Source organism: Isoptericola sp. NPDC056618 (assembly GCF_042792715.1).
Taxonomy (GTDB): Bacteria; Actinomycetota; Actinomycetes; order Actinomycetales; family Cellulomonadaceae; genus Isoptericola; species Isoptericola nanjingensis.
Map to the genome: position 1 here is coordinate 22167 of NZ_JBHTVZ010000008.1, position 115343 is coordinate 137509.

The following is a 115343-nucleotide window of genomic DNA, read 5'->3' on the forward strand; positions in this document are numbered from 1 at the left end:
CGCTTCCCCCTCGGCCCGGTCCCCGGCATCCTCGTCCCCATCGTGGTCGCGGCCGCCGCCGCGGCGGGCGGGTCGGTGCGGGCCACCGGCCGCCGCACGACGCCACCGAAAGAACTCCGACTTCTTCGACGACCTCAAGGCCGCCGCAACCGCATGAGCCGCGCGGCACGGACCGCACGACGGCCGCGCCGGCACAGCCAGATCCCCAGGAGGACAGCATGAACACGCGCCACACCCGACGAATCGCCGCCGCCGGCGGCACTCTCGCCCTCGCCCTCTCCCTCGCCGCCTGCGGCTCGGACGACGGCGGCAGCAGCAGCTCGGACGGCGGTGACGAGAAGGAGATCACGATCGGCATCCCGTCCGGCTGGGACGAGGGCATCGCCGTCTCGAACCTCTGGGCCAAGGTGCTCGAGGAGAAGGGCTACGAGGTCGAGACCAAGACCGCCGACATCGGCGTGGTCTTCACCGGCCTCGCGGGAGGCGACATGGACGTGCTGTTCGACACGTGGCTCCCGATCACCCACGCCGACTACGTCGAGAAGTTCGGCGACGACATCTCCGACCTCGGCACCTGGTACGACGACGCCAAGCTCACCATCGCGGTGAACGAGGACTCGCCGGCCCAGACCATCGGCGACCTCGCCAAGTACGCCGACGACTACGGCAACAAGCTCGTCGGCATCGAGGCCGGCGCGGGGCTCACCAAGGTGACCAAGGAGAACGCCATCCCGACCTACGGTCTGGAGGGCCTCGACTACACGATCTCGTCGACGCCGGCGATGCTCGCCGAGCTCAAGGGCGCCGCCGACAAGGGCAACAACATCGCCGTCACGCTGTGGCGCCCGCACTGGGCCTACGACGAGTTCCCCGTCCGGGACCTCGAGGACCCCGAGGGCGCGATGGGCGACGCCGAGGCGATCCACACGTACGGCACCTCGGACTTCGCGGACCGCTACCCGGAGCTCGCCGGCTGGCTGAAGGACTTCACCCTCGACGACGAGCAGCTGTTCTCGCTGGAGAACCTCATGTTCAACGACGAGGAGTACGCGGACGACCCCGAGGCCGCCGTCGAGGCATGGCTCAAGGACAACCCGGACTTCGTCGACCAGGTCACCGGCGGCGCTGCCGCCGGCGACTCCGCGGAGTGACCCCCGCGGCGAGGTAGCTCCGTGCACGCCGAGGCAGCACCGTCCCCGTGGGCGGTGCTGCCTCGGCGTCTCCCGGCCCCCTCGGTACGGTGACCCGGTGCCCTCTTCGTTCCTCGGACCGCTCGGCCGCGACCGGGACCGGCTGCACCTGGTCCTCATGCTCGCCCTGACGTTCTCCACCGGCATCGCCGACGCCGTCGGCTATCTCGGCCTCGACCGGGTGTTCACCGGCAACATGACGGGCAACGTCGTCATCCTCGGGATGGCGCTCGCCGGAGGCGACGACCTCCCCGTCGCCGGGCCGCTGCTCGCGCTGGTCACGTTCATGGCCGGGGCGGCGCTGGCCGGCGTCGTGCTGCGGCCCGTGCAGGTGGGGTGGACGGCCCGCACCACCGGGATGTTCGCGACCGTCGGGGCCCTGCTGGCGGCGATCACGGTGCTGCTCGCCGTCTCGGGCGACGACCTGCCGCACGCCGTGCAGCTCACCGTGACCGGGCTGCTGGCCCTCGCGATGGGCACGCAGGCGGCGACGGCGCGTCATCTGTCGGTCAAGGACGTCACGACGGTCGTCGTCACGTCGACCATCACCGGCCTGGCCGCCGACTCCCGCCTCGCCGGCGGGCACGGCACGAACTCCGGGCGGCGCATCGCCGCGATCGCCCTCATCTGCGCCGGTGCCGCCGCCGGCGCCCTGCTGCTGCAGGCCCATCTGGCGTGGGGCGTGGGCGTGAGCGCCGTGCTGACGCTCCTCGTCGCCGCTCTCGGACACACCACGGAGGACCCTCGATGACGTTCACTCCCCCGACCCCCCACCCCACGCGCCCCGACCTGCGCGGCACGTTCGGGATGGCCGCCTCCACGCACTGGCTGGCGAGCGCGAGCGCCCAGTCGGTGCTGGAGCGGGGCGGCACCGCGTTCGACGCGGCCGTCGCGGGCGCGTTCGTGCTGCACGTCGTCGAGCCGCACCTCAACGGCCCCGGCGGGGACATGACGGCGATCCTCGCGACGGCGGACGAGCCCGCGCGACCTCGGGTGCTGGTGGGCCAGGGCCCGGCGCCGGCCGGGGCGACGATCGCGCACTACCGCGACGCCGAGGGGCTGGACCTCGTGCCCGGCTCCGGCGCGCTGGCGGCCGCCGTGCCGGGCGCCGTCGACGCGTGGCTCCTGCTGCTGCGCGACCACGGCACGTGGACCGTGGCCGACGTCCTCGCCCCCGCGATCGGGTACGCGCGCGACGGCCACCCGGTGCTGGCCGCCGTGTGCCGCACGATCGAGGGCGTCGCCGGGCTCTTCTCCGAGCACTGGCCCACGTCGGCGGAGCGCTGGCTGCCCGGCGGGCGCGCCCCGCGGCCCGGCGAGCTCCTCACCAACCCCGAGCTGGCGGCCGTGCTCGCGCGCCTCGTCGCCGCCGAGGCCGACGCCGCCGCGGACGGTGCCGACCGGGCCGGCGCGGTGGACGCCGCCCGAGCCGCGTGGGGGGCCGTCGTCGGCGAGGCGGTCGAGGACTTCGTGCGCACGCCGCACCGGCACGCCGACGGCCGCGACCACGCGGGGGTGATCACCGCGGCGGACGTCGCGGGGTTCGAGGCGACGTTCGAGGACGCCACGACCATCGACTTCCGCGGGTACACCGTGGCCAAGACCGGGGCCTGGGGGCAGGGCCCGGCGCTGCTGGAGGCGCTGCGCATCCTCGACGGGTTCGACGACGCGCGGCTCGACCCGTCGACCGAGCTCGGCGCGCACACGGTGCTCGAGGCGCTCAAGCTCGCCCTCGCCGACCGCGACACCTGGTACGGGGACGACGACCGCGGAGGCGGCGTGCCCCTCGACGTCCTGCTCTCCTCCGAGTACGCCGCCGCCCGCCGCGCCCTGATCGGCGAGCGCGCGTCCCACGACGTCCGCCCCGGCGACGTCGCGGGCCGCGGCACCCCGGCGACGCCGCCCCTGCGCACGTCGTACGCCACGGACGTCCCGGCCGCCGCCCTGCCCGGCGCCCCGGCCGGCGGCCCCGCGGCCGGCGTCGGCGAGCCGACCGTCGTCGTCGGGGCGACAGCGCCCCTGAACGGCGACGGCCTCGAGACCGACGCCACGGGCGCGACCCGCGGCGACACGTGCCACCTGGACGTCGTCGACCGCTGGGGCAACATGATCAGCGCGACGCCGTCGGGCGGCTGGCTGCAGTCCTCCCCCACGGTGCCCGTCCTCGGCTTCGCCCTGGGCACCCGGCTGCAGATGACGTGGCTGGACGAGGCGTCCCCGTCCGCCCTGACGCCCGGCCGCAGGCCCCGCACCACGCTCACCCCGACGCTCGTGCTGCGCGACGGCGAGCCCGTGCTCGCGTGCGGGTCGCCGGGCGGCGACCAGCAGGACCAGTGGCAGCTCGCGTTCCTGCTGCGCGTGCTGGTGGGCGGGTACACGCCGCAGGAGGCGATCGACGCCCCGGCTCTGCACACGACGTCCGCGCCGGGCTCGTTCTGGCCGCGCACCTGGACGCCCGGCGGCGCCGTCGTCGAGGACCGGCTCGGCGCCGACGTCCTCGCCGGGCTGGTCGAGCGCGGCCACGTGCTCACGCTCGCGGGCGACTGGGCGCTCGGGCGCCTCAGCGCCGTGTCGCGCGACCCCGCCACCGGCGTGCTCGGCGCAGCGGCGAACCCCCGCGGCGCGCAGGGGTACGCCGCGGGCCGCTGACGACAGCGGCCGATCCGCCTCTCCCTCGGGGTCGTGGCTCGTCGCCCGGGTGCGACGAGCCACGACCCCGGGTCACGCGTCGGCGGTCAGCTCAGCCCGCGCACCCACTGCGTCGACGACCCGTACATCCACGACCCCGAGCTGTCGACGATCTTCCACACGCCGCCGTCGGCCACGGAGCGGCTGACGCCGTCGGCCTCGACGACGATCTGCTCGCAGCCGTCGTCCGTCGCGTAGGGATAGGCGTCGGCACGGTAGGTCTTGCCGTTCGACCCGACGTACGAGATCGCCAGGTCGTCCCAGACGCTCACGGCCGGGTCCCCGAGCGAGCACCCGACGAACCACGCGTCGACGAAGGACACCCCGTCGACCGTCCCCGCCTCGGTGTCCCAGAGGGACTGCATCCAGAAGTTGCCCACGAACCACTTGCCGGGCGCGTAGGGGTCCGACCTGCTGGAGTCGACCCAGAGCGTGGCCGCCTTCGAGTAGGCCGTCCCTGCGACGTTCGACACCCGCACGCGGTAGTCGGCGAGCGTGTGCCTGGATCGCGCGGTGAACGCGTAGGACGACGAGGTACGGTCGGACACGTTCTTCCACGTGCCCGACTCCGCCGTCCGCACCTGCCACTGGTACGTCAGCCTGCCGCCGGTCGCGGACGCCGAGAACCGGGCGGACTGGCCGGTCTTGACCCACAGGGCGTCGGGCTGGTTCGTCACCTTGGGCGTGCTGACGCCCACGGGCCAGGCCACCGCGGCGGTGGCCGCGCTGGTCCGGGACGACGTCGCGTACCCCGAGCGGACGCCGGAGACGGTCACGGTGATCTTCTTGCCGTGCTGGGCCGACGTCAGCGTGAACGACGACCTCGTGGCGCCCTTGATGGCGGTGCCGTTCGCCTTCCACTGGTACTTCCACGACGTCGGCGCGGGGCTCCAGGTGCCCTTGCCGCTCACCTTGAGCGTGGAGCCGACGCGGACGGTCCCGGAGACCTGGGGCGCGGAGGTCCTGGAGTAGACGCGCAGCACGGCCGCGCCGGAGCTCGTCACGGTGCGCGTCGTGTAGCCGCTGCGGCTGCCCGTCACGGCGACGGTCAGCGTCCTGCCCGCGTACCTCGACGGGATCGTGTACGTGGAGCGCGTGGCGCCCGGGATCGACCGGCCGCTGATCTTCCACTGGTAGCGGTAGGTCGTCGCCCCGGGGTTCCACGTCCCGCGCGACACGGAGACCGTGCTGCCCACCTTGACGGTGCCCTTGATGCCCGGCCTCGGCGCCGACAGCACCCCCGGCGCGACCTTCGTGCCGGCGCTCGTCCTCGTGACGGTGGTGTACCCGGTCTTCTTCCCGGTCACCTTGACCGTGAGGGTCCGGCCCTTGGCCGTCGACGGCAGCGTGTACGTCGACCCCGTGGCGCCCGAGACCTTCGTGCCGGACACGTACCACTGGTAGCTCAGCGTGGTCCCGGAGGTCCAGGTGCCCGGCTTGGCGGTGACCTTCGAGCCCACGCGCACGGTGCCGCTGATCGTGGGCGTCCCCGCGGACAGGCCGGCCGCGACGACCGCGGCGGTCCGGTCCGACGTGAGCGTCCGGGGCGCGTAGCCCTCCGCGGCGCCCGACACCGTGACCACGATCGTCCTGCCCAGGTCGGCGGCCGTCAGGGTGTACGTCGGCTTCGTCGCGCCGTCGACGGGGTCCCTGCCACGCCACCACTGGTACGTCAGCGTGGCCACCGGCTCCCAGGCGCCGGCGTCCGCGGTGAGGGTCTGCCCGAACCGCACCGTCCCGCTGATCGTCGGAGCGGCGGCCACGAGCTCGCCCTCGGCCACGGTGCCGTCGGCGACGACCACGACCGACGCCGAGGTCGCGCCGTCGACGGCACCCTCGGGGGCCGTGCCGGTGACCTCGACGCTGACCTGCTCGCCGACCGTCGCGGGCCCGAGCGTCAGCGTGGGCTCCGCGCCCTCAGCGACCAGGGCGTCGCCGGCGAACCAGCGGTAGGTGAAGGCGAGCCCGGTCCCGGCCGGCGCCCACAGCTCCGGCCGCGGGTCGATCGCGACCTCCTCGCCGACCTGCAGCGTGCCGTCGACGAGGAGCTCGTCCGCCGTCGGGGCGACGACGTCCGTCGGGGCCACCGTCGGTTCGTCCGCGACCTCCGTCGCGACGGCTGACGCCGAGGCCGGTGGTGCGACCAGGAGCGGTGTGACGACCAGAGCCAGTGCCGTGACGAGCGCCGCCGCGCGACCGCGACGTCGTCGCGCCGCCGGGTGGAGAGGTTCCACGGGTCCTCCGAGGATGAGCGGCCGACGGAGCGGCCACGAGACGAAGCACGGCCGGCGTGGCCACGACCGCTCGGGGCCGGTCGCCTCGTCGCGCGGGCGCGGTCCGGCGGTGCTGCACGTCAGTATGGGACCCACGAGGGACGTTCTCCGACATATCGACCCAGGCCGGCGGATTTCACCCGGCCACACCGGGTGAGGCTCCGTCGACGACGGAGGGCGGCCCGCAGCTCGCTGCGGGCCGCCCTCCCCCTGCGGTCGTCGTGCTCGGTCAGCCGAGCGTCACCGCGTCGAGCGCGTCGACCATGCCGTCGCCGAAGAACGAGTTCTCCTCCGGCGTCCCGACGCACGTCGGACCCACGGGCGTCGTCCCGCAGGGCCGGTCGTCCGCCTGGTCGCGCACGGCCTGCTCGAGCTGGGCCGGCGTCCAGTCCGGGTGCGCGGACTTCATGAGCGCGAGCACGCCCGCGACGTGCGGCGACGCCATGGACGTGCCGCTCTTGGTGTCCCACGTGCCGTTCAGCTCGGTCGAGACGATGGCGCTGCCCGGGGCGGCGACGTCGATCTTGCCGAGGCCTCGGTTGGAGAAGGAGCTCAGGGCTCCGGTGCTCGTGACGGACGAGACCGTCACGACGCCGTCCGCCTCGGTCGGGATGTCCTCGCAGCCCGAGTTGATGGTGCGGTCCACGGCCGTCGAGTCGTTGGGGCTCGACGTGTCGCGGGTGTTGTTCGCCAGGTCCGTGGACGCGTTGCCGGCCGCCGCGGCGTGCACGGCGCCCCGGTCGGTGGAGAAGTCGATCGCGCGGCGCACGGCCTCCTTCACCGCGGCCTGGTCGGCCTGGTCCTCGCACCAGTACATGAACGGGTCGATGTAGTACGAGTTGTTGGTGACGTCCACGCCGTGCAGGCCCGCCCAGACGAAGCCGCAGACGGCGTACTCGGGGTAGATGAAGCCGTCGTCGTTGACGACCTTCACGGACGCCATCTTCACGCCCGGCGCGACGCCGACGATGCCCAGCCCGTTGTCGGCCGCCGCGATCGTCCCGGCCACGTGCGTGCCGTGGTCGGACGTCGTGGGCAGCCAGCCGGTGGCCGACGTGTCGGGGCGCCCCGCCGCGGTGCAGTTCACGGACGCCGCCGTGTCGACCTGCGTCGCGAGGTCGGGGTGCGTGACGTCGATGCCCGAGTCGAGGACGCCGACCAGCACGTCGGGCGAGCCCGGGTTGATCTCGATCGCCTGGTCGGCCTTGATCATCGCCATGTCCCACTGGGTGGCCTCGCCCGGGTCCGGGACGGCCGTCGTGCCGGCGCCGTCCTCGGTGCCGGCGCCGGGCTTCTTGGTGACCTTCGCCTTCCACGGGCCGCCCTTGGCCCCCGGGACCTCGTCGGCGACGGCGGGCGTGCCCTCGCTCACCGGGACGGTCCGGGTGACGCCGACCGACTCGACGGCGTGCCCGCGCGCGAGGCGCACCACGTCGGCGCGGAAGTCCGCGCGAGCCGCGTGCGCGACCACGACGCCGATCTCGGGCCACGACTGGACGACGACGCCGCCCGCCGCCTCGACGGCCCGCTCCGCGAGACGCGTCTGGCCGGGGTTCGCGTGCTTGGCGTTGACGACGTAGGAGAAGGTCTGGCCGTCGGGGGTGGTCACCGGGACCGGCGTGGACGGTGGCTCGGCCGCGGCGCCGCCGGCGACGGCGGCGCTGCCGGCACCGGCGATCAGGAGGGCCGTGGCGGCGCCGACGGCGACCAGACGCGCGCGATGGGTGGTGCGCAGGCTCATGGTGTCCCCTTCGAAGAGGTGCGGTCGCCTCGTTGCGACCGTCACCAGGTGACGGTAGAGCGCCCGGGCCCGAAGGGCCCGTCGAACGCACCACCGGGTCGCGTCTCGGGAGTTTCCTGACGTCCGGGTAACGCCCCGGTGAACCCGGATGAACACTGTCCGATCATCAGGAGACGCCGTTCAATTCGGCACTTTTGCGGCCTGTCGTGCCCCTAATCTCGAATCCCGTGACCAGCCCGGCACGCACCCGGTGGTCCTGCTTCTGCCGTGCAAAGTCCACGGCACCGCTTTCGCATTCTTGAGGAGGTCGTCGCATGACGGACGCTGTCGTGGTGGGCTCGGGATTCTTCGGCCTGACCGTTGCCGAGAGGCTCGCCGAACAGTACGGCGCGAACGTTCTCGTGATCGACCGGCGCCACCACGTCGGCGGCAACGCCTACAGCGCTCTGGAGCCCGAGACCGGCATCGAGGTCCACCAGTACGGCGCGCACCTGTTCCACACGTCGAACGAGCGGGTGTGGGAGTACGTCAACCGGTTCACGGCGTTCACGGGCTACGTGCACCGGGTGTACACGACGCACCGGGGCGAGGTGTTCCCGATGCCGATCAACCTGGGCACGATCAACCAGTTCTTCCGGTCGGCGCACGGCCCCGACACGGCGCGGGAGCTCATCGCCGAGCAGGCGGGCGAGCTCGCCGGCAAGGACCCCGAGAACCTCGACGAGCAGGGCGTGTCGCTCATCGGGCGGCCGCTGTACGAGGCGTTCATCCGCGACTACACCGCCAAGCAGTGGCAGACCGACCCCACGGACCTCCCCGCGTCGATCATCAAGCGGCTCCCCGTGCGCTACACGTACGACAACCGCTACTTCAACGACACGCACGAGGGCCTGCCGGTGGACGGCTACACCGCCTGGCTCGAGCGGATGGCCGACCACCCGCGCATCGAGGTGCGGCTCGAGACGGACTTCTTCGACGAGGGGCAGCCGGTCAACAAGGCCGCGACCGTCGGCCAGGTGCCCGTCGTCTACACGGGCCCCGTCGACCGCTACTTCGAGTTCACCGAGGGTGAGCTGTCGTGGCGCACCCTGGACTTCGAGCAGGAGGTCCTGCCGGTCGGCGACTTCCAGGGCACCCCGGTCATGAACTACGCCGACCTGGACGTGCCCTATACGCGCATCCTCGAGTTCCGCCATTTCCACCCGGAACGCGAATACCAGCGCGAGAAGACCGTCGTCGTGCGGGAGTACTCCCGTTTTGCCGAGCGCGGCGACGAACCGTACTACCCGGTCAACACCTCGGCGGACCGCGACCGGCTGCAGCTGTATCGCAAGCACATGGAAGGCGAGAAGGACGTGTTCTTCGGCGGCCGCCTGGGTACCTACCAGTACCTCGACATGCACATGGCGATCGGGTCCGCCCTCTCCATGGTCGACAACAAGCTCGGCGCGGTGTTCGGGGGTGCGGCGTGACTCTCCTGGCGCAGCTCGAGACGGCCTCGGAGGCCGAGGTGTCCCGCCGCGTCGTGCACCAGGTGGTGCTGCCGCCGGACGCCGACCCGGACACGCTCCCGCTGTACGTGGACTTCACGATGGCGCGCGCCGCCGAGGAGGCGCACCCGGACGTCGCGCCCGCCGAGGCAGGAGCCGAGGTGCTGGGCCGCAGGTCGCTGCGCCTCGACCACGGCCGCGAGGCGTCGTTCGGCACCTACTTCGGCGCGTTCCCCGCCGGGTACTGGCGGCGCTGGACCGACGTCGCCGAGGTGCGGCTCAGCCTCCGCCTCTCGGGGCCCGCGACCGTCGCGGTGTACAAGTCGAACGCACGCGGAAACCCGCAGCGGGTGCGGTTGATCCACAGCGTGGACGGCGTCGTCGACGTCGACCTGACGCTCGCGTCCTTCGGCGACGGCGGCTGGTACTGGTTCGACCTGTACGCCTCCGACGGCGCCGTGACCCTCGAGTCCGCGGAGTGGAGCGTCGACGGGTCGTACGCGCGCAAGCACGGCACGGCCTCCATCGCGATCACCACGTTCAACCGCCCCGACTACTGCGTCGCGCAGCTGCACGCGCTCGGCGGCGACGAGGGCCTCCAGGACGTGGTGGACCGGATCTACGTGGTCGACCAGGGCAGCAGGCTCGTCCAGGACCAGCCCGACTTCGCCGAGGCCGCGGCGCGGCTCGGCGGCCGCCTGTCGCTCGTGCGCCAGGGGAACCTCGGGGGCTCCGGCGGCTTCTCGCGCGGCATGGCGGAGACGCTGCAGGCCGGCGAGTCCGACTACGTGCTGCTGCTCGACGACGACGTCGTCTCGGAGCCCGAGGGCATCGCCCGCGCGGTCGCCTTCGGCGACTTCGCCCGGACGCCCACGATCGTGGGCGGCCACATGTTCTCGATGTTCGAGAAGTCGTGCCTGCACACCTTCGGCGAGCGGGTCAACCGCTACTCGTTCTGGTGGGGCAAGATCGAGAACACGTTCGACCGGCACGACTTCTCGCTGCACCCCCTGCGCACGACCCCGTGGCTGCACCAACGCGTGGACGTCGACTACAACGGCTGGTGGATGTCGCTGATCCCGGTCGAGGCGCTGCGCACGGTGGGGCTGTCGCTCCCCGTGTTCATCAAGTGGGACGACGCCGAGTACAGCCTGCGCGCCACCGACCACGGCATCCCGACGGTCTCCCTCCCCGGGGCCGCGGTGTGGCACGTGCCGTGGGTCGACAAGGACGACGCGATCGACTGGCAGGCGTACTACCACCAGCGCAACCGGTGGCTCGCGGCCATGCTGCACTCGCCGTACCGCGGCGGTGGCGAGCTGCCCCGGGCGAGCTTCGTCGGCGACGTCAAGCACCTGCTGCAGCTGCAGTACTCGGCCGTCGAGCTGCGCCTGCGGGCCCTCGAGGACCTGCTCCAGGGCCCCGAGCACCTGCACGCGACGATCGGCTCCACGCTGCCCGAGGTGAGGGCGCTGCGGGCGCGGTTCCCCGACGCCGTGGTGGAGAAGGACCCGGGCGCCTTCCCGCTCACCAGGCGCCACCGCCCCTCCCGCCGGGGCAAGGTGCCGTCGGCTCCCGGAGGGAAGCCCCGCGCGGTCGCGTCGGCACTGACCGGGATGGCCAAGCAGCTGCGCGCCGTGCGGCCGGAGGCGCTCGAGGTGCCCGAGGAGAGGGTCTCGACCACGGCCGCCCGGTGGTGGCGCCTGTCGCACCTCGACTCCGCGGTCGTCACGTCGGCCGACGGCACGGGCGCCTCGATGTACGTCCGCGACCCGAGGAAGTTCCGCGCCTACCTGGTCCGCAGCCTGCGGCTGCACCGGCAGCTGCGCAGCCAGTGGGCGCCCCTGAGCCGGCGGTACCGGAAGGCCATGCCGTCGTTCACCTCGGTCGACGAGTGGCGCGCGACGTTCGACACCCACGGTGTCGACGATGACGAGTGAAGACACGATGCGGGCACCGCGCAGGCATCACGAGCAGGCAGGGACACAGCGCATGACGGATCCGGCGAAGAAGTACGACGTCGCCATCCTCGGATGGTGGTACGGCAAGAACTACGGTTCGATCCTCACCTACTACGGGCTCAACCGTGCCGTCGAGAGCCTCGGCCGCTCGGTCCTCATGGTGCACGAGCCGCTCGGCTACAACGGCTACCGGGTGCACTGGCCCACGGACATCGTCTCCATGGACTTCGCCCGTCGCGTCGGCTACGAGCACACCGAGCAGGAGCACTACTCCGCGCTGCCGCGCCTGAACGACGTCGCTCGCACCTTCGTCGTGGGCAGCGACCAGCTGTGGAACCCGCTGATCGGCCGGGTCAACGACGACCTGTTCCTGGACTTCGTCGCCCCGGAGAACCACCGGGTGGCCTACGGCACGTCGTTCGGGAACCGCGGCACCGACAAGTTCAAGGTGCCGTTCGTCGCCAAGCACGCCGCGAGCCTGCAGCAGTTCAAGGCGATCTCGGTGCGCGAGGAGTACGCGATCGACACCGCTCGGGACGTCTTCGGCGCCAAGGCGGCGCTCGTCGTCGACCCCGTCTTCCTGCTGCCCGAGGAGCACTACGCCGGCCTCGCCGACAAGGCGACGGTGGCTCCCGGGGGCGAGTACCTCGCGGTCTTCTACCTCGACCCCAACCCGGAGAAGGTGTCCGTCGCGCGGGCGATCGCCGACAAGCTGGGCTTCGACAAGATCCTGGTGATCCCCAACCCCGACGAGGGACGCGAGAAGGTGACGTCCCTGTTCGCGGACGAGCCGCGGGTCGAGGTCCTGTCCGAGGACGCCCCGGAGAACTTCCTGCGCGCCTACCGCGACGCCGGCTATGTCGTCACCGACAGCTACCACGGCTCCGCCTTCGCGGCGATCTTCGAGAAGCCCTTCTCGTCGATCTACAACACCAAGCGGGGCGCCGACCGGTTCAAGAACCTCATGGCGGCGATGGGCTTCGACGACCAGCGCCGCGTCCTGGAGACCGACACCGCCGAGACGATCACCGAGAACGAGTACGTCACCCGGGAGATCGACTTCACGAAGGCCCGCGAGTACATCGGGTCCGGCCGGGCCTCGTCGCTGGAATGGCTGAGGACGGCGCTGGACCCCGAGTCCGAGGGCTCCGCCGCGATCCGCCGCTTCCAGCGGTTCGCCCTGGACAACCCCGCGTTCACCGCCAGCAGCAAGGCCTGGCGCGTCTCGCGCAGGGCGCGCGGCACCCGGCTGAAGGTCGCCCGGGACGGCGCGGCGGTCGGCAACCATGCCTGGACCTCCCTGCCGGAGCCGCTGACGCCCGGCTCGGCGTACCAGCTGACGATCGACTGGACCCCCCGGACCGACGCGCCGGCCGTCAACCTCCACCTCCGCAACCCCGAGACCGGCCAGTTCCGCGCCGTCGGCAAGGTGAACGTCGCGCAGGGCTCGGGCACGGCGCGCCGAGACGCGGTCACGTTCACCGTGTCCGACCCGGGCTTCTCCGAGATCATGCTGGGCGCGCTGCACTTCACCGGCCGCAACGCGGGCGCCGAGGTGCGTGGCCTCGAGGTCGTGGAGGTGCCCGCAGCCGTCGCCGCCGCGGCACGGCGCAAGGCCTCGGGCAGGGCCCCTGCCAAGGGCTTCGCGGGTCAGGCCAGGGCGCTGGCGCTGGCGGACTACGAACGCCAGGTGCGGTCGTACGATCGCGCCCGGTCGGCCGACAGGATCTCCGGCGCCCGGGCGCGGATGATCTTCCACGCCCACGCGATCGAGAAGGGTCTGAGCCGGAGCAACTTCCGCGCGGGCTTCGGCAGGATCGCCGTCCCGGGGCTCGCCAAGGAGATGAACTCCTGGCTGGCGTCCGGGTTCAGCATCGACGACCCCTACCTGCAGAGCTCCGCGGCCGTGATGAAGACCTACTTCGAGCGGCACGCCGCGCTCCAGCACGACGTCTCCGCCTTCCGTCAGCTCTTCTCCGGCGCGGCGCAGGACCTCATCGACGCCACCCGGCACCACGAGGGCGGTGTGCTGCCCGCCGAGCAGACCCGCGAGATCCGCCTCGAGGCCGACGACTCGCGCGGCTTCCTCGACGTCGTCTACGGGCGGCGCAGCGTGCGGGAGTTCACCGACGAGCCCGTCAGCGACGCGGACGTCAGCAGGGCGGTGCAGATCGCGATGCAGTCGCCGTCGGTGTGCAACCGCCAGGCCGCCCGCGTGCACCAGTTCCAGGACCCCGAGGTCATCAGGTCGGTGCTGGACATCCAGGGCGGGTTCAACGGCTACGAGATGCCCCCGCGCCTGCTGCTGATCACCGCCGACCTCGACGCCTTCCTCTTCGCCCCCGAGCGCAACCAGCCGTTCGTGGACGGCGGGCTGTTCATGATGTCGCTGCTCCTCGGCCTGACCCAGGTGGGCCTGGGGTCGTGCTCGCTCAACACCGCGATGGGGAGCGCGAAGGACGCCGCGATCCGCAAGATCATCGACGTCCCCGACAACGAGGTGTTCATCTCCTTCGTCGCGGTCGGCCACTACGACCAGCAGGTCCTGGTGCCGCGGTCGAAGCGGACCCGCGTCGAGGACGTCATCGTCCGGCACGCCGCCGGCTGAGCGTGCCGGGGGCGGCCGCCCGCGGTCCGGAGCACGAGCGTCGCCGGAGGGCGCTGCCGGACTTTGCAACCCCTCGGCGCCTGTGGGATAACTCCGGCATGCCCTCCCCTCGCGCTGCGCTGGCCCGCACGTTCGCCAGGCTGCCCCCGGTCGCCCGCCGCGACGCCGAGATCCGCCAGCTCTCCAGCGTGGTCAGGAAGCGGTCGCGAGCTCTCGTCAAGCAGCGCGAGCGTGCCGCCGACCTCCAGGCGGAGATCGCCGACCTGCGGGCCCAGGTCCGCAGGGAGCAGGAGAAGGCTGCGGCCTCCGACAAGACGTCCCGAGAGCGTCTCGCGAGGCTCAAGGCTGCGGACCTCCGGATCTCGCGCGCCGCCGAGCCGACGTTCAGCACGCTGCTGGCTCAGCAGCGCGCTCTGTACGGTCGGCTGCGGGACTCGGGCGGCCATGCGCTCCACCCGATGTCACGCACCGAGTACAAGCTGCACAACATGGCGTTCGCCCAGAGCCACGGACTTCGGACCGCCCAGGTCTTCCAGGCGTGGGCCACCGTCGACGAGATCAGTCTCGACGCTCTCCCGGACGAGTTCGTGCTGAAGTCGGACGGCGGCTCCAGCGCGCACGCCGTCTTCCCGCTGCGCCGCGTCGACGGTTCGCTCACCAGGGTCGACACCGGTGCCCGAGTCTCGATCGACGACATCAAGGACCGGATCCGCGCCCTCGGCGACCGCGCGCGTGGGCCGTTCTTCGCCGAGACGCTCCTGGCGTCCGCCGAAGGGTCGCTCGTCCCGGACGACATCAAGGTCTACACCTTCTACGGGCAGCCGGGGCAGGTCCTCCTCATGCGGCCTGCGGGGACCCGTCGGCGTGACGCCGGACGCCGTTACCTCGACCCGGTCACCGGTGCCGACCTCGGCGAGGTCATCCCCGGGGCGACGTACAAGCCGGACATCCCCGTCCCCGATCGCCTGCCCGAGATCCTCGCGGCGGCTCGGCACCTCTCCCTGGCCTCGGGGTCGGACTTCTGTCGGTTCGACTTCTACGACACTCCCGACGGCATCCACTTCGGCGAGATCACGCCGGCCCCCGGCGACCCGCAGCAGTACCGTCTCGAGCACGACCTCTCACTGGGTGCCCGATGGCTCGACGCTCGCGTGCGGGTGCTCCAGGACGAGGCGGCCGGTCGGCCCCGCGGGCTCGTCTGGGGGACGCATCCCCACGAGTGGCACTACCCCTCGGGGTCGGAACCCGACGACATGGCGAACTGGCCACGCAGCGTCTCCACCTGTGACCAGTGGTGCGCGCGGATGTCGTGACGGCGGCCTGCGGGGGGGCACCACGACGGCCCCCGGGAGGGTGAGCTCGTTCCCACGGTGAGCGGGGCGGTCGCGGCGCGGCAGACCCTCAGGAGGAACGCCCGGTGCGCAGGGCGGCCTGCACGCCGTCGGTGACCTCGGGGGTGAGGGTGCGGGCGAACGTCGCGGTGAGGTGACCGTGGTCGAAGTACGCCACGACGCCGCCGACCACGGGGTGGCAGACCTCGTCGTCGCACATGAGGTCGGTGACCTCTCGGACCGTCACCAGCCCGGAGTCGTCCGCGCGCCCGGCCGCGGCGAGGGGGTCCGGCTCGAGCGCCTGCGACGGCGGCGCCCCGCAGGCGTCCCAGGACACGGGCCCGGCGGCGAGGCAGTCGGGGACGCTGTCCGGCATCGCGGGGGTGTCGCGCAGCACGAGCACGGGGATGCCGGCGTCGGTGAAGGCGGCCAGCGTGTCGGCGTAGGCGTCCTGCGCGGCGCCGACCTGCTCGGCCTCCGGGACGTCCGCCAGGAGCTGGTTGGTGCGCGCCGACAGGACCACGAGGTCGTACCCGCCGTCGACGACCGAGTCGACCGCCCACCGCGTCGTGTCGAGGCAGCCCTGCGCGTCGTCCGCGGCCTCGTACTCCAGCAGCCGCTCGACGGGGTAGCACGACGACTGCAGGTACGTGTCGACCTGCCAGTCCCCCGCGCGCTCCCCCGCCTCCAGGGCGGGGGCCCAGTGGCCGGCGTGCGAGTTGCCGAGCAGCGCGACCCGCACGGGGGCGTCGTCGGAGCCGTACGTGCAGCTGTTCCGGGTCGTGAACGGCGGGTCGTTCCAGCAGTCGTCCGCGTAGACGGCCGGCTTGTCCTGCGCGGCCGCCTCCGGCGGCGTGAGCAGGCCCTGGACGTCACAGGACGGGTCGCGCACCGCGCCCGCGCCCGCGCACGCACCGGCGTCGGCGACCTGGGCGGGGGCGGACGCGACCGCCTCGCGCACCCGCTCGTCGGAGGCCGACGCCGCCGAGACGCCCCAGACCGCGGAGACGGCCACGCACACCGCGAGCAGCCCGAACGTCGCCGCGCGGCGGCGCACCAGCACCGGCTGGCGGCGCAGCGGGTCCTCGACCCACCGCTTGGTCAGGGCGGCCAGCACCAGCGACGCCACCACGACGGCCACCAGCTCGACGCCGCCCAGCGCGCGGCCGAGCGCGTAGGGCACGACGACGATCAGCGGCCAGTGCCACAGGTACACGCTGTAGGAGACGTCGCCCAGCCACTGCACGGGGCGCCACGCGAGCAAGCCGCCGGGTCCGCCGCGGGCGCCGTCGGCCGCCGCCGCGATCACCAGGGCCGTGCCCACCGTCGGCAGAGCGGCCGCGACGCCGGGGAACGGCGTCGACCCGTCGAAGAGGACCACCGCCGCCACGACGGCCGCCAGCCCCGCCCACGCCGTCGCCGCCCGGGCCGGCGTCGGCAGCTGCCACGGCCGCACCGTCACCGCCGCGGCGACGAGCCCGCCCAGCGCGAGCTCCCAGAGCCGGGTCGTCGTGACGAAGTACGCCGCGGACGGGTTCGTCCCCGTCAGGTGCACCGACCACGCGAGCGACACGACGACGACCAGCCCGACGACCGCCGTCGGCAGCCACGCCGACAGCGACGCCGGCCGACCTGCGCCGCGCCGGCGCCAGCGCACCGCGACCCACACGGTGAGCCCGATCAGCACCGGCCACAGCACGTAGAACTGCTCCTCGACCGACAACGACCAGTAGTGCTGCACGGGGGACGCCAGCTCCTCGGCGGCCAGGTAGTCCGTGGCCGACCGCGCCAGCGCCCAGTTCTCGACGTACAGCGCCGCGGCCGCCACCTCCCGCGCCACGCGGGCGTGCACCGTCGACGGCAGCCACAGCAGCGTCGCCGCCAGCGTGGCCACGAGCACCACCGTCGCCGCGGGGATGAGGCGGCGCACCCGCCGTGCCCAGAACTCCAGCAGGTCGCCCACCCCGCGCACCGGCCGGCGCAGCAGGTGCGACGTGATGAGGAAGCCCGAGATGACGAAGAAGACGTCCACACCCACGTAGCCGCCCGTCACCGTGCCCGGCAGCAGGTGGTAGACCAGCACCGCGCTCACCGCCAGCGCACGCAGGCCCTGCACGTCGGTGCGGACCTCGGTGCGCGTCGACGTTCCCGCCGACGAGCCGGCGGGAACGGGAGGGGACAGGGTGGTCACGCAGCGCTCCAGGATCGGGTCGGTCCCGACGTGGCGGTTCGAGACGTGGCACTTCGAGACGTGGCAGTTCGAGACGTCGCAGCCCGACAGGCCGGCGCACACGTCCCGTGGGGACCGCCTCGGAGGATAGCCCGCCGACCGGTGACGGGCGCAGTCGAGCCCGGTCCCGGGCGCGCCGCGGGCCAGGCCTTCACGGCACGTCCCGGACGTCTCCACGCCATGTCCCGTCCACGGTCCCGCCTACCGCGAGCGGTTCGTCCGCTTGGCGATGCTTCCCCGGCGCACGGGGCCGGAAGGGGGTACCCGGCGCCCCCGCGGAGGCGGGTATCCTCTCCAACGACATTCAGCCGTTCAGACGGCGTTCACCGGAGCTCCGCCCCCCCGCGGTCCCCGGCGCACCTCACACACCGCCGTGGCCTGGTCCCGTTCGAGGATGCTTCCTCCCGGGCTCGACCACAGATCGAAAGGACCTGGGCCCCATGCCTCTCGACCTTGCCGTGATCGGCCTTGGTTATGTCGGACTTCCGCTTGCCCGGGAGGCGGTGCGTGCCGGCCTCCAGGTGCGCGGCTTCGACGTCACGACGCCGGTCGTGGACGCGCTCAACGAGGGCCGCTCGCACGTGGACGACATCTCGGACGCGGACGTGGCCTCGATGGTCGAGGCGGGGTTCCGCGCGACCGCCGACGTGGAGGACATCCGTGGCGCGGCCGCCGTCGTGATCTGCGTGCCGACGCCGTTGGGGCAGGACGGCGGGCCGGACCTGGGCGCGGTGATCGCGGCGACCCGCACGGTGGCGGGGGTGCTCGAGCCCGGCATGGTCGTGGTGCTGGAGTCGACGACGTACCCGGGCACCACGGAGGAGGTCCTCAAGCCGATCCTCGAGGAGGGCGGCCTGCGGTGCGGCGAGGACTTCCACCTGGCGTTCTCGCCCGAGCGGATCGACCCGGGCAACCCGACGTACGGCATGAAGAACACGCCGAAGGTCGTGGGCGGGCTGACCCCGGAGGCCACGGAGCGTGCCGCGGCGCTGTACTCGCGGTTCGTGGACACGGTGGTCGTCGCCAAGGGTGCGCGCGAGGCCGAGACGGCGAAGCTGCTCGAGAACACCTACCGGCACATCAACATCGCGCTGGTGAACGAGATGGCGCGGTTCTGCCACGAGCTGGGCATCGACCTGTGGGACGTCATCCGGCTGGCCAAGACCAAGCCGTTCGGGTTCCAGGCGTTCTACCCCGGCCCCGGGGTGGGCGGGCACTGCATCCCGATCGACCCGAACTACCTGAGCCACAACGTGCGCTCGCGCCTGGGCTACCCGTTCCGGTTCGTCGAGCTGGCGCAGGAGATCAACGCGACGATGCCGTCGTACGTGGTGCGGCGCGCGCAGGACATCCTCAACGAGGACGCGAAGGCGATGCGCGGCTCGCGGGTGCTGGTGCTGGGCGTGACGTACAAGCCGGACATCGCCGACCAGCGGGAGTCGCCCGCGGTCGCGGTCGCTCGGGCGCTGGTGGCCCAGGGCGCCGACCTGGTGTTCCACGACCCGCACGTCGCGCAGTGGCACGTCAACGGTGAGGTCCTGGACCGGGTCGCGGACCTCGACACGGCCATCCTCGACGCGGACCTGGTCATCCTGGTGCAGAACCACAGCGCCTACGATGTCGATGTACTGGCGGAGAAGTCGGTGCGCTTCTTCGACACGAAGGGCGCGACGACGCACCCCGACGCCATCCGGCTCTGACCGGCGAGGACCGGTGAGGGCCCTGTTGGGAGGCCCTCACCGAGTCCGGGTTCATGACGCCGAAGGAGCTCCATGCGCGAACGAAGCATCGCTGTCCTCTGCGCGACCGCCGTGCGTTCGTGGTGTGACGCCTCCGAGGTGCTGTCCTATGAGTAACCTCGACTGCCCGCCCGCCCCCTGCACGAAAGCCTTCGAATGACCGTCGACTCGCGCGCCGTCCCGGACGTCTCGGCCTCCGCCGGGACCTCCGGCGCTGCTCCGCGCGCCACGCGCTTCCGCCCCGACGTGGAGGGACTCCGCGCGATCGCGATCGGGAGCGTGCTGCTCTACCACGCCGGGATCGTCTTCATCCCCGGCGGCTTCATCGGCGTGGACGTCTTCTTCGTCATCTCCGGCTTCCTCATCACGGGCCAGCTCGTGCGCGAGCTGGAGCGGAGCGGCCGGGTGTCGATGATCCGCTTCTACGCCCGCCGAGCCCGACGGCTCCTGCCCGCCGCGGCGCTCGTCCTGGCGGTCACCGCCGCCCTGGTGTTCTTCGTGGGCAGCATCGTCGACCGCAGGGTCTTCGGCGGCGACATCGTCGCGGCCGCCGCCTACGTGGAGAACTGGCGTCTCGCCGGTCGCGCCGTCGACTACCTGGCGGAGGGCGTCAGCGTCTCGCCGGTGCAGCACTTCTGGTCGCTGTCCGTCGAGGAGCAGTTCTACATCGTCTGGCCGCTCCTGCTCGTCGTCGTGGCCTTCCTGGCGCGGCGGTTCCACTGGCCCGCGCGGATCGTGATGGCCGCCGGTCTGTGCCTGATCGTGGTCCCGTCGTTCCTCTGGTCCGTCCTGATGTCGACCGAGAGCCCGGCCAACGCGTTCTTCGTGACCACGACCCGGCTCTGGGAGCTCGGGATCGGCGGCCTCGTGGCCGTCGGCGTCGCGATCTGGCCCCGCGTGCCGCGAGCCGTCGCCCTGGTCCTCGGCTGGGGCGGCATCGCGGCCATCGTCGCCGGCGCGCTGCTCCTCGACGAGACGGCCGTCTGGCCCGGCTCCCTGGCGCTCGTCCCGGTCCTCGGCACCGCGGCCGTGATCATCGCCGGGGCGAGCAGCTCGGCCCCCGGGTTCCTCGGCAACAAGCTCATGGTGTGGCTCGGCGGCCTGTCCTACTCGCTGTACCTCTGGCACTGGCCGCTGCTCATCGCCGCCACCTGGGTGTGGGGCGAGCTCGGCCAGAAGCGCGGGCTGCTCATCGTGCTGCTCGCCGTCATCCCCGCCTGGCTGTCGTACAAGCTCGTCGAGAACCCCGTGCGACGGATCGCCCAGGAGCGCTGGTCGCCCCGGATGACCCTCTCGGTCGGGCTCAACCTGACCGCCATCACCGTGATCGCCGGGCTCCTCCTCATGAGCGGCACCCCCACGAGCGCCCCGGCGAACGCCAGCGTCGAGGGCAAGGGCGCGCAGAGCCTCGAGATGAAGGACGGCGAGGCCACCGGGATCCCCAACCCGGACTCGGTCGAGAGCTTCACCCCGCTCCCCCAGGACGCCGCCGCCGACAAGCCCGACGCCTACGACCGCGGCTGCCAGGTGGACCAGAAGGTCGCCGTCCCCAAGCCCTGCGCCTACGGCGACCGGGAGGGCAAGACGCACCTGATGCTCCTCGGCGACTCCAAGGCCCTCCAGTGGATCGACGCGCTCGACCCGATCGCGAAGGACCACGGCTGGAAGCTCGACGTCGCCACCAAGAGCGCGTGCGGCTTCTCGAGCGCGCAGATCAACGACGGGCAGGGCGACCCCTACGTGAGCTGCACGCAGTACAACGAGGCGCTGCTGCAGATGGTGCTCGACGAGAAGCCCGACGCGGTCATGGTCTCGCAGACCACGAGCTACTCCTACGACAGCGCGGGCGAGCGGACGCAGGACGCGATGGTCGACGCCCTCGAGTCCACGTGGAAGACGCTCGAGGACGCCGGGATCGACGTGATCGCGATCGCGGACAACCCCGACCCGGTCGATCTCCCGGCCGGCGACGGGGAGGTCTACAAGTGTGTCGCCGAGTACATGGACTCCCTGTCCAGCTGCGCCTTCTCCAAGGAGGCCGGGCTCGACAAGAGCGGCACCCCGGCGATGCTGGCGACGGCCGACCTCATGCCGTCGGTCGACGTCGTCAACATGAACGACCTGGTCTGCACCGACGTCTGCCCGCCGGTGATCGGTGACATCCTCGCCTACCGGCAGGGTTCGCACCTCTCCCGCACCTACGTGAAGTCCACGACCCCGATCCTCGAACGACGCCTCACCCCCGTGATCGAGGAGGCCCGCGCGTCGTGAGCCGCCGGACCGAGCACGGCGCACCCGGGGGCGCGGGTCCCACGACGTTCGTCACGCACCCCGACGTCGTGCTCGCCGCGGCACGGCACGCCGAGGGCCTCGGGGCCTCAGGCGGCCGCGTCACCTCCCTGGCGCTCGACATGCAGGCGCCCACCGCCCGGGAGATCGTCGCGCGGATGATCGACCCGCACGCCGACTACGCCGCGGTCGTCGGGGCGGCCCTCGATCCCTCGTCCTCCGACCTGCTCGGCACGGAGCCCGGACGGACCGGTGAGCTGCTCTGCTCGCTCGCCCGACTGGTCGGGCACCAGCAGGCGACCGAGGACGACGTGCCGCACGCGCTGGCGCTCTTCGCCGCCGCTCGACGGCGCGTCCCCGTCCGCCGCTGGTCCGTCCCCGACCGGCGTGCCCTCGCCCAGCTCCTGTGGGCTCACGGCGAGGACGACACCCTGCGTCGCGATACGGCCCTGCTGACGTCGCTCGACGCCGGGACGCGGGCGTTCCTCCGGCTCGACCTCCACGGGTTGGAGCACGGCGTCGGGTCGGAGTCATGGCTCGCCGGGCTCAACGACAACCTCCAGGCCCTCGGGGTCGCCCCGGTCGGGCTGGCGCCGGAGGGCGCCACCCCCTTCGACCGCCTGCAGCCCGGTACGACCCGGACGGCGGGGCCGGGCCCGCTGATCTCCGTGGTGATGCCGGCCTACCGGCCGGGACCGGAGTCGATCACCGCGGTGCGCTCCATCGTGCAGCAGACGTGGCAGGACTGGGAGCTGCTCGTCGTCGACGACGCCTCCGGCGACGAGTTCGAGCCCGTCTTCGCGCAGCTCCAGGGCCTGGACCACCGGGTGCGTGTCCTGCGCCAGCCCGTCAACCGGGGCACCTACGCGGCGCGCAACCGCGCGCTGGAGGAGGCCCGCGGAGAGTTCGTCACGTTCCAGGACACCGACGACTGGTCGCACCCCGAGCGGCTCGAGCGGCAGGTCCTTCCGCTCCTCGAGGACCCGTCCCTCCTGAGGACGCTCAGCCGCTCCCTGCGGTGCGACGACGACCTCGTCTTCCAGCGCCTGGGGAACGACCCGGTCCACGCCAACGCCTCGTCGCACCTGTTCCGGCGCTCCGTCCTCGACACGGTCGGCCGCTTCGACTGGGTGCGCAAGAGCGCCGACACGGAGTTCGACCTGCGGCTGGAGGCGGTGTTCCCCGGCCGCCGCCTGCAGCTGCAGGAGCCGTTGGCCTTCGTCCGGCTCCAGGCCGACTCGCTCTCCCGCAACGACGTCCGGCCCGGCTGGATGCACCCGGCCCGGATGGAGTACCGCGCCGCGATGATCCACTGGCACCGGCAGATCGAGGCCGGGGCGAGCCCGCGGATCCCCGCGGACGTCACGCGGCGCCCGCTGACGGCCCCGCGACCGTTCCTGCGGGACGTCGGGCTCCCGGAGCAGGCGGTCGACGTCGCCTTCGTCGCCGACTGGACGATGGACGGCGCCACCCAGCGCACCGCGCTCGCCGAGATGGCGGCCCTCGCACGCTCGGGCCTGCGCGTGGGGCTCGTCCACGTGCGCAGCGCGTTCAGCGAGGCGCCCCGTCGAGCGCCCCTGTCCCTCGCCGCACGCCGCGCCCTCGCCGACCGCACGCTCACGTTCGTGTCCCTCGAGGAGCAGGACCACGTGCCGACGATCGTCGTCCGGCAGCCCGACGTCCTCGAGTTCCCCACGTCTCGCCCGGTGTCCCTCAGCACGGACCGCGTGGTGGTCGTCGCGGACCCGGGGCCGCGCACGGCCGGCGGGCCCGGCGTGCGCTGGGTCGCCGAGGACTGCGACCGGAACGCCGAGGCGCTCTTCGGCGTCGCCCCGGAGTGGATCGCCCCGGACGATCCCGCGCGGGCGGACGCGTACCCGCGCGTCCTCGACGTGCCGCGGTGGCCCGGGAGGCTGCCCCGCCGGTTCCGGAGCGACCGGCCGGTCGTCGGCTGGATCTTCGGCGGAGAGCTTTCCGCGCTGCCCGACGGCGCCGACCGCCTGCGACAGGTCTTCCCGGTCGACGGCACGGTCGACGTCCGTCTTCTCGGGAGCCGCCGCGTCCTCGAGGGGGCCCTCCCCGTCCTCCCGGCCGAGTGGCTCGTCTACGAGACGGGCGAGGTCACCGCACGGCAGCTGCTGCAGCAGGTCGACGTCGTCGTCGCCTTCCCCCGGGCGGTGACGGCCGAGGCGCTGCGCACGGTGGAGGAGGCGCTCGCCGAGGGGTGTGTGCCCGTCGTCTCGCCAGAGCTCGCCCCGCACTTCGGCGACGCCGTGCTGGCGTGCGCGCCCGACGAGGTCGCCGGCCTGGTCGGACGGCTGCGGGCCGACCAGGCCGCCTTCCGCGACCGGTCGCGCCGCGGATGGCAGTGGGCGGACGAGCGGTTCGCCGACTCCGGGCGACGGGTCGTCGAGGCGCTGGGCCTGGGTGCCCGGTCGTCGGGCCCGACCTGGTCGCCGTAGGTCAGCGGGCGGCGCCGGCCTCACGCTCGGTGGCCTCCAGCCGCGCCGCGCCGATGTCGGCGACGACGCGCCGCGCCATCGCGTCGGCGTGCTCCGCGTGCGCGGCGGCCTCCTTCAGGCCCTTCTTCTGCCCCGCCAGGACGAGGTCGGTCTTGGCCGCGAGCCGTGCGGTGCCCTCGTCGATCCGCGCGGTCACCGTGCGGCCGACGCTGTGGACCAGCCCCGCCCCGAGGACGGCGGCCACGCCGAGCGCGGCACCGCCCAGCTCGGTGCTGGAGGCCGCGAAGCCGACGGCGGCGACCACCCCGGCCAGCGCGGTGAGAGACGTGAGGACGTTGGTCCTCGAGAGCTTGGGCACGATGGCTCCTCGAACTCGGTCGACAGGGACGATGGGCGCGGAACGCCTGGTCACCGCGGCCGCGCGGGGATCCGTTCCTCGATCGCCGCGACGGTCCGGGCACAATTCTGCCGGTCCCGCCGTGGGAACGCCGCCTCGATGCGTGCCGTGTAGACGGGATCGGGCCGGCAGTCCCGCTCGAGCAGGCGCTCGACCGCGTCGAGCGTGTCGTCGAGGGTCCGCACGACCGGGCCGAACCCGTCCCGGTCGTAGTCGAACCACGTGGGCGACGAGTGCTTGCCCTCGAACTCCTCCTCGTCGAAGCGCGCGTACACGATCGGGGTCCCCAGGTACGCCACGTCGAAGTGCACCGACGAGTAGTCCGTGACGAAGGCGTCGCACCCCCGGATCAGGTCCTGGAACGACACGGTGTCCGTGTCGGCGATCTCGATGCGTTCTCCCGCCACGGTCGCCCCCTCGAACCTGGACGCCATGTTGTAGTGCGGCACGAAGGTCAACCGGTAGTCGTACCGCTCCAGCATCTCGTGCAGGCGCCGGCTCTCCAGGAGATCCGACATGAACCGCTGGTAGGTCGATCCCTCGTAGGGGACCTCGCCGTCCTGCGACGCATGGAGCGACGTCATCGCGAGGTAGTTCCGCCAGGTCGGCATGAAGAGGATGGTCCGGCTGGGCGGGGTCGGCGTCAGCGCGTCGTACCGCGGCATCCCCGCCTCGACGAGCTGCTCGTCGTAACCCGACGCGGCCCGCAGGGCCTCGGTCTCCCGCGGCATGACCGTCAGGCAGATGTCGTAGCCCGTCGTGCCGCGCTTCACCGCGTTCGGGCTGAGATGGACGCCGTGCTTGAGGTAGACGCGCAGCGCCCCGACCCGCCAGACGATGTGGCGCGTGTACTCCTTCACGTCCCACCCGTCCGGCACCAGGTAGCCGATCATGTAGGCGTTGGCCAGCACGGTGGCGTGCAGCAGGAGCAGCTGGTGCTTCCACGACGAGTGGGCGACGACGTGCCCGTACGGGGCCACGCGGTCGTACTGGGGGCTCGACCGGTCGATGACGTAGTAGGCCCGGCGCCGCAGGCCCGACTCCCGAAGGTGCCGGAACAGGTGGACGCCGTTGTCCTGCGCGGTGTCCTTCCGCTCCCCGACGAGCCAGATCTCACGACCCGCGAAGAACGGTCGCGTCACGAGCCTGACGAAGCGGAGCCACCGCATCCGCCGACCGGCAGACCCCCGGGCGATGAACCCGGCGTCCTTCTTCAGCAGCATGCCGGCCCACCGCAGGCGCGCCGAGAGCCCCGATCCCTCCTGCGTGGTGAGGAACGCGGCGTTCCCGTCGCCGACGGTGTGCAGGAGATACCTGACGGTGGTCGTCCCTGCCTGCCCGGGTGCGTCGTCCCCGTCTGCGTGCATCCCGACCGTCCGCGCGCTGATCAGCGCGCCGCCGCGGGGCCGGAGGTTGCGACGCAGCCGGAGCTCGGGCACCTCGGTGTCGAGCTCGATGACGAAGCGACGGTGGCCGCTCCCCGTGCCGACGAGCGCGAGCCGTGTGCGCAGGCCAGCCCACTGCGCGTCGCCGCGGTTGCCGATCCGCGGAGTCAGCGGCACCGGGCCGGAACGGGCGACATCACCCGACGGGCCCGTCAGCGCGAGGCGGTACCGCCAGGGCGGTTCGGGCATGTCCGAGCCGAACGCGACGGACAGGAACCCCATGATCTCGACGTCTCCGTCGGCGGGGTCCAGCGCCTCGAGCCACGGGGTCGCCGCGGACAGCGCGAGTCGCCCCAGGAAGTCGGCGAGCAGCGATCCCCGCGTCACGTCCTGCTCCGTGAGCATCCGCTGGATGTAGCGGGCCACGCTCTGCTTCGTCCCCCGGTCCGTCCAGAGCAGGAGGGGCGTCGGGCTGGTGAGGGCAAGCTCGTCTAGCCGTGCGACCTCGCGCCACAGGTGTCGGGACCACTCGTCGAGGTGGGCGGCGCGCGGAAGGGTCGCGACGGTGCCGTACCGGGCACCGGAGCCCGCCAGCCAATCGCTGGCTGCGATGTTGTGGTCCTGGCTCAGGTTCGACGCCGACTCCACCGCGGCGACCTCGTGGCGAGAGACCGCCTTCTGGACGTCCATGCCGGGGTCGTGCACGACCGCGATCGGGGCGCGACGGAAGCGGGGCATCTTCCGGAGCTCGGCCAGAGCAGGCTCCAGGATCTCCGCCCGGTTGGCACCGACGATGAAGACGAGGGCGATGTCAGGTCTCGGCGCATCCACGTCGCTCACATGCACGTCGTTCACGGGCCGCTCCGCTCCCTTCCTCCACGGGTCACGACGCCCCACCGCCTCCCGAAGTCTGCCGGACGGCCGTCCGCCGGTCCACCCATCGCCACCACAGGACCCTGGGGCCCCCGGCCGTGCGGACCGACCAGGCCACCCGCTCGCAGTTGTGGCGGTCGTGGTAGCGGACCGACCGCTGCGCGCGGGCCCAGTGCTCCTCCGGCATCGCGAAGCCGTCGGCAGCCGTCGTCTCGACCTCCTCGACCAGCCGGTCGACGTCGGTGACGATCGTCCCCGGGAGGTCCGCGTCCAGGTCGAGGAACGACCCCTGGTCCCCGAAGAACCGCTCCTGGTCGAACTGGAAGTAGAGGACCGGTCGCCGCTGCAGCGCGAAGTCGAAGGCCACGGACGAGTAGTCGGTGACGAGGCAGGCGTGCTCCCGCAGGAGCGTCTGCACGTCGACCGCCCCCTGCTGCAGCACGCGGACGCCCTCCACGTCGAACAGGTCGACGTAGTGCCGCATGTTCGGGTGGAGGATGAACGTCACGCGAAGCCCGTCGCGCATCGCCCGCGCCAGGCGCGGGTGGCCGAGGAACTCCTGCCACCGCGCGCGGTACTCGCTGTCCAGGAACCGGTCGCGGTTCCCCAGCCACTCGCGCCACGTCGGGATGACGAGCAGGCCCTCCGGGTCCCGGTCCAGCGGGGCGAGCAGCTGGTCGAACCGCGGCAGCCCCGTCACCCGCACCTGGGCGGGCCGGTACCCGAACGCGTCGACGGCGACGCGGCACTCGCGGTCGGAGCTGACGTGGAAGCGGTCCGTGGTGAAGCCCGGAGCGAAGCGCCCGTAGTTGGCCGTCATGTTCTTCGTGCCGGAGATCCCGTGGCGGAGGAAGACCCGCACGGCCCGCACCCGGGCGACGACCGCCGGATGGCGCGACGGCAGGAGGTACTCGGCGTGGTGCGTCCCGGCGATCCGCGACGCCAGGAACGCCACCCGGACGTGCTCGCGCGAGCCGTGGAGGACGACGTTGCCGAGGCCGTCGAGCCGGGCGCGATCGGGGGCGTCCTCGGCGACGACGTAATAGGCGCGGCGCCTCGGCTCGTGCTCGCGGAGCCACCGGAAGAGGTGATAGCCGTTGTCCTGCGCCTTGTACGGCAGCTCCCCGACGAGCCAGATCCCGAGGAACGGGCGGACCAGCGGCAGGAGCCAGGCGAGGCGGGTCCACCGCCGCAGGTACGCGAAGACCTCCGGCGACATCCGCTCGACGCGCACCGACACGTTGGCGCCGCGGAAGGTCTCGTAGGGAAGCAGCTGCGTGACGACGCCCCCGACGACGGCCCGGCCGGGCCGGAGCGCGACCTGGTGCGCCCTGGTGCTCACGCGGCGGGTCTGGACCCGACCCTCCTGGTCCTCGACCTCGATGCTGAGGTCCAGGGTCTCGTCCCGCGGGTCGAGGCGCGTCACGAGCGCGGACACCGGCAGGGCGAGGGCGCCGCGGTGGACGAACCGTCCTCGGTCCCGACGGGACTCGTCGGGCAGCGGCACGAGGGGCACGTCGACGTCGTACCGTCGCCCGGTCTCCCGGGAGGCCGCCACGAGACGGGCCGCTCGGGCGCCCCGGTCGGCGCCGCGGACCCGCAGCCGCAGCGCGACGCCGTCGGCGCCCAGGCGCAGCTCGTCCACGTCGATCAGGAACTTGCGTGCGGGGGCGCCCGCCAGGAGCACGCTGAGGTTGCCGTTCTGGGTCACGGCGAGGCGGTCGTCGGCCGCGCCGGCTGCGGACGACCGAGCGACGTCGACCCGCGTCGTCGACCGGAAGTTGCCGAGCCGGACGGGTGCGGGCGCCTCGCCGGCGCCCCGGTCCGGGGCGGCGCCACCCTGGGCCGGCACCAGGTGCATCCACAGGTCGGCGACGTCGTCCCCGGGCACGGAGCGCCGCCGCAGCTCGTCCAGGGACAGCCGCGCCGAGAACGTCTCGCGCCCGCTCGCGGGCACCCGGACCTCGGCGCCGCTGTCGCGAAGGACCGCGGACACCTCGCCGACCTTCCAGCCAGGGCGCGCCGAGGTCCCCTCGACGACGACCTCACCGTCGCGGATGCCCACCTCGAGGGACGTCTTGTCCGGCCCGACCACCCGTGCCGGGCGCAGCGCACGTGCCGTTCGACGGGCCCATCGGCGGAGCAGCCCCCCTCGCCTCACCGCCGTCGCGCCGCGGGGACGCCGAGCGCAGGCCAGCACGTGTCGGGGGACGACGGTGCGTCGCACCTGCGCTCCGGTCGAACCATCGAAACTCCCCACGAATACCCGCGGACACACCGCGGTGGCGACGACATTCTAGGTCGTCCCCGGGCCGCGTCGAGCGCCCCGCACGGCTAGTCGCCGGAGCGCGTCATCATCCGCTTCGCCTTGGAGGCGGCGCGCCTCAGCGGCGTCCTCGTCGCCTGCGCGAGGCTGCGCTCCAGGTCCCTGTTGGCGCGGACCAACCCGGCCTTCTCCTGCTCCAGGTCCTTGATCGCGGCACGCTCGTCCTTGGCGATGCCGTACAGCGTGGTGATCCGCTCGCCGAGGCTTCGCCGGGCGGCGATGTCGCGGAAGTCCGACGCCGACCACTGCGCGGGCTTCTGCATCACCGGGTCGAAGTCCCACCGGTCGCCGAACCGGGCGAGGTCGGCGCCGTAGATCTCCTCGAGCGCCTCGCGCACGCCGCCCTCGAACACCTCGGACGCCGCCCGGAGCGGGGTGTCGTTCTCCCTGCCGAGGGACACCTCGTGCGGGCGCCCGACGTCGTCGAGGTGGGCGCTCAGGTCGCCCAGCAGCGTGGAGATGTCGCTGATGTCGTAGATGCGCGAGTACGGGATCGTGTCCTCGTGCAGCCGCGTCGTCTGGGGCGCGAAGTGCGTGTCGCGGACCGGGCCGCGGGGGTCCCGCAGCACCTCGACGAACCGCGCGAAGTCGCGGACCACGTCCTCGACGGAGCCCGGCGCGTCCGGCAGCCACTCGGCCCCGGCGAACTTCCGTCCCGTGTAGACCGGGTCGCCCACGAGGAACTTGGACTGCCACGCCGAGAACGCCCGCAGGCGCGGGTCGCGCACGACCGCGAAGACGAACCAGCCGTTCGCCGGGGAGATCTCCGCCCGCTCGGCCGGCTCGAGCTGCTTGAGCGAGCGCACGTCGTGCCAGAGCCGCCGGTGGTGGATCATCATGCGCGGCGTCGCCTCGCAGCTCAGCACGCTGGTGAACTGCTCCGGGTCCTGCCCGCTGAGCTCCGCGACGAGCCACTTCAGGCTGGTGCACGCGTTCTTCGCCAGGTGGGTGAACAAGACCTTGTGCTCGGGCAGCACCCAGGTGTTGGGCGCGGTCGCGTGCTCCGCCGTCAGCGGAACGGTCCCGGTCACGGCCATGTCGATCACCTCGTCCTCAGGCGGTGTGCGGAAGGGTGCCGACCATCCCGGCCGCCACGGTCTTGTTCGTGGCCTCGTCGACCAGGATGAACGCGCCCGTCCGCCGGTTCTGGCGGTAGGGGTCGACGAACAGCGGCTGCGTGACCCGCAGCTGGATGCGGCCGATCTCGTTGAGCCGGATCTCGGTCGCGTCCTCGTCGCGGTGCAGGGTGTTGACGTCGACGCGGTACTTGACGTCCTTCACCATGGCACGCGCCCACCGGGTGGTGTGCTTGATCGCGTACTTCTTGCCCTGCACCAGCGGCGCCGTCTCGTCCATCCAGCAGATCTGGGCGTCGATGTCCTGCAGCGCGGCGGGCGAGTTGTTCGGGCGGCAGATCATGTCGCCGCGCGAGATGTCGATCTCGTCCGCGAGCCGCACGGTCACGGACATGGGCGGGAACGCCTCGTCGACCGGGCCGTCGGCGGTGTCGATGCCCTCGATCGTGGTCTCGAGCCCGGACGGCAGCACCATGACCTTGTCGCCCTTCTTGAGCACCCCGCCGGCCACGGTGCCCGCGTACCCGCGGTAGTCGCGCGCGTCGTGCGACTGCGGCCGGATCACGTACTGCACGGGGAACCGCACGTCCTGCAGGTTGCGGTCGCTCGCCACGTGCAGGGACTCCAGGTGGCTGAGCAGCGGGCGTCCGTCGAACCACGGCATGTTCTCGCTGCGGTTCACCACGTTGTCGCCGACGAGCGCCGAGATCGGGATGAACGTGAGGTCCGGCACGCGCAGGCGCGAGGCGAAGTCCGTGAAGTCGCGCCGGATGCCCTCGAAGACCTCCTCGGAGTAGTCGACGAGGTCCATCTTGTTCACGCAGACCACGATGTGCGGTACACCCAGCAGGGTGGCGAGGAACGTGTGCCGGCGGCTCTGCTCGATGACGCCCTTGCGGGCGTCCAGGAGGATGATCGCGACGTCGGCGGTCGACGCGCCAGTGACCATGTTCCGCGTGTACTGGATGTGGCCCGGGGTGTCCGCGATGATGAACTTGCGCCGGGGCGTCGCGAAGTAGCGGTACGCCACGTCGATCGTGATGCCCTGCTCGCGCTCGGCCCGCAGGCCGTCGGTGAGCAGCGCCAGGTCGGTGTAGTCGTTGCCGCGGTCCTTGCTGACCTGCTCCACCGACTCGAGCTGGTCCTCGAAGATCGTCTTGGAGTCGAACAGCAGCCGGCCGATGAGGGTGCTCTTGCCGTCGTCCACGGAGCCCGCGGTCGCGAAGCGCAGCAGGTCGGCCGACGTGTCGAACGCCTGCTGGCTCGCGCCGCCCTCGGTCACGTGCGACGTTCCGGCGGAGGTCACGGGGGTCTCGATGCTCTCGGTGCTCATGGCTTAGAAGTAGCCCTCTCGCTTGCGGTCCTCCATCGCGGCCTCGCTCACCTTGTCGTCGCCACGGGTGGCGCCACGCTCGGTGAGGCGCACGGCGGCGACCTCCTCGACGATCTCGGCACGGGTCGCCGCCGTCGACGCGACGGCGGCGGTGAGGTTGGCGTCCCCCACCGTGCGGTAGCGGACGGACCGCACCTCGGCGGTCTCGCCGTCCTTGAGCGGCGTGAACTCGTTGACGGCGAACAGCATGCCGCCCCGGTCCACGACCTCGCGCTCGGCCGCGAAGTACAGGTCGGGCAGATCGATGTCCTCGGCCTCGATGTAGGCCCAGATGTCCAGCTCGGTCCAGTTGGACAGCGGGAACACGCGGATCGACTCGCCCTGGTGGACGCGGCCGTTGTACAGGTCCCAGATCTCGGGCCGCTGGTTCTTGGGGTCCCACTGGCCGAAGTCGTCGCGGAAGGAGAACACGCGCTCCTTGGCGCGCGCCTTCTCCTCGTCGCGGCGCCCGCCGCCGAACAGCGCGTCGAAGCCGTTCTTCTCGGCGGCCTCGAGCAGCACCGGGGTCTGGATGCGGTTGCGGGAGCCGTTGGGCTCCTCCTGCACCAGCCCACGCTCGATGGCCTCCGGCACGGAGGCGACGACGAGCTGGATGCCGAGCCGCTCGACCCAGCGGTCGCGCGTGGCGAGCACGGACGGGAAGTTCAGGCCGGTGTCCACGTGCATGATCGGGAACGGGATGCGCGCCGGGGCGAACGCCTTGGCGGCCAGGTGGAGCATGACGATCGAGTCCTTGCCGCCCGAGAAGAGCAGACAGGGGCGCTGCATCTCCGCGACCACCTCGCGAAAGATGTGGATGCTCTCCGCTTCGAGGCTGCGGAGCTGGCTCAGGACGTGGGACGTCACGGCTGGGCACCTTCCTTGATGTCGACCCCGACCTCCGTCAGCGCCGCACGCAGGTGCGCCGCCACGGCCGGGTGGCTGACGAAGAGATCGGGGAGCCAGGGGTCCTGGCGGTTGTACTCGAGCGGGGTGCCGTCCAGCCGGGTGCACACGAGGCCCGCGGCGAGCGCGACCGCGACGGGTGCCGCCGAGTCCCACTCGTACTGGCCCCCGGCGTGCACGTACGCGTCGACGGTGCCGTCCACGACGGACACGACCTTGACGCCGGCCGACCCCATGGGCACGAGCTCGACGTCGTCGCGGGCGGCGAGGTCCTGCACGAACTGCGGCGGACGGCTGCGGCTCGCGGCGAGGCGCAGCGGCCGCCGGCCGGCCAGGACCGCGTCCGTGTCGTCGGCCGGGCTCGGCCCTGCGTCGGTCGTGGCGGTGCTGAGGACGGCGCCGCGGGCCGGCAGCCCGACCGCACCGGCGGCGAGCCCGTCGGACCGGGCGACGCCGCGGTCCCAGAGGGCCACGTGCACCGCGAAGTCGTCGCGCCAGCCCGCGCCGTCGCCGGCGCGCTCGGCGAACTCGCGGGTGCCGTCGAGCGGGTCGACGATCCACACGCGGTCCGCCGTCAGGCGGGCGGCGGTGTCGGCGGCCTCCTCGGAGAGGACGGCGTCGCCCGGGCGGGCGTGCGCGAGCGCGCCGGCGAGCCACGACTGGCTGGCCGCGTCGCCCGCGTCCTTGAGCTCCCTCGCCACGAACGACCCGCCGGCGGCGTCGACCTCCGCCCGCAGGCCGCGGAGCACCTCGCCGGCTCCCTGCGCGAGCGCGACGGCGAGCTCGCCGTCGGGCAGGCCCGGGTCCGGGAAGGACGGGGCGGACGCGGACATACGACTCCTCGGCTTGCAGCTCTGGACGGAGGCCCCGGGCGGGCCGCGGCCGACGCTACCATTCCGAATTGGACGATTCCCTGAGAGTTCACATTGTTGAATTCTGTTTTTCCGATAGGAATGGTGCGCTTTTGAGCCTCGACCTCCCGCTGATCGTCGGCGGACTCGTCGTGGGCTTCGTCGTCGGCCTGACGGGGATGGGCGGCGGCGCGCTGATGACGCCGATGCTCATCTTCGTGTTCCGCGTCGACCCGCTCACCGCGGTCTCCTCCGACGTCGTGGCCAGCCTGTTCATGAAGCCCGCGGGCGCGATCGTGCACCTGCGCCGCCGCACCGTGAACCTGCAGCTCGTGCTGTGGCTGTGCATCGGCTCCGTGCCGGCCGCCTTCTCCGGCGCGCTCCTCATCCGTTACCTCCCGTTCGGCGACGGGTTCGACGAGATGCTCAAGCAGATCCTCGGCGTCGCCCTGCTCATCGCGTCGGCAGGGCTGGTCGTGCGCGCGGTGCTCGGCATGCTGCAGCGCCGCACCGCCCTCGGCGAGGGGCCCGCCGCGCCCAGCAGCCCCGACGTCGTCGTCCGCAAGGTGCCCACGCTGGTCCTCGGCGCCGTGGCCGGGCTCATGGTCGGCCTCACGTCCGTCGGCGCCGGCTCGATCATCATCGTGGTGCTGCTCCTGCTCTACCCGGCCCTCAAGGCCTCCCAGCTCGTCGGGACCGACCTGGTGCAGGCGGTCCCGCTGGTCGCGGCCGCGTCGCTGGGGCACATCCTCTACGGGGACTTCGAGCTGGTCCTGACGACCTCCCTGCTCGTCGGCGCGATCCCCGGTGCCTGGTTCGGCGCCCACGTCTCGAGCCGCGCCCCCGGCGGCATCATCCGCCGCGCCCTGGCGATCCTCCTGCTGGCGTCCGGCCTCAAGCTGCTGGGCGCCTCGCTCGGCGTGGTGGTCGCCGCCGCCGTGGGCGCGCTCGTCGTCGGCAACCTGCTGTGGGTCGTGGTCCGGGAGCGCATCAAGCGGCTCCCTCCCCGGCCGGCCGTGCCCGGCACCGTCCCCGCTCCCGCACCCGACCGCGAACCGGCCCCCGAACCGGACCCCGACCAGAAGGACACGACGACGCGATCATGACCGAGCCCACCCCCGGCACGGTGCCCTCGGACCTGCCCTCCGACCTGCCCGCCGCGACCCACGTCCTGTCCCCCGACGAGCTGGACCTCCTCGAGCTCGCCCTCGCCGGCGGCCCCTGGGTCCCGCCCGCCGGGCTGCCCGCCGGCCCCGTGACCCTCACGGACGCCGAGAACACGCCGCTCGCCGTCGCCGGCGTCCCCGGCGACGCGGCCCCGCGCGCCGTGCGCCCGTTCGCCCGTGCCGCCGGGCCGCACTGGGACCCCGCCGTGCGTCGCACCGCCCGCGAGGTGCGCGACGGTGCGCCCGCGGGCCGCGCGGCCGTCGCCCTGGTCGTGGCCGAACCGCCCACACGCTCGGAGGTGGACGCCCTGCCCGGGCTCGTCGGCGACGCGGGCTCGGTGCTGCTGCTCGTCCCTGCCGCGCGCCGGTCCCCCGCCGCCGGGCAGGTGGGGGCCCCGGGTCTCGTGCGCATCGCCCAGGACCTCGCCGACCGGTTCGAGGACGGCCCGCGCCGCGCGAGCGTCGTCGTCGTGCCGTGGCCGGCCGACGCCCCGGACGGGCTGCGCTGGACGGACGTCGGCGCGCGCTACGGCGCCACGCGGACCGAGCTGCTCGTCGCGCACCGCTCCCCCGGGGACCGCGGCGCCGTCGAGAAGCTCGGCACCGTGTGGTCCGGCGCCGTCGCCGCGCTCTACCCGGAGGTGCCGGCCGCCGAGGTCGCGCGGGCCGCCGGCACGGCCCGGCCGCGGGGCGCCGTCGTCTTCTTCACGGGCCTGTCCGGCTCCGGCAAGTCGACCGTGGCCCGGGCGCTGGCCGCCGAGCTCGACGACGAGGGCCTGCACACCACCTTGCTCGACGGCGACGAGGTGCGCCACCACCTGTCCAAGGGCCTCGGCTTCGACAAGGCCTCCCGCGAGCTCAACGTGGAGCGCATCGGCTACGTCGCGTCGCTCGTGTCCTCGCACGGCGGCGTCGCCGTGGCGGCGCCGATCGCGCCGTTCGCGTCGGGCCGCGCACGGGTGCGCGAGCTCGCCGAGGCCGCCGGCACCTTCCTGCTGGTGCACGTCAGCACGCCGCTGGAGGTGTGCGAGGCCCGCGACCGCAAGGGCCTGTACGCGAAGGCCCGGCGCGGCGAGATCCCCGAGTTCACCGGGATCTCCTCGCCGTACGAGGCGCCGACCGACGCCGACCTGGTCGTCGACACCTCCCGGGTGAGCGTCGAGGACGCCGTGGCACGCGTCCGCGCGGCACTGGACGCCGCGGGTGGCGACCGTTCCGGCCCGCTCCGCTGAGCCAGGGCGTCGTGGCGTCCGCGCGGGACGCCGGACCTCAGCCGCGCAGCGCCTCGAGGATCCGCTCGCGCGCCTTCCCGTCCCGGTAGGCGAACGCGCGGTCGATCCGCTCCGCGTACCGGTCGGGCAGGCGCTCGAGGGTGCTGGCGACCGCCCGCTGGGCCGCCTCAGCGCTCGTGACGACCGGGCCGAACCCGGACGTCTCGAACCCCGCCGCCCGGGAGCGGGCGCTGTCGGCGGCGCCGAGCACGGACTCCCGGTCGACCTGGAGATAGACCGTCGGCCGGCCGAGATAGGCCAGGTCGAGCGCACGGGCGGAGGAGTAGTCGGTGACGAGGACGGCGGCGGAGGCCAGGGCCTCCAGCTCGTCGTCCTGAGGGACGAGCTCCACCCCGGGCGGGGGCGAGAAGACCTCGGGGCCCACCCCCGACGGGAGGATCAGCCGGACGCGGCGCCCCTCCCGGGCGGCGAGAGCGGCGAGCTCGGCGGAGCCGAGGAACTCCCGCCAGGCGGCCACGAACGGCAGGGCGCGGAACTCCTCGATCGCCCTCCCGGCCGATTCCGGGTCGGTCGGCCGCAGCGTGCCGGACCGCCAGCCGGGCGCGACGACGACGTGCTCGGCCGGCGCCCGCAGCTCCTCGAGCCGGTCGTGAGAGGGCAGCCCGGTGAGCGCGACCTCGCTCGGGAGGTAGGTCTGCGTCCCGTAGGGGCCGCCGGCGCGGACGAGCTCGATCGCCGAGGACACCGTGATGAGGTCGGCCTGCGACGCCCAGGAGTCGCGATGGAGCAGCCTGCCGACCCCGCCGGCGGGCAGCAGCGCCACGCGCCACTCCCGCGGGATCCCGTGCCCCGGGAGCGGGACGTGCGCACGCCGTGTCATGCGGGACGTGACCAGGAGGTCCGCCCGGCGCAGGAGGGAGGCGTGCTCGGCCGACCCCGCGGTCACGCACCCGACGCCCGCCCGGCGCAGCCGTGCCTCGGCCTCGGAGCCCGCCTCGGTCACGAAGCGCATCTCGACGTCGGACGCCCGCTCCTGCACGTACCCGTAGAGCAGCTCGCTCTGCGACGGCGCGGCGTCGGTGTCGTCGCCGGTGACGAACACCCAGGTCTCGCCGCGCGCGGCCTGCGGCTCGGCGTGCACCGCGGCGCGGGGCTGCGCCGTCGAGCCGGTCACGGCCCGCGCGAGGCGCCGCCAGCGGGAGACGACCGCACCGGAGACCGCGGCCGGCGGCGGCGCGCTGGCCGGAGCCGGTGCGGTGGGGGCGGCCGGATCGGCCTTCTGCGCCGCGGGCTTGACGTCGATGGGCGGCCGCCTCCCGGCGCGCTCGTCGACGTCGCCGGCCTTCAGGATCGTGCCGTCGAGCTCGAGCGTGAAGCGCGGCTCCGTCGAGGCCAGGCCGACGACGTCCCCCCGCTGCATCCTTACGAGGAGCACCAGCTGGTACAGCCAGGTCTTCCCGAGGTACTCGATCCCGCGGCTCCTGCGCTCGAGGACCTCGGCCTCGCCCGCGACGACCTGCAGCTCCGGGAAGTCGTGGTCGCTCCCGTAGACGGCCGCGCGCCACGCGCCACGCTCCGGGTGCCAGCGCAGCCGTTCCACGGGCGAGGACGAGACGTCCTCGACGGCGGAGAGCCACGCGAACCGCATCTCCAGCGGCACCGCGAAGATGTCGAAGCCCCTGATGTTCTCGGCGCCGATCTGCCGCAGGTTCTCGACCAGACGCTCGCGGATGAGCGCCAGCTGTTCCTCGGACGCGAGGTCGACGGGCGTGTTGGCGCGCCGGTTCCGGCGGAACAGCATGAACACGAAGTACAGCAGCAGGTTCGCCAGCCAGGGCGGGCACTCGTCGCCAGCGCGGTCGAGCATGCCGCGGTGCGAGATCCCGAACAGCGACGCGTAGCGGGACATGTTGCCGCTGTGCTTCGACACGATCGAGGACGCGTCGGCACGGCGGAGGTAGAAGTACTCCGCCCCCGGGACCAGCACGTACCGCGCCCGGTTGCAGAGCAGGAAGTGCCCGATCATGTCCGTGTCGGAGGACTGCAGGATCTGCTCGTCGAACCGGAGGCCGTGGCGAGAGATCACGTCGTGGCGGAAGAACGCGACACCACCGAGCGTGTGGATCTTGCGCGGCTGCCGGCGCAGGTCGATGACCGAGCTGACGGCGCCGACGTACCGGGCGTCCAGCGTGTGCCCGATCGTCGAGCCGTCGGGCGAGGTGAGGATCGCCCGGCCCACGAACATCGTCTCGTCCGGGAACCGCTCCCGTGCCTGCTCGATCTCGAGCAGGTAGCGGGGGTCCAGCCGGTCGTCGGGGTCCGGGTGCGACACCCAGGTGCCGCGAGCCCAGGCGAGGCCCGTGTTCCGGGCCGAGGCCACGCCCCCGTTCGGCTTCGTGACGACGCGGACGGCGTAGTCGGTGGTGGGCATCCAGGCCCGCACCACGTCCTCGGAGTCCTCGGGGCAGCCGTCGATGACGAAGATCAGCTCGTACCCCGCGTGCGCCGCGACCTGCTCGTCGAGCGACCGGAGGAACGCGGGAAGGTACGGGCCGACGCGGTAGCAGGCGATGACGAGGCTCGTGTGGGGCGACAGGGCGTCCCACTCGTCCTCAGGGCGATTGACGTCGGTCACCTCGATGCCGGTCACCTCGGTGTCAGTCATCACGGCCCTTCCGCTCCTTCAGGCCTTCGAGCTCCAGCCCGACCTCGTAGATGCGCTTCGAGTTGTCGTGGTCGAAGTAGGCGAAGAACGTCTCGACCCGCTCCTCGAACTCCGGTTCCGGTGCGCAGCCCCGCTCCAGGTAGCGCTCCAGCAGGTCGAGCAGGTCCTGCTCGGACTTCGCGACCTCGCCGAACGCGTCGGTCGCGTAGTCGAACGACGCCGCGGGGTAGTGGGGCGGGATCGAGTCGGGCTGGTAGTACAGCACCGGCTTGTGCATCTGCGCGAAGTCGAACTGCACCCCGGAGAAGTCGGTGATCATGAGGTCCGACCCCGTGAGGAGCTCCTCGTAGCTGACGTCCTCCGTGGCGGCACGCACCTCGACGTGCTCGCTCTGCGAGACGAAGTCGGTCAGCTGGGTCCCGGTGTTGGGGTGGAGGAGGAAGAGGAAGCGGTACCCGTGCTTCTCGAGGGCCGTGTGCAGCCTCGGGCTGTTGATGAGCGAGTCGAAGACCCGGAAGTAGTCGGTCTCCCGGAAGGCGCGGTGGCTGAGGGTCTGCTCCACGCCCCGCTGCGGGCTGTGCAGGTACGTCCGCCAGGTCGGCGCGAGGAGGATCGTGCGCTCCGCCCGGGAGCGGAGCCCGTCGTAGCGGGCGAACCCCGTCACCTCGACCTGGTCGGCCTCGTAGCCGTAGTTCGCCTGGAGGAGGTTCCGGCGCTCGAGCTCGGAGACCACACAGATCCGTTCGAAGTTCGAGAACCCGATGTTCAGCAGGTTGTCGAGCTTGTCCACCACGAGCCCGTGGTTGATGTAGACGACGCGCGCGTCGAACAGGTCGCGGAAGTACGTCTGGTCGAGCTGGAACCCGAAGGTGTTGCTCGTCCCGATGCGGGTGGCGAAGACGATCGACGCATGGAGGTAGTGCAGCCGCTGCCGGTCCGTCCCGAAGGCGAGGTACTCCACGCCGTCGGCGTCGAGCTGCGCCGCGAGGGCCGTGCCCGGCTGGGCGACGTAGTGGGTCTCGACCCCGTCGCGCTGCGCCTGCGCCTGCGCGTAGCGGTACGCGTACTCGCCGTTGTCCCCGCCCTTGACGATGCGGTCCGCGTACATCCAGATCGTGCGGCCGCGGTAGTCGGGCAGGGTCGTGAAGTACTCGCCACGGAGCCGTGCGGCACCGATCCGCACCGGGTCGCCGGACTCCCGCAGCGCGCGCTGCAGCGCCTGCTCCGCCGTGTCCCGCGCCGGTTCCGAGTAGGGCGCGATGTCGATCCCACGGCGACCCACCGTCAGGATCCCGAGCCCGGGCACGGCCCAGTACGCCGCCGGCTGGTCGCTGAGCTTGGCGGTGGCCCGTGTGAAGCGGAGGCGCAGCGGCGCGGACCACGCGTCCGGGGCCGCGTACCGGAGCTCCAGCCGACCGGTGGCCTCGGCGAACGGGATCGACGCCGTGAAGGTGAAGGCGCGGTGGAGCGCGACACCGTGCAGCGAGGTGTCGGCGTACCGCTGCCGGTCGACGAGGGGGACCGAGCGTCCGCCCACGTGCACCTCGAGCCGGTGCCCGGGGTGGCTGAAGACCAGCGGGATCCGGCCCCTGACCGTCAGGACGCCGTCGCGGGCGGCCATCGAGTCGATCGAGACGGTCACGTCGTCCGGGCGTTCCAGCTCCAGTCCGCGGAACGCCGCGTACGGCCCCCGGGCGTCCTGGCCCAGGACCGGCTCGAACGCCGCACCGTGCTTGAGCCGCAGCAGGTGCATGCGCACGGTCGGGGACGGGATCCGGGTGGGACGGCGAGGCGCCCAGATCAGCTCGTCGGCCGTGTGCCGCAGCGCCCGCGAGAGGACGCGCTCGTAGGCGGCGAGGTCCTCCTCGGTGAAGATGCGCTTCGGCGTGCCGCCGGTGTTGTGCCGGATCCGGCCTGCGAGCAGGTGCACGAACAGGCGCTGCAGGTAGGCGTGGCTCGCGCCGAGGTCGGCCGTCCCCTCGAGTAGGTCCGCCCAGTCCCGCGCGAAGTCGAGGTACCACGACCGGGTCAGCACCTCGGCGGACTGGTCCGCCCCGTCGTCGAGCACGCCGTGGGAGCGCACCTCGCCGAGCACGCCGAACCCTCCGCTGATCGACAGCGCGGCGGCGAAGGCGACGCCGCGCGTGCGCGCGGCCGGGTACCGCCGGACGGCGGCCCAGAGGATGTCCGCGCGGACCAGCACCGGGCTGGAGCCGACCCACAGCGGGGCGTTCTCGCCGAGGGGCACACCGCCGCCGAGGTCCGCCTTCGGGTGGAGCGCGTGGCCCACGGACGCGTCGGTGAACACGTGCAGGTCCTCGACCGCGTCGGGACCCAGGCGGTCGAACGCGCCCGCCTCGAACTCCACCCCGGCGTCGACGAGGCACAGCCGGTCGTCCGGGGCCAGGCCGGCGAAGACCCCTGCCTCGACGAGCGCGGCGAAGGAGCGGTCGGGCACGGTGCGGAGGTCCGGGTCCGGCTCGAGCTGCGCGACGGAGAGCCGGGTCCGCAGGTGCGCCAGCGTCCCGTCCTCGCCGACGACCACGTAGCGGACCCGGGCCGACCGGTCCGCTGCCCGGCCCGTCGCGGAGGCCCCGGTCGGCGCCGTCGTCGCGTCGTCGGCACGCTCGTCCATCGACCCCGCGCCCGGCAGCAGCCGGGCCAGGTCGGGATCGGCGGCGAGGGCCGAGACCACCTCCCCCGCACCGAACTCGGAGTACCGCAGCACCGGGACCTGCTGCAGGGTCTCGAGCCCGTCCGGAAGCAGCGGCACCACGTCGTGCTCGCGCGCGAGCCACAGCCAGGACTCGGCGGCGTGGAGCCGCTGGCCGAACATGTCGGGCACGACGACGTCGATGCTGTCCAGGAAGCCCGCACGGTCGAGCTGGTCGCTCGGCACCACCGTGACCCCCGCGGCCTCGGCCCGCGCCCCGGTCAGGCGCCTGCCCTCGTCGTAGAACACCACCTCCGCGGCGCCCGAGCCGACGAAGACGGACCGCAGCACGCCGAGGTTCCAGCCTGCGCCGTCGACGTGCCGGGGCAGGACGACGCCGATCCTCGGGTGCTCCGGAAGGGTGCTCCGGTCGGCCGCTCGTCCCTGGACGAGCGCGACGTCGGCCCCCTTGCCCCGGAGGTACCGGAACAGCTCCGGCGAGGAGACCATCCAGCTCACGGGCGCGCCGAAGACGGTCCGGGCCTGCTCCTCGCACCAGGCGACCGGGGGCAGCACGGCCTCGTCCACGCGCCGCACGGTCTCGTCGAGCACGAGGTGCACCCGGTCGACGACGAGCCCGACCTCGGGCTCGGCGGGCAGCGCGAGGAGGTACTCCGGGTCGTCGACGATCAGGTTCTCGACGTGGGTCGTGTCGCGCCAGCTCATCCACCGGAGCTCGCCCTGCTCGACCGCGTCGGTGAGCCGGCGCCGCGACTGCACGGTGCGCAGGTTGCGGCTGGACCGCGGACGGGACCCGCTCAGCAGGCCGACCGGGCCGTCCGCACCGGTCAGGAGGGTCCGGATCCTGTGCAGACCGTCTCGGGAGCCTTCCAGTGCGGAGTTCCAGTCGGCCAGCACCGCGTGCGAGAGCCGTTCGACCGGCGCCTCGCCGCGAACGGCCGGAGGTGCCCAGCAGATCGACGGACGCGAGTCGCTGAGCGTCCAGTCGTCGGACCCCGCGGCCTTGATGCGGCTGTGCGCCGCGCTGTACTGCTTGCTGTAGGCGAGGCGCGCCCCCGACATCCAGTTCGGCCGGAAGTCGGAGCGCGAGAGCGAGCCGAGCTTGAGCTGGACGAGGCCGAGCGGATCGGGGAGGTTCACCACCGCGGACCTCCCGAAGGCCCTCTTCAGCCGCTCGGAGAACTCGCTGTCCCCGGCCTTGCGCACGTCGTCGAACTGCCCGAGCCTCTCGAGCACGGCCTCGCGGCGGAACAGGAGCGACGACACGTTGGTCCGGTGCGGCGAGTAGCCCAGGTAGGTGACGCCGCCCGTGGCCAGCACCCGCTGGCTCTTCGACGTCGACGCGATCTTGCGCGGGTCCGAGAGCAGCGGCAGGAGCTGCCGCTCGATGCGCTGCGCGTGGGAGACGTCGTCCGCGTCCTGGAAGGTCACGAACTCGCCGCGCGCCTCGCGCAGCCCCGAGTTCCGCGCCTGATAGGCACCGCCGTTGCGCTGCCGTGCGATGACACGCACCCGGGGGTCCGTCGCGGCGGCGTCGTCCAGGTGCTCCCGACCGCTCGTGGAGCAGTCGTCGACGACCAGGATCTCGAGGTTCGACCAGGACTGACGGACCAGCGAGTCGATCGTGTGGCGGAAGCCGACGTCCGGGTCGTACGTCGGCACGACGACCGTCACCAGGGGCTGCTCGTCGGGCGGCACGCTGCACGGCGCGGCCTCGGGGGCCTCGATGGCCCCGAAGACCCCGCCGGGTCCCTCCACCTCGTCGGCCGCGAGCACGAACGGCGCGAGGCCCCGGTCGGTGAACGGCTTGTTGAAGAGCGCCCACCAGCGCTCGAGCTCGTCGCCGACGACCCCGGAGGCCTGGTCCGCCGTCGCGCGCTCCGCCATGCCGGCCGGACGCAGCAGGTCGGTGCGGCCGGCCCACACGATCCTCTCCTCCGCGGTGGGGAGCGAGGCGAGCTCCTCGAACAACGCCTCGGCGCGCGTGAACACCGCGACCTGGGTGGCGAGGCGCAGCGCCGCCGACGCGTCCGGGTCCCACAGCTGCGACCGGTCGAGCGCCGTGACCATGACCCTCGTGGCGACCTCGAGGTGCCGGCGCTCGGGCTCGAGCACGCAGGCGAGCAGCGCCGCGCTGAGCACGCGGGGCACGTCCCAGCGCAGCATCTGCTCCCGGGAGACGCCGGACACGATCGCCTGGCGCAGCTGCTCCCAGCGGTGAGCGGCCCCCGTGCCGTCCAGCGCGAGCAGGTCCAGGAAGGCGGCGGAGCGCATGCGGCTGCCGACGGCGAGCGCGCGCCAGGGCGACTGCCGGTTCAGCAGGAGGAACTCGTCGGGCGTGAGCTCCTGGAACGCCGGCGCGGGCTCGTCGGGGTGGGCGTGCGCGAACGACTGCGGCGCTGCGGGGATTGCCATGTCGGTGCCGCGTCCTAGAGGTCGGCCGAGCCCGCTGCGGGGGAGCCGGCCGCGTCCCGCTCAGGCCGCGCGAGCTCGAACGCGATCCGTGCCGCCAGCCGCTCCGGAAGGTGCTCCTCGATCCGCTCGAGACGCGCGTTCACCAGGGCGATCTCGCGCTCCGCGGCGACGCCCGCCGAGCGCGACGTCTCGGACTCCCTCCGTGCGCCGTTCTGCCCGAGCCGGTAGACGGCCGAGAGCACCTTGCGCAGGAACAGCAGGACGATCGCCGTGCAGACCCCGACCGTGACCAGCACGGCGATGAGGCCCACCTGCACCGGGGCGAACAGGCACACGAGCACGGCGACGACCATGCACACCGCCATCAGGGCGACGGCGGCGATCTGGCGAGGCGAAAAAGACATAGTGGAAGACACCTAGCATGCGGTGGACTGTCGACGGACGCTGGCGCGCCATCCCTGTCGAGCGGCTCCGAACCCGACCGGCCGAGACCGACCGCGGCGGCAGGGGTCGCTCGCCGGCCCATGGTAACGGGTGGGCCACGGGCCTCGAGGGAGGCCCGGTCCCTACGAGATCACGACGCGGCCTGCTTCTTGGGACGCTGCTTCGAGCGCGCCCGCGGGCCGACCCCGCCGGCGCGCGCGGACGAGCGCGCCTGCCGGTGCGCACGGACGAACTTGCGGTACTCGCCCAGCACCTCCTCCGTGCCGCCGTCCATGACGAGCTGTCCCTGGTGCACCCAGAGCACGCGCGTGCACATCGCCTCGATCGTGGTGATCGAGTGGCTCACGAGGAAGATCGTGCCCGCGTTCTTGCGGACCTCGTCGATGCGGGCCTTGGAACGCGCCTTGAACGCCGCGTCACCGGTGGCCAGCGCCTCGTCGATCATGAGGATGTCCGGCGTCGCGGCCGACGAGATCGCGAACCGCAGCCGGGCCCCCATTCCGGAGGAGTACGTCTTCATCGGCATGTAGACGAAGTCGCCGATGTCGGCGAACTCCACGACCTCGTCGAAGCGATCCTCGACCTGCTTGGGGGTGAGCCCGAGGGCCAGGCCTCCGATCCAGATGTTCCGCTCGCCCGTGAGCTGCGGCATCAGCGCGGCGTTGACGCCGAGCAGCGCCGGCTCCCCCGCCACGTACACGCCGCCCGAGTGGGGCGGGATGAGGCCGGTGATGGCGCGCAGCAGCGTGCTCTTGCCGGAGCCGTTGATGCCGACGATGCCGATCGACTCCCCGTGCCGGGCGACGAAGGAGATGCCGCGCACGGCGTGCACCTCGCTCACCGCGCCCACGTGCTGCGACGTCGAGCTCACCAGCCGACGCAGGAGGGAGCGCTTCGGCGCCTTGGCCTCGCGCACGTTGTCGGCACCCTTGGCGGCGACCTGCTTCGCCTTGCCGCCGAAGACGCGGTAGACGATGTGCAGGTCGTCGACGACGAGCACCGGGTCGCCGACCGTCGCGACGGGCTTCGGGCCCTCAAGGTCCTCCGGCTCGAAGTCCTCGTCGAGGTCGACGTCGAGATGAAGATCCGACTCAGTCACGGCCGTACCGCTCCTCTCCGCGCCAGAAGACGATGAATCCCACGACGAACGCCACGACCGCCCAGCCGGCCGCCCACAGCCACATCCACGGGTCCTGCGGCATCGACGGCTCCTGCGTGAGGATCGAGCGGGCCACGTAGAGGAACACGCCGATCGGCTGGTACTCGAGGATCGGCCCGATGATGGCCGCCGCCTGGGCGGGCAGGTCCTTCACGTAGTGCATCACCGGGAAGATCACGCCCGACGCGTACATCACGAGGCGCAGCACGAAGCCGATGATGTTGTCCAGGTCGGGAGTGATCGCCACGGCGCGGGCCACGATGAACGCGATCCCCGTGTTGAAGATCCACATCAGCGCCACGATGGCGGGCAGCAGGAGCCAGCTCCAGGTGACGTGCACCGTCGGGTACGCCGGGAGCAGCCCGCTGAGCAGCACGATCGCGCACATGACCACCAGGGCCGGCACGAGGGTGGTGAGCAGCGAGACCACCTGCGCGATCGGCAGCACGGCGCGCGGGAAGTGCAGCGACCGGATGAGGTTGGTCTTCTGCGCGATCGACCGCGACCCGGCGTGCACCGACTGCTCGAAGAACCGGTACAGGAACGTGCCGATGGTGATGAACGCGATGGTGTTCTCCACACCGCGGTTCGCCCCGAGCAGGATGCCGAAGATCAGCACGTAGACGGTCGCGTTGAGGATCGGGTTGAGGACGGCCCACAGCTGACCCAGATAGTTGTTCTGGTTCTTGGAGTAGGCCGTCGCGGTGCCGAGGACGCGGATGAACGCCCAGCGGGAGGCGACGTCGCGGATGTACTTGCCCAGCGGCGGGCGCACGCCCATCTGCTGCAGCCCGAACTGCTCCGCGATCGCCCGTCGCTCCTGCGAGGTGGTGTCCGGCACGACCGGCTCCGGCGGGCGGAGCGGGTCACGACCGGGCTCCGGCTTCCCGCGGTCACCCGAGGCGGCGTCCGTGGTGGTGTCGGTGGTCACGTAACTTGCATACCCGTCTTCCGAGGTACGGCCAGCGGCTGCCGGGCCCTGTCGATAGTACAGCGATGAGGTGAGCGCCCTTCGCGCCGGCGCCCCCCGGGGAGGGCCTCAGGACGCCGTGGAATACTCGTCGCGCCACGGGAACCCGCCACCAGGAAGGCACGGATGTCGCACGTCACGCCACCGCAGCAGCCCACGATCACGGACCGCGCGCGCAAGCTTGCCGCACAGATCTTGCTGACCGCGGGATCGCGCGTCAAGCGGGTCGTGACCAGCACGATCGCCGGCGAGGAGCCCGAGCACTCCCCCGAGCTGGACGGCCTCCCCCCGTTCCCCGTGGTGGCGTACTTCGCGGACACCCCGAACCAGGGGTACCAGCTGCGGCAGTGGCTGCCCGTGCTCGAGCGCGTCGCCGCGCAGCACCCCGTGGCGATCGTCACCCGGCACTGGGAGCTCACCGAGCAGCTCCGTGAGACCACCGACCTGCCCGTGCTCTTCGTCCGGCGCCTGGACGGTCTGCGCCGGCTCTACGAGCAGATCGACGCCAAGACGGTCGTCTACGTCAACAACGGCTGGCGCAACTTCCAGTCGCTCATCTACCAGCGGGCCCTGCACGTGCACGTCAACCACGGCGAGTCCGACAAGATCTCGATGGTCTCCAACCAGGCCAAGGCCTACGACCACGTGGTCGTCGCCGGCCAGGCCGCGATCGAGCGCCACCGGCGCGCCCTCATCAACTTCGACCTCGACAAGCTGGTCGTGTGCGGACGCCCGCAGCTCGACCTCGACGTGGCCTCGGTGCTCGCGCCGGTCGACAGCCGACGGACCGTGCTCTACGCCCCCACCTGGTCCGGCGAGGACGACGCCAACAACTACACGTCCCTCGACCTGTACGGCACCGCGATCGTGCGCGCCCTCCTGGACCGCCCGGACGTCCGGCTCGTCTACAAGCCGCACCCCCGTGTGCTCACCGCCGAGGAACCGGCGGTCGTCCAGGCCCACGCCGAGATCGTGCGGCTCGTCACCGCCGCCCGGGAGGCCGGCGCCCCGCACGAGCTGCCGCTCGAGGCCGACATCCTCGGCCTCTTCGAGGACGCCGACCTGCTCGTCACCGACATCTCGTCCGTCGGCCTCGACTTCCTCTACCTGCGCCCCGACGTCCCGATCGTCCTCACCGACCGGCGCACCGACCGTGCCCGCATCGTCGCCGAGGCCCCCGTCGCGAGCGTCGTCGACATCGTGGACGGCGACACCGTGGGCGACGTCGGCACGCTCCTGGCGGCCAACCTCGCCCAGGACCCGCACCACGACGCCCGCGGGCGCGTGCGCGACCACTACTTCGGGTTCGCACGGGGAGACAGCAGCCGACGCTTCCTGGAGTTCGTGACGGACTGCGTCGCGCGCCGCGACGCCATGGTGGCGGACCTCGACGCAGCGGCCTCCTGACGACCCGTCCCGCCACGGGACGACGAAGGGGCGGCGCCGGTCGGCGCCGCCCCTTCGTGGTCCGGCGGGTCAGAGCTCCTGGTTCGCCCGCTCCAGGTCCTCGGCGAAGTCCACCTCGACCGCGTACAGGTCGGAGATGTCCACCGGCAGCACCTTCACGCCGTCGTGCGCGATGGCGAGCTCGAGGCCGCCCTCGAAGTACTCCTGGTCGTCGACCTCGTCGAGGCGCTGCAGCAGCTTCGCCTTGTCCTGGGCCGCGACGTAGTTGATCCCCACGGCCTCGCCGAGCGCCCCGGCGCCGACCTTCTTCGACAGCTCGTTGACGTAGCCGTCGTCGTCGACGGTGTACTTGACCTCCTCGTCGCCGACGGAGGACGTGTTGACGCACACGAACGAGCGGCCCTCGTCGATGAGGGGCTGCACGCGGCGCAGCACGTCCGGGTGGAAGACGACGTCGCCGTTCAGCCAGAGCACGCCGCGGTCGCCCGTGACGCGCAGGGCGCGCAGGAGGCTCTTCGACGTGTTCGTCTGGTCGTACACCTCGTTGTAGGTGAACGCCACGTTCGGCGCGGCCTCGAGGATCATCTCGAGCTTGAAGCCGACGACGATCAGCACCTCGGCCTCACGGCCGTAGACGGAGCGGAGGTTGCCGAGCTGCTGGGCGAGGATCGTGCGTCCGTCGCGCAGCTCCGTCAGCGGCTTGGGGTGCGGCCGGCCCAGGCGGGTCCCCATGCCCGCCGCCAGGATCACTGTCTGGATGCTCATCGCGTTCCTCTCTCGTTACCTGTCGGTGCGGCGCTCGGCGCGCCGTGGGCCTCGACCCGGGCGACCTCGCGGTCGCGGATCTGCATGAGGCGCTCGCACGCGGCGACGAACCGCTGCGTGGAGGCGCCGGGAGCGGTGTCGCCGAGGTAGTGCTCGCGCAGCGCGTGGCGCCGGTCGCGCGTCGGGTCCTCGGTGAGCTCGCGGTCCACCGTGGCCAGCACGTCGCCGAGGGCGGCGACGGGCAGCGACGGCGCGAGCTCCAGCAGCGGGCTCGCCGCGATGATCACGTCGCCGACCGGCCGGGTCACGACGATCGGCTCGCCGGTGGCGAGCCAGTCCATCGCCACGCCGGAGACGTCGCAGACCAGGAGGTCGGCCGCCGCGAACGCCGGGGCGACGTCACCGTGGGTGTCGGTGCCGTGGGCGGGACCCTCGGCGGGCGCGGGCGCCGCCGCGAGGTACTCCCGGATCGCCTTGTCGGCCTCGCCGTACGCCGCGACGCGGACGCCGGTGAGCGGGTGCGGGCGGTAGAGCACCCGGTAGCGGCCCGACTCCACGAGGGCGCGCACGATCGTGAGCCCGTGCGTGGCCACCGTGCCGTACTCCGCCGACGGCTGGCCGCCCTCCCAGGTGGGGGCGTACAGGACGGTGGGCAGCGGCCCGCGGGGCGTCCGCGCGCGCAGGCGCAGCTGGTCGTCGAGCTGCGGGCGGCCCACCGGCACGCACCGCTCGTGCGCGTCGTACAGGGTGCTGAACCGCGCCATGCGCTCGACGGCGGCCTGCCCCGCGACGAACGAGAAGTCGTACGCCTTGGTCTGGTTCGACACCGTGACGAGCTTGTCGCTGTCGCCGTGCATCAGCGACGCGTGCACGAGCTGCCCGAAGCGCAGGCAGGTGAAGTTCTGCGGGTTGTGGTTGACGTACAGGGCGAGCTTCGTCGGCGACCGGCCGAGGACGTCGTCGAGGGTCGTGTAGTGCGCCACGGTGCGCACGTCCAGCCCGCTGTCGCGGCGGATCGCGCGCGCCGTGCGGGAGTCCTGGGTCACGACGACCACGGGGTGCTCGGCGTGCAGCGCGCGGAACGTGTCGTACCACTGCTCGATCTGGTAGAGCGCGTCGGGGGTGTCGGCGAAGTACACGAGCACCTCGTACGGCCACGAGGTGCCGAGGAGCTCCTGGTCCTCGCCCAGCCCGTCCGGCATGCCGCCGGGCAGCAGCCCCAGCCGACGGATCGCCTTGCCCCCCAGGGACCGGATCCGGCGGCGCCACGTGGCGCCGCGGGGTGTGGCGGTCAAGGCCCCTCCTCAGGGTGGATCTCAGGGTGGATTGCGGTCTGGTCCGGTCAGCGACCGGCGCGTCGCAGCATACCGGCCACCCTCCGCGCGGCCCGGGACAGCGACGATCCCCGGGGCTCCGCGCCGACCGGCCGGCCGGCGGCCCGCGGAGACACCGGTCGACGACGGGCGACGTCCGCGAAGACCTCCGCCCACCGTCCGACGACCGCTGCGTCGGAGTACCGCTGCGCGGTCGCGACCGCGGCCTCGCGCATGCGGCGCACGGCGTCGTCGTCGAGCGACACGAAGCGCGCGATCGCCGCAGCGAGCGCGTCGACGTCGCCGTCCGGCACGAGGAAGCCGTCGACGCCGTCGGTGATGATGTCCGCGGGGCCGTAGCGGATGTCGAACGCGATCGGCACGCACCCGCGCGCCATCGCCTCCGCGAACACCAGCGGCAGCCCTTCCGCCCTGCTCGTCAGCAGCAGGAACGAGGCGTCGGCCAGCCGGTCCGCGGCGCCCGGGACGTACCCGTGCAGCGTCACGCCGGGGACCTTCGCCGCACGGGGCTCGAGGCGAGCCCGCTCCGGCCCGTCGCCGTAGACGTCGAGGGTGAGCGGCAGGCCGCTGCGGACCTTCGCCCGGCGCAGCCCCGCGATCGCGTGGCCGACCCGCTTCCGGCGGCTGAGGCTGGCGAGCATCACCCCGCGGTACCGGTCGGCGTGCGCGGGCAGCGCGCCGTCGGGCAGGTCGGTGCTGTTCGGCACCACGTACGTGTTGTCCCGCACGCCCACCCGGTCGTGGACGTCGCGCCGCTGGCCCTCCGTGAGGAGCACCACGGCGTCGTAGTCACCCACGTGCTCGATCATCGGGGCGCGCGTCCCCGCGAGCGGCCCGTGCGCGTCCTCGGCCGCGGCGGTCAGGTGCGCCCCGTGCACCAGGTGCAGCGTGTAGATGCCCTTGATCTGCAGGCTGGCGAAGAACTTGGTCAGCGCCTTCGAGTCGACCACGAGGTACGTCGGCCGCTCGGTCAGCACGGTGCCGACCCAGTGCCGGTACAGCGCCCACACGGTGGACCACCGGCGCCCCGGGCGCCCGTCGCTGGTGTAGAACCGCACCTCGCGACCGGCCGGGGTGCTCTCGTCCGCGGCGGCGAGGGAGCCGTCGGGCCGGAAGTGCAGGTGCCGCGTGGACTCCCCGTCCTGCTCCAGGCGCACCCGCTCCCCCGGAGCTCCGCGCGGGAGGTCCCGCGGAGCGGCGCCGGCGCGCGCCCCGACCTTCTCGTCCGGCATCGCGCGGACGTCGGCCCACAGGTTGTGCAGCGTGACGCCCGGCACGAGCTGGCCGCGCTCCTCGAGGGCGGCACGGGCCGCGTCGACGTCGAGGGCCGGGTCGAAGGTGAGCACCCGCACCGGCACCCCGCCCTGGTCCACGAACGCCCGGGAGCGCCGGAGCAGGGCCGACGTCATCCCCCCGAAGTCGGCGGGGATCGACCAGGTCGCGGCGGCGTACCCCCCGTCGGGCAGGCGGGTCGTCGTCGGTCCGTGGCTGTGGGGCACCGGCCCATCGTAGGGTCTGAGGTTCGCCCGGTCCTCATGCGGCGCCCTCCCGGGCACGGGGGTCGCCCGAGGGGTGGACGGGCGAGCCGAGGCCCCCGCAAATCCGAGTCGTCCGATGTAGTATCGGCCGGCCCCGTCGACACCGAACCGGAAGCTCTGATGCCCTCTCGCCCGCTGCACCCTGCCACCCTGCTGCGCGGCGCCCGCCGCGCGCTGCGCGCCGCGCTCGGACGTCCGGAGCCCTCCGGCCCGGAGGCCTTCGCCCGGACGCACCCCGTGGTGCACGAGGTCCGCGGCCTCCTGCACGCCAAGGACCAGAAGGGCGCGCAGTCGCGTGTCGACGAGGCCCTGGCCGCGCCGTCCCCCACCCCCGACGCGCTGGTCGCGGGCGGCCTGGTGGCGCACCGCCGCCACCTGCACGAGCGGGCGCTGGACCTCTTCGACCGCGCGGGCGGCGAGGCGCTGGCGGTGGCGCCCGTGCCCTACGTCGAGTCGCTCTTCCGCGTGGACCCGCAGCGCGGGCTCACGCTGGTGCGCACTTGGCTCGACGGCGCCGGCGCAGCCCCGGACGCCCGGACCTGGCACACGGCGCTGCGCTACGTCTTCGCGCACGGCGACGACGCCCTGCGGCACGCCGTGCACGACCGGTTCGTCGCGGCCTACCGCGGGAACGAGGAGCGATGGCCCGGCGGGGCCGCCGAGGTCGCGTGGCTCGAGCGCTGGCGCGGGGCCGAGCGCCACACCACCGCCCCGGCGCCCGGCGCGCGCGTGCCCTTCGCGGTCATGGACTACGTGCAGCCCGGCAAGGGGAAGTCGTCGCAGAACATCGGCGACCACGTGCAGACGCTGTCGTCCCTCGGGCACGTCGTGCGCCGGCAGAACCTGCGCTTCCACGGCGACGCCGACCTGGTCGGCTTCGCCCGGGAGATGCAGGAGCGGGTGCGACCCGGGCTGCGCCTCGACGGCGAGGCCACCGACGTCGAGCTCTACCGCGTGGACCGCGACGGCTCGTCGTTCCAGGCGTTCCCGGAGGGCACCTGGCTGCTCGAGTTCGGCTGGCACTCCCACGACCTGGCGGGCACCGGCGTCTGGGACTTCCCGATGCACGAGAACCTCCGGCCGGTCTTCGTCTCGTTCCACTGCAACAAGCGCGGTCTGCTGACCCCGGAGGTGCTCGACTACCTGCGGGCCCACGGCCCGGTGGGCTGTCGCGACTGGACCACGGTCGACCTGCTGCTGTCGCTCGACGTCCCCGCGTTCTTCTCCGGCTGCCTCACGACCACCGTCAGCACGGTCTTCCCCGAGCTCGAGCAGCGTCCCGCGCCCGCCACCGTCTACGTGGACGCCGTGCGCGAGCCCGTGCCGGACGGGCAGGACAACATCAAGCAGAGCTACCGCGAGGTGAAGGACCGCACCTTCGTGGAGAACATGCGCGAGGCGGTGCGGCTGCTCGAGTGGTACCGCACGTCGTTCACGCACGTCGTGACGAAGCGGCTGCACTGCTACCTGCCCACGACGTCGCTGGGGCTGGACGTCGACTTCCAGCCCGCGAACTTCGCGGACGTGCGCTTCAGCGGGCTGCACCCGCTCGACCACGACGGCTTCGAGGCCATCCGCACCGGCATGATCGCGCGGCTCGAACCGGTCCTCACGGCCATCTTCGAGGGCCGCGACGCCGAGGCCGTGTACGCGCTGTGGCGCGAGACCGTCGCCCCCGAGGTGGAGGCCGCCCGCGCACGGCACGTCGCGGCGACGCCGCTGCCGGCGCTCCCCGTCGGTCCGGCGGAGGCGGCCGCCCCCGCCGCGGTCACGGCCCCTGCCGTGGACGGCGCCGTCGACGTGGTCCTCCTGCCCCGGCACAGCCAGCTCCCCCACGTGGGCGAGGCCGTGCGAGCGCTCGACGCGTCCGCGTCCGTGCCGCTGCGCGTCTGGCTCGTGGGACCGGGCGTCGGCCGGCTCAGCCTGCCCGAGCTCTCCGCGCGCACCTCCGTGCACCGGGTACCGACCTCGGCCCTCGACCTCGAGGCGCTCGGGCTGACCACGTCGCAGCGGGCGCACCACGTGCTGCTGCCGCACCTGCTGCCCGGCGTGGACCGCGCCGTGGTGCTGCCCGTCGACGCCGTCGTGCTGGGCGACGTCGCGGAGCTCGCCGCCGTCGACCTGGGCCCCACGGCCGTCGCGGCCAGGCACACCTCGCACGCGGACCCGAGCGGCTTCGGCCTGCTGTACCGGGCGGCCCGCCGCCTGGACGACGCGCCGGCGACGGCCTACGACTTCTACCGCCGCATCCACGCTCGGCACGTGTTCGACTTCAACGCGTTCGACACGGGGGTCATGGTGCTCGACCTGGCCCGCCTGCGGGCGGACGGGTACGCGGCGGAGTCGCTCGCCGCCATGCGGGAGTTCCGGATCGACGCGCGCGAGGCCCTGCACCTGTACGTCGGCCCGCACCGCACCGAGCTCGACGCGGCGTGGGACCACGTGCCGACGCGCGACCTGCCGGACGCCCCGGCGCGGCTCGTGCACTGGGCCGACCCCGTCAAGCCGTGGGACGAGGCCTACGTCGCGCGCCAGGACCTGTGGCGCGAGCGCGCCGCCAGGCCCGCGACCCCTGCCGCGCGGTAGCCGCGCGCCGCCGGATCGCGGACGGGCTCTCGTCCGAGCCCGTCCGCGATGGTCGCCCAGGTCACCCGACCGGGTATCGTCGCCGCCCATGATCTCCCCGACGACCACGTCCGTGCCGTCCGTCGGGAGCTCCGCCCCCGCCCGGGTGGGGCCCCGACCACGCCTCCGTGGGCTGGACGGGCTGCGGTTCCTGGCCGCGCTCCTCGTGCTCGGCTACCACTACACGGGGATCGGCATGCCGCACTGGGGTGCAGCGCCGTCCGACGTCTTCCCCGGGCTCAACCAGGTCACCCGGTACGGGTTCCTCGGCGTCCAGCTGTTCTTCATGATCAGCGGGTTCGTCATCCTGATGACGGCGTACGGCCGACCGGTCACCACCTTCGCCGCGTCGCGCGTCGCGCGACTGTTCCCCGCCTACTGGGCCGCCGTCGTCCTGACGGTGATGCTGCACCTCGTGTGGCACGACGGGCGGGACGCCTCGGCGATGGACTCGCTGCTCAACCTCACGATGATCCAGAACGCCTGGGACGCCACCGACGTGCAGGGCCCGTTCTGGACCCTCTGGTTCGAGATGCTCTTCTACCTGATCGTGGGGGCGTTCATCCTCGTGGGGGTCACCCGCCGCCGGGTGATCGCCCTCGCGGTCCTGTGGCCGCTCGTCGCGCAGCTCGCCAGGGCGAACGACGCCGACCTGCTGAGCACGGTGCTGATCCCGTCCTACGCCCCCTACTTCGCCGTCGGCATGCTGCTCTTCCTCGTCTACCGCGACGGCGGCGACCTCGCGGTGTGGCTCGGCATCGCCCTGACGAGCGTGCTGTGCGTGCGCCAGGCGTACCACTACGCCGGCCGGGCCTCCGAGCTGGTGGGCGCGCCCGTCTCGGCGGTCGTCTGCGCCGCCGCGGTGATCGCGATGGTCGGGCTCATCTGGGCGCTCAGCGCAGGGCCGCTGCGGCACGTCGACTGGCGGGTGCTCTCGACGCTCGGCGCGCTCACCTACCCGCTGTACCTCGTGCACGGCCAGTTCGGGTTCGCCGTGATCGACGTGCTCCACGACGACGCGTCCCGCTGGGTGGTGCTGGGGATCGCCACCGCGCTCTCCCTGGCCCTCGCGGCGGTGCTGCACCACCTCGTGGAGAACCGCGTGCACGACCGCCTGCGCCAGGGCGTCCGGTCCGGCCTCGAGAAGACCCTCGACACCGCACGGCGCTGACTCACGCGGTGCGCACCAGGTGGAGTCGCGCGTGCATCTCGCGCACCAGCCCGTACCTCGTGCCCTCGCGGGCGAGGAACTCGTCGACCGCCTTGCGGCACCCCGACCAGGCGAAGTAGTCGTCGACGACGAGCCTGCCCGAGGGGACGAGGCGCGGCACCACGCGCTCCAGGCAGGTGCGTGTCGACGCGTACCAGTCGCCGTCCAGGTGCGCGACCGCGACCGGCTCGTCGCCGGTCAGGGTGTCCTCGAACAGCCCCCGGACCAGCGTCACGCCCGAGCTGTCGACGGGCAGGCCGTGCCGGGCGAACGAGTCCCGCACCTCGCTGTACAGGTCGTCGCGGTAGCCGTAGTAGGTCTCCCCGCCGCGCCCCTTCGCCCGCCCCTCGACGATCGTGGCGTACCGGGCGTGGACGTCCTCGCCGTCCTCCTGCGTGGGCGGAGGGATGAGGCCGAAGACGTCGTGGACGAAGAGCCGGCGCCCCGGCGCCTTCGCCTCCGCCATCACGATGGCCGACCCCCCGCGGGCCGTGCCGCACTCCAGCAGCACGCCGGGCAGGTCCCGCGCCTCGGCCTCGAGCACGGCCTGCGCGAGGTCGTGCAGCGGGCGGGCGCCGAGCAGGGTCAGGTGCTCGGCACGCACCGCGCGCGCGACGGCGCCGACCTGATCGGGCAGGTCGTCGAGCAGGCCCGCCTCCAGCTCGCGGACCCGCCTGCGCAGCCGGCGCACCTCGGCACGGCGCGCGTCCAGCTCCGCACGCAGCGCGGCGGTGTCCTCGTCGTGCCCGGCTCGGCCCGTCCCCGGCCGTCCGCCCCGGCGCAGCGCGGCCACGAGCCGGTCTCGCACGCTCCGTCCGGACATTCCTCCATCGAACCTCAGGAACCGTCGGCCGGCCACGGGGGCGTCCCCGCACGACCACCGAGCGTTCATCCCCCGGCCACGCCGACGTCCCCTGCGCGTCGCCCGCCCCGGTGACAGTGGAGACGTGACCGCGTTCGTCGAGTCCCCGCTCCAGCTGCTGTCCGCCGTCGAGGCGCACGCCGCCGGGCACGCAGGCGCACGTACCCGGGTGCTGGCGCGCGCCGACGTCCCCGCCCTCTCCGGCGACGTGGACGCCGTGCGCGCCCTCGGCCTGCCCCCCGGCCTGGACGTCGACGTGGCACCCGCGCCGCGGCGCCTGCCGCACGACGTCGTGGTGGTCGGGGACCCGTTCGCCGGCGCGTTCCAGTCCGCGCTGGTCCGGGCGCTGCGGCCGCCGCAGCGCATCATCGTCGTGGACGACGGGCTCGGCATCCTCGACCTCGCCCACCGCCTGACGTCGGGCAGCTCGCTGGTGCGGATCGGCGCCCCGCCCGGGTCGCTGCGCTTCGGGCTCGGCGCGCTGGCGGCGCTCCGGATGCGTCGCGTGGCCGAGGACGGCGGGCTGAGCCTGTGCACCGCCCTCCCGCTCGACCCGGACCTGCGCGCCTGGCTGCGCCTGCTGGGCATCGACGTGCTCGAGCACGCCTTCGGGTGGCTGCGGGGCCGGCCCGCAGCCGACGCGCCGGCGGAGCCGACGGTGGTGCTCGGGTCGGCGCTGGCGGCGGACGGGCTGCTGCACCCCGACCGGTACGTGGCCTGGGTGCGTGGCGTCGCCGCCGACGGACCTGTCCGGTACGTGCCGCACCGTCGCCACGACCCGCGGATCTCGGCACTCCTCGAGCAGGCGCCGGGGATCGAGGTGGACGCACCCGGAGCGCCGGTGGAGCTCCGGCTGCGGGGCCTGCGGCCCGGCCAGCGCGTGGTCACGCTGCCCTCCGCCGCCGCCCTCACGCTCTCACGGCTGCTCGTGCCGCGCGGTGTGGCCGTCGTCCCGCACGCGGTGCCCGACGCCTGGTGGACCGACCGTGCGACGCCGGAGCTGCGCCATCGCCTCCGTGCTGCGCACGAGCTCGCGACGCTCGCCATGGCCTCCCCCGTCGTCGGACCGTCCGTGCGCGAGGTGCGGGCCGCCGCTTCCTGACCGGGCGGGCGCGTCGGCCGAACCGGCGATCCCGTGCGCGAGTCGGTTTGCCCTGGGCACCGGGTTCATGGTTAGCCTGACCGGCCCTCCGCTCCCGATCTCCACGGTGATCCCTCCGCATGACGACGCTCGTCCGCGACCGCACGTCCGGCGCGCCCGCCGCCCCGGACGGCGACCCCCGCCGGCCGTCTCGGACCTTCCGCCCGGAGATCCAGGCGCTGCGCGCGCTGGCCGTGGCCCTGGTCGTGCTCTACCACTTCTGGCCGGGCCGGCTGCCGGGCGGCTACGTGGGCGTCGACGTCTTCTTCGTCATCTCCGGCTTCCTCATCACGGGCCACCTGCTGCGCGAGGCGGAGTCCACGGGCCGGGTCCGGCTGGCGCGGTTCTGGGCGCGCCGGGCGCGCCGCCTGCTGCCCGCCGCCTACGTCGTCCTCGCCGCGACCGTCGTCGCGACGCTGCTGTTCGCGCCGCAGTCCCTGTGGCAGCAGTGGTTCCGCGAGACGCTCGGCGCCACGCTCTACGTCGAGAACTGGGTGCTGGCCGGCGACGCGGTCGACTACCTGGCTGCCGACGGCGACCCGTCGCCGGTCCAGCACTACTGGTCGCTGTCGACCGAGGAGCAGTTCTACCTCGTGTGGCCGCTGCTCGTCCTGCTCGGCACCGCCGTCGCCGCCCGGCGGGCCGGGACCCTGCGCCGCACGACGACGCTCCTCCTCGGCGCCGCCACCGCCGCCTCGTTCGCGTACTCGCTGTGGTTGACGACGGCGAACCCCGCCCCCGCCTACTTCGCCACCACGACCCGCGCCTGGCAGTTCGGCGCCGGCGCGCTGCTGGCCCTGTGGCTCGCCCGCCCGGGCCGGCGGCCGACGACGGACGGCGTGCGCACCGCGCTGAGCTGGGCCGGCCTGGCCATCCTCGCCGGCTGCGCCCTCGCGTACACCGACTCGACGCCCTTCCCCGGCACGGCGGCGCTCGTGCCCGTGCTCGGCACGGTCGCCGTCATCGCCGCCGGTGCGCCGGCGGGGCGCCTCTCCCCCGCGCCGCTGTTCGCCTGGCGCCCCGTGCAGCAGACCGGCGAGATCTCCTACGCGCTGTACCTGTGGCACTGGCCCGCGATCGTCCTCGCCCCGTTCGTGCTGGGGCACGAGGCGGGCCTGCTCGAGCGGGCGGCGCTGCTGGCCGGCGTCGTGCTCCTGGCCGCGGCGACCAAGCGCTGGGTGGAGGACCCGGCGCGCTTCACGGAGCGCTGGGGGCTGCAGCGCCCGCGCCGCGCCCTCGGCGTCACCGCGGCCGCGACCGCCGCGCTCGCCCTCGTCGCGGGGGGCGGCGTCGCCGTGGCGCAGCACCGCGCGCAGGAGCAGGCGGCGATCGCGGCCCGGGTCGTCGCCGACCCGCCGTCGTGCTTCGGCGCCGAGGAGATGGACCCCGAGCACCCGTGCGACAACCCCGCTCTCGACGACGTCGTCGTCCCCGCACCCGTCGCCGTCGCGGACGACGTCGCCGGACCCCGGGACTGCTTCGTCGACGTCGACGGGACCGCGCTGGCGGACTGCACGTTCGGCCCCGTCGACGACCCCGACGTGCCGCACGTCGTCCTGGTCGGCGACTCGCACGCCCGCGCGCTGCTGCCCGCGTTCCGTCAGCTCGCCGCCGAGGGGCGTGTCAGCGTCACCGCTCACCTGAAGAACTCGTGCGCCTGGACGACCGGGCCGGTCGACGCCGACGGCGAGCGCGTCCGCACCTGCGAGGAGTGGCGGGACAAGCTCGAACCGTGGCTGGAGCGGCACGCCGGGACGACGGACGCCGTCGTGACCACCGGGTCCCTCAAGTTCCTCTCGGGCAAGCCGGACCGGCAGGCGTCCGACCTCGCCGCCGCGTGGCGTCCCGTCGCCGAGCGGGGTGTCCCCGTCGTCGCCCTCTCGGACAACCCGCAGCACGACGAGGAACCGTCGCAGTGCCTCGACGGCGGTCTGGCCGCCGACCCCACCCGCTGCGACCTGCCCGAGGACCAGGCGTTCCCCGACCCGCAGGTGTTCGAGGAGGCCGCCGAGGAGGTGCCCGGCGCCTCGTTCGTCGACCTCACCCCGCTGTACTGCCGCGACGACACCTGCCCCGCCGTCATCGGCGGCGTCAACGTGTACCGCGACACGCACCACCTCACCGCCACGTACACGCGCACCATGACGCCCTACCTCGAGCGCGAGCTGCGCGACGTCGGCCTCCCCGTCTGACCGACCCGCCGTCCCGCGCTGCCGAACAGGCGGGCCGGAGTCAGGGGGTGAGCTTGTTGTCCACCATGGACAGGGCGGAGCCGATCGCCATGTGCATGTCGAGGTACTGGTACGTGCCCAGCCGGCCACCGAAGTGCACCTCCGGCTCGTCGGCCATGAGCTCGCGGTAGCGCTTGAGCCGCTCGCGGTCCGCGGGCGTGTTCACGGGGTAGTACGGCTCGTCGCCGCGCTCGGCGAACCGCGAGAACTCGCGCACGATGACGGTCTTGTCGCTCGCGTACTCCCGCTCCGGGTGGAAGTGGCGGAACTCCAGGATGCGCGTGTACGGCACCTCGGAGTCCGCGTAGTTCATCACCGGCGTGCCCTGGAAGTCGCCGACCGGCAGCACCTCGCGCTCGAAGTCCAGCGTCCGCCACGACAGCGAGCCCTCGGCGTCGTCGAAGTATCGGTCCACCGGCCCGGTGTACACCACCGGCACCTGACCGACCACGGCCTTCTTGCTCACCGGCTGCGCGTCGTCGAAGAAGTCGGTGGACAGCCGCACCTCGATGTTCGGGTGGTCGGCCATCCGCTCCAGCCAGGCCGTGTACCCGTCCACCGGCAGGCCCTCGTGCGTGTCGTTGAAGTACCGGTTGTCGTACGTGTAGCGCACCGGTAGCCGCGAGATGATCGACGCCGGCAGCTCCCGCGGGTCCGTCTGCCACTGCTTGGCCGTGTACCCCTGGATGAACGCCTCGTACAGCGGCCGCCCGATCAGCGACACGCCCTGCTCGTCCAGGTTCGACGGCCGCTTGTCCCCCAGCTCCGCCGCCTGCTCGCGCACCAGCGCCCGCGCCGCGTCCGGCCCGTGCGCCGACCGGAAGAACTGGTTGATCGTGCCCAGGTTGATCGGCATCGGGAACACCTCGCCCCGGTGCGTCGTGTACACCCGGTGCACGTAGCCCGTGAACGCCGTGAACCGGTTGACGTACTCCCACACCCGCTCGTTCGACGTGTGGAACAGGTGCGCCCCGTACCGGTGCACCTCGATCCCCGTGTCCGGGTCCGTCTCGCTGTACGCGTTGCCGCCGAGGTGGTCACGACGGTCGATCATGAGCACCTTGCGCCCCTGCTCGGCCATCCGCTCCGCGACGGTCAGGCCGAACAGCCCGGTACCGACGACGACGAGGTCGGTCATGCTTTCCTCCTGGTCAGGGGGTCGGTCGGTCGGGCTCGTAGCCGCCGCGCAGGCGGGTGTACGCGCGGTACCCGGCCTTGCGCACCCGCTCCGGCACCACGCGGTAGCCGGCGCGCACCACGACGTTGCGCACCATCTGCGGCCCGGTGAGGAAGCCCTCGGCGTGCAGCGTGCGCTGCAGCGCGAGCTCGGACGCCAGCAGACGGCGGCCGCCGCGGCGCGCGTAGGCCCCGGCGCCGACGCGGTACAGCACCAGCGGCTCGACGACGTTCTCCGCGTCCGCGCCGCCCGCGATCATGCGGGCGAAGAGCAGGTAGTCCTCCATGAGGTCCAGGTGCTCGTACCCGCCCGCGGCGGCGACCGCCGAGCGCCGGTACACGACCGACGGGTGGTTGAACGGGTCGCGGAACCGTGCGGTGGTCGCGATGGCGTCGCCCGTGGGCGGCACGCGCACCATGCCGGGCGCGTGCTCGTCGTCGTCGAACTCCTGGATCGCCGAGCCGACGATGTCGCACCCGGCGGCGACGAGCGGCACCTGCGCGGCGAACCGCTCGGGCCGGGAGATGTCGTCCGCGTCGGCGCGCGCCACGATCTCGTGCTTGCACGCCTCCAGCCCGGCCTCCAGCGCGCAGGCGAGACCCACGTTCTTCTCCAGCGGCACCAGCGTGACGGGCACGGCGCTGAGCTCGTGCAGGCGCCCGAGCACGGCGGCGACCTCCTCGCCCACGGGCCCGTCGCGCACGACGACGACCTCGTCCGGCCGCAGCGTCTGGTCGCGCGTGACGGACAGGAAGCTGCGCTCCAGGTGCGCGGCGTCGTCGCCCGCGTACACGGGCAGCAGCACGGAGAACCGGTGGTCGTCGAGAACGCCGCGAGCAACAACTGGTGCATCGGACGCAGAACCAACGACCGTCCGATTAACAGTCGGGCGCTCAGATGTCATGCCGTCGCCGTCCTGCCCCCGCTCGACGCGCGCCACGCTGAGGGCGGCGGGCCCGACGCCGGCGAGCACCTCGCTGTCGGCCCGCGGCCGGCGCACGACGCCGTGCCACAGCCCGCGGCCGCCGGCCTTGAGCAGGGTGCCGCGGTCGGACGAGCGCGCGACGGTGCGGGCCCAGCGGCGCAGCGTGGAGCCGCCGTAGAGCAGCCGCTCGGAGGGCGCGAGCGCGGACGACCGCGTGAACGTCCAGATCTTGTTGCGCACCTCGTAGTAGAAGCGCGGGCCGGGGTCGTGGTCGGTGCCGACCAGCCGGGCGGTGCGGTGCTCGACGACGCTGCCCGGCACGTACAGCCCGGTGCCGCGGCGCAGCAGCCGCGTGGAGTACTCGAAGTCGTCGTTCCAGATGAAGAAGTCGCTGACGGGCAGGCCGTGCTCCCGCACCGCGTCCGCGTCGACCAGCATCGAGACGAACGACATCGACCGCACCGGCATCGCGCCGGCGGCGCGCGCCCGGGCCGCCTCGGCGGGGGACGCCCCCGGGCGGCTGCGGGGCGTGTTCATCGGGTGGTCGCTGCCGTCGGTCCACACGACGCGGCTCGCCATCGCGGTGACGTCGCCGGCATAGGCGTCGCGGGCGCCGAGCAGGGCCTCGAGCGCCGTCTCGGTGGGGACCGTGTCGTCGTCCATGAGCCACACGAGGTCGGCCTCGAGGTCGGCGACGGCGGTCGCGAGGCCGACGGCGAAGCCGCCCGCGCCGCCGGTGTTGCGCTGGAGCGCCACGACCTCCGGGGCGCTCGGGTGGGACCGCGCGACCTGCAGGGCGTCGTCGGTCGACGCGTTGTCGACCACGACCGTGCGGTCGATCGGCCGGCTCTGGGCGGCCAGCGCGTCGAGGGCCGCGCCGAGCAGCGCGGCCCTGTTGTACGACACGACGACCGCGACGACGGTGGGAGAGGACATCCCGCACATCCTAGTGGTGCGGGGAGGGGCGCCGGACCCCGCCCGGTGCGTCGTGCGGAGCGCCCGCGGAACGGGCGAAGGTCGCGCGCCACGTCTCCGGCGCCGCCAGCGCCGGTGCCGCGGCGCGCCAGCGCCGGGACACCGCGCCCCACCGCGCCGCGAGGCGCAGGTGGGCCACCACGGTCGCGCCGGCGAGGCGCCACACGCGACGCCGTTCGTGGCGCAGCCAGGTCCCGGACGCGCCGTCGCCGGCCAGCACCAGCACGGAGTCGTGCTCCGGCACCTCCCACCAGGTGGCCTGGTCGCGGGTCAGCGCGCCGCGCGGCATCCCGCCGGGCGCCGGGCGCAGGTTGCGCGCCAGGCCGCGCAGCGTGAGCCGCACGAGCGCCACCGGCGAGGTGGGCTTCGGCCGGGCCGGCGCCGTCCAGCGCCGCGCCACCGCGGCGTCGAACACCGCGTCCCCGGGCCGGTACGTGGTCGTCTCGGGGTAGGCCGCGCCCACGGCGCGCGACGCGGGGACGACGTCGCCGAGCCCCGCGTGCAGGTCGCCCGGCCCGGCGAGCAGGTCGCGCAGCGCTCGGACGTGCAGGTCCACCGGGTAGTACCGCATCCCCAGCAGCAGCTTGAGGTCGGTGGCGAGCAGGTTCGCCAGGAGCAGGCCGCCGCGCGGGCGGCGGGCGTGCAGCAGCGCCGCGACGATCCGGTTGCGCACGTGCACGTACGCCTGCCACTCAACGGTGTCGTCCTTCTCCGTCCACGCCACGTGCCACAGCGCCGCGCCCGGGAAGGACACCGTGGCGTGGCCGGCGTCCCGCGCGCGCAGCCCGAACTCGGCGTCGTCCCACTTGAGGAACAGCGGCAGCGACAGCCCGACGTCGCGCAGCACGGCGGTGGGGATGAGGCACATCCACCAGCCGTTGAAGTCGCTCTCGCCGCGCGCGTGCAGCCAGGGGGTGTCCCGTAGCGGCGCGGCGGCCAGGTCGTGCCACTGCTGGTCGGCCTCGGGCGGACCCCAGTTGAAGGTCCCCTCGTGGACCACCTCGCTGAAGGAGTTGAGCACCGTGGGGCGGTTCAGGTCGAGCATGTGCCCGCCCACGACGACGGGCTCGCGCGCGGCGCGGTGGAACCGGATCGCGCGGAGCAGCGCCTCGGGTTCCACCTCGACGTCGTCGTCGAGGATGAGCACGGCGTCCGCGCCGTCGCGGTCCAGCGTCTCGAGCATGCCGCGCGAGAAGCCCCCGGAGCCGCCGAGATTGCCCTGCTCGACGACCGTGAGCTGGTCGCCGAGGGCCGCGGCCACCTCCGGGTAGTCGGGATGGTCGACCAGGCGTCGCGTGCCCTGGTCGATCACGAACACCGTCCCGACCGCGCCGCGGAGCGCCTCCGACGACGCGATCCGGCGCAGCGTCGCGACGCAGTACTCCGGCTTGTCCATCGTGGTGATCGACAGGCACACGTCGCCCGTCCGCCGCGGCGCGACGTCCACGAGCCAACGCGCGTCGGTGACCAGGACGTCCGCGTCGCCCGCCTCCACCTCGAACCACAGCCAGCCGCCGTCGGCCATGCCCGAGACGTCGGCGTCGAGCGTCACCGTGCCGCCGTCGACCGGCGCGGACCCCACGACCGACGCGGCACCGCGCGCGTCCGAGCGGACGAGTCGCAGCGTGCCGGCGCCGGCCGCGGCGACCTCCAGCCGCACGGTCCCGGCGCCCGCCCAGCGCACCCAGTAGGAGGCGGGGAACGCGGAGAAGTAGGTGGCGAGCCCCTGGCTCCTGCCCGCAGGCACGCGGACCGCGCCGTCGGCGACGACGGCGGGCCCCTCCTCCACGGCCAGGGCTCGGCGGTCGGGTGGGAGCGTCAGGATCAGCTGTTGCGCCAGGTGCACGCGCCCGACCCTAGCGTCCGCCGCCGGTCGTCCCCGCCGACCGGCCTCTCAGGCACCGTCCGCTACCACCTCGTCAGGGCGATCTTGCTGATCCGCACCTGCTTGCCGGAGTCCAGCGTCTTGAGCGTGACAGTGCCGCTCGTCCTCGGCACCCACACCGTGAAGATCCGGTCGCCGTCGGACGCCCTGCCGAAGTCCAGCGTCTCGATCGCCTTCCCGCCGACCCGCACCTGCAGGCGACCGTCCGAGGGGCTGGTCGCCCCGCGGATCACGACGCGACGCACCTGCTTCGCGCCCGGGAGCTGGACGTAGGCGCCCTTCGTCGTCGTGCGGTACGCGTAGTCGCCGAAGTAGGACGAGCCGGTGACCTTCTTCCACCCGGACGACTTCTTCCAGCTGGAGGGACTGATCGCCCTGTTGGTCCGCGCCAGCGTGGTGAGCGGTCCGCGGCGATGGTCGGGGTCGACGGCCCGCACCGCGAGCTCGCGGGACTGGCCGGCGCTCTGGCCGAGCGTGATCGAGGTCCCGGACGTCAGCTTCACCTCCCGCCAGTAGTACGTGTACGGCATGCCCTCGTTCCACCTCGCGTAGCGCTGCAGCACCTGGTAGCTCGACGCACCCGAGACCGGCTTCCACCGGTACGTGGAGCTGCCGTTCCACTGCACCGGCACCTGGTTCGACGTCGGGTCGACGCGCGTCGGCGCCTTGACCGTCGGGGCTATCCCGCCGTACTTCTTGATCGCGGCGTCCCGCCGCGAGTCGGCGCCCGAGCGGATCGTGCCCATCTTGGCCGCCAGGTACTGCCCCGGACAGGCCGTCAGGTTGGTGGTCCGGTGCATGAGCACCGTCGGCACCCTGACGTCGGTGCCGGGCTTGGCGCGCGTCCCCGAGCCCGTGCTCCCGCCGGTCGGGAGCACCACCGTCCCGCGCGGGTTGATCCCGTACCGATAGCTCTTCCAGGCGACGACCCTGGCGAGCGCCGTGACGAGCGCGCTCGACGGCCTCGCCGTGTCGAAGTTCCCCATCGCCGAGATCCCGATGGTGCCGGTGTTGTACCCGCCGGCCTGCGCGCCGACCGGGTTGTCCCACCGCGACTTCTTGCGCCCCTCGAAGATGTTGCCGTACTTGTCCACGAGGAACTGGTAGCCGATGTCGGGCCAGCCCCGGGACTTCGTGTGATAGGCGTAGACGCCGCGCACCAGCGCCGCGGACTGGCTCTCCTTGTAGCTGTTGGTGCCCGCCGTGTGATGGATGTAGATGGCCTTGAGCTTGCCCGAGATCTCCGGCCACTTCCCGGACAGGGACTCGTCCGCACCCCACCCGGAGCGGCTGACGATCTTCGGGCGGATCTCGGTCCCGGTGCCCGCGTCGGCGGACGCCGCGGGGGCCTGGTCGTCGCCCACGGACGCGTCGGCCCGCGAGGTCCCCGGGTCCACGACGTCGACCTTCAGGCCGGTCGGCGGCACCCCGCTCTCGGTGCGCACGCGGACCTGGACGCCGTCGGCCCCCGCCGTCACGAGCGGCTCGGTCCCCGCCCGGCTGCCGGGCAGCCCGATGTCGTCGATGCCGAGCGACTGCCACTCGCTCCACGTCCCGGACTCGCGCACACGGACCGCCACCTCGGTCACCGCCGCGGTGGACGTCCCGTCCCACGTCACCCCGGCGACCAGGAAGTCCTGCGTCGTGGTGCGCTCGCTCAGCGCAGCGAGCGCCCCCTCGTCCGGCTCGGGCGTCGGGACGTCGCTCAGCGTCTCGGCACCCTCCACCGCGGCGGTGTTCCCGGCGGCCTCGGCCGCGGCGTCGTGCTCGTGCCCGACGGCGTCGGCGAGCGCCCCCTTCTCGTGCCGGGCGCCGGCGTCGATGCCGCGCACCGGGACGTCCTCCACGTCCGGGGCGACGGCGTGCGCCTTCGGGACGGGGAGGGAGACCGTGGGGAGCACGACCCCCGCGAGGGCCAGCGCCACGACGGTCGACGTCGTGACGGCGGTCCGGGCCGCCCGTCGAACCCTGCGTGTCGTCGTCATGCTCGTCTCCGCTCGTCCAGCTCTGGTCGATCTTCGGGCGATCTTCGGGCGATCTCTGGGCCGATCGAGGTCGCGCATCGTCGCGCCGGGCACCTGACCCGCACGACGATAGGGACGGATCGGTCGACCAGCACCTCGAACGGGGATCCTTCTCCTCCGGATGCTCGTGCGCCGCCCCTGAGGCACAGTGCATGAGGGGGTGCATGACGATGACGCACGAGCTCTCGACACTGTCGACCGTGGCCCGACGACCTGGGAGGCCCGGACCGCGGCGCCGGCTGCGGCGCGCCGTGGCCGCGGCCGTCGCCGGCCTGCTGGCGGTGAGCGGCACCGTGGTGGCCGCGACGTCCGCCGAGGCCGCGGTCCCGTCGTCCTTCACGCTCACCGGCTCGGGCTTCGGCCACGGCGTGGGGATGCCGCAGTACGGCGCCTATCAGATGGCGCGGCAGGGGTCCGCCAGCTGGAGCATCCTCCAGCACTACTACTCCGGCGGGAAGGTCGCCTGGAAGGACACGACCGGCAACAACATCCTGGTCCAGGTCTACGGCAAGGACCCCCTCGGGCGGTCCGGCTACGGCGACTCGAGGACGACGACCACGGTCACGGTGAGCGGCGGCGACTGGCGCCTCGCCGACGAGGACGGCAAGACCCTGGCCTCCGGCTCCGGCACGGAGACCTTCGCGGTCACGGTCACGGCCGGCGGACGGTCCCGGATCACGGTGAACGACAAGAGGTACTACGACCAGCTGCTGCGCATCACCTGGTCGGGCACCCGGTACTACAAGCCCACCGGGAGGACGGCGGTCGCGACGGTGTCCGGGGCGCACGGCTCGTACAAGCACGGCCGCCTCACGACGACGGCCCGCGGGGGCGTCCCCAACATCACCAACGACGTGCTGCTCAACACCGAGTACCTGTACGGCATCGCGGAGATGCCGTCGTCGTGGGGGCTCAACGACGGCCTGTCCGCCCTGGCCGCGCAGGCGATCACCGCCCGGTCCTACGTCATGACCAAGCCGCTCCTCGCCGCGTGCCGGTGCAACGTCGTCGACGACGTGCGCGACCAGTACTACTCGGGCTGGAAGAAGGAGAGCGAGGGCACGGACGCCAGGTACGGCAAGGTCTGGAAGAAGGGCGTCGACGCCACCACGTCCAGCCGCACCAGGGCCCGGGTGCTGACGTACGGCGGCACCGCGGTGGCCGCGCACTACTACTCGTCCAGCGGCGGGCGGACGGCGAACTCGGAGGACGTCTGGTCGTCGAGGATCGCCTACGAGCGCTCGGTGTCCGACCCGTACAGCAAGGCGGCCCCGGGCAACTCGTACGCGTCGTGGACCCGCAAGCTCACCCAGTCGCAGGCCCGCTCGCTCTTCGGACTGTCGAACGTGCAGTCGATCAAGGTCACGGCGAAGTGGTCGAGCGGTCAGGTGCGCACGCTCACGGCCACGTCCTCGACCGGGAAGACCGCGACGGTCACGGGCAAGGCCGACACGATGCGCGCGAAGGTGGGCGCCCGCACGACCGCCGGGTCGATGCCCGCGGCGTGGATCACGAAGATCACCGCGGTGTCCTAGGGCAGGGCCCGGGTCACAGCGGGCGGGCGTCGCTCTCCAGCAGCACGGGGACGCCGTCGCGCACCGGGTACGCCAGGGGCCGCTCGGGGTCGGTCGAGCGCAGCTCGGGCTCGCCGTCCGGGCCGACGGCGTCGACGAGCTCCGCGCCCGTCACCGGGCAGCGCAGGATCGAGCGCACCCACGGGTCGATCGAGCTGGTCATGCGTCCTCCGTCCGCACGAGCGACAGGACGTCGTCGCGCACCTTCGTCATGATGTCCTCGTCGGCGGCCTCGACGTTGAGCCGCAGCAGCGGCTCCGTGTTCGACGCGCGCAGGTTGAACCACCACTGCGGGTGGCCGTCCCAGTGCGCCACGGTGAGGCCGTCGAGCGTGTCCACCTCCGCCTGCGGGTAGGCGCTCGCGTACGCGTCGCGGACGCGCTCCGTCGCCGCGGCCGCGTCCGCCACGGTCGAGTTGATCTCGCCGGATGCCACGTACGGCGAGTACATCTCCGCGAGCACGGACAGCGGGTGCGGCTGCCCGCCGAGCGCGGCCAGCACGTGCAGCGCCGCGAGCATCCCGGTGTCCGCGAAGAAGAAGTCGCGGAAGTAGTAGTGCGCGCTGTGCTCGCCCCCGAACACGGCGTCGTGCTCCGCCATCTGCGCCTTGATGAACGAGTGGCCCACGCGGGTACGCACCGTCGTCGCGCCCGCGGCCTGCAGCAGGTCGGGCACGGCGCGGGACGTGATGAGGTTGTGGATCACCGTGGGCGTGCGGCCCGCCTCGAGCTCCTTGGCCACCTCGCGCAGCCCCACCAGCGCCGTCACCGCAGACGGCGAGACCGCGTCGCCGTGCTCGTCGACGACGAAGCAGCGGTCGGCGTCGCCGTCGAACGCGAGGCCCAGGTCGGCGTCGTGCTCGACGACGGCGGCACGCAGGTCCTCGAGGTTCTTCGGGTCCAGCGGGTTGGCCTCGTGGTTCGGGAAGCTGCCGTCCAGCTCGAAGTACAGCGGGACGACGTCGAGCGGCAGCGCCGGCAGGCCGGCGGCCGTGTCCAGCACCGCGGGCACGGTGTACCCGGCCATGCCGTTGCCGGCGTCCACCACGACCTTGAGCGGCCGGATCCCCGACACGTCGACGAGACCGCGCAGGAACGCCGCGTAGTCGGCCAGGGTGTCGACGTCGGAGACCGTGCCGGGCGTCGCCGCCGCATCGTCGTCGGAGGGGTCGGCCGACGGGGCGCCGAGCAGGCGCTGCGCGAGGTCGCGGACGTCGGCCAGGCCGGTGTCCTGCCCGACGGGCCGGGCCCCCGCGCGGCACAGCTTGATGCCGTTGTAGACGGCGGGGTTGTGGGACGCCGTGAACATCGCCCCCGGGGCGTCCAGCGCGCCCGACGCGTGGTAAAGCCCGTCCGTGGAGCACAGGCCGATCCGCACGACGTCGACGCCGGCCGCGGTCACGCCCGCGGTGAACGCGTCGACCAGCTCCGGCCCGGACTCGCGCATGTCGTGCCCGACGACGACCCGGGTCGCGCCCTCCGGTGCCGCCACCACGCGGGCGAAGGCGGCGCCGATCGCGCGGGCCACGTCCGGCGAGAGCTGGTCGGGCACGATGCCGCGCACGTCGTACGCCTTGATGATGTCGGCCAGGTCGATCGTCACGCCCCACAGCGTACGTGCCTGCCGCGCCCCGGGGCGGGTGGTTCTGCGGGCGGACTTCCGGCGCGGGCGGCGCCGCGCGGGCGCACGTGTGGAAGGGTGGTCCCGTGCCTGAGCTCTACCCGCTGGAGAACACGGTCCAGCACGCCGACTGGGGCTCGCGCACGCGGATCCAGGAGCTGCTGGGCACCGAGCCCGACGGCACGCCGGCCGCCGAGCTCTGGCTGGGCGCCCATCCCAGCGCGCCGTCGCGGGTGAACGGCGACGGCTCCCTGCTGGAGCTCGTGCGCTCCGCCCCGGACGCGATGCTGGGCCGCCGGGTCGCGGACGAGTACGGGCCCCGGCTGCCCTACCTGCTCAAGGTCCTCGCGGCCGAGCGGGCGCTGTCGCTGCAGGTGCACCCGAAGCCGCACGCCGCCCGCGCCGGGTTCAACCGGGAGAACCGGCAGGGCCTGCCCCCGGGCGACCCGGGCCGCTCGTTCCACGACGACCAGCACAAGCCCGAGATGGTCGTCGCGCTGACCGAGTTCGAGGGGCTGGCCGGGTTCCGGGCGCCGCGCGCCGTCCTCGACCTGCTCGACGGCCTCGACGGCGGCCTCGTGGACGCCGTCCGCGCCGTCCTGCGGGACGACCGCTCCCCCGGCGGCGTCAAGGCCGCGTTCTCCCGCCTCGTCGCCGCGCGCCGCGACCCGGGCGCGCCGGCCGACGTCGCGACCACCGTCGCCTCCGTCACCGCGCGCCTGGCCGGGGGCTCGCCGTCGTCCCGCGCCGACGCGACCGTGCTGCAGCTCGCCCAGCAGCACCCGGGCGACCCCGCCGCGCTCGCGTCGCTGCTGCTGAACCGGGTCACCCTCGACCCCGGCCAGGGTCTCTTCCTCCCGGCGGGCGAGGTGCACGCGTACCTGTCCGGGCTCGGGGTCGAGATCATGGCGTCGTCGGACAACGTGCTGCGGGCGGGCCTCACCTCGAAGCTGGTCGACGAGGCCGCCCTGGTCGAGTGCGCGTCGTTCGTGCCGCGCCCGCCGCAACCGCCGCGCACGCGATCCGCGGGCGGGCGCGGCCAGGTGACCACCTACCGCGCCCCGGTGCGGGAGTTCGCGCTCACCGTGGCCGACGTCGACCCGGTCGAGGACGTCGAGCTGCCCGCCGAGGGACCCCGGATCGTGCTGTGCCTCTCCGGCGACCTCAAGCTCGTCGCCGAGGGCTGCCCCGCCCCCGCGACGCTGCACCGCGGCGGCTCCGTGTTCGTGCCGCACGACGCCGGGGAGCTCAGGCTGTCGGGCGCCGGGCACGCGGTGTGCGCCTGGGTCCCCTGACCGGGCCGCGGCGACGACCGCGACGCGTCAGTCGGCCTCGCGCAGCACGCGCAGGTGGCCGCGACGGGCGGTCTCGGTGACCGACGACGGCTCGCCCGCCGGCTCCTGGCGCACCCGCCCCGCCTCGCGGACGGCCTCCGCCAGCGCGGACAGGTCGTCGGGCGACGGGGCCGGCTCCTCGAACGCGGGGGTGAGGCGCACGACCTCCCACCCGCGGGGCGCCGTCAGCCCTTCGGCATGCTGGGCGCACAGGTCGTAGCTGTGCGGCTCGGCGTGCTGCGCGAGCGGACCCAGCACGGCCGTGGAGTCCGCGTACACGTACGTGAGCGTCGCGACGGCGGCATGCGTGCATGCCGTGCGCGAGCACTGCCTCACCGATCTCACGCGGGGAGAATACGCCGCGGCCGGGGGCGCGTGCGCGGGGCTCGCCGGTCGGTGCGGGTCGTGACCGCACCGTGACCCCGGCAGCGACGGCGGGACGGGGCGTCGCGACCGGCGTCGGGACAGCTTCGGGACCGGCTCGGGCTCCGGCATCGCGATCGGCCGTAGGCTCGACGGGTGCAGCACGCCCCCCGCCCCGAGCACCGCCCCGAACCCGCTCCGGCGCCCGGCCCCGCTCCCGACCCCGCCGCCGTCCCCCCGGCCCGTCGTCGCGACCGCCGTGGTCGCGGGGTGCGCGGACCGCTCCTGCCGCCGGGGATGCCGGCGTACCGCACCCGCGCGGAGCAGTTCGACGACCTGGTGCTCGACGTCGTCGAGCTGCTGCAGCGCCGCTGGGGCCCGCAGCTCGCCGGCACGGAGTTCGCCGTCGAGGACGTGCCGCCGTCCGAGCCCGCACCGTGGGAGTCCGACGGCGTCCCGCTGGGCCGCTGCTTCCCGGCCGAGGCCGGCCGGCCGGCGCGCGTCGTGGTGTACCGCCGCCCGGTGGACTTCCGCGCCGCCGACGACGCCGACCGCGCCGACCTGGTGCGCGACGTCGTCGTCGAGCAGGTGGCGCACCTGCTGGCCCGCACGCCCGAGGAGATCGACCCCGGCTACGACTCCTGACCCGCGAATTGTCAGAGCCACGGGGGGTCGAGCACGCCCTGGTTCTGACAAGTCCCGGAGCCAGGAGCTGCCAGAACCGGGACCGGGAATGGCGGGACGTGGGTCTGACAGGTCGTCAACCGGCGTCGACGGTGCGCACCTCGACGGCGCCGGGGGTCGTGACGGCGGCGGTCGGGGCGGCGGCGGCCAGCAGGGCCCCGGAGTCGTCCGTGCCGTCGTCGGCGCGCAGCACGGCGGCCCACGTGAGCGCCAGGTCGGCGCTGCCCCCGTCGGCGCGGTCGACGCTCACCCCGGCGGGTGCCGTGCCCTCCGCCACGACGTCCTCGAGCGCGACGGGCGTCGTCACGCCGGCGGTGAGCTCGACGTCCTCGCTGCCGATCTCGGCGCCCGACGCGTCGTAGACCCGCACCGTGACGCCCGCCGTGCCCTCGGGGTCGGCGTCGGGGCCGCGGTCGGGCGACACGGCGGCGAGCGTGAGGCCCGTCCGCACGCCACCCGGCACGGCCAGCTGGCCCGCGGGTCCGGCGCCGTCCGACGCGTGGACCGGCTGGGCCGCCGACCACGCCACGTCGTACGGGGTGCCGTCCACCACGGAGTCGTCCGGCTGTCGTCCCGGCTGGTCCGTCCGTGCGGCGCCCACGACCGGCACGTCCGCGTCGACGACCATCGTGTACCAGCCGTCGGGCAGCCCTCCGAGGGGCACGTCCGTCACGGCGCCGGCCTCCAGCTCGACCTCGTCGGCGCCGCGCAGCACCACCGGCCCCGACGGCCCGTACACGGTGACGCGCGCCGTCCCGTCCTTCTCCCCGGGCGCCAGGAGCCGCAGCCGTGGGGCGTGCGGGTCGTCCACCGCCTCGCCCCGGCTCCGCACCGCCCCGACCGCGAGCGACTCCCGCGGCGACGCGCCGGCCGTCAGCAGGTCCACCCCGGCAGGCAGCAGGCCGTCGATGGCCTGGGTCTGCAGGCTCGCGTTGACCCGGGCGCCGGCCGCGCGCACGTTGACCGCGAGACGGCCCTGCTCCGGCGCGACGGACTCCAGCCGGGTCGTGACCTGCTCGTGGGGCGCGACGGTGAACGTCCCCTGGCCGCCGAGGGCGACGGGGCCGCCCGGCCCGTACACGTCGAGGGCCACCGTGGCGGGCTGCTCCGACGGGTTCTGCACCGTGAGCGTGGCGGTCGAGCCCACCTCCGTGCTGCCTCCCACCAGCCACTGCGACGTCGACGGCGCGGTGCACGCACCCGCCCCGAGCCCGCGCAGGTCGCCCTGCGTCGTGACCGACCCCATCGTCCCGGCCGCGCGGAACGGCTCGTCGGCCACCGGCGTCGCCCGCAGCACGCGAGTGGCGTCCACGCCGCCCTGCCAGGCGGCCGCGGCCTCGCCCGTGGCGAGCTCCTCCGACTCCTTGCCGCCGAGGGCCGTGGTGCGCGCGCCGTCCTCCGCGCCGCCCAGCACGAACGCCCCGAGACCGCTGGTCGTCGGCACCGGCGTCGCGTCGAACTGCTGGTCACCGACGTCGGCGCCGTCCGGCAGCGCGACCGGCGTCGGGCAGACGAGCGTGGCGTCCGCCGGCTGCACCCCGACGGTGCGCGTCCCCGCGGCCACGGCCTGCTGCTCCGCACCCGTCCACGACTGCGCCCACTGGTCGCCCAGCACGGCCACCGCCGCCAGCGCACCGACGGTCACCACCCCGGTGACCGCCGCCGCCGTGGCGCGCACGCCGCGCGGCACCCGGGTCGTCCGCACGTCCTCGCCCGCCTTCCCGGCGCCCTTCCGGGGCGCCGTCATCGTCCCCGCCGCCGTCCGACCGGCAGCGCCAGCAACGCGTGCACCAGGAGGACCAGCCCCGCGGCGGCGAGCCAGGCGGTCCGGTGCGGCGCCTCGAACCACACCCGCACGTGGCCCGTCTCGGCGCCGACCGCGAACGCCTGCGTCCCCCCGGCGCCGACGGCCGGGAGCCGCTGCCCGCCGAGCGTCGCGTGCCAGCCGGAGTCCGCCGTCTCCGCGATCCGCAGCGTGCGGTCCTCACCGCCCGGGGCGAGCCGGCCGCCGGCGCTCGTCCCGTCGGACGGCACCGTGCGCACCGCGTCCTTCGGGGCGAAGAACGGCGTGGGCGCGGCGTCGCCGCCCTCGAGCACGGTCGCCCAGCCCGGCGCGGGGCCGTCGGTCGTGACGCGCCAGACGAGCGTGCCATCCTCGGTCACGCGCGCGAGGCCCGGGACGAGGTCGAGCGTGGTGGCGAGCTCCGCGTCGCCGCCGGCGGGGACCTGAACGGCCCCGATGCCGAGCGCCGCGAGCCGGTCGACGACGTCGGTCGAGCGTCCGGTCGCGACCTCCGCCACGACCTGGTCCAGCAACGCGGTGTCGGTGCGCTCGGCGCCGCCCACCAGGCCGGCGGCGCGGGCGCGCACCACCGTGGAGGAGTCCTCGAGCCGGGTGCCGTCCGCGTGCAGAAGCGCGTAGTCGACCACCGCCTCGCCCGACGCGTCGGCGTCGCCGCCCGGCTGCACCCGGTCGAGCTGCAGCACCCGGGCCGACCGTGGGGGCGCCTGCATCTGGGTGCCGACGGCGGGCACCACGGCGGTCTCGGCCGCGCGCAGGTCGCCCACCCGGCCGCCGGTGGAACCGAGCGCCCACGACGCGAGCTGCGCCGCCGGCAGCGCGAGGGCCACCACGGCGACCGCGACGACTCCCACGGACGCGACCCTCCGCGTCCCGCGCGGCTCCCGGCCGACGGGCTCCGCCGTGGGCACCCGTCCCGTCGACGGCAGCGCGCAGATCGCGGCGGCGCCCAGCGCGAGCAGCAGGACCGACAGCCCGACGCCGGGCCAGCCGGTCACGCTCGCTGCCGTGCCGTCGCCCGCCGACCCGCTCGCCACCGCCGTCGCGACGGCGAGCACGGCCGTCGTCAGGCCCGCCGCCCCGGCGAGCCACGCCAGGCGCACCCCGCGCACGGCCCGCGGCCGCACCAGCGCGACGGCCGCCAGCACCAGGACGGCGCCGCCCAGCAGGGCCGGGCCCACGACGGCGACCCGCCCGAGCGTACCGTCGGTCCCGAGCCAGGGCTCGAACCACGCGGTGTCCCCGGGCAGGCCGAGCAGCAGCTCCACCGCCGTCGGCGGGCCGGACGCGACCAGCGGGGCTCCCGGCTCGGCCACGAGCAGGCGCCACCCGCCGTCCGACCAGGTGCCGAGCACCTCGCCCCAGAACGGCAGCGGCACGACGACGGCCGGCAGCAGCACCAGCAGCAGCGACCGCCACGCGCGGCGCACCAGCAGGGCGCCGACCCCGATCAGCACCACGGCCACGGGGAGCAGCACCGGGGCCGCGCACACCGCGACCGCGAGCAGCAGGCCGGCGGCACCGGCCGCGCCCAGGGACCCGCGGCGCCGTCCGGGCGCGAGCGCGACGTCCCGCGCCTGGACCCCCACGGTGCGCAGCACAGCGACGAGCAGCCACGGCAGCGTCAGGTGCACGACGACCGCCCCGAGACGGCCGGAGCCCAGCGACGCGAGGAAGCCGGGCGCCGCCGCCCAGGCGAGCGCCGCCACCGCGCGCACCACGACCGACCTCGTCAGCGCTCCGGCCGCGAACCAGCCGCCGAGGGCGGCCAGCGGCAGCGCGAGGAGGACCAGCGCGTTCACCGCCGTCTGCAGCCCGCCGCCCGCCAGCACGGCGAACGCGGTGAGCGGCACGAGCAGCGGGTCGGCGGGCGCACGCACCCCGAGGCCGTCGCGCACCCAGCCCGACGTCGCCGCCTCCCAGACGTCGCCCACGGTGCCGGGCGCCGGCAGCAGCCCACCGCCCACGACCCGTCCGCCGTCGGCCAGCACGCCCTGCCACGGGCCGAAGAGGGCGACGTCGAGCGCCACCACCACGACCACCACGACCGCGAGCACCGTGCGGCGCGTGCGCCCGAGGCGCCGCAGGTCGGCACGCTCCAGCTCGCTCGGCGCCCACCGGGCGCGCTGCGCCTCCGCACGGGCCAGGCGCGCGTCGCGGCGTTCGCCGGCCACCTGCCGCCACGTGCCGAGCAGCGGCGTCAGCACGCGGCGCGGGAGGCGGCGGGTGCGGGCCGCGCGCCGGCGGGCACGGTAGAGCGGCACCAGGCGCAGCGTCGTGACCACGGCGGCCACGAGCTCGTCCCGGGCGTGCGCGGGCCGCTTGAGCGCCAGCCGGTACATGGCCGCGAACGGCGCCCACAGGAGGGTGGCGAGCCAGACGAACGGCAGCAGCGGGAGCGGTGCCTCGACGAGGCGCAGGTAGAGCTGGCTGCGGCGGCGGGCGTAGCGGGACGCCTCGAGGTCGGGCGCCAGGGCCCCGCGTCCGCGCAGCCCCAGCAGCGAGGCCTGCGCGTGCTTCACGACGGCGTCGGGCACCACGACCACGCGGTGACCGGCGAGCCGGGCCCGCCGGCACAGGTCGAGGCCGTCGCCGAACGGGCCGAGCTCCGGGTCGGTGCCGCCCAGCTCGGCCCAGACGTGCGCCCGCACGAGGGCGCCCGCCAGCCCGACGGCGAGCACGTCCTCGCGGGCGTCGTGCTGCCCCTGGTCGATCTCGGTGTCGTCGATGCCGGTCATGCGACGGCCGAGCGGCGACACGGTGCTGCCGACCTCGATCAGCATGCTCGCGTCGGGGGCGGGGGTGCCGTCGGCCTCCACCGGCCAGCGGCGCTGCTTGCAGCCCGCGACGGCCACGGCGCTCGAGTGCTCGACGGCGCGCAGCAGGCGGGACAGGGCGTCGGGCTCCGGGGCCGAGTCGTCGTGCAGGATCCACAGCCAGCCGGTCTCGGGGACGCCGACGACCTCCTGGGCACGGTCGACCGCCTCGCCGAGGCTGCGGACCCCCGACGCCGCGACGAAGCGGGCGCCGCCGAGGCGCAGGTCGGGGTGCGCGGCGGACTCCGACGCGCCGACGTCGACCACCACGACCTCGTCCGCGGCACGCTCCTGACGCGCGAGCGCGTCGAGGGTGGCGTCGAGGAAGCGGGTGCGGCCGCGGGTCACGACCACGGCCGTCACGGTGACGACCAGAGGGACGGCTCCGGTGCCGTCGAGCGTGCGGTCGGGCGCGACGGCGACGGTCGCGCCCGTGGGGGCGACCTCCCCGCCGGGGCGGGCTGGGATCGGGTGCGGAGCAGTCATCCTGCCCGCCATGATGCGACGGGCCCCGATCCGGTCGTGGGATATCCGTCCCGAGCGTGTCGGGCCGGACATCCGGTCGGGCGTCGGGTCAGACGGCGCGGCGCTTCAGCTTGCGCCGCTCCCGCTCGGAGAGCCCGCCCCAGATGCCGAAACGCTCGTCGTTCGCGAGCGCGTAGTCCAGGCACTCGGCCCGGACCTCGCAGGACGTGCAGACCTTCTTGGCCTCACGCGTGGACCCGCCCTTCTCCGGGAAGAAGGCCTCCGGGTCCGTCTGGGCGCACAGCGCCCGTTCCTGCCACCCCAGGAGCGTCTCGTCGTCGGTCGTAGCGGCGCCGAACAGCGGGAGCACCGGCGCCACGCGCTCGGGCTCACGGCCGACGTCTGACGGGAAGACCCCCCGGTCCCCATCGAGCAAATTCCACATGGCGTGCCCCTCCATGCCGTTCTCTAGGGAAACTGCATACCTGGAATTACACGCGTGTCCTTCGGAGGCGTCAAGTCGAAATGTGCTAGTGATTGCGATCTCCACTGCCCATTCACATGCGTGCCGGCCTGTGCTGGTCCGGGCACTCGTAGGCTGACCTGCGTGAATCCGCTCCCCGCCGCCGGCCGCACCCCCACGACGATCTCCCAGATGATGGATCTCGTCCTGTCGGATCCGGGGCGTCCCCGCCTCACGTGGTACGGCGACGGCGGCGAACGGGTCGAGCTCTCCGGCGCCGTGCTCCAGAACTGGGTGAGCAAGACCGTGAACCTGCTCGTGGAGGAGTTCGACGCCGCACCGGGCACGGTCGTGACGCTCGACCTGCCCCCGCACTGGCGCGGCGTGCTCTGGGCACTGGCCGCCTGGCGCTGCGGCGCCACCGTGGAGCCCGCCGGCGACACCCCCGCGAAGGCAGGCGACGTCGTCGTCACCGCGCGTCCCGACGCCTGGGCCCCCGTGCTCGCCGGGCCCGGTGCCGCCGACCTCGTGGCGGTCGCGCTGCCCGCGCTCGCCCGGTCGTTCGGCGGCGACCTCCCGCCCGGCGCCGTCGACGCCGCGGGCGCCGTGATGACCTACGGCGACGTCATCGGGTGGGCCCCCGAGACGGACCCGGCCGCCGTCGCGCTGGACGCCCCCGACGGCACGGTCGCGTTCGCCGACCTGGTGCCCGGCAGCGGCGTGCCCGGTGCCCGGGTGCTCGTCGACGGCGTCCGCCCGCTGGGGGGTCTGCTGCGCGAGCTGCTCGCCGTCTGGGCCGCCGACGGCTCCGTGGTCCTCGCCTCCGCCGCGACCGCTGCCGAGCTCGCGGCCGACCCGGCCCGCCTCGACCGCCTGCGCGAGACCGAGCGCATCACCGCCTGACGAGAACCTGCTGCGGGCGTTTCCTCGTGGTTCAGGAGGCGGCACGGCCCCAGGCGACCAGCCCGGTGCCGGTGCGCGGGAACGCGCGCTGCGCGACGCGGAACGGCCAGGTCGCGGCGGCCACGAGCGTGCCCTGCGCGGACGTCGACGGCTGGAACAGCCGCCCGCTGCGTGCGGTGCGGTCCGCCGTGCTGCCCTCCTCGCGCAGTCCGGGCCGCCGGCGCGCGAGCTGGTTGCGCGCCGCCTCCAGCGCGTACCCGAGCGGGACGCCGTACAGGCGCAGGCCGACGTCGGTCAGGCCGGCGTCGCGCAGCAGGGCCACGAGGGCGGCCGGGTCGTAGCGGCGGAAGTGCCCGACGGCCTCGTCCATCGGGCCGTACCGGCGCTGCCAGGCCGGCGTGGACAGCAGCAGGGTGCCGCCCGGTCGCAGCCGCGCGCCCCACTCGCGGAGCGCCGCGGCGTCGTCCTCGATGTGCTCGATCACCTCGAACGCGCACACGAGGTCGAAGCGCTCGGCGGCGGGCAGGGAGTCGAGCGGTCCCTGCACGACCGTGCCCGGCACCCCCGCCTCGACGAGGCGCTGCTCGGCGGTGCGCGCGCTGTCGGCGTCGAGCTCGACGCCCGTGTACGCCGCGGCGCGGGCGGCGAGCCGGACGCCGACCGCGCCCTGGCCGCAGCCCACCTCGAGCACACGGCCGGCGGCCCCCGGCAGCAGCGGTTCGACCACGTCCCACCGCAGGCTGCCGTACAGCGTGAGCGGTGGCAGGGAGGCGGCGGTGTTCGGCACGGGCATTCCTTCGTCCTCGACGGCTCGGGCAGCGGCACCAGCGGCTTGCAGGGTCATGGTCGGCCGGGGCCAGCCTGCCAGCACGGCGGCCGTGGTGGCACCACGCCCCGCCGCGCGAGCGGCGTCTCCTCGAGGCGCCTACCTCGGCCGCGCGAGCGCGCCGAGGCCGGCGAGGGCGAGGTCGGCGAGCGTCACCAGCACGCGGCTGACCAGCACCAGCAGCAGCACCGCGGCGTGCGGCAGCGCTCCGGCCAGCACCGCGAGCAGCACCAGCTCGCGCGCGCCGGCGCCGGCGGGCACGACGACGACGAGGAACCCGACCACCCACGCCAGCGCGTAGCCGCCGACGGCGAGCGCGACGCCCTGCGCGTCGGGCGGCATCCCGAGGCCGACGGCGAGCACCCACACCTGCGCCCCCGCGAGCAGCCACCCGGCCACCGACCACAACGTGGCGGCGCCGAGCCCACGCCACCCGAGCGGGCGGTCGAGCGGGGGGCGGCGCGCGACCCGCAGCGCCCACGCGACCAGACGGTTGAGCACGGGCGGCAGCAGGACGACGGCGACGGCGGGCAGCGCCCACAGCACCGGCCCGGCGGCCCCCAGCGCCCCGGTCGCGACGAAGGGCAGCGCGACCAGGCCGACGACCGCGCCGGACACGACCCCGACGAGCGTCGCGACCGCCGTGGTCGTCACGGACGTGCGGCGCGCGATCCCGTGGTCGACGCCGAGCTCCGCCGCCGCGACGACGTTCCACACCCCGCCCGGCACGTACTTGCCCAGCTGGCTCAGGCCGAACACCCGCAGCGCGACCCGCAGGCCGGTCGGGGCGCCGAGGTCGGCGAGCACGACGCGCCACGACACGAAGGTGCACAGCACGAAGGCGACCGACAGCACGAGCGCGACGGCGAGCCGCTGCCAGGAGAGCTCGGCGGCCGCGCGGGCGAGGTCGTCCCCCGCGGCGACGACGGCGTACACCGCGAGCCCGAGCGCGAGGAGGAGGAAGCCCCAGCGCACCCAGGGCGACCGCAGCACCGCGAGCGCGCGGGCGAGCCGCCCGGACGGCGCCCCGGTCTCGCCCGCCGCGTCGCCCGTCACGGCCGCACACCGCGCGACGCGAGCAGCCGGACCAGCGGACGGACGACGGCGGCGGGCCGGGCGAGGTCCCGCCCGGTCGTCGCGCGGGCCCTGGCCGCGACGAGGGCGGCCGGGTCGCGCAGGGCGAGCAGCCGGTCCGCGAGCGCCGCCGGGTCGGCGGGCGGGACCAGCTCGAGGTGGTCGCCCAGCAGCCGCCGCTGCGGCTCCGTGTCGGAGGTGACCACCACGCAGCCGGCGGCGAGGCCCTGGAACACCTTGTTCGGCACGACGCGCAGCCCCTTGGGGGTCGCGGAGAAGATCCCGAGGCAGACGTCGTGGGCGGCGACGACGGCCGGCAGGTCGTCTGCCTCCACCCAGTCGCACCAGGTGATCCCGGGGGTGCCGCGGAGCCGGTCGCGCACGGACGGGAGGTCCTGGCCGGAGCCGACGAGCGTGACCTCCAGGGCACGCCCGCCGCGGGCGGCGTCCTCGGCCGCCCGCGGCAGCACGGCGGCCAGCGCCTCGGCCAGCACGTCGGTGCCCTGCAGCGGCGTGAAGAGCCCGAAGAAGACGACGCGCAGGGGCCGGGCGTCGTCGGTCGCGGCAGCGTCGGCAGGGGCATCGTCGGTGGGGTCGGCGGGAGCGGCGTCGAACCACTCCTGCGGTGCCCCGACGGGCACGACGAGCCCGCGGGCGGCGCGGGATCCGGCGAGCTCGCCGAGCATCCGCAGGTGCTCGGGGGTGTCCAGCAGCACGACGTCGGCGCACGACGTGGCGACGCGGTCCAGGCCGCGCAGCAGCGTGACCCGCGCACCCCGCGCGCCGCGGTCGGCGGCGGTGTCCCCCGCGAAGACGAGGTGGTCGAGCAGCACCGGGGCGCGACCGAACAGCAGTCGGGCGAGCACGACGTCGAAGTGGCCGAGGTAGCCGACGAGCACCGCGTCCGGGCGGCCGTGCGCGCGACGGTGCGCCACGACGTCGCCCGCGAGCAGCACCCAGCAGCGCAGCAGCCGCACCAGCAGGCCGGGCAGGCGCCACGGCCGGCGCAGCATCCGCACCCGCTCGGCGGTGCTCAGGCCGAGGGGCCGGTCGAGCTCGCGCACCGTGTACCCGTGGGCGCGCAGCCCGTCGACGAGCACGCCGACGCGCGGGTGCCGGGCGGCGTCGTACGTGCCGAACGCGACGATCACGCGTGCGCGTCCTCGTCGTCCCGCGCCACGGCCGCGGCGCCGCCGTGGGCGCCGTCGTCGGGCCGCGGGCCGTACTGGAGCTCCTTGAGCCGCTCGAGGGTCTCCTCCATCAGGGTGCGGTTGGTGCGCAGCAGGTCGGCGACCACGAGCAGCGCGAGGCACAGCAGCGCGCCGACGAGCATCGCGCCGGCGAAGACGAGCGACTGCACGTGGCCGCCGGCGTCCCCCTGGGCGAGGAAGACGAGGAACCGGACGGCGGGCACGGCCGCCGCGACGAAGAACACCGCGAAGAGCGTGAGGAACACCAGGTGCGGGCGGAACATGATCCACGACCGCACGATGGCCTTCCCCGACCGGGCCATGTGCTGCCAGATGTTGGCGAACAGCCGCGACTCGCGCGTCTTCGCGTTGGTGGTGATCGGCAGGCTCGTGATCCGCAGGCGCTTGTTCCCCGCCTGGACGATCGTCTCCATGGTGTAGCTGAACTGGGTCACGACGTTCAGCCGCAGCAGCGCACCCCGCGAGTACGCGCGGAAGCCGCTCGCGGCGTCCGGCAGCGACGTCCCGGCGGCCGCGCTGACGACGCGGCTGCCGAACCGCTGCATCCGCTTCTTGAACGGGGAGAAGTGCTCGATCGTCGCCGTCTGGCGGTCCGCGACGACGATGTCCGCCTCGCCCGCGACGATCGGCGCGACGAGGTCGCCGATGCGCTCGGACGGGTACTGGTTGTCGCCGTCCGTGTTGACCACGACGTCGGCCCCGTGGGCGAGCGCGTAGTCGACGCCGTCGCGGAACGACCGCGCCAGCCCTCGCGTGCTGGTGTGCCGCACGACGTGCCGGACGCCGAGACGGCGGGCGACCTCCGCCGTGCCGTCCGTCGACCCGTCGTCGACCACGAGGACCTCGACGCTGTCGAACCCCTCGACCTCGCGCGGGATCGTGGCGAGCACGAGCGGGAGCGTCCCGGCCTCGTCGAGGCACGGGATCTGGACGAACAGCTTCATCGCGCATCCTTCGGGGCGCCGGGGGCCGCCGGCGGCAGGGCGCCGGGGGCCGGGTCGATCGACGACGCCGCGAGTCTACGGGGCCACAGGAGCCCGACGACCAGCCCCCCGAGCAGCACGGCACCCGCGACGGCCAGCAGGGCGACGAGCGCGGGCTCGGGCAGCGGGCTCCAGGCCAGCCACCGGTCCACGGCGTCGCCGAAGGTCTCGCCGGACCCCCGGTAGAACGCGTCGAACGCCCACAGCAGGCCGCCGACGGCGGCGGCGAGCGCGAGCGTCACGACGACCGGCACGCCGCGGGCGAGGCGCCGGTCCGAGCGCCGCGCGAGCTGCCAGGCCGCGATCGCCACCGCCGTCGCGAGCGCGACGACGCCGCCGAAGACGTACCGCCCCTGGATCGCGACCAGGCGGCCGGTCTCGGCGTGGAAGTCCCAGGCGTTGTACGCGACGCCCGCCGCGAGCGCGGCGGGGGTGAGCAGCACGACGACGGCGGTCCGGCGCGCGCCGGGCAGGACGAGCGCCGCGAGCGACGCGGCCATGAGCGCCACCGTCCCCCAGACGATCCACGCCCCCGCGAGGTGCACCTCGAGCCACGACAGGTTCCCGAAGAACGACTGCGCGAGCCGGCCCGCGATGATCGACGGGACGTCGGCGTCGGGCACGGTCGCGAGGATGGTCAGCTCGCGGGGCCGGCCGACGGGCTGCACGGCGCCGAGGGTGAGCACGTTGCGCACCCACCACCACCCGCCGACGGCGAGCGTCACGCCGCCTGCGACGGCGAGGCGGCCGAGCCGGCCGGGCCAGCGGCGCCCGCGGGCGAGCGCGTACGCCGCGACCACCATGGGCACCGCGAACGCCAGCATGACCTTGGTGAGCAGGCCGAGGCCGAGCACGACGCCGATCGCCACGGCCACCCGCCACCGCAGGTCCCCCGTGACCACCCGCACGGCGAGGTACGTCGCGGCGGCGCACGCCAGGACGACGAGGGCGTCGTTGTTCACGGCCCCCATGACGTGCCCGAGCTGCGGCAGGAGGAGGGGGAACGCCCCGGCGACCAGGCCCGCGGACGGCGACCCCGTGGCCCGGCGTGCCGACTCGGCGGCGAGGGGTACGACGAGCGCGAGCAGCAGCGCGTCCAGGAGCCGCAGCGCCAGCGTGACCTGGTCCCAGCGGGCGTCGGTGAGCCCCGTCGCGTGCAGCACGCCCGCGCCCAGGGCGTAGTAGAGCGGGGGGTGCTGCGTCATCTGGTCCACCTCGGTGCCCGACGACGCGTCGCCCAGCGCGTTGCCGGCGTCGAGGCGGGTGCGGTCCTCGCGCGGCACGGGCACGACGTCGACGAACTGGCGGGCGTCCTCGCGGTGCTGCCACCGGCCGGGCAGGTCGGCGGGGTACCGGGCCTCGTCGACCGCCTGCGCGATCGCCGGGGAGAAGTAGGCGTCGCCGGGCGACGGCCAGCCGCCGCCGTACGCGATCCGCAGCACGCTGTTGACGTGGTTCTGCTCGTCGGGCGACCGGAACATGGGCGTGACCGCGGCCCACACCACCGTCCACGCCGCGACCACGAGCGTGAGCGCGGCGACGGCACGCCGGTAGCGCCGTCCGGCCGGGGGCCGCGCGGTACCCGTGCGGGGATCAGGGGTGCCGGTCGCCGCGGGAGCCCGGCGCGCGTGCGGCGTCGTGTCCGTCACGACCACAAGTCTCCCCCACGATCCCGATCGGCGACGGGCTGCGGACCAGCGCCGACGTTCGACCCACACATTTCCTCTACCGTCCCGGTCCTCGGGCACCGCAGCGGCGTGACACCGACCCTCTATGCTCGCTTCCCGTGACCCGCACCACCCCACGCCACGTCGCCTCGCGCCCCGGCACGTCCACGGGGCCCTCGCACGCCCGCGCCCTGCGCCGGCACACGGTCGCGCGCACCCTGGGGATGGGGCTGACCGCGGTCCTGGCGTTCGTCGCCGTCGGCGGCGCGACCGCGGCGGTGAAGCTCACCGGCAACATCACCGCCGTCGACTCCGACAAGCTGCTCGGCGCCGACCGGCCCGAGAAGGTCATGCCGGAGGACCCCAACGCGGACATGCCGCTGAACATCGTGCTCATGGGCTCCGACAGCCGCGGCGGCGACAACGCCGACATCGTGGGCGACGGCACCCAGGGCGCCCGCTCGGACACGACGATGATCATGCACATCTCGTCCGACCGGTCCCGCGTGGAGATGCTGTCGATCCCCCGGGACACCACGATCGACATCCCGTCGTGCCCCACCTCCTCCGGCGGGCAGACCTCGCCCGTGTCCCGCTCGAAGTTCAACGGGGCCTTCGCCCAGGGCGTCCTGACGGGCGGCGACGTGGAGTCGGGCGCACTGTGCGCGCAGAAGACCATCGAGACCATCACCGACGTGCAGATGGACGGCTTCGTCGTCGTCGACTTCGCCGGCTTCGAGAAGATGGTCGACGCGCTCGGTGGCGTCGAGCTGTGCATCCCGAACGACATCGACGCCCCGAAGGCCGACCACCTCGTCCTCTCCGCCGGCGTGCAGGAGCTCGACGGCGACACCGCGCTCAAGTACGCCCGGGCCCGCACCGGCAAGGGGCTCGGCGACGGGTCGGACCTCGGCCGCATCGGCCGCCAGCAGGAGCTGCTGGCCGCCGTCGCCCGTCAGGTGATGAGCGCCGGCACGCTCGCCGACCCGACCAAGTCGCTGAAGTTCCTCGGCGCCGTGACCGGTTCCATGACGATGAGCAGCAACTTCGCGTCCATCCAGGGACTCGCCGGGCTCGCGTACAGCGCGCGCAACGTCCGTCCTGACACCATCGCGTTCATGACCGCGCCGTACATGTACGACCCGAACAACGCGGCGAACGTCCTGCTCACCGACGAGGCGGACGAGGTCTGGGACAACCTCAAGCACGACCGTCCGCTGAGCGACGCGATCGACACCGAGTCCGACGACGCCAAGGGCGGCAAGGACGGCGCGACGAAGGACGGCGCGACGAAGGACGGCGCGAACGACGACGCCGGCACGGGCACGCAGGCCGCCGAGGGCACCGACGACGTCGACGCCACCCCGGTGGCGGACGACGAGCCCGGCACGCAGGACGACGAGGCCGCCGACGACGGTTCCGGCGATGGCGAGAAGAACCCCGAGCCGAAGCGGACCCGCGACGCCGGCGAGGAGGCCTTCACGGGCGCCGACGTGACGTCGGTGTGCGGATGAGCGCGGGGGAACCATGAGCAACGACGACCAGCGCATCCCGCCGAGCTTCACGCCGTCCGGCGGCCGGTCCGACCGGCCCAGCGGCTCCGGCGACGCCATCCCCGTGGGCGGCGGGTCCCGGCCGTCCGCACCGCCGACGGGCGGCCGCGTGGGCCGGCGCGACGACGCCGCCCCGGTCGAGCCGCGCGTGCGGCGCCAGTCGTCGCGCGAGATCCCGACGACGCCGCCCGAGCGTCGCGGCAGCGCCCAGCAGAAGCCCCGGTCGTACGCGCCGCGCGGCTCCTCGGCGTCGGCCCCGGCCTCCCGGGCACCCCAGTCGCGCGCTCCGCAGGCCCGGCAGGGCTCGGGCACGCGCGTCATGCCCGCGTCGGCCCAGGGCCAGGCGCGGCGCACTCCCCCGCCCGGCAGCGGCGGGGGCGCCGCGGCGGCGACCGCCGGGGGCGGCAGGTTCCGCGTGCGCAAGGGCCGCGTCGCGGGCCTCGTCCTCGTGCTGCTCCTGGTGCTGGTCCTGGCGTGGCCGATCGGCCTGGTCGTCTGGGCGAACGGCAAGATCCAGCACGTCGACGCCCTGTCCGACGCCAAGGGCACGCCCGGCACCACCTACCTGCTCGCCGGCTCCGACGCGCGCGGCACGGGCAGCGTCGCCGACGACGGCACCGAGGGCGCCCGCACCGACACGATCATGGTGCTGCAGAAGCCGCGGAGCGGGCCCGCCTCGCTCATCTCGATCCCCCGCGACACCTACACGGAGATCCCGGGCCACGACCCGAACAAGATCAACGCGGCGTACTCCTTCGGTGGCGCCCCGCTGCTCGTCGAGACGGTCGAGGGCCTCACGGGCCTGTCGATCGACCACTACGTCGAGGTCGGGTTCGGCAGCGTCGAGGAGATCGTCGACGCCGTCGGCGGCGTCGAGCTCTGCTACGACCGCGACGTCGACGACCCGAAGAGCGAGCTGACGTGGGAGGCCGGCTGCCACATGGCCGACGGCGAGACCGCGCTCGCGTTCTCCCGCATGCGCTACTCCGACCCGAAGGGCGACATCGGCCGGGCCGAGCGGCAGCAGCAGGTCATCGCCGCCGTCGCCGCGAAGGTCGTCAAGCCGAGCGTGCTGCTCAACCCGGTCAACCAGGTCCAGCTCGTCAACGCCGGCACCGACGCCCTCACCGTGGACGAGAAGACGGGCATCGTCGACCTCGGCCGGCTCGGGCTGGCGTTCAAGGCGGCCACCGGCCCCGAGGGCGTCACCGGCACCCCGCCGATCGCGAACCCGGGCTACGACCCCGGTACGGGCGTCGGCTCCACCGTGCTGCTCGACGAGGACAAGGTCGACCAGTTCTGGGCCGACGTCCGCGACGGCGAGCTGGACCCCGGCAGCACCGTCGGGGGCATGCCCGGCTGACGCCGAGGCAGTCCCGGGCTCGCGGGCACCCCGGACGCCGACGTCGAGGCGTCTCCTGGCAGGGGACCGACCTGGTGGTCGAGGTCCGCGGGCGCGCGCCGTCAGGCCGAGAAGCCGGTGCTGCGCGCGCCCTCGCGAGCGGCGCGCAGCTTGTCCCCCTTGGCGCGGGCGACGTCTCCGAGCTCGGCCTGGAACGCGACCATCCGCTCGCGCAGCGCGAGCGACCCGGCGTCCGTGCCCGAGGCGAGGATGCGCGCCGCGAGCAGGCCGGCGTTGCGCGCCCCCCCGATCGAGACGGTCGCGACCGGCACGCCGGCGGGCATCTGGACGATCGACAGCAACGAGTCCATGCCGTCGAGGTACCGCAGCGGCACGGGCACCCCGATCACCGGGAGCGGCGTCACCGAGGCGAGCATGCCCGGCAGGTGCGCGGCGCCGCCGGCGCCCGCGACGATCGCGCGCAGCCCTCGCTCGGACGCCGTGCGGCCGTAGTCGATCATCTCGGTCGGCATGCGGTGCGCCGAGACGACGTCGACCTCGACCTCGACGCCCAGCTCGGCCAGCGCGTCGGCGGCGGCCTCCATGACCGGCCAGTCCGAGTCCGACCCCATGACGATGCCGACGGCGGGCGTGCTCATGCGTGCTCCTTGGTGGTGGGGGTGCTCGGGACGGTGCCGGTGACGGTCTCGCCGCGCAGCAGCGCCGCGGCGTCGAGGGCGCGACGGCGGACCTCGTCGAGGTCGGTGCCGCTGACGTTGACGTGCCCGAGCTTGCGGCCCGGGCGGATGCCCTTGCCGTACAGGTTGACGCGAGCCTCGGGGAACCGTGCGAGCACGTCGGGCAGCGCGTCGGTGAGGGCGTCGAGGCTCGAGCCGAGCACGTTCGCCATCACCGTCCAGGGCGCGCGGGCGGCGGTGTCGCCGAGCGGCAGGTCGAGCACCGCGCGCAGGTGCTGCTCGAACTGGCTCGTCACCGCGCCGTCGATGGTCCAGTGGCCGGAGTTGTGGGGGCGCATCGCGAGCTCGTTGACCCACACCGCGGCGGTGCCGTCGGCCTCCCGGGTCTCGAACAGCTCGACGGCGAGCACGCCCGTGACGCCGAGCCCGTCGGCCACCGCGACGGCGATCCGGCGCGCCTCGGCGTCCACCGCCGGGTCGAGGTCCGGCGCGGGCGCGACGACCTCCGCGCAGACGCCGTCGCGCTGGATCGACTCGACGACGGGCCAGGTCCGCACCTCGCCGGACGGGCGGCGGGCGACCAGCGCCGCGAGCTCGCGCACGAACGGCACCTTGCGCTCCACCAGCAGCGGGGGGCCGCCGTCGGCCGCGGCCTGCAGCCAGTCCGCGACGTCGTCGGGCGACGACACGACGCGCACGCCCTTGCCGTCGTAGCCGCCGCGGGACGTCTTCACCACGGCCTCGTGCCCGGCCTCCTCGGCGAGGAACGCGGCGAGCGCGTCGCGCGCGGCGGCCGGGTCGGTCGGCAGCGCAGCCCAGCGCGGGCACGGCAGGCCCAGCTCGGTGAGGCGGCGCCGCATGACGATCTTGTCCTGCGCCTGCACCAGCGCGTCCGGGCCGGGGCGCACCGGCGTGCCGTGGTCGATGAGGTCGTGCAGCAGCGCGTTGGGCACGTGCTCGTGCTCGAACGTGAGCACCGCGGCCGGGGCGCGACCGTCGTCCGGGGCGATGAGCGCACGGATCGCGGCGTCGTCGCTCGCCACGCCGACCGGAGCGTCGGTGACCACCTGCGCGGCCGACGACGCCGGGTCCTCGACCAGCACCCGCAGGCCCACGCCCAGCTCGGCGGCGGCGGGAGCCATCATGCGGGCGAGCTGACCTCCTCCGACGACGGCGACGACAGGGGCGGAGGCAGTGGGTCCGGTCACGGGCATCGAGGATACCGGCCCCGCCGGGGGGTCAGCCGCCTTGGTGGTGCAGCCAGCCCCGCCGGCGGCCGCGCGACGAGATCGTCGTGCCGGGCGGCAGCACCAGGTGCGGGTCGAGCGTGCGCGGCACGCCCGCGAGGAAGAGCGCGAAGATCGGGGGCCGGCGCTGCACCAGGTCGAGCCGGCCGCCGTCGGCGGCGGCCAGGTCGCGCGCCAGGGCGAGGCCGAGGCCCGTGCTGCCGCCCGTCGTCGTGCCGCGCTCGAAGATGCGGGTCGCGACGTCGTCGGCCACGCCCTCCCCCTCGTCGGCGACCTCGATCGCGACCGCGCCGGTCGTGCCCGACGGGCGCGACCGCACCGTCGTCGTCCCGTCGCCGTACTTGAGCGAGTTCTCGAGCAGGGTCGCGATGATCTGCGCCAGGGCTCCCGGCGTCGCGAGCACCTGCATGCCGTCGGGGACCTCGATGACGAGCCGCCGACCGGCCCGCTCGAACGTCGGCGCCCACTCCTCCTCCTGCTGGTGCACGACGTCCGCCAGCACCACGGCCTCCGTCGTGCCGCCCTGCGAGCGCCGCGACGCCGCGAGCAGGTCGTCCACGACGGTCACCAGCCGCTCCACCTGCTCGAGCGAGATGCGGGCCTCCTCGACGACCTCGGGGTCGTCGGAGGCGAGCGTGATCTCCTCGAGCCGCATCGTCAGCGCCGTCAGCGGCGTGCGCAGCTGGTGCGACGCGTCCTGGGTGAACTGCCGTTCCGCCGCGAGACGTCCCGCGAGCCGGTCGGCGGACCGCGCCAGCTCCGCCGCGACGAGGTCGATCTCCTCGACCCCCGACGGCTCGAGGCGCGGGCGCACCTGACCCGATCCCAGCTGCTCCGCGGACGCCGCGAGGTAGACCAGGGGCGCGGACAGCCGGTTCGCCTGCCACACCGCCACCGCGATGCCGGCCGCGATCGCGACGATGCCCGCGATGATGACCAGCACCACCGTCTGCGCGGACTTCACGTAGGCGCCGATGGCCGACACCGTCATCGACACGCCGACGTTCTTGTCGGTGAGCTTCGCCTTGTCGATCGTCGGCGGAGAGACCGGCTCGCCCGCCGTCAGCTGGGTACCGTCCGGCAGCGTGACGACGACGTACGCCGGCAGGTCGCCCTCGCTGCCCTCGGCCGCGCGCTGCACCGTCGACTCCTCGACGACGTCGCCCCGGTCGAGGCTGTTGTCGACGCTGCGGGCGAGCGTGTCCACCCGGTTGGTGACGCGCTGCTCCTCGGTGGCCAGGACGTACCGGGCACCGAAGATGCCGAGCGGGACGCCGAGCAGGAGCACGGCGACGGCGACCGCGGAGATGGTCGCCAGCAGGACGCGGCGACGCACGAGGTCAGCCCAGTCCCGTCGGCGTCAGCTCGCGCCGAGCTCGAAGCGGAACCCGAGCCCTCGCACGGTGGAGACGTAGCGCGGGGCGTTGGCGTCGTCGCCGAGCTTGCGGCGCAGCCACGACACGTGCATGTCGAGCGTCTTGGTGGAGCCGACCGGGTCGGAGCCCCAGACGTCGCGCATGAGGGTGTCGCGCACCACGACCGACCCGGCGTTCGCGACCAGCACCTTGAGCAGGTCGAACTCCTTGGTGGTCAGGTGCAGCTCGCGGTCGCCCTGGAACGCGCGGTGCGCGGAGACGTCGACGCGCACGTCCTGCGCGCGCAGCTCCTCGTCCTCGCCGGTCTCGCCGTGCGTGCGGCGCAGCAGCGCCCGGACGCGGGCGAGCAGCTCCGCGAGGCGGAACGGCTTCGTCACGTAGTCGTCGGCGCCCGCGTCGAGCCCGACGACCAGGTCCACCTCGTCCGCGCGCGCCGTGAGCACCAGCACCGGCACGGTCAGCCCGGAGCCGCGGATCTCCCGTGCCACGTCCAGGCCGTCCATGTCAGGAAGGCCCAGGTCGAGGACGACGATGTCCGCGCTCCCGGCGTTGTCGACGGCTCCTTGACCAGTTCCTTGCACGATGACGTCGTAACCCTCACGCGTGAGAGCCCGCGCCAAAGGCTCGGCAATAGCCGGGTCGTCCTCGGCCAGCAGTACGTGGGTCATTCCCTCATGCTAGCGGCAACGTCGCTGGTCCTGGACCCCTCCCCACGCCGCGTCGGCGCCAGCCGGGTGTGACATGGAGATGACGCGCCGGCACGTCGCCGTCCGCGACGGCGGCAGCCGCCCCCGTCGTCGTGCGTGGGTCCTGTCCCCCTGCGGGACGACGCGTCGCTCCGCCCGTCCGCCCCCGGGCGGACGCGCCCGCTCCCCGCTCCCGCCTACCCTGGCGGACATGAGCTGGATCGAGAGGATGGGGCGCTGGTTCGAGGCGCACCGCTTCGGCGTCGACCTGACGACGACCGTGCTGCTCGCCGCGCTCATGCTGACCTCGGCCACCGACCTCTACTCGACCGAGCCGTACCTCGATCGCGGCGGCTCGATCGCCTGGACCGTCGCCATGCTGGCGCCCCTGCCGTGGCGGCGCACCCGCGCCGTGCCGTCCGCGATCGCGGTCTTCGCCGTCGCACTCGCCCACATGCTCGCCGGCTACCCGATGATCATGCCGGGGGACCTGCTGATCCTCGTGTCGTTGTTCTCCGTGACGGTCTACGGCCCCACGTGGGCGCACGTCACCGCGATCTGCTCCACGGCCCTCGGGACCGTCGTCGTGCTGCCGATCGCGGTCGGGGTCCGCTCGGGCGGGGGCGCCTCCGCCGTGCTCGAGATGGTCCCGGTCGGCATCTTCTGCCTGGTCACCGGCCTCGCCGTCTGGGCGTTCGCCCTCGTGCGACGGTCCCGCCGCGTCACCATGGACGCCCTGCGCGACCGCGCGCACCGCCTCGAGATCGAGCGCGACCAGCAGGCCCGGATCAGCGCCGCCGCCGAGCGCGCCCGCATCGCCCGCGAGATGCACGACATCGTGGCGCACTCCCTGTCCATCGTCGTCGCGCAGGCCGACGGCGGCCGGTACGCCGCGGCGTCCGACCCCGAGGCCGCCGTGCGCGCGCTGGGCACCATCAGCGAGACCGGGCGCACCGCGCTCACCGACATGCGGCGCCTGCTCGGCGTGCTGCGCTCGCAGGACGACGAGGACGCGGCTCGCGTCGAGGCGGCCCCCGGTCCCGCGTCGCCGCGCGCGCTCACCACGGGCCCGGGCGGCGCCCCGCGGCCGGCGTCCGTCGTCGCCGACGAGCCCCGCCAGGCGCGCCCCGCGCCGCAGCCCGGCGTCGAGGAGATCGAGGACCTCGTCGCGCAGGCGCGGGACGGGGGCCAGCGCGTGTCGCTGGTGCGCGTCGGCGAGCCCCGCACCCTGCCCGCCGGCATGGGCCTCACGCTGTACCGCGTGTGCCAGGAGTCGCTGACCAACGTGCGCAAGCACGCCGGCCCCGACCCGGCCGTGACCGTCGCGGTGCGCTGGACGCCCTCGACCGTCGAGCTCGAGGTGCTCGACGACGGCCGGGGCGCCGCCGCCACCGCGGACGACCCCGGGTTCGGGCTGCGCGGGATGCGCGAGCGGGCCAACCTGTACGGCGGCACGCTCGAGACCGGCCCCCGCCGGGGCGGCGGGTTCCGCGTCCACCTCGAGCTACCCCTGCCCGGGGCGCCCGTGACCGCCCCGCCCGCGCCGACGACCCCGTCGGCGACCACCGCCCAGGAGGACGCATGACCCCGCCCGCCGACGACGTCGCGCCGCCCGCCCCCGGACCCGCCCGGAGCGGCGTCGTGCGCGTCGCGCTCGTCGACGACCAGCAGCTCGTGCGCGCGGGCTTCCGCATGGTGATCGACTCCCAGCCGGACCTGGAGGTGGCGCTCGAGGCCGGGGACGGCGCGCAGGCGCTGCGGCTGCTCGCCGACCACCGCGTCGACGTCGTGCTCATGGACGTGCGCATGCCGCACCTGGACGGGCTCACCGCCACCGCGCGACTCACCGCCGCGCCCGACGCGCCGCGCGTCATCGTGCTCACCACGTTCGACCTGGACGAGTACGTCCTCGAGGCCATCCGGTCCGGCGCCTCGGGGTTCCTGCTCAAGGACGCCCCGCCCGAGGAGATGCTCGCCGCCATCCGCACCGTGCACGCCGGGGACGCCGTCATCGCACCGTCCTCCACCCGACGCCTGCTGGAGCACCTGGTCACCGCGCTGCCCGCGGACCAGGCGGCACCCCAGCACGACGCGCTGGCCGGCCTCACCGACCGGGAGCGCGAGGTGCTGGTGCTCATGGCCCGCGGCCGGTCCAACACCGAGATCGCGGCCGACCTGTTCGTCGCCGAGGCCACCGTGAAGACGCACGTCGGGCGCATCCTCGCCAAGCTCGACGCCCGCGACCGCGTCCAGGCCGTCGTGACCGCCTACGAGACCGGCCTGGTCCGCCCCGGCTCCTGACCTCGACCCCGACCTGTCAGGGCCACGCGCGGGTTCCCATGGGCCTGGCCCTGACAGGTGGCGGGCGCCGCCGGGTTGTCAGGGCCACGCGGATGTTCTGGTGCTCCTGGCCCTGACGATCACCGGCCGAGGTGGCGGCGCACGGTGGCGGCGTCGGTTCCGGGCTCGGCGTCGCTGTGGATGCCACGACATGAGCACGACCTGTGGACGGCGTCGGTACCGCGACTTGTCAGGGCCACGACCGCAAGAACCTGCTCCCGGTCCTGACCACCCCGGTGGTCCGGCGAGGGTGCAGGTCAGGGGCGGTTCAGGGTGCGGGTCAGGGTCGGTGTCATACCTGGGGATGACCTGGGAGCACGCGAGGACCCACCCTCGGGCCGATGTCGGCGGCGCGGCCGCTCCGTAGCGTCGGTGATGTCCTGGTCGGAGGCTCCGCGGAGCGTCCCGGCCACCACCCCGAGACACCGGAGAGCTTCCGTGGACACGACCGTGTACGTCCCGATCCCCGACGAGGGCACCGCCGCCCGACCGACCGTCACCCCGGCGGTGCGGGCCCGCGCCCTGACCAAGACGTACGGCCGCGGCGAGGCGCAGGTGCGCGCGCTGGACGGCGTCGACGTCGACTTCACGGCCGGCCGCTTCACGGCGATCATGGGGCCGTCGGGCTCCGGCAAGTCGACCCTCATGCACCTGCTCGCCGGCCTGGACTCGGCCACGAGCGGGCAGTCGTTCATCGGCTCCACCGAGGTGACCGGCCTGAACGACAAGGCCCTCACCGCGCTGCGCCGCACCCGCGTGGGTTTCGTGTTCCAGCAGTTCAACCTGCTGCCCATGTTCACGGCGGAGCAGAACATCACCCTGCCGGTCGAGCTGGCGGGCGGCACGGTCGACAAGCAGTGGCTCGGCACCCTCGTCGACACGCTCGGCCTGAGCAAGCGGCTCACGCACCGCCCGAGCGAGCTGTCCGGCGGCCAGCAGCAGCGCGTCGCCATCGCGCGCGCCCTCATCGCCCAGCCCGACGTCGTGTTCGCGGACGAGCCCACCGGCAACCTCGACTCCCGCTCCGGCGCGGAGGTGCTGAGCTTCCTGCGCCGCTCGGTGCGCGAGCTCGGCCGCACGATCATCATGGTCACCCACGACCCGGCGGCCGCCGCCTACGCGGACCGCGTCGTCCTCATCGCCGACGGCAAGATCGCGGGCGACATCACGGACCCGACGCCGGAGTCCGCGCTCGCCGGCCTCGACGCGCTGCGGACGGTGGCCTCGCGATGATCCGCCTCACCCTGTCGCAGATGCGGCGCAGCGCCGGCCGGCTCGCCGCCGCGGGCGTCGCGATCGTCATCGGCACCGCGTTCGTCGCGATCACCCTCCTCGCGGGCAACGTCATCACCCGCACCACCTACGACTCGATCGCCGCCCAGTTCACGGGCGCCGACCTCGTGGTCCGCGGCGTCCCCGCCGACGACGCCGCCCTCGACGCGGTGCGCGGCACCGCCGGCGTGGCCACGGCCGACCCCCAGCTCATGACGTACCAGCAGCTCGAGGCCGGCGGTCGCACCATCTACCAGGGGGTGCTGGCCGAGCCCACGGACACGAGCGTGCTGCCGCTCGAGGTCGCCGACGGCTCCCTCCCCGAGGCGTCGGGCGAGATCGCGCTGCCGGTCGACGTCGCCGAGCGTCTCGAAGCCGCCCCGGGCGACACGATCACCCTCGTGCGCAACGTCCTCGAGGGCGACCAGAGCTCCGAGGAGGACGCCTGGACCGAGGTCCGCGAGCAGCTCACCGTGTCGGGCACGCTCACCGACCCGTACGGCGCCTACTCGATGCAGGGCGGCGCGGCCGTCGCCCCGGCGGCGGACGTCGCCGGTTGGGAGAAGGACCTCACCGCCCCCGGCGAGGAGACGGTCGCACCGACGACCATGCTCGTCACCCTCGACGACCCGGCCGCCGTCGAGCAGGCCCGCACGGCGATCACCGGCGCGCTCACCAACGGCGCCGCGGCGTCGGGCGCCGACACCGCCGACCTCAAGGTCGTGACGCCCGAGGAGCACGCCGAGGCCGTCGCCAGCGAGATGACCGGTGGCGAGAACGTCATGTTCACGCTGTTCGTGCTGGTCTTCGCCGCCGTGGCGCTGCTGGTCGCCGCGCTCGTCATCGCGAACACCTTCCAGGTGCTGGTCGCCCAGCGCACCCGCACGCTCGCCCTGCTGCGGTGCGTCGGCGCGGACAAGGGCCAGCTGCGCCGGTCGGTGCTGTTCGAGGCGGCCGTGCTGGGCCTGCTGTCCTCAGCGGTCGGTCTGGTGGCCGGCGTCGGGCTGGGGCAGGCCGCGCTCACGATCGGCCGCGGCATGGACCTGGGGGTCCCGCTGCCGGCGACGGTCACGATCACCCCCGCCGTCGTCCTCATCCCGCTGGCGGTGGGCACCCTCGTGACGCTGGTCGCGGCGCTCTCCCCCGCCCGGGCCGCGACGCGCGTCGCGCCGCTCGAGGCCCTGCGTCCCGCCGACGCGCCGTCGGCCTCCCGCGGCGCAGGCCGGGTGCGCCTGGTGCTCTCGATCCTCGTCTCCGTGATCGGCTTCGCCCTGCTGGGCGGCGGGGTCGCGATGAGCACCGTCGGCGAGGAGCCCACCACGGGGCTCCTGCTCGGTGTCGCGGGCGGCGCCCTGTCGTTCGTCGGCGTCCTGGTGGGCTCGGTGTTCTGGCTGCCCCGCGTGGTGGCGCTCGCCGGGCGCCTCGTCGGGGCGTCCGGCCCGACGGCGCGGCTCGCGGCCGCGAACACGTTGCGCAACCCGCGCCGCACCGCCGCCACGTCCACCGCGCTGCTCATCGGCGTCACGCTCGTCGGCATGATGTCGACCGGCGCCGCGAGCGCCCGGGTGACCATGGACGCCGAGCTCGACTCCCGCTACCCCGTGGACGTCACCGTCTCGACCGACCTGTCGAGCGACCCGACGAGCGTCGCCGCCGGGGACGCCGTCGTGACGCCCGTCCCGTCGGCGCTCGCCGGCACCGTGAGCGACGTCTCCGGGGTCTCCCGCGTCGTCGAGGCGCGGGCCACGGCCGCCACGGTCACCGGCGACGGGGTGGACGAGGGCTTCGCCGTCACCGTCCGGGGCGTGACCCCGGACGACGCGGCGTCGGTGCTGCGGAGCACCGAGATGGTCGAGCCGCTCGCGGCGGGCACCGTCGTCGTGCCGGAGGAGGTCTCCGAGAACTGGCACATCACCGACGGCCAGGTCCTCACCCTGACCGGCCCGGACGGCTCCCTCGACCTGAAGGCCGCGGTCACCGACCTCGCGGACACCGGGGTGCTCGTGGTGCCGGACGACCTGTCCTCCCTCGACCCCGACGCCCCGGTGACCAGCCTGTGGGTGGGGCTCGACGACCCGTCCGACGCCGCCTCCGTGGTGCCGTCGATCCAGGACGCGGTCGCCGACACGGAGGCCCCCGCCGACGTCATGGGCGCGGCGGTGGAGCGTGCCGGCTTCCAGCAGGTGATCGACACCGCGCTGGGGATCGTCGTCGGTCTCCTGGCGGCGGCGGTCGTGATCGCCCTCATCGGCGTGGCGAACACGCTGTCGCTGTCGGTCATCGAGCGGCGCCGGGAGTCCGCCACCCTGCGGGCGATCGGGCTGTCGAAGGGCCAGCTGCGCGGCATGCTCGCGGTGGAGGGCCTGCTCATCGCGCTGGTGGGCGCCGTCCTGGGCGTGCTGCTCGGGCTGGTCTACGGCTGGGCCGGCGCCGCCGCGGCGCTCGGCTGGGCGGGCACCCCCGTCATCGTGGTCCCGTGGCGCGACGTCCTCCTGATGCTGCTCGTCGCCGCCGTGGCCGGGCTGGTGGCGTCCGTCGCCCCCGCCCGCACCGCGGTGAAGACCTCCCCCGTGGAGGCGCTGGCGAGCGAGTAGCGGGAGTTGTCCACAGGCCGTCCGCGACGGCCTTCCCGGGCGGGCACCCTGGGGGTCATGTCGACCTCCTCGGTGCCCGCCCTCGTCGTCCCCGCGCCCGGCCACGCCCGGGGGCGGACGGGCGACGTCCGGGTCACCGTGCGTCCGGGGGAGGACGTGCTCCTGCCGGCGGGGCGGCCGTTCGGCGCGTGCCGGGCGGGGCTCGCCGACCTCCTGCGCCGACCCGAGCTGCGGCACGTCCCGCTGCGCGCCGGCGGCGTCCTCGTGTCCGACGACGACGTCGTCGGGCGCCGCCCGCTCTTGCCCGGGGCCGTCGTCGCCGTGCTCGACGGCGGGGCAGCGGGCGTGCGCGCAGGCTCGGGCATCGCCCGCCCGGCGGCGGCCGTCCTCGACGGGCCGTGGCTCGCCGCCCGCGCCGACGGCCCCGCCGCGGGGGCGACCGTCGCCCTCGCGCCCGGCGGGTCGACGGCGCTGCCCCACGACACGGGCCCGACGTCCGAGGGCGGCCTCGTGGTGCGTGTGGACCCGCGGCGGCCGGACCGTGTCACCGTGCGGCTCACGCGACGCGGACCGGGCACGACGGCGTTCCCGTGCACGGCTGGCGGACGGCAGTCGTCCGACGACCGGCGTGCCCGCGTGCCCCGCGCGACCGCACGGCTCGTCCGCGACGCTGCCCTGGCGCGACGGCGTGCGCGGTCGGTGGGGCGCCTCCCGCGCCGCTGGCGCGCCGGCAGCGTGCTCGAGGTGAGGGGCCCGCGCGGCGTGCGCTCATGGACGCTGCACCGCTCCGGGACCGTGGCGGCCTGGCTCGACGCCGTCCCTGGCCGTGAGGCCGCCGACGCGGCGGCGCCGTCCGGGCCCGGCGCGGGGATGCTCGCCACCGCCGCGCTGCCCGTCGTGGGCTCGCTGGTGCTCGCCGCGGTGCTGCGGCAGCCGGCGTACGCGCTGTTCTCCCTGCTCGGCGTCGCGACCCTGGTGCCCCAGCTCCTCGCCGCGCGACGGCGGCGACGCGGCGGGTCCGGCCCCGCCGCCGCCGACCCGGCGACCGGCCACGGGACGGCGCCCGGGGACGCCCCGCCCCGCGTCGTGGGCGAGGCACCCGGCCCGCTGCTCGCCCGGCTGGTCGCGGCCCACCAGGCGTCGGACGGAGCGTGGGACGCCGCGTGCGCGCGGGCCGCGGCGCGGGCCTGCGCCGGCGGTCACCGCGGCGGGCCGTCGCCCCGGGGCGCGACCCCCGGGGCGGCCGGTCAGGGAGGTGGTGCGGTGGTGGCGGGCGCGGTCGCCGAGCTGGTGCCCGACGGCGCGATCGCCGTGGTCGGACCGCGTGCGGACGTGCTCGCGGCCGCGCGGTCGGTGGTCGCCGAGCTCGCCGCGGCCGGCGCGTCGGTGGACGTCGTCGGCGCCCGCGACGCCTGGTCGTGGTGCCGCTGGCTGCCGACCGCCGGCCCGCCGCTCCTCGTCGTCGACGCGCCCGCCGCGCCCGACCGTGCCGCCGTCACCGCGCGGCCCGACGAGGTGCTCGCGCGCGGCGGCGCCGTGCTGCTGTGCCTGCCCGACGGCGCCCCCGTGCCGTCGTGGTGCCGCACGACGTGGCGGGTGCGCGCGGGCCGGGTCCGGCGGGCGGCGCCGGACGGCTCCGCCACGACCGGGCCGCTCGTCGGCGTCGACGCGGCCTGGGCGGAGCAGGTCGCGCGACTCGTCGCGGGCCTGGCGGGGCTGCGCCGGTCGCTGGCCATGCTGGACCGGGCGCACGGGTACGACGAGGCGGGCGGGCCCGGCGACGACGGCGACCCGACAGACCCGCGGCTCCCCGCCGCCGTCCCGCTGGTCGACCTGCTCGACGACGCACCCGATCCCGGCGCCGCCTGGGACACCACCACCGGCTGGGCGGTGCCGCTCGGCCGGGACGCCCGTGGGCGGCCCGTGACCTTCGACCTGGTGGCGGACGGGCCCCACCTGCTGGTGGCCGGCACCACGGGGGCGGGCAAGTCCGAGCTGCTGCAGTCGCTCGTGCTGGGGCTCGCGGCGCAGCGGTCCCCGCGCGACCTCGCGCTCGCACTCGTCGACTTCAAGGGCGGCGCGTCGTTCGGCGCGTGCGGGCGGCTGCCGCATGTCGTCGGCCAGGTCACGGACCTCGACCCCGGGCTGGCGGGCCGCGCCCTGGCCGGTCTCCGCGCGGAGCTGCGCCGGCGCGAGCACGTCCTCGCCCGGCACGGGTCGGCGGACCTCGCCGCCCTGCCTCCGGGGGTGCCCGACGCGCCGCCGCGGCTGGTCGTGGTGGTGGACGAGTTCCGCGCCCTCGCCGACGACCTGCCGGACTTCCTGCCCGGGCTGCTGCGCGTGGCCGCGCAGGGTCGCTCCCTGGGCGTGCACCTGGTGCTCGCCACGCAGCGGCCCGCGGGGGCCGTGAGCGCCGACGTGCGGGCCAACGTCTCGGCGCGGCTCGCGCTACGGGTCGTGGACGCCGCGGACTCGCTCGACGTGGTCGAGACGCCCGCGGCCGCCCGGATCGTACCGGGGACGCCGGGGCGCGCCGTCCTGCGCCGCGGGTCCGAGCCACCGGTGGCGCTCCAGTGCGCTCATGCCTCGGGGCTCCCCACGACGGCCGGGGACCAGGTGCGCCGGGCTCCGGCCTGGGGGACGCCGCCGGTGGCGGCACCGTCGGGGCGCGACCCGCGCGAGCGCTCCGCGGGAGCCGGCGCGACGTCGTGCCCCGTGAACTCGCTCGTCGACACGCTCGTCGACGCTGCCGCCGCGCGAGGCCTCCGCCCCGGCGCCGCTCCGTGGCTGCCCCCGCTGCCCGAGCGCGTCCAGGTCCAGGACGTCCCCGGGGCCGTCGACGACTCCGCGGGCCTCCCCCTCGCGCTGGGCGACGATCCCGACCGCCAGCGCCGGACCGTCGTGCGCTGGGACCCGGACACGGGGCACCTCGGCGTCGTGGGCCGCGCACGCTCCGGCAGGACGACGGCGCTCCTGACGACGGCGGTGGCCGCGCTGGACGAGGGCTGGCACGTGCACGTGCTGGCACCGGCGGCCTCGCTCCCCCGGTTCGCCCGCCTCGAGCGGCACCCGGGCCTCGGCACCCTCGCCGGCCCCGCGGCGCCGCGGCGAGCGGCACGGCTGCTGCGCCTGCTGGCGACGGACGCGGCGCAGCGCCGGGCACGGACGCTCGTCGTGGTCGACGGCGTCGACGAGCTGCGCGCCGCGCTCGCCGGACCGGACCCGTGGGACCCGCTCGTGCGGGCGCTGGCCTCGCCCGGCGTCGCGTTCGCGCTCGCGTCCGACGGCGCGACCCTCGGCGGGCTCGCCGCGCGGGCCGGGCCGCGACTGGTGCTGCTCGGCCCCGAGGCGCACGCCGACGTGCTCCTCGGGGCGCCGTCGGGGCTCGCCGGTCGCGGCGGGCCCGCAGGTCGCGCCGCCTGGCTCGCACGCGAGCAGGTCCTGTGCCAGGTCCTGCTGCCGGACGAACCGTCCGTCCCCGACGCCGTTCCCGGCGGCCGCGCGGCCGGGCGGGGGGCCGCTGCGCCGGTGAAGGTCCGGCCGCTGCCCACGACGGTCGTGGAGGCCGACCTGCCCACGGCACCGGGGCGCGGTCCCCGGCACCGTGCCGCCGACCCGCGCGGCGGCGGCATGCTGCTCGTCCCCGTCGGGGTCGGGGGCGACGCGGCCGGCCCGGTCGAGCTCGACGTCGGCCGTGGCGCCCTCGTCACCGGACCGCGTGCCAGCGGCCGCACCACCGTCCTGCGGCTCGTCGTCCGGCGGCTGGCGGCGGCGGGACGACTGGCCGGCGTGGTCTCGCGGGATGCCGTCCTGCGCCAGGACGCCGGCGACGTCCCGGCCGTGGCACCGTCGCCGGCAGCCCTGGCCGGGCTGCTCGCCGGGCTGCTGGACGGGCTGCCGGACGGGCTGCCGGACGGCCCTGCGGGACCACCGGGCGACGGGCGCGCGGCCCTCCCTGCCGTCACGGACCAGGGTCCCGGCGTGCTCGTGGTGGACGACCTCGACGTCCTCGCCCAGCAGCACCCGCTGGAGGCGGAGCGGATCTCCGCGCTGACCGACGGGACCGGCCTCGTGCTCGTGGCGGCGGCGAGCTCCACGGGGGCGGCGCTGGCGCACCGGGGCGTCCTCGCCGAGCTCCGCGCGCGCCGCACGGGGGTGGTGCTGCACCCGGGCGAGCGCGGGGCGGACGACCTGCTGGGCGTACCGCTCGCGGACGCCGTCGACCCCGGACCGGCGCGCGCGGGGCGCGGGGCGCTCGTGCAGGCGGGGCGGGTGCAGGTCGTGCAGGTGGCCCGGCCGGCAGACGTGGACCCGGCCGCCATGGACCCTGTCGCCGCAGACTCAGCCGCCGCGGACTCAGCCGGACGTCGCCTCGACGACCCGGCGCGTCATCACCGCGACGAGCACCGCGGCGGCGACGAGCAGCAGGCCCAGGCCCGCGAGCACCGCCCCGGCCGCCCCGGCGGTCAGGAGGCTGACACCGACGAGGCCCTGCATGATCTGCCACACGACGATCGGCGCCCGGCCGCCGCGACGTCCCGCCCACAGCGCACGGCAGGACCCGACGAGCAGCCACGCGAGGCCGAGGAAGAAGAGCACGAGGAAGACGCTCACGGCTACGCTGTTGGAGGCGCCGCGCACGACCTCGATCCCGATCATCACGGCAGCCCCGACGAGCAGGACGGCCTCGATCCCGACCCCCGCGGCGACGACCTTCAGGCCCGGCGGGCGGGGCCCCTCCGGAGCGCCGTCGGCATCGGACGAGGGGGTGACAGGAGCGCGCATGACACGTCAGAATACGTGCGACCTGCAGTTTCACGACAGTGTGATGAAGCACTCACGCTTCATGCGGGAGAAACTTTCACGTAACCCCTTGTGCGGCGCTTCACGAGGTGTGACGCTGGACGGCAGATCAACCCCCACCCATCGGACCCGGTTTGGCGCGCCCTCAGGCGCGCCCCTCTGACGGACCAGGTCCCCCTGCACCGAGGAGATGACATGGACTGGCGCCACAAGGCCGCCTGCCTCGACGAGGACCCTGAGCTCTTCTTCCCCATCGGCAACACCGGCCCCGCCCTCCTGCAGATCGAGGAGGCCAAGGCCGTGTGCCGTCGCTGCGACGTCGTCGACACGTGCCTGAAGTGGGCCATCGAGTCCGGCCAGGACGCCGGCGTCTGGGGCGGCATGAGCGAGGACGAGCGCCGCGCGCTCAAGCGCCGCACCGCGCGCGCCCGCCGCGCCGGCTGACGCACCCCCACGACGACGAAGGGACGGGACCGCGACGCGGTCCGTCCCTTCGTCTGTGACGGGACCGTGACTGGGACTGTGGCCGTGTCGGCGTCGGTCCGGCGTCCCGGGCGCGGCGCCCGTCAGTACCCGGCCCGCGCGGCCGACTGACCGTCGCGCAGCTCCAGCTCCAGCACCACCTGGGTGCCGCCGCCGTCGCGCGCCTCCCAGTCGATGGTGCCGCCCAGCTCGTTCGTCACGAGCGTCTGCACGATCTGCGACCCCAGCCCGCTGCGCGACGCGCGACCCAGCGTGGCGATGCCCTCCGGCATCCCCACGCCGTCGTCGGCGACCACCACGCGCATCGAGGCGCCGTCGCGCTGCACGTCGATCTCGACGTTGCCCGACTCCCGGCCGGGGAACCCGTGCTCGACGGCGTTCGTCACCAGCTCGGTGAGCACCAGCGCGAGGGGCGTGGCGTCCTGTGCCGGGACCATGCCGAACGACCCGGTCTGCTGGGTGCGCACCTGCGTGCGCGTCGACGCCACGTCGGCGGCCAGCCGCAGCGCGCGGCTCAGCATGTCGTCGAGCTCCACGTGCTCGTCGAGGGTCTGCGACAGCGACTCGTGCACCATCGAGATGGTCGCGACCCGGCGCATCGCCTCCTCCAGCGCGGCCCGAGCCTCGGGCACGTCCATCCGGCGGGCCTGCAGCCGCAGCAGCGCGGCCACCGTGGCGAGGTTGTTCTTCACGCGGTGGTGGATCTCGCGGATGGTCGCGTCCTTGGTCATGAGCTCGCGCTCACGACGGCGCAGCTCGGACACGTCGCGGCACAGCAGGACCGCGCCGATGCGCTGCCCGTGGTCCGTGAGCGGCAGGGCACGCAGGGACAGGGCGACACCCTTGGCCTCGATGTCGGTGCGCCACGGCGCACGCCCCATGACGACCAGCGGCAGCGACTCGTCCACCGTGTCCTGGTACTGGACGATGTCGGCGGTCACCTCGACCAGCGACTGCCCGACGAGCGGCCCGATGACCCCGAGCCGATGGAAGCACGACAGCGCGTTCGGGCTGGCGTAGAGCACCTCCCCCTCGGAGTTGAGCCGGATCAGCCCGTCGCCGACGCGCGGCGCGCCGCGGCGGGGGCCGGTGGCGGCGTTGGTCGCCGGGTACTCGCCGCGCGCGATCATCGCGAGGATGTCGTCGGCCGACTCCACGTAGTTGAGCTCGAGCCGGCTGGGCGTGCGCCCGGACCCGAGGTTGGTCTGCCGGGCGACGACGGCGATCGGCCGCCCCTCGTGCACCACCGGCACCGCCTCCTCGCGGACGGCGTAGGCGCCGAACCAGCGCGGCTCGCGGGAGCGTTGCGCGCGCACCTCCGTCATGGCGGCCGCGAGCTGCGGGCGCTGCCCGTCGGGCGCGAACGACCCCACGATGTCGTCGTAGTGCACGGTCGCCCCGGTGGACGGACGGCACTGGGCGAGGGCGACGAAACCGCCGTCGGACGTGGGGAGCCACAGCACCAGGTCGGCGAAGGCGAGGTCGGACACGAGCTGCCAGTCGCCCACGAGGAGGTGCAGCCACTCGGCGTCTCCCTCGGAGAGGTCGGCGTTCTGGGCGATGAGGTCACTCATGGCGGACACGCCCACCAGCCTACGGGCGCTCCCGCTCCGCTCCCGTCTCGGTAGGGTGACCTCGTGCACCTGACCGTGGAGCTGACCTACGCGGCGGACGCGGACGCCGTCGTCGCGATGCTCGCCGACGAGGCGTTCATCCGCTGGCGGGCCCTGCGCGGGCCGGGCGGCCGCGTCGAGCAGACGGACGTGACCGGCAGCCCGGCCGAAGGCTTCACCATCGCGGTGCGACGCACCCTGCCCACGGACCTCATCCCCGCGCAGGTGCGACCGTTCGTCGGCGACCACCTGGAGGTGCGCCAGGCGGAGGTGTGGGAGGCGCCGTCCGGGGGGCTGCGCACCGGGACCATCGCCGTCGAGATCGCCGGGGCACCCGTGCGGGTGACCGGCACGGTGCGCCTCGAGTCGACGGCGGACGGCGGCACTCGCCAGGTGTACGACGGCGAGGTCCGCGCGACGGTGCCCCTGTTCGGCGCCGCGGTGGCCGAGGCCGCCGCCCGGGCCGTCCGCTCGACCCTCGAGGCCGAGGGCGCGGCCGGCCAGGAGTGGCTCGCGGCGCAGGCCGCACGGGGTGAAGACCGGTAACGATCCGGACACGCGCTCGCCGCTCAGGCCTCCGACCTGCAAAGACGCGACTGCTTCCGTCACAGAACGGCATCGACGCCCTCGACGGGCTTGACTTTCGTCACCACCGACGGCCAGCATCATGACCTGGCTGTGGGAGCGCTACCACCATGGAGGTGGGAGCGCTACCATCCTCCATCTCGTATGCCCGACCCAGACAAGGGAGTCACCGTGCTCAACAGCACCCGACCCACCCGCCGAACCCGCCGCGTCGTCGCGGCGACCGCCGGCGTCGCGACCCTCGCCCTCGCCCTGACCGCCTGCGGCAGCTCGGACGACGGCGGTGACGACACCGCCTCCGGCGACGAGAAGATCACCCTGACCGTCGCCACGTTCAACCAGTTCGGCTACACCGACGAGCTCCTCGCCTCGTACACCGAGGACCACCCGAACGTCACCGTCAAGCAGGTCACCGCCGCGACGTCCGAGGACGCGCGCAACAACCTCACGACCAAGCTGGCCGCCGGCGGCGAGGGCCTGGCCGACATCGAGGGCATCGAGGTCGACTGGCTGCCCGAGCTCATGCAGTACCCCGACCTGTTCGAGGACCTGGGCGACCCGGCCCTCGACGGCCGGTGGGTGGACTGGAAGGTCCAGCAGGCCACGACGCCGGACGGCAAGCTCATCGGCTACGGCACCGACATCGGCCCGGAGGCCATCTGCTACCGCGCCGACCTCTTCGAGAAGGCCGGCCTGCCGACCGACCGCGAGAAGGTCGCCGAGGCCCTCGGTGGCGACGACGCGACGTGGCAGGACTACTTCGACCTCGGCAAGAAGTTCGTCGCCAAGTCGGACTCCGCCTGGTTCGACGGCGCGGTGCCGACCTACCAGGGCATGGTGAACCAGCTCGAGGGCGCCTACGAGGACCCGGCGACCGGCGAGCCCAAGGACCTCAAGACCAACCAGGAGATCAGGGACCTGTACGACCAGGTCCTGACCGCGTCCGTGGACGACGAGCTGTCCGCCGGCCTCGAGCAGTGGGGCGAGGACTGGACCGCCGGCTTCCAGAACAACGCGTGGGCCACCATGCTCTGCCCGCCGTGGATGACCGCGTCCATCGAGCAGAACGCCGGCGGCGTCGAGGGCTGGGACGTCGCGGACGTCTTCCCCGGCGGCGGTGGCAACTGGGGCGGCTCGTTCCTCACCGTGCCCGCCTCGGGCGACAACGCTGCGGCGGCCAAGGAGCTCGCAGCGTGGCTGACCTCGCCGGAGATCCAGACCAAGGCGTACGAGAACGCCAACACGTTCCCGTCGCAGCTGGACGCCCAGGCGTCCGACGCCGTGCAGGACTCGACGAACGACTTCTTCAACGACGCCCCGGTCGGCCCGATCTTCTCGGCCCGCGCCCAGGCGATCGAGGGTGCCCCGTTCAAGGGCAAGAACTACTTCGCGATCCACACGGCCGTGCAGAACGCGCTGAACCGCGTGGACCTCAACGGTGACGACCCGGAGAAGAGCTGGCAGGGCGCCCTCGACGAGTACGCCTCGCTCGGGCTCTGACCCCCTGACCAGTCCCTGACCCCCGCCGTACCGTCGGCCGGGCCCGCCGAGACAGGATCTCGGCGCGCCCGGCCGGCGGGCGGCGGACCGGCGAGCACAGGAAGCAGCAGATGGCCGTCCTCTCCCCCACCCAGCCCACGCACCGACGCGGTGCGACCGGGCCACGTCCTCCCCGACGCGTCGGTTTCTCCCAGCGCCTCGGCCGCTGGGACGTGAAGGTCTCCCCGTACCTGTACATCTCGCCGTTCTTCCTGCTGTTCGCGCTCACCGGCCTGTTCCCGCTCGGCTACACGCTGTTCGTGTCGCTGCACGAGTGGAACCTGCTCGGCGGCCAGGGCGAGTTCACGGGGCTCGAGAACTACGCCGCCGTCCTGGCGCAGCCCCTGTTCTGGAAGTCCCTGGTCAACACGTTCTCGATCTTCGTCTTCTCGAGCATCCCGCAGGTGATCCTCGCGATCACGATCGCGGCGCTGCTCGACCAGAACCTGCGCGCCGCCACCTTCTGGCGCATGGGCGTGCTGATCCCCTACGTCGTCGCACCGGTCGCGGTCTCCATGATCTTCGGCCGACTGTTCGCCGACGACTACGGCCTCATCAACGAGCTGCTCGGGTTCGTCGGCGTCGACCCGATCGGCTGGCACACCGACCGCGTCGCCAGCCATGTCGCGATCGCCAGCATGGTGAACTTCCGCTGGACCGGCTACAACGCGCTGATCTTCCTCGCCGCCATGCAGGCCGTGCCCCGCGAGCTCTACGAGGCTGCCGTCATCGACGGCGCCGGCCGCGCGCGGCAGTTCTTCTCCATCACCGTGCCGCAGATCCGCGCCACGATCATCTTCGTCGTCATCACGTCGACCATCGGTGGCCTGCAGATCTTCGACGAGGTCCGCATGTACGACCCGAAGGGCCTCGGCGGACCCGACCAGGACTGGATGACCACGGTCGTCTACCTGTACGACGTCGCGTGGGGCAACCAGAAGAACCTCGGCCGCGCGTCGGCGGTCGCGCTGCTGCTCTTCCTGCTGATCATCGTCATCGGCATGATCAACTTCCTCATCACGCAGCGGATCGCCACCTCCGGCCCGAAGGGCGCCAAGGGGAGCCGCCGGACCACCCGTCGCGTCCGGGCGGAAGCCCGGGTCGCGCAGGCGTCCGGCGCGGCCGCCGCCGCGAGCGGGCCCGCGGCCCCCAGGGCGACGCTCCCGCCCACCTTCCCCCCGACCACCTCGACCACCGACCGGGAGGACCGCCGATGAGCTCCGTCGCCGTCACCGCCCAGACCGCCGGTCCGGGCGCGGCCCGCGCGGCCGCCAAGCGCCGGAACCGCGGCTCGCGCGCCACGCGCACCGCGCAGCGCCGCCCCGGCTGGCTCACCTACACGCTGCTCGGGGTCGCGCTGCTGATCTCGATCTTCCCGCTGTACTTCACGCTGCTGCTCGGGTCGTCCGACCCGGTCACGATCGCGAAGAACGCCGTGCCGCAGTGGCTGCCCGACTCGAGCCTGTTCCAGCAGTTCGCCACCGTGATCGAGTCCACCCGGATCAACTTCTGGAAGGCCCTCACCAACTCGGTGATCGTCTCGGTGCTCACCTCGCTGTCGGTGGTGCTGTTCTCCACGCTCGCCGGCTACTCGTTCGCCAAGCTGCGCTTCCGCGGTCGTGGCCCCCTGCTGGTCTTCGTCATCGCCACGATGGCCGTGCCGACCCAGCTCGGCGTCATCCCGATGTACATCCTCATGACCGACCTGGGCTGGATCGGCAAGCTGCAGGCGGTCATCGTCCCTGCCCTCGTCACCGCGTTCGGCGTCTTCTGGATGACGCAGTACCTGTCCGAGGCGCTGCCGTACGAGCTCATCGAAGCGGCCCGCGTGGACGGCGCGTCGATGATCCGCACGTTCTGGTCCGTGGCCCTGCCGGCCGCGCGACCCGCCGCCGCGATGCTGGGACTGTTCACGTTCGTGCAGCAGTGGACCAACTTCTTCTGGCCGTCCATCGTGCTGAACAGCGAGAACCCGACGCTTCCTCTCGTGGTGCAGTCGCTGCAGGCCAACTTCTTCGTGGACTACTCGCTCGTGATGGCGGGCATCTTCCTCGTGACGCTGCCCCTGCTGGTGATCTTCGCCTTCGTCGGCAAGCAGCTCGTCGCGGGCATCATGGCCGGCGCCGTCAAGGGCTGACCCACCGCTCGTCCGGGCTGACGTCACGCCCACGCAGCCGCGCCGTCGCGCGGCTGCGTGGGCCCACCACCGATGGAAAGATCCGAATTCATGACCCTCCCCACCCCCGGCGCGCGCCGGGCGGCCCCCGGCACGACCGTGCCGTTCACGCCCAGCGCCCCCCTCACGAGCTCCCCGCACGCCACCGGGGCCGTCACGTTCCCCGACGGCTTCGTCTGGGGCACGGCCACGGCCGCCTTCCAGATCGAGGGCGCGTCCACGGAGGGCGGCCGCGAGGACTCCGTCTGGGACGCGTTCTGTCGCATCCCCGGCGCCGTCGTGAACGGCGACGACGGATCGGTGGCCGACGACCACTACCACCGCTACCGCGAGGACGTGGCGCTCATGAAGCGCCTGAACCTCGACGCGTACCGGTTCTCGACGTCGTGGGCCCGGGTGGTCCCCGACGGGAAGACCGTCAACCAGGAGGGGCTGGACTTCTACTCCCGCCTGGTCGACGAGCTGCTCGCCGCCGACGTGCTGCCCTGGCTGACGCTGTACCACTGGGACCTGCCCCAGGCGCTGGAGGAGCTGGGCGGCTGGCCGAACCGGGACACCGCGGCCCGGTTCGTCGACTACGCCGTGACGATGCACGAGGCGCTCGGCGACCGGGTGAAGGTCTGGACGACGCTCAACGAACCGTGGTGCTCCGCCTTCCTCGGCTACACCGCCGGCGCGCACGCCCCCGGGCGCAAGTCCCCGGCGGACGGCCTCGCCGCGGCCCACCACCTCATGCTCGCCCACGGCGGCGCCGTCGAGGCCCTGCGCGAGCGGGACCCGGAGGCCGTGCTCGGCCTCACGCTCAACTTCACCGTGTCCGACCCGGTCGACCCGACGGACCCGGCCGACGTCGACGTCGCGCGCCGCGACGACGGCATGTTCAACCGCTTCTTCCTCGACCCGATCCTGCGCGGCGCCTACCCGCAGGACCTGCTCGACGACGTCGCGCACCTCGGGTTCGCCGGCATCGTGCGCGAGGGCGACCTCGAGGTGATCTCCACGCCGATCGACGTGCTCGGGGTCAACTACTACAACGGAGGCGCGGTCTCGGCCCGGCCGCAGGGCGCCGCCGGCGAGACCCCGGCGGGCACGGCCGACCCCGGCGGCGAGCGCGTCGACGCCGCGGTGTGGGAGACCCGCTCCCCCAACCCGGTGCCCGACGGCATCTACCACCACAGCCGCGGCCTGCCCCTCACGGACATGGGCTGGGAGGTGCAGCCGGAGGGTCTCACCCGCCTGCTGACGCGGCTGCAGCGCGACTACACAGGGCCCCGCGGCACCTCGATGTACGTCACCGAGAACGGCGCCGCGTACCCCGACGTCGTGCAGGCCGACGGGAGCATCGACGACCCGGACCGCCTCGCCTTCGTCGACGTGCACCTGCGCGCCGTCCGCGACGCGATCGACGCCGGCGCCGACGTGCGCGGCTACTTCGCCTGGTCGCTGCTGGACAACTTCGAGTGGGCCCTCGGCTACTCCAAGCGCTTCGGCCTGGTGCACGTGGACTACGAGACGCAGGAGCGGACCGTCAAGTCCTCCGGCCGCTGGTACGCCGACGTCGCCCGCACGGGCGTCGTGCCGGCCCGCGGCGGCGCGGACGCAGAGTAGTCTCCCGACGTGGTCATCGAGCATGCCAGCCCGACGCTGGACGACGTCGCCCGGGCCGCGGGGGTCTCGCGGTCCACGGCCTCGCGCGCCATCAACGGCGGTGACCGGGTGTCGCCCGAGGCGCAGACCGCCGTCGACGACGCCGTCGCCCGGCTCGGGTACGCCCCGAACCGGGCGGCCCGCTCGCTGGTCACCCGGCGCACCGACTCGATCGCCCTCGTGGTGCCCGAGCCCGACGCCCGCATCCTCACCGACCCGTTCCTCGCGGGCGTGCTGCGCGGCGTCAGCGAGGGCCTGACCGGTACCGAGCTGCAGCTCGTGCTGCTGCTCGCCCGCGCGGGCGAGCCCCCGGGCCACATCGCGCGGTACCTGCGGTCGGGGCACGTGGACGGCGTCATCGTCGCCTCGCACCACAAGGAGGACCAGCTCGAGTCCGAGCTCATGCGGTCGCATCTCCCGTCGGTCTTCGTGGGGCGACCGTTCGACACCGAGTCCCTGCACTTCGTCGACGTCGACAACGCCTCGGGCGGGCGCACCGCCACCCAGCGCCTCGTGGACCGCGGCTGCACGCGCGTCGCCACGATCACCGGCCCGCTCGACATGACCGCGGCCGTCGACCGTCACGAGGCCTGGCTGCACACGCTCGAGGACGCCGGCCTGCCGGCCGTCGCCGTCGAGAACGGCGACTTCACGGTGGCGGGCGGCGCGGCCGCGATGGAGCGGATCCTGGCGCGGCACCCCGACGTCGACGGCGTGTTCGCCGCGTCGGACCTCATGGCCACGGGCGCGCTCCAGGTGCTGCGCGAGACCGGCAGGAGCGTGCCCGACGACGTCGCCATCGTGGGCTTCGACGCCCTCGGTGCGGAGCGGACGACGCCGCGCCTGACGACCGTGCTGCAGCCCGTGGTCGAGATGGTCACGGCCGCGACGGCGACCCTGCTCGACGTCCTCGGCGGGGCCGACGTGCCCGCCGAGCCCCAGATCTTCGTGCCGCGGCTCGTCGAGGGCGAGTCGGCGTAGCCCTCGCTACGGTCGCTCCATGAGCGAGGCACCCACGGTCCAGACCTTCACCACGACCCTGCTCGCGACGGGCGGCAACAACGTCGGCCTGCCCGTGCCCGACGACGTCGTCGCGGCGTTCGACCGCGGCCGGCGCGTCCCCGTGGTCGTGACCGTCGACGGCGGCTTCACATACCGCAGCACCGTCTCGTCGATGGGCGGCCGGTCCCTCGTCTCGTTCAACGCCGCGACCCGCGCGGCCACCGGCCGCGGCGCCGGCGACGAGGTCGAGGTGCGGCTCGAGGTCGACGACGCGCCCCGCACCGTCGAGGTGCCGCCCGCGCTGGCGGCCGCGCTCGCCGCCGACCCGGCGGCCACCGCCGCCTGGGCGACGCTCTCGCCGAGCAGGCAGAAGGCGCACGCCCTGAGCGTGGACGGCGCCAGGACCGACGAGACGCGCGACCGCCGGGTCGCGAAGGTGCTGGAGTCGCTCGCCGGCTGACCGCGCGTCCCGCCGCGCACGCACGACGGCGGCCCGCCAGATCGCTCTGACGGGCCGCCGTGGTGTACCGGGCGCGATCGGTCAGCCGCGCCGCGGGGTGTCGTCGTCCACGCCGATGGCCGTCTGCATGGCCTCGCGGTAGTCGGCCGCGAGCTGCGACGGGTTCTTGCCCAGCTGCGAGTTGCGGTAGCCGTACAGGAAGTAGATCGCGAAGCCGAGCGCGAGCCACACGAGGAACCGCAGCCACGTCTCGACGTCCAGCTGCAGCATGAGCCACAGGCACAGCACGCCCGAGACGATCGGCAGCACCGGCGACCACGGCACGCGGAAGTGGTCGGCGTGGGCCTCGCCGCCGCCGGCCTTGAGCTGGCGCCGGCGCAGGATCGGGATGCCGAAGCTCACCAGGACGAACGCCGACAGGGTGCCGATGTTCACCATGTTGCCGAGCACGTCGACCGAGAAGAAGCAGGTGACGATCACCAGGAGCGCCGCGGTGCCGACCTGGATCATCACCGGGGTGCCGCGCTTCTCCGACGTCTTCGACATGCCGCGGGGCAGCAGGCCGTCACGGCTCATCGCGAACACGATCCGGGTGAGGCCGAGCATGAGCACCATCACCACGGTGGTGAGGCCCACGAGGATGCCGACCGTGATGACCTGCGTGGCCCACGCCGGTGCGTTCGGCTGCAGCTGGAACGCGGTGATGATCGTCGCGGACGCCCCGCCGTCGGGCGTGGCGTCGCGCAGCTGCTGCGGGGTGGCCATGCCGGAGAGCGCGATCGAGACGGCGATGTAGAGGCCCGTGCAGATCGCGAGGCCGCCGAGGATGCCGCGCGGGACGTTGCGGCGAGGGTTCTTGGTCTCCTCCGCCGCGGTGGCGACGACGTCGAACCCGATGAACGCGAAGAACACGGTGCCGGCACCGGCGAGGATGCCCATCACGCCGCCCACGGACAGCTCGGCGCCGGCCATCCAGGAGAAGAGGGTCTGCGTCATCGTGGTGCTGTGCGTCGTGGACTCGCCGAACGACTCGGGGCTGGGCACGAACGGGCTGAGGTTCGACGCGCTGAAGAACGCGAAGCCCACCACGATGATGAGCAGCACGATGGCGACCTTGATGGCCGTGAGCACGCCGGTGACGCGCGTCGAGAGCTTCGTGCCGACGGCGAGCAGCGTGGCGAGCACGACGATGAGGATGGCGGTGCCCCAGTCGAAGGACACGCCGCCGAGGTGGATCGTGTTGTGGATCCCGGACGCGACGCCGTCCGCGTCGACCCCGCCGAGGCCGAACACGTTGAGGAAGTTGTCGAAGTACAGGCCCCAGGCCTTGGCGACGACGGAGGCGGCGAAGAACATCTCCAGGATGAGGTCCCAGCCGATGATCCAGGCGAGCAGCTCGCCCATCGAGGCGTACGAGAACGTATACGCCGACCCCGCCACGGGCATGTAGGACGCGAACTCCGCGTAGCACAGCGCGGCCAGGGCGCACACGACGCCGGCGATGACGAACGAGATCACGACCGACGGGCCGGTCTGCGTGGCCGACACCTGCGCGGCCTTCGAGAAGATCCCGGCGCCGATCACGACGGAGATGCCGAGGACCATGAGGTCCCAGGCACCGAGGGTGCGCTTGAGCTGGCGCTGGGGCTCGTCGGACGCCGCGATCGTCGCTTCGATCGAGCGCCTCCGCATGAGCTGCATCGTTGAGGCTCCTTACTGGAGTGGTCTGTACCACCGGGTCTCGGCGGCCGGGAGACCTTACACCCCTCGGCCGCCTCGGTGAACGGGGTGTTCAGCGCAGCTCGACGCTACGCCCGGTCGCCCGCCGCCGTCACTCGTACGGGGCGGCGGGACGCGCCGGGGCCTCGAGGCCCGCGGAGCGCTCGGTGATCCAGGCGTCCACGCGCTCCCACTGCTCGAACAGCCACAGCTCCCGCCCTTCGACGTCGGCGGGGAGGTCGTCGACGCGCGTCAGGGTGCCGCCCAGCACGATGGTCTTGTCCATCGGCAGCTCGCGCCAGATGTCCCTGACCGTGACGAGGCGGTCGAGGCCGGTGTGCGCGACGACCAGCACGGCGGCGTCCGGGGCGACGGCGTCGAGCGCGGACAGGAACCCGCCCGCGTGCGGCACCATGACGTGCGGCATGCGCTCGGCCCGGTCGGCGAGGGCGTCCTTGCCGCGGGCCCGGAGCGCCTCGATCCGCTGCGCGCGGCGCCGGGGCGTCACGTTCCCGCCCTCGGGGAACAGGACGAGCGCGTCGTCGGGGCCCAGGTCGGCCGAGATGCGCGTGATGGTCTCCGCGGCGCCGGGCTGCCCCGGTCTGCGGCGCGCCAGCGGCGTGACGAAGGCCGCGGGCAGCCGGCCCAGGAGGACGTCGATCGCCGGGTCCCACTGCAGCGTGTCCTTGAGGACGATGGCGGGCGCGCGGCGGGCGCGACCGAGGAGGACGTCGACGAGGATGAACGAGTCCCCCGGCCCGGCGTGCCGGCTGAGCACGAGGACGGGGACGTCGGGCAGCCTCGCTCCCTCCTCGACCTCGACGACGATGGTCAGCCGCAGCGTCCACCGCACCTGCCAGAAGAGGACGGCCAGCGCGGCCCGCGCCACGGCGACGTGCGCCCGCTGCACCCAGGGCCGGTGCATCGCCAGCCCGAAGCCGGACGCCACCCACAGCGCGAACAGCACCACCAGCGCGGCGGCGTCCCACAGCACGTAGAACGACAGCATCCACAGCAGCCGCAGCACCCGCAGGCGCCCGGGCAGCAACCAGGTCAGCGCGGCGCCGACCACCAGGGCCAGCATGATCGACGTCGGCACCAGCAGCACGGCCAGCAGCACCACGAGCGGCGCCAGCACGACCCGGCGGACCCACCGGGGCGGGGGCGCGATCACGGCTGCACCGGCGTGTCCGGCGAGGTCGTGTCCGGCCCTCCCGGCGGCGGCGCGGCCGCGAGGTAGTCGCGCGCGGCGGCGAACGACTGGGCGATGCGCGCCGCGGTGGAGTCCATGCGCCGGAACGCGCCGAGCTTCTCGTCCCCCGGCAGCGCGCCGCCGGTGGGCAGCACGTGCACGGTCGCGACCCGGCGGGCCTCCTCCAGCTCCCGGAAGTACCGGTGCCGCCGGGCGATCTCGAAGCTCACGCGCGCGACGTCGGAGGGTTTGGACGGCACCGTGAGCGGCTCCTCGACCCGCCCCACCTGCAGCACGTAGACGGTGGTCGCGCCGCGGCGCACGGCCTCGCCGAGCGGGATGGAGTTCACCATGCCGCCGTCGACGTAGTGCTCGCCGCCGATCTCGGTGGGCGGCAGCGCGCCCGGCACCGACGCCGACGCGAGGACCGCCTCGACCAGCGGCCCGGAGTCGAACCAGTGCTCCGACGCCCGCTCGATGCTCGCGGCGGCGACGACGAGCGGCACGGCGAGGTCCTCGAAGGTCGTCTTCTCGCCCAGGGTGCCGGCGATGAGCCGGCGCAGCGCGGCCGGGTCGTACAGGTGCGTGCGGGACTTGGCGAGGCGGCCGAGCTGCCGGTACCAGGCCTCGCCGTAGACCTCGTTCGCCGTGGGGGACGCCCATGCGGCACCGAGGCGGTCGACGACGGCGACGCTCGGGTCGGCCGCCACGGCGGCGCCGTTGATCGCGCCGATCGACGTGCCGACCACGAGGTCGGGGGCGACGCCCGCCTCGAACAGCGCCTGCAGCATGCCCACCTGGACGGCGCCGCGCACCCCGCCGCCGCCGAGCACGAACGCCACCGTCATGGCCGCGATCGTGCCACGGCGTCGTGCCGACGGCATCGCGACGAGGCCGACGGGTCAGCGCACTACTGGACCAGGACCTGCGCCTCGCCGATCGCGAGGGTCGACTCGCGCGTCTGGGCGGGCACGTCGATCGTGCCGTCCAGGCCGCCGCCCTCCCACTCCGCCGTCCAGTACGCCGTTCCCGTCACCGTGATGTTGCCGGAGCGCCGGTTCTCGGCCCCGTCGAACCCGCACGTCGGGGACGGGCGGGCGTCGCCGCCGCTGGCGGCCTCGGACCACTCCGTGTAGGGCGCGCGGGAGCCCGCGCAGGTGGTCGTGGCGTAGACCTCCCCGGTGTCGTCGTCGGTCAGCGTCCACACGATCCGGTCGAGC

Annotated in this window: 79 protein-coding genes (1 of these 79 only partly in view); 36 read left to right on the forward strand and 43 right to left on the reverse strand. The window is 74.0% G+C overall.

The features are described from left to right. Positions 1-218: 218 nt before the first annotated feature. From ACFQ8T_RS11625 to ACFQ8T_RS11635, 3 genes are all read left to right on the forward strand, one after another. On the forward strand, positions 219-1151 hold the full coding sequence (locus ACFQ8T_RS11625; RefSeq protein WP_430546688.1) for a glycine betaine ABC transporter substrate-binding protein: 933 nt from the start codon (positions 219-221) through the stop codon (positions 1149-1151). Positions 1152-1248: 97 nt separating this feature from the next. Further along, on the forward strand, positions 1249-1941 hold the full coding sequence (locus tag ACFQ8T_RS11630) for a YoaK family protein (protein ID WP_430546689.1): 693 nt from the start codon (positions 1249-1251) through the stop codon (positions 1939-1941). Continuing rightward, the gene (locus tag ACFQ8T_RS11635) at positions 1938-3839 is read left to right on the forward strand and encodes a gamma-glutamyltransferase family protein (RefSeq protein WP_430546690.1); all 1902 of its coding nucleotides are present in this window, start codon (positions 1938-1940) and stop codon (positions 3837-3839) included. The genes ACFQ8T_RS11630 and ACFQ8T_RS11635 overlap by 4 nt, the downstream gene beginning before the upstream one ends. 86 nt (positions 3840-3925) lie before the next feature. Here ACFQ8T_RS11635 and ACFQ8T_RS11640 read toward each other — a convergent pair whose 3' ends face one another. Both ACFQ8T_RS11640 and ACFQ8T_RS11645 read right to left on the reverse strand, forming a co-directional pair. After that, the gene (locus ACFQ8T_RS11640) at positions 3926-6112 is read right to left on the reverse strand and encodes a hypothetical protein (protein ID WP_430546691.1); all 2187 of its coding nucleotides are present in this window, start codon (positions 6110-6112) and stop codon (positions 3926-3928) included. Between the two features lie 268 nt (positions 6113-6380). Then, complete coding sequence (locus tag ACFQ8T_RS11645; protein WP_430546692.1) at positions 6381-7892, reverse strand: S8 family serine peptidase; 1512 nt, start codon at positions 7890-7892, stop codon at positions 6381-6383. A 314-nt stretch (positions 7893-8206) separates the two neighbouring features. On the opposite strand from ACFQ8T_RS11645, the gene glf (ACFQ8T_RS11650) reads away from it, so the two are divergent. The 4 genes from glf (ACFQ8T_RS11650) (at position 8207) to ACFQ8T_RS11665 (ending at position 15264) form a co-directional block, all read left to right on the forward strand. Beyond that, a complete protein-coding gene (gene glf / locus ACFQ8T_RS11650; RefSeq protein ID WP_430546693.1) occupies positions 8207-9364 on the forward strand; it encodes a UDP-galactopyranose mutase in 1158 nt (385 codons plus the stop codon). Beyond that, positions 9361-11322 (forward strand): glycosyltransferase, encoded by a 1962-nt coding sequence (locus ACFQ8T_RS11655; RefSeq protein ID WP_430546694.1) that lies wholly within the window; start codon positions 9361-9363, stop codon positions 11320-11322. Before glf (ACFQ8T_RS11650) ends, ACFQ8T_RS11655 begins: the two co-directional genes overlap by 4 nt. Before the next feature lie 52 nt (positions 11323-11374). Beyond that, positions 11375-13951 (forward strand): polysaccharide pyruvyl transferase family protein, encoded by a 2577-nt coding sequence (locus tag ACFQ8T_RS11660; RefSeq protein WP_430546695.1) that lies wholly within the window; start codon positions 11375-11377, stop codon positions 13949-13951. A gap of 98 nt (positions 13952-14049) precedes the next feature. After that, complete coding sequence (locus ACFQ8T_RS11665; protein WP_430546696.1) at positions 14050-15264, forward strand: ATP-grasp fold amidoligase family protein; 1215 nt, start codon at positions 14050-14052, stop codon at positions 15262-15264. 88 nt (positions 15265-15352) lie between these two features. Here the strand turns inward: ACFQ8T_RS11665 and ACFQ8T_RS11670 are convergent, their stop codons facing one another. Further along, positions 15353-17473: an acyltransferase family protein gene (locus tag ACFQ8T_RS11670; protein WP_430546697.1), complete on the reverse strand. Its 2121-nt coding sequence runs from the start codon at positions 17471-17473 to the stop codon at positions 15353-15355. A 479-nt stretch (positions 17474-17952) separates the two neighbouring features. Between ACFQ8T_RS11670 and ACFQ8T_RS11675 the strand changes: the two genes are divergently transcribed. From ACFQ8T_RS11675 to ACFQ8T_RS11685, 3 genes are all read left to right on the forward strand, one after another. Continuing rightward, positions 17953-19212 carry a nucleotide sugar dehydrogenase gene (locus ACFQ8T_RS11675; RefSeq protein ID WP_430546698.1) on the forward strand — a complete coding sequence of 420 codons (1260 nt, stop codon included), beginning with the start codon at positions 17953-17955 and terminating at the stop codon, positions 19210-19212. Positions 19213-19407: 195 nt separating this feature from the next. Further along, positions 19408-21522: an acyltransferase family protein gene (locus tag ACFQ8T_RS11680; protein WP_430546699.1), complete on the forward strand. Its 2115-nt coding sequence runs from the start codon at positions 19408-19410 to the stop codon at positions 21520-21522. Beyond that, positions 21519-24002, forward strand: a complete 2484-nt coding sequence (locus ACFQ8T_RS11685; RefSeq protein WP_430546700.1) for a glycosyltransferase family 2 protein — start codon at positions 21519-21521, stop codon at positions 24000-24002. Before ACFQ8T_RS11680 ends, ACFQ8T_RS11685 begins: the two co-directional genes overlap by 4 nt. Before the next feature lies 1 nt (position 24003). On the opposite strand, the gene ACFQ8T_RS11690 is transcribed toward ACFQ8T_RS11685, so the two are convergent. From ACFQ8T_RS11690 to ACFQ8T_RS11720, 7 genes are all read right to left on the reverse strand, one after another. After that, positions 24004-24360 carry a hypothetical protein gene (locus ACFQ8T_RS11690; RefSeq protein ID WP_430546701.1) on the reverse strand — a complete coding sequence of 119 codons (357 nt, stop codon included), beginning with the start codon at positions 24358-24360 and terminating at the stop codon, positions 24004-24006. Positions 24361-24410: 50 nt separating this feature from the next. Then, entirely contained in the window at positions 24411-26624 is a 2214-nt protein-coding gene (locus ACFQ8T_RS11695) for a CDP-glycerol glycerophosphotransferase family protein (RefSeq protein ID WP_430546702.1), read from the reverse strand. 43 nt (positions 26625-26667) lie between these two features. Continuing rightward, complete coding sequence (locus ACFQ8T_RS11700; protein ID WP_430546703.1) at positions 26668-28653, reverse strand: CDP-glycerol glycerophosphotransferase family protein; 1986 nt, start codon at positions 28651-28653, stop codon at positions 26668-26670. A 338-nt stretch (positions 28654-28991) separates the two neighbouring features. Further along, entirely contained in the window at positions 28992-30020 is a 1029-nt protein-coding gene (locus ACFQ8T_RS11705; RefSeq protein ID WP_430546704.1) for a sulfotransferase family 2 domain-containing protein, read from the reverse strand. Between the two features lie 16 nt (positions 30021-30036). Next, complete coding sequence (cysN, locus tag ACFQ8T_RS11710; RefSeq protein WP_430546705.1) at positions 30037-31392, reverse strand: sulfate adenylyltransferase subunit CysN; 1356 nt, start codon at positions 31390-31392, stop codon at positions 30037-30039. Positions 31393-31395: 3 nt separating this feature from the next. Beyond that, positions 31396-32298 (reverse strand): sulfate adenylyltransferase subunit CysD, encoded by a 903-nt coding sequence (gene cysD, locus ACFQ8T_RS11715; protein ID WP_430546706.1) that lies wholly within the window; start codon positions 32296-32298, stop codon positions 31396-31398. Next, positions 32295-33170: a 3'(2'),5'-bisphosphate nucleotidase CysQ gene (locus ACFQ8T_RS11720; protein WP_430546707.1), complete on the reverse strand. Its 876-nt coding sequence runs from the start codon at positions 33168-33170 to the stop codon at positions 32295-32297. Before ACFQ8T_RS11720 ends, cysD begins: the two co-directional genes overlap by 4 nt. A 131-nt stretch (positions 33171-33301) precedes the next feature. Here ACFQ8T_RS11720 and ACFQ8T_RS11725 point away from each other — a divergent pair, with 131 nt between their 5' ends. Continuing rightward, positions 33302-34294, forward strand: coding sequence for a sulfite exporter TauE/SafE family protein (locus ACFQ8T_RS11725; RefSeq protein WP_430546708.1), 993 nt, complete (start codon positions 33302-33304; stop codon positions 34292-34294). Then, the gene (gene cysC / locus ACFQ8T_RS11730) at positions 34291-35586 is read left to right on the forward strand and encodes an adenylyl-sulfate kinase (RefSeq protein ID WP_430546709.1); all 1296 of its coding nucleotides are present in this window, start codon (positions 34291-34293) and stop codon (positions 35584-35586) included. The genes ACFQ8T_RS11725 and cysC overlap by 4 nt, the downstream gene beginning before the upstream one ends. A 37-nt stretch (positions 35587-35623) precedes the next feature. On the opposite strand, the gene ACFQ8T_RS11735 is transcribed toward cysC, so the two are convergent. The 5 genes from ACFQ8T_RS11735 to ACFQ8T_RS11755 form a co-directional block, all read right to left on the reverse strand. Continuing rightward, entirely contained in the window at positions 35624-38251 is a 2628-nt protein-coding gene (locus tag ACFQ8T_RS11735; RefSeq protein ID WP_430546710.1) for a glycosyltransferase, read from the reverse strand. Then, complete coding sequence (locus ACFQ8T_RS11740; protein WP_430546711.1) at positions 38244-43340, reverse strand: CDP-glycerol glycerophosphotransferase family protein; 5097 nt, start codon at positions 43338-43340, stop codon at positions 38244-38246. Before ACFQ8T_RS11740 ends, ACFQ8T_RS11735 begins: the two co-directional genes overlap by 8 nt. A 14-nt stretch (positions 43341-43354) precedes the next feature. Beyond that, positions 43355-43744: a hypothetical protein gene (locus ACFQ8T_RS11745; RefSeq protein WP_430546712.1), complete on the reverse strand. Its 390-nt coding sequence runs from the start codon at positions 43742-43744 to the stop codon at positions 43355-43357. 170 nt (positions 43745-43914) lie between these two features. Continuing rightward, complete coding sequence (locus ACFQ8T_RS11750) at positions 43915-44883, reverse strand: ABC transporter ATP-binding protein (RefSeq protein ID WP_430546713.1); 969 nt, start codon at positions 44881-44883, stop codon at positions 43915-43917. Next, positions 44876-45874: an ABC transporter permease gene (locus ACFQ8T_RS11755; protein ID WP_430546714.1), complete on the reverse strand. Its 999-nt coding sequence runs from the start codon at positions 45872-45874 to the stop codon at positions 44876-44878. The genes ACFQ8T_RS11750 and ACFQ8T_RS11755 overlap by 8 nt, the downstream gene beginning before the upstream one ends. A 165-nt stretch (positions 45875-46039) precedes the next feature. Here ACFQ8T_RS11755 and ACFQ8T_RS11760 point away from each other — a divergent pair, with 165 nt between their 5' ends. Next, entirely contained in the window at positions 46040-47320 is a 1281-nt protein-coding gene (locus tag ACFQ8T_RS11760) for a CDP-glycerol glycerophosphotransferase family protein (RefSeq protein ID WP_430546715.1), read from the forward strand. Positions 47321-47389: 69 nt separating this feature from the next. Here the strand turns inward: ACFQ8T_RS11760 and ACFQ8T_RS11765 are convergent, their stop codons facing one another. From ACFQ8T_RS11765 to ACFQ8T_RS11775, 3 genes are read right to left on the reverse strand one after another with little or no spacing between them, the layout of a single operon-like run. Further along, positions 47390-48085 (reverse strand): NTP transferase domain-containing protein, encoded by a 696-nt coding sequence (locus ACFQ8T_RS11765; RefSeq protein ID WP_430546716.1) that lies wholly within the window; start codon positions 48083-48085, stop codon positions 47390-47392. Continuing rightward, the gene (locus ACFQ8T_RS11770; RefSeq protein WP_430546717.1) at positions 48082-49380 is read right to left on the reverse strand and encodes a CDP-glycerol glycerophosphotransferase family protein; all 1299 of its coding nucleotides are present in this window, start codon (positions 49378-49380) and stop codon (positions 48082-48084) included. The genes ACFQ8T_RS11765 and ACFQ8T_RS11770 overlap by 4 nt, the downstream gene beginning before the upstream one ends. 47 nt (positions 49381-49427) lie before the next feature. Then, positions 49428-50918 (reverse strand): glycosyltransferase, encoded by a 1491-nt coding sequence (locus tag ACFQ8T_RS11775; protein WP_430546718.1) that lies wholly within the window; start codon positions 50916-50918, stop codon positions 49428-49430. Between the two features lie 159 nt (positions 50919-51077). Here ACFQ8T_RS11775 and ACFQ8T_RS11780 point away from each other — a divergent pair, with 159 nt between their 5' ends. Beyond that, positions 51078-53543 carry a glycosyltransferase gene (locus ACFQ8T_RS11780; RefSeq protein WP_430546719.1) on the forward strand — a complete coding sequence of 822 codons (2466 nt, stop codon included), beginning with the start codon at positions 51078-51080 and terminating at the stop codon, positions 53541-53543. Between the two features lie 88 nt (positions 53544-53631). Continuing rightward, a complete protein-coding gene (locus ACFQ8T_RS11785; RefSeq protein ID WP_430546720.1) occupies positions 53632-54753 on the forward strand; it encodes an acyltransferase family protein in 1122 nt (373 codons plus the stop codon). 1 nt (position 54754) lies between these two features. Here the strand turns inward: ACFQ8T_RS11785 and ACFQ8T_RS11790 are convergent, their stop codons facing one another. Next, entirely contained in the window at positions 54755-55615 is an 861-nt protein-coding gene (locus tag ACFQ8T_RS11790) for a TylF/MycF/NovP-related O-methyltransferase (protein ID WP_430546721.1), read from the reverse strand. A 124-nt stretch (positions 55616-55739) separates the two neighbouring features. Between ACFQ8T_RS11790 and ACFQ8T_RS11795 the strand changes: the two genes are divergently transcribed. Next, positions 55740-56756 (forward strand): hypothetical protein, encoded by a 1017-nt coding sequence (locus ACFQ8T_RS11795; protein WP_430546722.1) that lies wholly within the window; start codon positions 55740-55742, stop codon positions 56754-56756. Positions 56757-56875: 119 nt separating this feature from the next. Further along, on the forward strand, positions 56876-58987 hold the full coding sequence (locus tag ACFQ8T_RS11800) for an acyltransferase family protein (RefSeq protein ID WP_430546723.1): 2112 nt from the start codon (positions 56876-56878) through the stop codon (positions 58985-58987). A gap of 40 nt (positions 58988-59027) precedes the next feature. Here the strand turns inward: ACFQ8T_RS11800 and glf (ACFQ8T_RS11805) are convergent, their stop codons facing one another. The 4 genes from glf (ACFQ8T_RS11805) to ACFQ8T_RS11820 form a co-directional block, all read right to left on the reverse strand. After that, positions 59028-60164: a UDP-galactopyranose mutase gene (glf, locus tag ACFQ8T_RS11805; protein WP_430546724.1), complete on the reverse strand. Its 1137-nt coding sequence runs from the start codon at positions 60162-60164 to the stop codon at positions 59028-59030. Positions 60165-60177: 13 nt separating this feature from the next. Next, entirely contained in the window at positions 60178-62064 is a 1887-nt protein-coding gene (locus ACFQ8T_RS11810; RefSeq protein ID WP_430546725.1) for a glycosyltransferase, read from the reverse strand. A gap of 10 nt (positions 62065-62074) precedes the next feature. Then, positions 62075-63949, reverse strand: a complete 1875-nt coding sequence (locus ACFQ8T_RS11815) for a glycosyltransferase (RefSeq protein ID WP_430546726.1) — start codon at positions 63947-63949, stop codon at positions 62075-62077. 62 nt (positions 63950-64011) lie between these two features. Beyond that, positions 64012-65973, reverse strand: coding sequence for a peptidoglycan recognition protein (locus ACFQ8T_RS11820; protein ID WP_430546727.1), 1962 nt, complete (start codon positions 65971-65973; stop codon positions 64012-64014). A 203-nt stretch (positions 65974-66176) separates the two neighbouring features. Between ACFQ8T_RS11820 and ACFQ8T_RS11825 the strand changes: the two genes are divergently transcribed. Continuing rightward, positions 66177-67547 carry a SpoIID/LytB domain-containing protein gene (locus ACFQ8T_RS11825; RefSeq protein WP_430546728.1) on the forward strand — a complete coding sequence of 457 codons (1371 nt, stop codon included), beginning with the start codon at positions 66177-66179 and terminating at the stop codon, positions 67545-67547. Between the two features lie 13 nt (positions 67548-67560). Here the strand turns inward: ACFQ8T_RS11825 and ACFQ8T_RS11830 are convergent, their stop codons facing one another. After that, positions 67561-67749 (reverse strand): Trm112 family protein, encoded by a 189-nt coding sequence (locus ACFQ8T_RS11830; protein WP_429764604.1) that lies wholly within the window; start codon positions 67747-67749, stop codon positions 67561-67563. After that, complete coding sequence (locus ACFQ8T_RS11835) at positions 67746-69188, reverse strand: phosphomannomutase/phosphoglucomutase (RefSeq protein ID WP_430546729.1); 1443 nt, start codon at positions 69186-69188, stop codon at positions 67746-67748. The genes ACFQ8T_RS11830 and ACFQ8T_RS11835 overlap by 4 nt, the downstream gene beginning before the upstream one ends. Before the next feature lie 104 nt (positions 69189-69292). Between ACFQ8T_RS11835 and manA the strand changes: the two genes are divergently transcribed. Then, the gene (gene manA / locus ACFQ8T_RS11840; RefSeq protein ID WP_430546730.1) at positions 69293-70501 is read left to right on the forward strand and encodes a mannose-6-phosphate isomerase, class I; all 1209 of its coding nucleotides are present in this window, start codon (positions 69293-69295) and stop codon (positions 70499-70501) included. A 27-nt stretch (positions 70502-70528) separates the two neighbouring features. Here manA and ACFQ8T_RS11845 read toward each other — a convergent pair whose 3' ends face one another. After that, positions 70529-70885, reverse strand: a complete 357-nt coding sequence (locus ACFQ8T_RS11845; RefSeq protein ID WP_429764601.1) for a DUF3499 domain-containing protein — start codon at positions 70883-70885, stop codon at positions 70529-70531. 174 nt (positions 70886-71059) lie between these two features. Between ACFQ8T_RS11845 and ACFQ8T_RS11850 the strand changes: the two genes are divergently transcribed. Next, complete coding sequence (locus ACFQ8T_RS11850) at positions 71060-71548, forward strand: metallopeptidase family protein (protein ID WP_430546731.1); 489 nt, start codon at positions 71060-71062, stop codon at positions 71546-71548. A 115-nt stretch (positions 71549-71663) separates the two neighbouring features. Here ACFQ8T_RS11850 and ACFQ8T_RS11855 read toward each other — a convergent pair whose 3' ends face one another. From ACFQ8T_RS11855 to ACFQ8T_RS11865, 3 genes are all read right to left on the reverse strand, one after another. Next, on the reverse strand, positions 71664-73334 hold the full coding sequence (locus tag ACFQ8T_RS11855; protein WP_430546732.1) for a DUF5719 family protein: 1671 nt from the start codon (positions 73332-73334) through the stop codon (positions 71664-71666). Next, positions 73331-76690 carry a glycosyltransferase gene (locus ACFQ8T_RS11860; protein WP_430546733.1) on the reverse strand — a complete coding sequence of 1120 codons (3360 nt, stop codon included), beginning with the start codon at positions 76688-76690 and terminating at the stop codon, positions 73331-73333. The genes ACFQ8T_RS11855 and ACFQ8T_RS11860 overlap by 4 nt, the downstream gene beginning before the upstream one ends. 88 nt (positions 76691-76778) lie before the next feature. Next, the gene (locus ACFQ8T_RS11865; RefSeq protein WP_430546734.1) at positions 76779-77114 is read right to left on the reverse strand and encodes a WhiB family transcriptional regulator; all 336 of its coding nucleotides are present in this window, start codon (positions 77112-77114) and stop codon (positions 76779-76781) included. A 162-nt stretch (positions 77115-77276) separates the two neighbouring features. Between ACFQ8T_RS11865 and ACFQ8T_RS11870 the strand changes: the two genes are divergently transcribed. Next, positions 77277-78035 carry a TIGR03089 family protein gene (locus tag ACFQ8T_RS11870; protein WP_430546735.1) on the forward strand — a complete coding sequence of 253 codons (759 nt, stop codon included), beginning with the start codon at positions 77277-77279 and terminating at the stop codon, positions 78033-78035. Positions 78036-78066: 31 nt separating this feature from the next. Here the strand turns inward: ACFQ8T_RS11870 and ACFQ8T_RS11875 are convergent, their stop codons facing one another. From ACFQ8T_RS11875 to ACFQ8T_RS11895, 5 genes are all read right to left on the reverse strand, one after another. Next, entirely contained in the window at positions 78067-78822 is a 756-nt protein-coding gene (locus tag ACFQ8T_RS11875; protein WP_430546736.1) for a class I SAM-dependent methyltransferase, read from the reverse strand. 138 nt (positions 78823-78960) lie between these two features. Next, positions 78961-79917, reverse strand: a complete 957-nt coding sequence (locus ACFQ8T_RS11880) for a lysylphosphatidylglycerol synthase domain-containing protein (protein ID WP_430546737.1) — start codon at positions 79915-79917, stop codon at positions 78961-78963. Continuing rightward, the gene (locus ACFQ8T_RS11885; RefSeq protein WP_430546738.1) at positions 79914-81086 is read right to left on the reverse strand and encodes a glycosyltransferase; all 1173 of its coding nucleotides are present in this window, start codon (positions 81084-81086) and stop codon (positions 79914-79916) included. The genes ACFQ8T_RS11880 and ACFQ8T_RS11885 overlap by 4 nt, the downstream gene beginning before the upstream one ends. Beyond that, positions 81083-82090, reverse strand: a complete 1008-nt coding sequence (locus ACFQ8T_RS11890; protein ID WP_430546739.1) for a glycosyltransferase family 2 protein — start codon at positions 82088-82090, stop codon at positions 81083-81085. Before ACFQ8T_RS11890 ends, ACFQ8T_RS11885 begins: the two co-directional genes overlap by 4 nt. Next, positions 82087-83778 carry a DUF2142 domain-containing protein gene (locus tag ACFQ8T_RS11895; RefSeq protein WP_430546740.1) on the reverse strand — a complete coding sequence of 564 codons (1692 nt, stop codon included), beginning with the start codon at positions 83776-83778 and terminating at the stop codon, positions 82087-82089. Before ACFQ8T_RS11895 ends, ACFQ8T_RS11890 begins: the two co-directional genes overlap by 4 nt. Before the next feature lie 137 nt (positions 83779-83915). Between ACFQ8T_RS11895 and ACFQ8T_RS11900 the strand changes: the two genes are divergently transcribed. After that, complete coding sequence (locus tag ACFQ8T_RS11900) at positions 83916-85310, forward strand: LCP family protein (RefSeq protein ID WP_430546741.1); 1395 nt, start codon at positions 83916-83918, stop codon at positions 85308-85310. 13 nt (positions 85311-85323) lie between these two features. Then, positions 85324-86712 (forward strand): LCP family protein, encoded by a 1389-nt coding sequence (locus ACFQ8T_RS11905; RefSeq protein WP_430546742.1) that lies wholly within the window; start codon positions 85324-85326, stop codon positions 86710-86712. Positions 86713-86813: 101 nt separating this feature from the next. Here the strand turns inward: ACFQ8T_RS11905 and purE are convergent, their stop codons facing one another. Genes purE through ACFQ8T_RS11925 form a run of 4 tightly spaced genes read right to left on the reverse strand, consistent with a single transcriptional unit; the run spans position 86814 to position 90680 of the window. Next, the gene (purE, locus tag ACFQ8T_RS11910; protein ID WP_430546743.1) at positions 86814-87350 is read right to left on the reverse strand and encodes a 5-(carboxyamino)imidazole ribonucleotide mutase; all 537 of its coding nucleotides are present in this window, start codon (positions 87348-87350) and stop codon (positions 86814-86816) included. Next, positions 87347-88603 (reverse strand): 5-(carboxyamino)imidazole ribonucleotide synthase, encoded by a 1257-nt coding sequence (locus ACFQ8T_RS11915; RefSeq protein WP_430546744.1) that lies wholly within the window; start codon positions 88601-88603, stop codon positions 87347-87349. Before ACFQ8T_RS11915 ends, purE begins: the two co-directional genes overlap by 4 nt. 25 nt (positions 88604-88628) lie before the next feature. Further along, a complete protein-coding gene (locus ACFQ8T_RS11920; RefSeq protein ID WP_430546745.1) occupies positions 88629-89972 on the reverse strand; it encodes an ATP-binding protein in 1344 nt (447 codons plus the stop codon). A 24-nt stretch (positions 89973-89996) separates the two neighbouring features. Continuing rightward, positions 89997-90680, reverse strand: a complete 684-nt coding sequence (locus tag ACFQ8T_RS11925) for a response regulator transcription factor (protein WP_430546746.1) — start codon at positions 90678-90680, stop codon at positions 89997-89999. A gap of 229 nt (positions 90681-90909) precedes the next feature. Between ACFQ8T_RS11925 and ACFQ8T_RS11930 the strand changes: the two genes are divergently transcribed. The 6 genes from ACFQ8T_RS11930 (at position 90910) to ACFQ8T_RS11955 (ending at position 102151) form a co-directional block, all read left to right on the forward strand. Then, positions 90910-92283, forward strand: a complete 1374-nt coding sequence (locus ACFQ8T_RS11930) for a sensor histidine kinase (RefSeq protein WP_430546747.1) — start codon at positions 90910-90912, stop codon at positions 92281-92283. After that, entirely contained in the window at positions 92280-92999 is a 720-nt protein-coding gene (locus ACFQ8T_RS11935) for a response regulator (protein WP_430546748.1), read from the forward strand. The genes ACFQ8T_RS11930 and ACFQ8T_RS11935 overlap by 4 nt, the downstream gene beginning before the upstream one ends. Positions 93000-93476: 477 nt before the next feature. Next, positions 93477-94271, forward strand: coding sequence for an ABC transporter ATP-binding protein (locus ACFQ8T_RS11940; protein ID WP_430546749.1), 795 nt, complete (start codon positions 93477-93479; stop codon positions 94269-94271). Beyond that, positions 94268-96904, forward strand: coding sequence for an ABC transporter permease (locus tag ACFQ8T_RS11945; RefSeq protein ID WP_430546750.1), 2637 nt, complete (start codon positions 94268-94270; stop codon positions 96902-96904). The genes ACFQ8T_RS11940 and ACFQ8T_RS11945 overlap by 4 nt, the downstream gene beginning before the upstream one ends. Positions 96905-96961: 57 nt before the next feature. Next, positions 96962-101773: an FtsK/SpoIIIE domain-containing protein gene (locus ACFQ8T_RS11950; protein ID WP_430546751.1), complete on the forward strand. Its 4812-nt coding sequence runs from the start codon at positions 96962-96964 to the stop codon at positions 101771-101773. 129 nt (positions 101774-101902) lie between these two features. Continuing rightward, entirely contained in the window at positions 101903-102151 is a 249-nt protein-coding gene (locus tag ACFQ8T_RS11955; protein ID WP_166849954.1) for a WhiB family transcriptional regulator, read from the forward strand. A gap of 122 nt (positions 102152-102273) precedes the next feature. Here ACFQ8T_RS11955 and ACFQ8T_RS11960 read toward each other — a convergent pair whose 3' ends face one another. After that, positions 102274-103764 carry a sensor histidine kinase gene (locus ACFQ8T_RS11960; protein WP_430546801.1) on the reverse strand — a complete coding sequence of 497 codons (1491 nt, stop codon included), beginning with the start codon at positions 103762-103764 and terminating at the stop codon, positions 102274-102276. Positions 103765-103827: 63 nt separating this feature from the next. Here ACFQ8T_RS11960 and ACFQ8T_RS11965 point away from each other — a divergent pair, with 63 nt between their 5' ends. The 7 genes from ACFQ8T_RS11965 to ACFQ8T_RS11995 all read left to right on the forward strand — a co-directional run bounded on the left by ACFQ8T_RS11965 (position 103828) and on the right by ACFQ8T_RS11995 (position 111212). Beyond that, positions 103828-104349 carry a DUF2505 domain-containing protein gene (locus tag ACFQ8T_RS11965; protein ID WP_430546752.1) on the forward strand — a complete coding sequence of 174 codons (522 nt, stop codon included), beginning with the start codon at positions 103828-103830 and terminating at the stop codon, positions 104347-104349. 183 nt (positions 104350-104532) lie between these two features. Then, positions 104533-105888 carry an ABC transporter substrate-binding protein gene (locus ACFQ8T_RS11970; RefSeq protein ID WP_430546753.1) on the forward strand — a complete coding sequence of 452 codons (1356 nt, stop codon included), beginning with the start codon at positions 104533-104535 and terminating at the stop codon, positions 105886-105888. Positions 105889-105998: 110 nt separating this feature from the next. Continuing rightward, positions 105999-107144 (forward strand): carbohydrate ABC transporter permease, encoded by a 1146-nt coding sequence (locus tag ACFQ8T_RS11975; protein ID WP_430546754.1) that lies wholly within the window; start codon positions 105999-106001, stop codon positions 107142-107144. Further along, complete coding sequence (locus tag ACFQ8T_RS11980; protein WP_430546755.1) at positions 107141-108064, forward strand: carbohydrate ABC transporter permease; 924 nt, start codon at positions 107141-107143, stop codon at positions 108062-108064. Before ACFQ8T_RS11975 ends, ACFQ8T_RS11980 begins: the two co-directional genes overlap by 4 nt. A 90-nt stretch (positions 108065-108154) precedes the next feature. Continuing rightward, positions 108155-109711, forward strand: a complete 1557-nt coding sequence (locus tag ACFQ8T_RS11985; protein WP_430546756.1) for a glycoside hydrolase family 1 protein — start codon at positions 108155-108157, stop codon at positions 109709-109711. A 9-nt stretch (positions 109712-109720) separates the two neighbouring features. Next, positions 109721-110731, forward strand: coding sequence for a LacI family DNA-binding transcriptional regulator (locus ACFQ8T_RS11990; RefSeq protein ID WP_430546757.1), 1011 nt, complete (start codon positions 109721-109723; stop codon positions 110729-110731). A gap of 19 nt (positions 110732-110750) precedes the next feature. After that, on the forward strand, positions 110751-111212 hold the full coding sequence (locus ACFQ8T_RS11995) for a DUF1905 domain-containing protein (protein WP_430546758.1): 462 nt from the start codon (positions 110751-110753) through the stop codon (positions 111210-111212). Positions 111213-111293: 81 nt separating this feature from the next. Here the strand turns inward: ACFQ8T_RS11995 and ACFQ8T_RS12000 are convergent, their stop codons facing one another. The 4 genes from ACFQ8T_RS12000 to ACFQ8T_RS12015 all read right to left on the reverse strand — a co-directional run. Further along, positions 111294-112913 carry an APC family permease gene (locus ACFQ8T_RS12000; protein WP_430546759.1) on the reverse strand — a complete coding sequence of 540 codons (1620 nt, stop codon included), beginning with the start codon at positions 112911-112913 and terminating at the stop codon, positions 111294-111296. Positions 112914-113043: 130 nt separating this feature from the next. Beyond that, a complete protein-coding gene (locus ACFQ8T_RS12005; RefSeq protein ID WP_430546760.1) occupies positions 113044-114105 on the reverse strand; it encodes a 1-acyl-sn-glycerol-3-phosphate acyltransferase in 1062 nt (353 codons plus the stop codon). Beyond that, positions 114102-114971 (reverse strand): patatin-like phospholipase family protein, encoded by an 870-nt coding sequence (locus ACFQ8T_RS12010; protein WP_430546761.1) that lies wholly within the window; start codon positions 114969-114971, stop codon positions 114102-114104. The genes ACFQ8T_RS12005 and ACFQ8T_RS12010 overlap by 4 nt, the downstream gene beginning before the upstream one ends. A gap of 62 nt (positions 114972-115033) precedes the next feature. Beyond that, positions 115034-115343, reverse strand: the final stretch of a protein-coding gene (locus ACFQ8T_RS12015; RefSeq protein ID WP_430546762.1) for a hypothetical protein. It continues 710 nt past the right edge of the window; 310 of the gene's 1020 nt are visible here — the last part of the coding sequence; the start codon falls outside the window, past its right edge — the gene reads right to left on this strand; it ends in the stop codon at positions 115034-115036.

Bases quoted from the DNA above. Each gene is read 5' to 3' on its own strand.
- ACFQ8T_RS11625 (WP_430546688.1), top strand. From the start codon at position 219: ATGAACACGCGCCACACCCGACGAATCGCCGCCGCCGGCGGCACTCTC.
- ACFQ8T_RS11635 (WP_430546690.1), top strand. From the start codon at position 1,938: ATGACGTTCACTCCCCCGACCCCCCACCCCACGCGCCCCGACCTGCGC.
- ACFQ8T_RS11645 (WP_430546692.1), bottom strand. From the start codon at position 7,892: ATGAGCCTGCGCACCACCCATCGCGCGCGTCTGGTCGCCGTCGGCGCC.
- glf (WP_430546693.1), top strand. From the start codon at position 8,207: ATGACGGACGCTGTCGTGGTGGGCTCGGGATTCTTCGGCCTGACCGTT.
- ACFQ8T_RS11660 (WP_430546695.1), top strand. From the start codon at position 11,375: ATGACGGATCCGGCGAAGAAGTACGACGTCGCCATCCTCGGATGGTGG.
- ACFQ8T_RS11665 (WP_430546696.1), top strand. From the start codon at position 14,050: ATGCCCTCCCCTCGCGCTGCGCTGGCCCGCACGTTCGCCAGGCTGCCC.
- ACFQ8T_RS11675 (WP_430546698.1), top strand. From the start codon at position 17,953: ATGCCTCTCGACCTTGCCGTGATCGGCCTTGGTTATGTCGGACTTCCG.
- ACFQ8T_RS11680 (WP_430546699.1), top strand. From the start codon at position 19,408: ATGACCGTCGACTCGCGCGCCGTCCCGGACGTCTCGGCCTCCGCCGGG.
- ACFQ8T_RS11705 (WP_430546704.1), bottom strand. From the start codon at position 30,020: ATGGCCGTGACCGGGACCGTTCCGCTGACGGCGGAGCACGCGACCGCG.
- cysN (WP_430546705.1), bottom strand. From the start codon at position 31,392: ATGAGCACCGAGAGCATCGAGACCCCCGTGACCTCCGCCGGAACGTCG.
- ACFQ8T_RS11720 (WP_430546707.1), bottom strand. From the start codon at position 33,170: ATGTCCGCGTCCGCCCCGTCCTTCCCGGACCCGGGCCTGCCCGACGGC.
- cysC (WP_430546709.1), top strand. From the start codon at position 34,291: ATGACCGAGCCCACCCCCGGCACGGTGCCCTCGGACCTGCCCTCCGAC.
- ACFQ8T_RS11735 (WP_430546710.1), bottom strand. From the start codon at position 38,251: ATGACTGACACCGAGGTGACCGGCATCGAGGTGACCGACGTCAATCGC.
- ACFQ8T_RS11740 (WP_430546711.1), bottom strand. From the start codon at position 43,340: ATGGCAATCCCCGCAGCGCCGCAGTCGTTCGCGCACGCCCACCCCGAC.
- ACFQ8T_RS11745 (WP_430546712.1), bottom strand. From the start codon at position 43,744: ATGTCTTTTTCGCCTCGCCAGATCGCCGCCGTCGCCCTGATGGCGGTG.
- ACFQ8T_RS11760 (WP_430546715.1), top strand. From the start codon at position 46,040: ATGTCGCACGTCACGCCACCGCAGCAGCCCACGATCACGGACCGCGCG.
- ACFQ8T_RS11765 (WP_430546716.1), bottom strand. From the start codon at position 48,085: ATGAGCATCCAGACAGTGATCCTGGCGGCGGGCATGGGGACCCGCCTG.
- ACFQ8T_RS11780 (WP_430546719.1), top strand. From the start codon at position 51,078: ATGCCCTCTCGCCCGCTGCACCCTGCCACCCTGCTGCGCGGCGCCCGC.
- ACFQ8T_RS11785 (WP_430546720.1), top strand. From the start codon at position 53,632: ATGATCTCCCCGACGACCACGTCCGTGCCGTCCGTCGGGAGCTCCGCC.
- ACFQ8T_RS11790 (WP_430546721.1), bottom strand. From the start codon at position 55,615: ATGTCCGGACGGAGCGTGCGAGACCGGCTCGTGGCCGCGCTGCGCCGG.
- ACFQ8T_RS11800 (WP_430546723.1), top strand. From the start codon at position 56,876: ATGACGACGCTCGTCCGCGACCGCACGTCCGGCGCGCCCGCCGCCCCG.
- glf (WP_430546724.1), bottom strand. From the start codon at position 60,164: ATGACCGACCTCGTCGTCGTCGGTACCGGGCTGTTCGGCCTGACCGTC.
- ACFQ8T_RS11810 (WP_430546725.1), bottom strand. From the start codon at position 62,064: ATGTCCTCTCCCACCGTCGTCGCGGTCGTCGTGTCGTACAACAGGGCC.
- ACFQ8T_RS11820 (WP_430546727.1), bottom strand. From the start codon at position 65,973: ATGACGACGACACGCAGGGTTCGACGGGCGGCCCGGACCGCCGTCACG.
- ACFQ8T_RS11825 (WP_430546728.1), top strand. From the start codon at position 66,177: ATGACGATGACGCACGAGCTCTCGACACTGTCGACCGTGGCCCGACGA.
- ACFQ8T_RS11830 (WP_429764604.1), bottom strand. From the start codon at position 67,749: ATGACCAGCTCGATCGACCCGTGGGTGCGCTCGATCCTGCGCTGCCCG.
- ACFQ8T_RS11855 (WP_430546732.1), bottom strand. From the start codon at position 73,334: ATGACGGCGCCCCGGAAGGGCGCCGGGAAGGCGGGCGAGGACGTGCGG.
- ACFQ8T_RS11860 (WP_430546733.1), bottom strand. From the start codon at position 76,690: ATGACTGCTCCGCACCCGATCCCAGCCCGCCCCGGCGGGGAGGTCGCC.
- ACFQ8T_RS11865 (WP_430546734.1), bottom strand. From the start codon at position 77,114: ATGTGGAATTTGCTCGATGGGGACCGGGGGGTCTTCCCGTCAGACGTC.
- ACFQ8T_RS11890 (WP_430546739.1), bottom strand. From the start codon at position 82,090: ATGAAGCTGTTCGTCCAGATCCCGTGCCTCGACGAGGCCGGGACGCTC.
- ACFQ8T_RS11905 (WP_430546742.1), top strand. From the start codon at position 85,324: ATGAGCAACGACGACCAGCGCATCCCGCCGAGCTTCACGCCGTCCGGC.
- purE (WP_430546743.1), bottom strand. From the start codon at position 87,350: ATGAGCACGCCCGCCGTCGGCATCGTCATGGGGTCGGACTCGGACTGG.
- ACFQ8T_RS11915 (WP_430546744.1), bottom strand. From the start codon at position 88,603: ATGCCCGTGACCGGACCCACTGCCTCCGCCCCTGTCGTCGCCGTCGTC.
- ACFQ8T_RS11925 (WP_430546746.1), bottom strand. From the start codon at position 90,680: ATGACCCACGTACTGCTGGCCGAGGACGACCCGGCTATTGCCGAGCCT.
- ACFQ8T_RS11930 (WP_430546747.1), top strand. From the start codon at position 90,910: ATGAGCTGGATCGAGAGGATGGGGCGCTGGTTCGAGGCGCACCGCTTC.
- ACFQ8T_RS11935 (WP_430546748.1), top strand. From the start codon at position 92,280: ATGACCCCGCCCGCCGACGACGTCGCGCCGCCCGCCCCCGGACCCGCC.
- ACFQ8T_RS11945 (WP_430546750.1), top strand. From the start codon at position 94,268: ATGATCCGCCTCACCCTGTCGCAGATGCGGCGCAGCGCCGGCCGGCTC.
- ACFQ8T_RS11950 (WP_430546751.1), top strand. From the start codon at position 96,962: ATGTCGACCTCCTCGGTGCCCGCCCTCGTCGTCCCCGCGCCCGGCCAC.
- ACFQ8T_RS11955 (WP_166849954.1), top strand. From the start codon at position 101,903: ATGGACTGGCGCCACAAGGCCGCCTGCCTCGACGAGGACCCTGAGCTC.
- ACFQ8T_RS11960 (WP_430546801.1), bottom strand. From the start codon at position 103,764: ATGAGTGACCTCATCGCCCAGAACGCCGACCTCTCCGAGGGAGACGCC.
- ACFQ8T_RS11970 (WP_430546753.1), top strand. From the start codon at position 104,533: ATGCCCGACCCAGACAAGGGAGTCACCGTGCTCAACAGCACCCGACCC.
- ACFQ8T_RS11975 (WP_430546754.1), top strand. From the start codon at position 105,999: ATGGCCGTCCTCTCCCCCACCCAGCCCACGCACCGACGCGGTGCGACC.
- ACFQ8T_RS11980 (WP_430546755.1), top strand. From the start codon at position 107,141: ATGAGCTCCGTCGCCGTCACCGCCCAGACCGCCGGTCCGGGCGCGGCC.
- ACFQ8T_RS11985 (WP_430546756.1), top strand. From the start codon at position 108,155: ATGACCCTCCCCACCCCCGGCGCGCGCCGGGCGGCCCCCGGCACGACC.
- ACFQ8T_RS11995 (WP_430546758.1), top strand. From the start codon at position 110,751: ATGAGCGAGGCACCCACGGTCCAGACCTTCACCACGACCCTGCTCGCG.
- ACFQ8T_RS12000 (WP_430546759.1), bottom strand. From the start codon at position 112,913: ATGCAGCTCATGCGGAGGCGCTCGATCGAAGCGACGATCGCGGCGTCC.
- ACFQ8T_RS12010 (WP_430546761.1), bottom strand. From the start codon at position 114,971: ATGACGGTGGCGTTCGTGCTCGGCGGCGGCGGGGTGCGCGGCGCCGTC.